The sequence below is a fragment of the Gracilimonas qinghaiensis genome, from assembly GCF_046602855.1.
GTDB lineage: Bacteria > Bacteroidota > Rhodothermia > Balneolales > Balneolaceae > Gracilimonas.
On sequence record NZ_JBKINJ010000002.1, the window covers coordinates 806,709 to 922,051 of the forward strand.

At 41.4% G+C, this 115,343-nt stretch carries 95 protein-coding genes, 2 tRNA genes, 1 other RNA gene, 1 pseudogene and 1 riboswitch (1 of these 100 only partly in view); of the genes and pseudogenes, 49 read left to right on the forward strand and 50 right to left on the reverse strand.

What is annotated here, in order from left to right; all coding sequences use genetic code 11:
* From ACKGJO_RS13510 to cdaA, 6 genes are all read left to right on the forward strand, one after another.
* Positions 1 to 2,129, forward strand: the 3' portion of a protein-coding gene (locus ACKGJO_RS13510) for a TonB-dependent receptor (RefSeq protein ID WP_411323972.1). Its footprint begins 1,123 nt before the window's first position; the window shows 2,129 of its 3,252 coding nt (coding positions 1,124-3,252); its start codon lies off the left edge, out of view; its stop codon occupies positions 2,127 to 2,129.
* Between the two features lie 335 nt (positions 2,130 to 2,464).
* Positions 2,465 to 5,128, forward strand: a complete 2,664-nt coding sequence (locus ACKGJO_RS13515) for a TonB-dependent receptor (RefSeq protein ID WP_411323973.1) — start codon at positions 2,465 to 2,467, stop codon at positions 5,126 to 5,128.
* A gap of 79 nt (positions 5,129 to 5,207) precedes the next feature.
* Entirely contained in the window at positions 5,208 to 6,437 is a 1,230-nt protein-coding gene (locus tag ACKGJO_RS13520) for an alkaline phosphatase family protein (protein WP_411323974.1), read from the forward strand.
* Positions 6,438 to 6,558: 121 nt separating this feature from the next.
* Entirely contained in the window at positions 6,559 to 6,894 is a 336-nt protein-coding gene (locus ACKGJO_RS13525) for a ferredoxin family protein (RefSeq protein ID WP_411323975.1), read from the forward strand.
* 25 nt (positions 6,895 to 6,919) lie between these two features.
* A complete protein-coding gene (gene folP / locus ACKGJO_RS13530) occupies positions 6,920 to 7,750 on the forward strand; it encodes a dihydropteroate synthase (protein ID WP_411323976.1) in 831 nt (276 codons plus the stop codon).
* Positions 7,751 to 7,765: 15 nt separating this feature from the next.
* Positions 7,766 to 8,578, forward strand: a complete 813-nt coding sequence (gene cdaA / locus ACKGJO_RS13535; protein ID WP_411323977.1) for a diadenylate cyclase CdaA — start codon at positions 7,766 to 7,768, stop codon at positions 8,576 to 8,578.
* A gap of 146 nt (positions 8,579 to 8,724) precedes the next feature.
* Here cdaA and ACKGJO_RS13540 read toward each other — a convergent pair whose 3' ends face one another.
* From ACKGJO_RS13540 to ACKGJO_RS13555, 4 genes are read right to left on the reverse strand one after another with little or no spacing between them, the layout of a single operon-like run.
* Entirely contained in the window at positions 8,725 to 9,699 is a 975-nt protein-coding gene (locus tag ACKGJO_RS13540) for an endonuclease/exonuclease/phosphatase family protein (protein WP_411323978.1), read from the reverse strand.
* Between the two features lie 29 nt (positions 9,700 to 9,728).
* Positions 9,729 to 10,721, reverse strand: coding sequence for a methylmalonyl Co-A mutase-associated GTPase MeaB (meaB, locus tag ACKGJO_RS13545; protein ID WP_411323979.1), 993 nt, complete (start codon positions 10,719 to 10,721; stop codon positions 9,729 to 9,731).
* A gap of 33 nt (positions 10,722 to 10,754) precedes the next feature.
* Positions 10,755 to 12,902: a methylmalonyl-CoA mutase gene (gene scpA / locus ACKGJO_RS13550; RefSeq protein ID WP_411323980.1), complete on the reverse strand. Its 2,148-nt coding sequence runs from the start codon at positions 12,900 to 12,902 to the stop codon at positions 10,755 to 10,757.
* A complete protein-coding gene (locus ACKGJO_RS13555; RefSeq protein WP_411323981.1) occupies positions 12,902 to 14,308 on the reverse strand; it encodes a methylmalonyl-CoA mutase family protein in 1,407 nt (468 codons plus the stop codon). The genes scpA and ACKGJO_RS13555 overlap by 1 nt, the downstream gene beginning before the upstream one ends.
* 173 nt (positions 14,309 to 14,481) lie before the next feature.
* Here ACKGJO_RS13555 and ACKGJO_RS13560 point away from each other — a divergent pair, with 173 nt between their 5' ends.
* Positions 14,482 to 15,639 (forward strand): acyl-CoA dehydrogenase, encoded by a 1,158-nt coding sequence (locus ACKGJO_RS13560; protein ID WP_411323982.1) that lies wholly within the window; start codon positions 14,482 to 14,484, stop codon positions 15,637 to 15,639.
* 38 nt (positions 15,640 to 15,677) lie between these two features.
* Here ACKGJO_RS13560 and ACKGJO_RS13565 read toward each other — a convergent pair whose 3' ends face one another.
* Both ACKGJO_RS13565 and ACKGJO_RS13570 read right to left on the reverse strand, forming a co-directional pair.
* Complete coding sequence (locus tag ACKGJO_RS13565) at positions 15,678 to 15,950, reverse strand: formylglycine-generating enzyme family protein (protein WP_411323983.1); 273 nt, start codon at positions 15,948 to 15,950, stop codon at positions 15,678 to 15,680.
* Positions 15,875 to 16,267: a formylglycine-generating enzyme family protein gene (locus ACKGJO_RS13570; protein WP_411323984.1), complete on the reverse strand. Its 393-nt coding sequence runs from the start codon at positions 16,265 to 16,267 to the stop codon at positions 15,875 to 15,877. The genes ACKGJO_RS13565 and ACKGJO_RS13570 overlap by 76 nt, the downstream gene beginning before the upstream one ends.
* Positions 16,268 to 16,595: 328 nt before the next feature.
* Between ACKGJO_RS13570 and ACKGJO_RS13575 the strand changes: the two genes are divergently transcribed.
* From ACKGJO_RS13575 to ACKGJO_RS13585, 3 genes are all read left to right on the forward strand, one after another.
* Complete coding sequence (locus ACKGJO_RS13575; protein WP_411323985.1) at positions 16,596 to 17,846, forward strand: PAS domain-containing protein; 1,251 nt, start codon at positions 16,596 to 16,598, stop codon at positions 17,844 to 17,846.
* Positions 17,847 to 17,939: 93 nt separating this feature from the next.
* The gene (locus ACKGJO_RS13580; RefSeq protein ID WP_411323986.1) at positions 17,940 to 18,368 is read left to right on the forward strand and encodes a SufE family protein; all 429 of its coding nucleotides are present in this window, start codon (positions 17,940 to 17,942) and stop codon (positions 18,366 to 18,368) included.
* Between the two features lie 61 nt (positions 18,369 to 18,429).
* The gene (locus ACKGJO_RS13585; protein WP_411323987.1) at positions 18,430 to 20,271 is read left to right on the forward strand and encodes an ATP-binding protein; all 1,842 of its coding nucleotides are present in this window, start codon (positions 18,430 to 18,432) and stop codon (positions 20,269 to 20,271) included.
* 234 nt (positions 20,272 to 20,505) lie between these two features.
* On the opposite strand, the gene ACKGJO_RS13590 is transcribed toward ACKGJO_RS13585, so the two are convergent.
* From ACKGJO_RS13590 to ACKGJO_RS13615, 6 genes are all read right to left on the reverse strand, one after another.
* A complete protein-coding gene (locus ACKGJO_RS13590) occupies positions 20,506 to 21,753 on the reverse strand; it encodes a GAF domain-containing sensor histidine kinase (RefSeq protein ID WP_411323988.1) in 1,248 nt (415 codons plus the stop codon).
* Positions 21,754 to 21,762: 9 nt separating this feature from the next.
* Entirely contained in the window at positions 21,763 to 24,741 is a 2,979-nt protein-coding gene (locus ACKGJO_RS13595) for a PAS domain S-box protein (protein WP_411323989.1), read from the reverse strand.
* 137 nt (positions 24,742 to 24,878) lie between these two features.
* Entirely contained in the window at positions 24,879 to 25,271 is a 393-nt protein-coding gene (locus tag ACKGJO_RS13600) for a hypothetical protein (RefSeq protein ID WP_411323990.1), read from the reverse strand.
* 218 nt (positions 25,272 to 25,489) lie between these two features.
* Positions 25,490 to 26,149, reverse strand: a complete 660-nt coding sequence (locus ACKGJO_RS13605) for a response regulator (RefSeq protein WP_411323991.1) — start codon at positions 26,147 to 26,149, stop codon at positions 25,490 to 25,492.
* 16 nt (positions 26,150 to 26,165) lie between these two features.
* Positions 26,166 to 29,675: a PAS domain S-box protein gene (locus ACKGJO_RS13610; RefSeq protein WP_411323992.1), complete on the reverse strand. Its 3,510-nt coding sequence runs from the start codon at positions 29,673 to 29,675 to the stop codon at positions 26,166 to 26,168.
* Between the two features lie 431 nt (positions 29,676 to 30,106).
* A tRNA-Arg gene (locus ACKGJO_RS13615) sits at positions 30,107 to 30,180 on the reverse strand.
* Between the two features lie 402 nt (positions 30,181 to 30,582).
* On the opposite strand from ACKGJO_RS13615, the gene ACKGJO_RS13620 reads away from it, so the two are divergent.
* A complete protein-coding gene (locus ACKGJO_RS13620; protein ID WP_411323993.1) occupies positions 30,583 to 32,139 on the forward strand; it encodes a sugar porter family MFS transporter in 1,557 nt (518 codons plus the stop codon).
* 372 nt (positions 32,140 to 32,511) lie between these two features.
* Positions 32,512 to 32,856: an STAS domain-containing protein gene (locus ACKGJO_RS13625; protein ID WP_411323994.1), complete on the forward strand. Its 345-nt coding sequence runs from the start codon at positions 32,512 to 32,514 to the stop codon at positions 32,854 to 32,856.
* 102 nt (positions 32,857 to 32,958) lie between these two features.
* Here ACKGJO_RS13625 and ahcY read toward each other — a convergent pair whose 3' ends face one another.
* The gene (ahcY, locus tag ACKGJO_RS13630) at positions 32,959 to 34,272 is read right to left on the reverse strand and encodes an adenosylhomocysteinase (RefSeq protein ID WP_411323995.1); all 1,314 of its coding nucleotides are present in this window, start codon (positions 34,270 to 34,272) and stop codon (positions 32,959 to 32,961) included.
* 5 nt (positions 34,273 to 34,277) lie between these two features.
* The gene (locus tag ACKGJO_RS13635) at positions 34,278 to 34,805 is read right to left on the reverse strand and encodes a TlpA family protein disulfide reductase (RefSeq protein ID WP_411323996.1); all 528 of its coding nucleotides are present in this window, start codon (positions 34,803 to 34,805) and stop codon (positions 34,278 to 34,280) included.
* 154 nt (positions 34,806 to 34,959) lie between these two features.
* Between ACKGJO_RS13635 and lhgO the strand changes: the two genes are divergently transcribed.
* Together lhgO and ACKGJO_RS13645 are read left to right on the forward strand one after the other, a co-directional pair.
* Positions 34,960 to 36,168: an L-2-hydroxyglutarate oxidase gene (gene lhgO, locus ACKGJO_RS13640; protein ID WP_411323997.1), complete on the forward strand. Its 1,209-nt coding sequence runs from the start codon at positions 34,960 to 34,962 to the stop codon at positions 36,166 to 36,168.
* A gap of 1 nt (position 36,169) precedes the next feature.
* A complete protein-coding gene (locus ACKGJO_RS13645) occupies positions 36,170 to 39,016 on the forward strand; it encodes an FAD-binding and (Fe-S)-binding domain-containing protein (protein WP_411323998.1) in 2,847 nt (948 codons plus the stop codon).
* Positions 39,017 to 39,027: 11 nt separating this feature from the next.
* Here ACKGJO_RS13645 and recN read toward each other — a convergent pair whose 3' ends face one another.
* A complete protein-coding gene (gene recN / locus ACKGJO_RS13650; protein ID WP_411323999.1) occupies positions 39,028 to 40,734 on the reverse strand; it encodes a DNA repair protein RecN in 1,707 nt (568 codons plus the stop codon).
* A 26-nt stretch (positions 40,735 to 40,760) separates the two neighbouring features.
* Positions 40,761 to 41,114 carry a four helix bundle protein gene (locus tag ACKGJO_RS13655; RefSeq protein WP_411324000.1) on the reverse strand — a complete coding sequence of 118 codons (354 nt, stop codon included), beginning with the start codon at positions 41,112 to 41,114 and terminating at the stop codon, positions 40,761 to 40,763.
* A 107-nt stretch (positions 41,115 to 41,221) separates the two neighbouring features.
* Here ACKGJO_RS13655 and ACKGJO_RS13660 point away from each other — a divergent pair, with 107 nt between their 5' ends.
* The 3 genes and pseudogenes from ACKGJO_RS13660 (at position 41,222) to ACKGJO_RS13670 (ending at position 43,850) form a co-directional block, all read left to right on the forward strand.
* The gene (locus ACKGJO_RS13660) at positions 41,222 to 42,238 is read left to right on the forward strand and encodes an RluA family pseudouridine synthase (RefSeq protein WP_411324001.1); all 1,017 of its coding nucleotides are present in this window, start codon (positions 41,222 to 41,224) and stop codon (positions 42,236 to 42,238) included.
* Between the two features lie 138 nt (positions 42,239 to 42,376).
* Positions 42,377 to 42,532 (forward strand): annotated as a pseudogene (locus ACKGJO_RS13665) (four helix bundle protein); the annotation flags it as partial.
* Positions 42,533 to 42,755: 223 nt separating this feature from the next.
* Positions 42,756 to 43,850: a CNNM domain-containing protein gene (locus ACKGJO_RS13670; RefSeq protein WP_411324002.1), complete on the forward strand. Its 1,095-nt coding sequence runs from the start codon at positions 42,756 to 42,758 to the stop codon at positions 43,848 to 43,850.
* On the opposite strand, the gene ACKGJO_RS13675 is transcribed toward ACKGJO_RS13670, so the two are convergent.
* The gene (locus ACKGJO_RS13675; RefSeq protein WP_411324003.1) at positions 43,839 to 45,203 is read right to left on the reverse strand and encodes an aspartate kinase; all 1,365 of its coding nucleotides are present in this window, start codon (positions 45,201 to 45,203) and stop codon (positions 43,839 to 43,841) included. The two genes, ACKGJO_RS13670 and ACKGJO_RS13675, sit on opposite strands and share 12 nt — an antisense overlap.
* 802 nt (positions 45,204 to 46,005) lie before the next feature.
* Here ACKGJO_RS13675 and ACKGJO_RS13680 point away from each other — a divergent pair.
* Positions 46,006 to 47,229 (forward strand): BaiN/RdsA family NAD(P)/FAD-dependent oxidoreductase, encoded by a 1,224-nt coding sequence (locus ACKGJO_RS13680; RefSeq protein ID WP_411324004.1) that lies wholly within the window; start codon positions 46,006 to 46,008, stop codon positions 47,227 to 47,229.
* Between the two features lie 410 nt (positions 47,230 to 47,639).
* Here the strand turns inward: ACKGJO_RS13680 and lysA are convergent, their stop codons facing one another.
* Entirely contained in the window at positions 47,640 to 48,797 is a 1,158-nt protein-coding gene (lysA, locus tag ACKGJO_RS13685; RefSeq protein WP_411324005.1) for a diaminopimelate decarboxylase, read from the reverse strand.
* Positions 48,798 to 49,280: 483 nt separating this feature from the next.
* Positions 49,281 to 49,411: riboswitch (cyclic di-AMP (ydaO/yuaA leader) on the forward strand.
* 60 nt (positions 49,412 to 49,471) lie between these two features.
* Here lysA and ACKGJO_RS13690 point away from each other — a divergent pair.
* Complete coding sequence (locus ACKGJO_RS13690) at positions 49,472 to 50,137, forward strand: hydrolase (RefSeq protein ID WP_411324006.1); 666 nt, start codon at positions 49,472 to 49,474, stop codon at positions 50,135 to 50,137.
* Positions 50,138 to 50,219: 82 nt separating this feature from the next.
* A complete protein-coding gene (locus ACKGJO_RS13695; RefSeq protein ID WP_411324007.1) occupies positions 50,220 to 52,379 on the forward strand; it encodes a cation:proton antiporter domain-containing protein in 2,160 nt (719 codons plus the stop codon).
* A 52-nt stretch (positions 52,380 to 52,431) separates the two neighbouring features.
* Here the strand turns inward: ACKGJO_RS13695 and ACKGJO_RS13700 are convergent, their stop codons facing one another.
* Positions 52,432 to 54,276: a cation:proton antiporter gene (locus ACKGJO_RS13700; RefSeq protein WP_411324008.1), complete on the reverse strand. Its 1,845-nt coding sequence runs from the start codon at positions 54,274 to 54,276 to the stop codon at positions 52,432 to 52,434.
* 201 nt (positions 54,277 to 54,477) lie between these two features.
* On the opposite strand from ACKGJO_RS13700, the gene ACKGJO_RS13705 reads away from it, so the two are divergent.
* Positions 54,478 to 54,726, forward strand: coding sequence for a hypothetical protein (locus ACKGJO_RS13705; protein WP_411324009.1), 249 nt, complete (start codon positions 54,478 to 54,480; stop codon positions 54,724 to 54,726).
* 80 nt (positions 54,727 to 54,806) lie between these two features.
* Positions 54,807 to 56,906: an amino acid permease gene (locus ACKGJO_RS13710; protein ID WP_411324010.1), complete on the forward strand. Its 2,100-nt coding sequence runs from the start codon at positions 54,807 to 54,809 to the stop codon at positions 56,904 to 56,906.
* Positions 56,907 to 57,049: 143 nt separating this feature from the next.
* Here ACKGJO_RS13710 and hisS read toward each other — a convergent pair whose 3' ends face one another.
* Positions 57,050 to 58,306 carry a histidine--tRNA ligase gene (gene hisS, locus ACKGJO_RS13715; protein WP_411324011.1) on the reverse strand — a complete coding sequence of 419 codons (1,257 nt, stop codon included), beginning with the start codon at positions 58,304 to 58,306 and terminating at the stop codon, positions 57,050 to 57,052.
* Positions 58,307 to 58,377: 71 nt separating this feature from the next.
* Entirely contained in the window at positions 58,378 to 59,850 is a 1,473-nt protein-coding gene (locus tag ACKGJO_RS13720) for a lipopolysaccharide biosynthesis protein (protein ID WP_411324012.1), read from the reverse strand.
* A 136-nt stretch (positions 59,851 to 59,986) separates the two neighbouring features.
* Between ACKGJO_RS13720 and ACKGJO_RS13725 the strand changes: the two genes are divergently transcribed.
* Positions 59,987 to 60,655, forward strand: a complete 669-nt coding sequence (locus tag ACKGJO_RS13725) for an O-methyltransferase (protein WP_411324013.1) — start codon at positions 59,987 to 59,989, stop codon at positions 60,653 to 60,655.
* Here ACKGJO_RS13725 and ACKGJO_RS13730 read toward each other — a convergent pair.
* On the reverse strand, positions 60,644 to 61,549 hold the full coding sequence (locus ACKGJO_RS13730; RefSeq protein ID WP_411324014.1) for an ATP-grasp fold amidoligase family protein: 906 nt from the start codon (positions 61,547 to 61,549) through the stop codon (positions 60,644 to 60,646). The two genes, ACKGJO_RS13725 and ACKGJO_RS13730, sit on opposite strands and share 12 nt — an antisense overlap.
* Before the next feature lie 24 nt (positions 61,550 to 61,573).
* The gene (locus ACKGJO_RS13735; protein ID WP_411324015.1) at positions 61,574 to 62,503 is read right to left on the reverse strand and encodes a glycosyltransferase family 2 protein; all 930 of its coding nucleotides are present in this window, start codon (positions 62,501 to 62,503) and stop codon (positions 61,574 to 61,576) included.
* An 81-nt stretch (positions 62,504 to 62,584) separates the two neighbouring features.
* On the opposite strand from ACKGJO_RS13735, the gene ACKGJO_RS13740 reads away from it, so the two are divergent.
* Positions 62,585 to 63,412 carry a glycosyltransferase gene (locus tag ACKGJO_RS13740; protein WP_411324016.1) on the forward strand — a complete coding sequence of 276 codons (828 nt, stop codon included), beginning with the start codon at positions 62,585 to 62,587 and terminating at the stop codon, positions 63,410 to 63,412.
* A gap of 7 nt (positions 63,413 to 63,419) precedes the next feature.
* On the opposite strand, the gene ACKGJO_RS13745 is transcribed toward ACKGJO_RS13740, so the two are convergent.
* The gene (locus ACKGJO_RS13745; RefSeq protein ID WP_411324017.1) at positions 63,420 to 65,876 is read right to left on the reverse strand and encodes a YfhO family protein; all 2,457 of its coding nucleotides are present in this window, start codon (positions 65,874 to 65,876) and stop codon (positions 63,420 to 63,422) included.
* 21 nt (positions 65,877 to 65,897) lie between these two features.
* Positions 65,898 to 66,185, reverse strand: coding sequence for an Asp-tRNA(Asn)/Glu-tRNA(Gln) amidotransferase subunit GatC (gatC, locus tag ACKGJO_RS13750; RefSeq protein WP_411324018.1), 288 nt, complete (start codon positions 66,183 to 66,185; stop codon positions 65,898 to 65,900).
* A 182-nt stretch (positions 66,186 to 66,367) separates the two neighbouring features.
* On the opposite strand from gatC, the gene ACKGJO_RS13755 reads away from it, so the two are divergent.
* The gene (locus ACKGJO_RS13755) at positions 66,368 to 66,640 is read left to right on the forward strand and encodes an HPr family phosphocarrier protein (RefSeq protein WP_411324019.1); all 273 of its coding nucleotides are present in this window, start codon (positions 66,368 to 66,370) and stop codon (positions 66,638 to 66,640) included.
* Positions 66,637 to 68,364: a phosphoenolpyruvate--protein phosphotransferase gene (ptsP, locus tag ACKGJO_RS13760; protein ID WP_411324020.1), complete on the forward strand. Its 1,728-nt coding sequence runs from the start codon at positions 66,637 to 66,639 to the stop codon at positions 68,362 to 68,364. The genes ACKGJO_RS13755 and ptsP overlap by 4 nt, the downstream gene beginning before the upstream one ends.
* A gap of 14 nt (positions 68,365 to 68,378) precedes the next feature.
* Here ptsP and ACKGJO_RS13765 read toward each other — a convergent pair whose 3' ends face one another.
* From ACKGJO_RS13765 to ACKGJO_RS13775, 3 genes are read right to left on the reverse strand one after another with little or no spacing between them, the layout of a single operon-like run.
* Complete coding sequence (locus ACKGJO_RS13765) at positions 68,379 to 68,915, reverse strand: superoxide dismutase family protein (RefSeq protein WP_411324021.1); 537 nt, start codon at positions 68,913 to 68,915, stop codon at positions 68,379 to 68,381.
* A gap of 55 nt (positions 68,916 to 68,970) precedes the next feature.
* Positions 68,971 to 70,239, reverse strand: coding sequence for a lysophospholipid acyltransferase family protein (locus ACKGJO_RS13770; protein WP_411324022.1), 1,269 nt, complete (start codon positions 70,237 to 70,239; stop codon positions 68,971 to 68,973).
* On the reverse strand, positions 70,232 to 71,158 hold the full coding sequence (locus ACKGJO_RS13775) for a bile acid:sodium symporter family protein (protein ID WP_411324023.1): 927 nt from the start codon (positions 71,156 to 71,158) through the stop codon (positions 70,232 to 70,234). The genes ACKGJO_RS13770 and ACKGJO_RS13775 overlap by 8 nt, the downstream gene beginning before the upstream one ends.
* Before the next feature lie 180 nt (positions 71,159 to 71,338).
* On the opposite strand from ACKGJO_RS13775, the gene ACKGJO_RS13780 reads away from it, so the two are divergent.
* Complete coding sequence (locus ACKGJO_RS13780) at positions 71,339 to 71,761, forward strand: VOC family protein (protein WP_411324024.1); 423 nt, start codon at positions 71,339 to 71,341, stop codon at positions 71,759 to 71,761.
* Between the two features lie 145 nt (positions 71,762 to 71,906).
* Here ACKGJO_RS13780 and ACKGJO_RS13785 read toward each other — a convergent pair whose 3' ends face one another.
* Positions 71,907 to 72,440 (reverse strand): hypothetical protein, encoded by a 534-nt coding sequence (locus tag ACKGJO_RS13785; protein ID WP_411324025.1) that lies wholly within the window; start codon positions 72,438 to 72,440, stop codon positions 71,907 to 71,909.
* A gap of 14 nt (positions 72,441 to 72,454) precedes the next feature.
* Positions 72,455 to 74,422: an ABC-F family ATP-binding cassette domain-containing protein gene (locus tag ACKGJO_RS13790; RefSeq protein ID WP_411324026.1), complete on the reverse strand. Its 1,968-nt coding sequence runs from the start codon at positions 74,420 to 74,422 to the stop codon at positions 72,455 to 72,457.
* Between the two features lie 295 nt (positions 74,423 to 74,717).
* Here ACKGJO_RS13790 and ACKGJO_RS13795 point away from each other — a divergent pair, with 295 nt between their 5' ends.
* Entirely contained in the window at positions 74,718 to 75,026 is a 309-nt protein-coding gene (locus ACKGJO_RS13795; RefSeq protein WP_411324027.1) for a GIY-YIG nuclease family protein, read from the forward strand.
* Between the two features lie 298 nt (positions 75,027 to 75,324).
* The gene (gldC, locus tag ACKGJO_RS13800; protein ID WP_411324028.1) at positions 75,325 to 75,654 is read left to right on the forward strand and encodes a gliding motility protein GldC; all 330 of its coding nucleotides are present in this window, start codon (positions 75,325 to 75,327) and stop codon (positions 75,652 to 75,654) included.
* Between the two features lie 7 nt (positions 75,655 to 75,661).
* Here the strand turns inward: gldC and amrB are convergent, their stop codons facing one another.
* Both amrB and nth read right to left on the reverse strand, forming a co-directional pair.
* Positions 75,662 to 76,918, reverse strand: coding sequence for an AmmeMemoRadiSam system protein B (gene amrB, locus ACKGJO_RS13805; RefSeq protein WP_411324030.1), 1,257 nt, complete (start codon positions 76,916 to 76,918; stop codon positions 75,662 to 75,664).
* A 475-nt stretch (positions 76,919 to 77,393) separates the two neighbouring features.
* The gene (nth, locus tag ACKGJO_RS13810) at positions 77,394 to 78,098 is read right to left on the reverse strand and encodes an endonuclease III (RefSeq protein WP_411324031.1); all 705 of its coding nucleotides are present in this window, start codon (positions 78,096 to 78,098) and stop codon (positions 77,394 to 77,396) included.
* Positions 78,099 to 78,348: 250 nt separating this feature from the next.
* Here nth and ACKGJO_RS13815 point away from each other — a divergent pair, with 250 nt between their 5' ends.
* Entirely contained in the window at positions 78,349 to 79,806 is a 1,458-nt protein-coding gene (locus ACKGJO_RS13815) for a glycine--tRNA ligase (RefSeq protein ID WP_411324032.1), read from the forward strand.
* A 125-nt stretch (positions 79,807 to 79,931) separates the two neighbouring features.
* On the opposite strand, the gene ACKGJO_RS13820 is transcribed toward ACKGJO_RS13815, so the two are convergent.
* Positions 79,932 to 80,669: a tetratricopeptide repeat protein gene (locus ACKGJO_RS13820; protein WP_411324033.1), complete on the reverse strand. Its 738-nt coding sequence runs from the start codon at positions 80,667 to 80,669 to the stop codon at positions 79,932 to 79,934.
* Positions 80,670 to 81,105: 436 nt separating this feature from the next.
* Here ACKGJO_RS13820 and rpmH point away from each other — a divergent pair, with 436 nt between their 5' ends.
* From rpmH to ACKGJO_RS13855, 7 genes are all read left to right on the forward strand, one after another.
* Positions 81,106 to 81,264 carry a 50S ribosomal protein L34 gene (gene rpmH, locus ACKGJO_RS13825; RefSeq protein WP_395086141.1) on the forward strand — a complete coding sequence of 53 codons (159 nt, stop codon included), beginning with the start codon at positions 81,106 to 81,108 and terminating at the stop codon, positions 81,262 to 81,264.
* Entirely contained in the window at positions 81,242 to 81,673 is a 432-nt protein-coding gene (locus tag ACKGJO_RS13830) for a ribonuclease P protein component (protein ID WP_411324034.1), read from the forward strand. The genes rpmH and ACKGJO_RS13830 overlap by 23 nt, the downstream gene beginning before the upstream one ends.
* Positions 81,674 to 81,684: 11 nt before the next feature.
* Positions 81,685 to 83,502 (forward strand): membrane protein insertase YidC, encoded by a 1,818-nt coding sequence (gene yidC / locus ACKGJO_RS13835; protein WP_411324035.1) that lies wholly within the window; start codon positions 81,685 to 81,687, stop codon positions 83,500 to 83,502.
* Between the two features lie 104 nt (positions 83,503 to 83,606).
* Positions 83,607 to 84,512, forward strand: a complete 906-nt coding sequence (locus ACKGJO_RS13840; protein WP_411324036.1) for a type I restriction enzyme HsdR N-terminal domain-containing protein — start codon at positions 83,607 to 83,609, stop codon at positions 84,510 to 84,512.
* 82 nt (positions 84,513 to 84,594) lie between these two features.
* Positions 84,595 to 85,932, forward strand: a complete 1,338-nt coding sequence (locus ACKGJO_RS13845) for an aminopeptidase P family protein (protein WP_411324037.1) — start codon at positions 84,595 to 84,597, stop codon at positions 85,930 to 85,932.
* 258 nt (positions 85,933 to 86,190) lie between these two features.
* Positions 86,191 to 87,441, forward strand: coding sequence for a 4-hydroxy-3-methylbut-2-enyl diphosphate reductase (locus tag ACKGJO_RS13850; RefSeq protein WP_411324038.1), 1,251 nt, complete (start codon positions 86,191 to 86,193; stop codon positions 87,439 to 87,441).
* A gap of 96 nt (positions 87,442 to 87,537) precedes the next feature.
* Positions 87,538 to 87,957 (forward strand): secondary thiamine-phosphate synthase enzyme YjbQ, encoded by a 420-nt coding sequence (locus tag ACKGJO_RS13855; RefSeq protein ID WP_411324039.1) that lies wholly within the window; start codon positions 87,538 to 87,540, stop codon positions 87,955 to 87,957.
* On the opposite strand, the gene ACKGJO_RS13860 is transcribed toward ACKGJO_RS13855, so the two are convergent.
* On the reverse strand, positions 87,958 to 88,533 hold the full coding sequence (locus ACKGJO_RS13860) for a DUF2179 domain-containing protein (RefSeq protein WP_411324040.1): 576 nt from the start codon (positions 88,531 to 88,533) through the stop codon (positions 87,958 to 87,960).
* A gap of 172 nt (positions 88,534 to 88,705) precedes the next feature.
* On the opposite strand from ACKGJO_RS13860, the gene ffs reads away from it, so the two are divergent.
* Positions 88,706 to 88,806: signal recognition particle sRNA small type (ffs, locus tag ACKGJO_RS13865), an RNA gene on the forward strand.
* Between the two features lie 84 nt (positions 88,807 to 88,890).
* On the opposite strand, the gene ACKGJO_RS13870 is transcribed toward ffs, so the two are convergent.
* The 4 genes from ACKGJO_RS13870 to msrA form a co-directional block, all read right to left on the reverse strand.
* Positions 88,891 to 89,439, reverse strand: a complete 549-nt coding sequence (locus ACKGJO_RS13870; RefSeq protein WP_411324041.1) for a DUF2911 domain-containing protein — start codon at positions 89,437 to 89,439, stop codon at positions 88,891 to 88,893.
* Positions 89,440 to 89,461: 22 nt separating this feature from the next.
* On the reverse strand, positions 89,462 to 90,565 hold the full coding sequence (locus ACKGJO_RS13875; protein WP_411324042.1) for an amidohydrolase family protein: 1,104 nt from the start codon (positions 90,563 to 90,565) through the stop codon (positions 89,462 to 89,464).
* Positions 90,566 to 90,897: 332 nt separating this feature from the next.
* Positions 90,898 to 91,083: a hypothetical protein gene (locus ACKGJO_RS13880; RefSeq protein WP_411324044.1), complete on the reverse strand. Its 186-nt coding sequence runs from the start codon at positions 91,081 to 91,083 to the stop codon at positions 90,898 to 90,900.
* Positions 91,084 to 91,236: 153 nt separating this feature from the next.
* On the reverse strand, positions 91,237 to 91,788 hold the full coding sequence (gene msrA, locus ACKGJO_RS13885) for a peptide-methionine (S)-S-oxide reductase MsrA (RefSeq protein WP_411324045.1): 552 nt from the start codon (positions 91,786 to 91,788) through the stop codon (positions 91,237 to 91,239).
* Between the two features lie 300 nt (positions 91,789 to 92,088).
* Here msrA and ACKGJO_RS13890 point away from each other — a divergent pair, with 300 nt between their 5' ends.
* From ACKGJO_RS13890 to ACKGJO_RS13900, 3 genes are all read left to right on the forward strand, one after another.
* Positions 92,089 to 94,041: a glycoside hydrolase family 97 protein gene (locus ACKGJO_RS13890; protein ID WP_411324046.1), complete on the forward strand. Its 1,953-nt coding sequence runs from the start codon at positions 92,089 to 92,091 to the stop codon at positions 94,039 to 94,041.
* A gap of 121 nt (positions 94,042 to 94,162) precedes the next feature.
* Complete coding sequence (locus tag ACKGJO_RS13895) at positions 94,163 to 94,738, forward strand: transposase (protein WP_411324047.1); 576 nt, start codon at positions 94,163 to 94,165, stop codon at positions 94,736 to 94,738.
* 57 nt (positions 94,739 to 94,795) lie between these two features.
* Positions 94,796 to 95,623 carry a creatininase family protein gene (locus ACKGJO_RS13900; protein WP_411324048.1) on the forward strand — a complete coding sequence of 276 codons (828 nt, stop codon included), beginning with the start codon at positions 94,796 to 94,798 and terminating at the stop codon, positions 95,621 to 95,623.
* Between the two features lie 26 nt (positions 95,624 to 95,649).
* On the opposite strand, the gene ACKGJO_RS13905 is transcribed toward ACKGJO_RS13900, so the two are convergent.
* The 9 genes from ACKGJO_RS13905 to ACKGJO_RS13945 form a co-directional block, all read right to left on the reverse strand.
* Positions 95,650 to 96,702: a 6-bladed beta-propeller gene (locus ACKGJO_RS13905; protein WP_411324049.1), complete on the reverse strand. Its 1,053-nt coding sequence runs from the start codon at positions 96,700 to 96,702 to the stop codon at positions 95,650 to 95,652.
* 119 nt (positions 96,703 to 96,821) lie between these two features.
* Positions 96,822 to 96,908, reverse strand: a tRNA-Leu gene (locus tag ACKGJO_RS13910).
* 254 nt (positions 96,909 to 97,162) lie between these two features.
* A complete protein-coding gene (locus ACKGJO_RS13915; protein ID WP_411324050.1) occupies positions 97,163 to 97,711 on the reverse strand; it encodes a tetratricopeptide repeat protein in 549 nt (182 codons plus the stop codon).
* Between the two features lie 203 nt (positions 97,712 to 97,914).
* Complete coding sequence (locus ACKGJO_RS13920) at positions 97,915 to 98,556, reverse strand: deoxynucleoside kinase (protein ID WP_411324051.1); 642 nt, start codon at positions 98,554 to 98,556, stop codon at positions 97,915 to 97,917.
* A gap of 3 nt (positions 98,557 to 98,559) precedes the next feature.
* A complete protein-coding gene (gene folK / locus ACKGJO_RS13925; RefSeq protein WP_411324052.1) occupies positions 98,560 to 99,048 on the reverse strand; it encodes a 2-amino-4-hydroxy-6-hydroxymethyldihydropteridine diphosphokinase in 489 nt (162 codons plus the stop codon).
* Positions 99,036 to 99,398 carry a dihydroneopterin aldolase gene (folB, locus tag ACKGJO_RS13930; protein WP_411324053.1) on the reverse strand — a complete coding sequence of 121 codons (363 nt, stop codon included), beginning with the start codon at positions 99,396 to 99,398 and terminating at the stop codon, positions 99,036 to 99,038. The genes folK and folB overlap by 13 nt, the downstream gene beginning before the upstream one ends.
* A gap of 5 nt (positions 99,399 to 99,403) precedes the next feature.
* Complete coding sequence (dnaA, locus tag ACKGJO_RS13935; RefSeq protein WP_411324054.1) at positions 99,404 to 100,849, reverse strand: chromosomal replication initiator protein DnaA; 1,446 nt, start codon at positions 100,847 to 100,849, stop codon at positions 99,404 to 99,406.
* Positions 100,850 to 101,216: 367 nt separating this feature from the next.
* Complete coding sequence (prmC, locus tag ACKGJO_RS13940) at positions 101,217 to 102,077, reverse strand: peptide chain release factor N(5)-glutamine methyltransferase (RefSeq protein WP_411324055.1); 861 nt, start codon at positions 102,075 to 102,077, stop codon at positions 101,217 to 101,219.
* A 3-nt stretch (positions 102,078 to 102,080) separates the two neighbouring features.
* Positions 102,081 to 102,467, reverse strand: coding sequence for a hypothetical protein (locus ACKGJO_RS13945; protein ID WP_411324056.1), 387 nt, complete (start codon positions 102,465 to 102,467; stop codon positions 102,081 to 102,083).
* Positions 102,468 to 102,625: 158 nt separating this feature from the next.
* Here ACKGJO_RS13945 and ACKGJO_RS13950 point away from each other — a divergent pair, with 158 nt between their 5' ends.
* Positions 102,626 to 103,465, forward strand: coding sequence for a hypothetical protein (locus ACKGJO_RS13950; RefSeq protein ID WP_411324057.1), 840 nt, complete (start codon positions 102,626 to 102,628; stop codon positions 103,463 to 103,465).
* 5 nt (positions 103,466 to 103,470) lie between these two features.
* Here ACKGJO_RS13950 and ACKGJO_RS13955 read toward each other — a convergent pair whose 3' ends face one another.
* Positions 103,471 to 104,154: an HAD family hydrolase gene (locus ACKGJO_RS13955; protein ID WP_411324058.1), complete on the reverse strand. Its 684-nt coding sequence runs from the start codon at positions 104,152 to 104,154 to the stop codon at positions 103,471 to 103,473.
* Between the two features lie 137 nt (positions 104,155 to 104,291).
* On the opposite strand from ACKGJO_RS13955, the gene eno reads away from it, so the two are divergent.
* The 4 genes from eno to ACKGJO_RS13975 all read left to right on the forward strand — a co-directional run bounded on the left by eno (position 104,292) and on the right by ACKGJO_RS13975 (position 108,341).
* Complete coding sequence (gene eno / locus ACKGJO_RS13960; RefSeq protein ID WP_411324059.1) at positions 104,292 to 105,578, forward strand: phosphopyruvate hydratase; 1,287 nt, start codon at positions 104,292 to 104,294, stop codon at positions 105,576 to 105,578.
* Between the two features lie 294 nt (positions 105,579 to 105,872).
* Positions 105,873 to 107,006 (forward strand): DNA replication/repair protein RecF, encoded by a 1,134-nt coding sequence (recF, locus tag ACKGJO_RS13965; protein WP_411324060.1) that lies wholly within the window; start codon positions 105,873 to 105,875, stop codon positions 107,004 to 107,006.
* Entirely contained in the window at positions 107,003 to 107,296 is a 294-nt protein-coding gene (locus tag ACKGJO_RS13970) for a DciA family protein (protein ID WP_411324061.1), read from the forward strand. The genes recF and ACKGJO_RS13970 overlap by 4 nt, the downstream gene beginning before the upstream one ends.
* 34 nt (positions 107,297 to 107,330) lie before the next feature.
* Positions 107,331 to 108,341 (forward strand): YbbR-like domain-containing protein, encoded by a 1,011-nt coding sequence (locus tag ACKGJO_RS13975; RefSeq protein WP_411324062.1) that lies wholly within the window; start codon positions 107,331 to 107,333, stop codon positions 108,339 to 108,341.
* 11 nt (positions 108,342 to 108,352) lie between these two features.
* Here the strand turns inward: ACKGJO_RS13975 and ACKGJO_RS13980 are convergent, their stop codons facing one another.
* Positions 108,353 to 110,722, reverse strand: coding sequence for a TonB-dependent receptor (locus tag ACKGJO_RS13980; RefSeq protein WP_411324063.1), 2,370 nt, complete (start codon positions 110,720 to 110,722; stop codon positions 108,353 to 108,355).
* A 153-nt stretch (positions 110,723 to 110,875) separates the two neighbouring features.
* Between ACKGJO_RS13980 and ACKGJO_RS13985 the strand changes: the two genes are divergently transcribed.
* The gene (locus ACKGJO_RS13985; RefSeq protein ID WP_411324064.1) at positions 110,876 to 111,175 is read left to right on the forward strand and encodes a hypothetical protein; all 300 of its coding nucleotides are present in this window, start codon (positions 110,876 to 110,878) and stop codon (positions 111,173 to 111,175) included.
* Between the two features lie 163 nt (positions 111,176 to 111,338).
* Positions 111,339 to 112,070, forward strand: a complete 732-nt coding sequence (locus tag ACKGJO_RS13990) for a carbonic anhydrase family protein (protein WP_411324065.1) — start codon at positions 111,339 to 111,341, stop codon at positions 112,068 to 112,070.
* 66 nt (positions 112,071 to 112,136) lie between these two features.
* On the opposite strand, the gene ACKGJO_RS13995 is transcribed toward ACKGJO_RS13990, so the two are convergent.
* Complete coding sequence (locus tag ACKGJO_RS13995; protein ID WP_411324066.1) at positions 112,137 to 114,482, reverse strand: glycoside hydrolase family 3 N-terminal domain-containing protein; 2,346 nt, start codon at positions 114,480 to 114,482, stop codon at positions 112,137 to 112,139.
* A 249-nt stretch (positions 114,483 to 114,731) separates the two neighbouring features.
* On the opposite strand from ACKGJO_RS13995, the gene ACKGJO_RS14000 reads away from it, so the two are divergent.
* Positions 114,732 to 115,304, forward strand: coding sequence for an RNA polymerase sigma factor (locus ACKGJO_RS14000; protein ID WP_411324067.1), 573 nt, complete (start codon positions 114,732 to 114,734; stop codon positions 115,302 to 115,304).
* The last annotated feature ends 39 nt before the right edge of the window (positions 115,305 to 115,343 follow it).

Below are 115,343 nucleotides of genomic sequence, written 5' to 3' on the forward strand. Positions count from 1 at the left end.
AGCTTGACTGGAATATTAACCAGGACAACAAGCTGAGTTTCCGAATGAACTATGTGGATGCCTTGGCAGACCGAGGAATCAGCCGTGGTCAAAACAGCTATACGTTCAGTAACCGGCAGTATAATTTTAACAGTAAGCAGACCTCATTTGTTTCTGAGCTGACAAGTCGATTCAGTGACAATGCTTATAACGAAGCCCGTTTGGTCTACACACGAATCAGAGATTCCCGTGATGTTCCTTCACAGCGCTTCCCAAGTGTTACTGTTAGTATGGGATTTGATGATCCGGATCGGAATGGATTTGGTGCTATTAATGCCGGAGTGGAGAGGTTCTCCCAGGCTAATGCTCTGGATCAGGACCTGATCGAGTTTACTAACAATTTCACCTATATCCGTGGAGATCATGAAATGACGTTTGGTACCAGTAACCAGATATTTACATTTGACAATTTATTTGTGCAGGATGCTTTCGGAACTTATACGTTTTGGAGTATTGATGACCTGGAAGCAGGAGATCCGGTTGAATATCAACATAGTTATTTGTTACCTGATGGAAACCCAACAGCAAACTTTACCGGTATGCAGTTTGGACTTTATGCTCAGGATAAATGGTCAGCCACGGATTATTTAAAACTTACTTATGGTTTAAGAATTGATATTCCAGTTCTGCCTGATGAGCCATCATTTAACCCTGATGTACCGGATGCATTTCCCGGATATTCAACCGACAAGATTGTTAGCGGGCAAGTTCTTTGGGCTCCTCGTTTAGGATTTAACTGGGATGCCAGCCAGGGTGAAAGAACTACCCAAATTCGTGGTGGTGTCGGTATCTTTTCCGGAACACCTCCTTTTGTATGGATATCAAACCAATATAGCAATACAGGAGTTGATTACGGACGTGTAGATGAATTCAATTTTGGCAGATTTGATGGATTATTTTCGCCGGACCCTGATAATCAACCGACCCCCGGAACTAGCCCCATTCTTGATCCTGTGGAAACCTCTGAGATCAACTTATTAGCAGATGATTTCAAATATCCACAGGCACTGAAAGTGAATCTGGCTGTTGATCAGGAGCTTCCATATGGAATCCGTGGTACTTTAGAGGGTATTTACTCCAAAGGTATTAATGACGTAGTCTTTGAAAATATCAATCTTGAGAGCCAAGGTGAATCCGCTTACGGCCGCCCTATTTATGGTGAAATCGAATATAATTCACGATTTGGGAATGCCTCAGGTGATCCTGTAAGAGTAGATCCAAGATTCACTAATGCCATTGTAATGAGTAATAGTGACGAGGGTTATCAGTACAGTCTTACCGGTGAATTGGAGAAATCTTTCGATTTCGGATTGTATACTAAGTTTTCTTATACATATAACAGAGCTGAAAATGTAAACAACGGAACCTCAAGCCGCGCTATTTCTAACTGGCAATATAACGAAAATGTAGATGTCAATAGCCCTGAAGTGGGTACAGCAGACTTTGAAAGAAGGCATCGAATTCTTGGTATTGCTTCTTATAGAATTGACTATTCAGAACGATTTGCCACATCATTCTCATTCATTTATGATGGCCGTTCAGGAACTCCTTTTAGTTGGATCTATACTGGAGACGCAAACGGTGACGGTCGCTTTGATAACGACTTGATCTACGTTCCTGCAAATGAAAGTGAAGTTGTGTTAACCAGCGATAATTGGAGTGAGTTTGAAGCATGGATCAACAGCGAAGAATCAATCAGTGACTATCGCGGTGGATTCGTTGACAGAAATACTGCACGAGAGCCTTGGACCAACTTTGTTGATTTCAAAGTAACTCAAGAGATCAAAACCGTTAGCGGTCAGTCTCTGGAGCTGAGTGCAAGTGTGATCAACTTCTTGAATCTTCTTAACTCTGAGTGGGGAGTTCGAAGAGGAGTCTCGTACAATAACTACAGAGCCTATAACTTCGAGCAGTATGTGGATCAGGACTACATCGATAATAGGGGCTCAGGCAGAGGCTTAACAGCTAGTGATATCGGTAAGCCTGTTATTAGTTTCGATCCAAATGATATAACTGAAGACAGAAAGTTCAGCATCAGAGATCAAAGCTCAAGATGGCAAATGCAGTTTACTGTTCGGTATAACTTCTAATGAAAAGCAGCAAAGTTGTATTAAAAGGGAGGCCTGTTCAGGCCTCCCTTTTTTTGTAATTATCTAAGAATCTAATAAGGCTTAAGAAACTTGGGTTTGTTTTTGTTTTATACAGACTAAGAAAGATCAAGGCTTATTAAGTTAGTGTTAAATAGCAAAAAGTCGGGGATGTTGGGTTTCATTATTCCTATCTTTGCACAACTTATTGAAAGATCTCAAATGCTTTTATATAGCTTTTATGATCTGATATGAGCTCTAAGTCTATGACTTGGAATAATTAAGAATGTTTTAAAAGTCGTTTTTTTAACAGAACCTCTCAATAAAAAATAAACACCATGTTAAAATATCTATCCACTGTATTTTTAATTCTCGGTATTTCGGGGGCGGCACTTGCGCAGTCTGCCATCAGGGGTACCGTAACAGAGCTGGGATCGGGAGAGCCAATTATTGGTGCCAACTTGATCCTCATGGGCACAGCCCAGGGTAATGCTACTGACCTTAACGGTGACTATGTGATCAGGGGCGTTGAGCCCGGTACATATACCATCCGGGTTTCAAGCGTTGGTTACATTACTGTAACCGAAGAAATTACTGTCGGCTCCAGTGATCTGGAACTGGACTTTGAACTTGAGCTTACAAGTGCTTCATTGACTTCACTTGAGGTGTTTGCTTCTCGTTCAGATCTGACAACACCTGTGGCTTTTTCTGATGTAGATCAGGAAGCAATTCAGGCTCAGCTTGGCTCACGAAATCTGCCGGAAGTACTAAATATTACTCCGTCAGTATATTCAACCGGACAAGGTGGTGGTTCAGGTGATGCAAGGATAAACGTGCGTGGATTTAGTCAGCGTAACGTTGCTGTGATGATCAATGGTGTACCTGTAAATGACATGGAGAATGGCTGGGTATACTGGTCAAACTGGAGTGGTGTTGGTGATGCCGCACGCTCAATTCAGGTACAGAGAGGTATTTCGAATGTAAACCTTGCAGTTCCTTCTGTAGGTGGTACATTGAATATTATCACAGATCCGAGTCAAAATGAAGCCGGTGGTTCTATTAAGTTTGAGACCGGTAGTGGAGCAATGAACAAAAAGACTCTCCAATTGAATTCCGGCCTTGTAAATGATAAATGGGCGTTCAGTTTTGTGGGTGTTCGTAAAGAAGGAGAAGGCATTGTTGAGGGTACCTGGGCTGATGAATGGGCTTATCACTTTGCTGCTTCATATCAACTGAACGAGTCTAATCGTTTTGATCTTTTTGCTCTTGGTGCCCCACAGCGTCATGGTCAAAACCTGTATGCCATGAATACAGCTACTTATGACCGTGACTATGCACTGAGCTTAGATGGTTATGATGCAGCAGCAGCCGATATTCATTGGGAAAAAGGACGATTTTTCAATGCTAATGTTTCCGGTGTTTCTAATACATATGATGGAAACCAATATGTTGGAGATGGCTGGGTTAGTGCCTCAATTCAGAATCGTCAAAATAAAGACTTTCTGAACGAGCGTGAGAACTTTTTCCACAAACCACAGGTCAACCTGAACTGGTTCAGTGAACTTAGCGATAAGCTTACACTGACTAACGTATTATATTATTCAGGTGGTCGAGGTGGTGGTACAGGTACACTTGGAGATATCGAGTGGGATTATTCTCACAACCAGCGTGTTGCTGACTGGGATGCAACCATCGCTGATAACGACCCTAACGGTGAGTCAAATGGAATTCTCCGAAACAGCCGTAACAATCAGTGGACCATTGGTGATATTCTGAAATTATCTTACCAAGCCACTGAAAACTTTGAATTGCAAGCCGGTTTAGACTGGAGAACAGCAGAGATCGAACACTACCGTGAAGTTCGTGATTTACTTGGTGGCCGCTACTACGTTGAAACACGTGATCCATTTAACCCTAATTACAGAGCAGGACTTGGTGATGTTGTTAATTACAATTATACCAATACAGTTGACTGGTATGGTGGTTATGTACAGGGTGAGTATGTAGGTGACAAATACAGTGTATATGCAACCGGTGGAATTTCATCCATTAAATATTCTCATGAAAACTTTTTTATAGCTGAGAATGGCAGTCCACTGACACGTGAGTCTGATAATATTGCCGGGTATCAGCTAAAAGGTGGTGGTCTCTATAATGTAACAGAGAACACCGGTATTTACCTGAACGTAGGTCACATTTCCAAAGTGCCTATTTTCGACAACGTTATTAGTGACTTTAACGGTGCGATAAATGAAGATCCTGAGAACGAGAAGTTTTACTTCTATGAAGCAGGTGTCAGATACCGCGCTCCGGGTGGTCAGTTTGGTTTTAATGCCAACTATTACCTGACCGATCGTCGTGATCGTTCATTTACACGTGGCGTACAACAGCCAAACGGTGATGAAGGCCTTATAAACATTTCCGGAATTGACCAAATGCACTCCGGTGTGGAGGTTGAAACTTCTTACAAACCAAATAACTGGATTCGTTTGGATATTTCCGGTTCTTACAACCTTTGGGAATACCAAAACGATGTATCTGCCACGTACTTAGAAGATCAAGGTGATCCGGGCAGTGCGCAAAATATAGACCTTTATATCAAGGACCTGAAAGTCGGTAATGCACCTCAGGCACAGCTTGCGTATATCTTAGGCATGCAACCAAGTAACAACTTTGATATTCAGTTGGTGGGTACATCATTCTATCGGCACTGGTCAGATTTCGATCCAATTAGTCGAGACGATCCTAGTGATAGAGCCCAAACATGGCAAGCACCTAACTACACTGTGTTTAATCTGCACCTGAACTATACTCTGGACAGCATTCTTGAGGGTACCAACCTCTTCCTGAATGTCTTTAATCTCTTAGATGAGACGTATATCCAGGATGCTACTGACAACAGTAGGTTCAACGGTTACGATGGTGACCATGATGCAGATGATGCTGAAGTATTCTTAGGTCTTCCAAGACGCTATAACTTTGGAATCCGTGTAAATTTCTAAATACACACCAAAGTAAAAACTAAGTAAATTTTTAAAAGCAGCCTGTTTCTGACAGGCTGCTTTTTTATTTTAGAGTATTATGAAAAATCTGATTTTTACATTAATAATTTTTGTAGCAGCTGTTGGCTGTACTGAACAAGCATCCCGCCATGAACCACAAGGAGAAAAGGTTTTGCTGATCTCGTTTGATGGCTTCAGGTATGATTATCTGGATAAAACTGAGACGCCCAATTTTGATGAACTGGTTGAAACCGGGGTTATCAGTGAAGGCCTCATTCCAATTTTTCCATCCAAAACATTCCCTAATCATTATGCAATTGCTACGGGACTATATCCTGAGAACAACGGCTTTGTAGGGAATAATATGTATGATCCTGAAATGGATTCCCGCTTTGCTATTCGAAACAGGGAAGCTGTAGAAAATCCTGATTGGTATCAGGGTGAGCCGATATGGAATACGGTAGAGAAAGCAGGTAAAAATGCAGGCACTATGTTTTGGGTAGGCTCTGAAGCTCCAATTCAAGATATGCGTCCCACTTTCTGGAAAAAGTACGATGAATCGATGGGTGACTCAGCTCGTATAGACTCTGTTGTAAAATGGATGACGCTGAATAACGAAAAGGAGATCGACCTGGCTACCTTATATTTTCATTTTGTGGATACTCAGGGACATCGGTTCGGCCCGGATTCACCGGAATTAGTTGAAGCGGTTGAAAGGGCAGATGATCTGGTTGGATACCTGATGAACAGGCTGGATGAATCTGAACTTATTGAGACCACAAATTTGATGATCGTTTCTGATCATGGCATGTCATCAGTATCAAGAGATAGAATAGTAGTGCTGGATGATATCATAAACCCTGAAGAATTAGACATGATCGCTTACAGTCCGGTTATAATGGCAAATGTCAGTGAAGGTGGGAAACTAGATGAGATCTATCAGTCACTAAAAGAAAATGAAGAACACTATAAAGTATATTTGAAAGATGAGATACCGGATAGGTATCATCTGAAAGACCACCCAAGGATACCGGAATTGACCATAGTTGCCGATCCGGGTTATACGATCAACACCAGAGAAGTATTCGAGACCCGACCGGAGTATCCAAGTGGCGGTGCTCATGGTTTTGACAATCAGGAAAAAGAGATGCATGCCTTATTTTTGGCTGTAGGGCCCGATATTAAGAACGGTTACAAGATGAAAGCGTTTGAGAACGTACATCTTTATGAATTAATGACGCACTTGTTAAGTATCGAGCCGGCTCAAAATGACGGATCAATAGACAGTGTATCGGTGATGTTGAACTAATTTTGGAACGCTTCAACAAAAAAAGCATTTATTAGATGCTACAAAGATTGCATTTATCCTAAAGTGAAGGGATATTCAAGTCTGCAAAATTTTACCCATTATTTGAAAAAAATTATACAAAATGGCATACGTTGTAACTGAACCATGTATTCAATGTAAATATACTAACTGCGCGGCTGTTTGCCCGGTGGATGCTTTCCGTGAGGGACCGAATTTCTTGGTGATCGATCCAATGGAGTGCATCGACTGTGACGCTTGTGTATCAGAATGTCCGGTAGAAGCTATCTATCCGGATGATGAAGTGCCTGAAAAATGGGAAGATTATATTGATATCAATGAACGCCTTGCGGATACCTGGGCTGACCGTATCATCAATGAAACACAGGATGCATTGGAAGATGCGGATGAGTGGGCTGAGGTAGAAGACAAAAAAGATAAACTGGTCGAGAACTGGTAGTCTGAACCGATATAAGAAAAATTATTTGCCAAAAAAAGACCCCTACTTACATATCGCCGATGGCCCAAAGGTAATGGGAATACTGAATGCGACACCTGACTCATTCAGTGATGGCGGTAAGTATTTAAATGTGGACAGGGCTCTTGACCGGATCCATATCATGATTCAGAACGGGGCTGATATTATAGATATTGGAGGCGAATCTACCAGGCCGGGATCAGATCCCGTACCTGTTCAAGAGGAATTAGATCGTGTTATCCCTTTGATAGAAAAGGCAGTACCATTATTTAGCAATGTGGATTTTTCTATAGATACTACAAAATTTGAAGTCGCTAAAGCTGCTTTAGAGAATGGGGTTCATATAGTTAATGATGTAAGTGGTCTTCAAAAAGAACCCAGATTAGCCGATCTGTGCGCAGAATTTGAAGCCGGTTATGTGCTGATGCATTCTCAGGGTGACCCAAAAACAATGCAAAAAGACCCCCAGTACGATGATGTATTGAATGATATTTTCAGTTTCTTTGAGAAGAAGCTGAAAATATTACGAACAAAAGGCGTACACAAGATCATTCTGGATCCCGGTTTAGGCTTTGGAAAAAAATTACAACATAACCTGAGACTAATTGAAGGGCTTGAGGTTTTTAAAAAGTTTGATTTACCTATATTGGTAGGGGCTTCCCGGAAATCAATGATAGGTACTATTTTAAACGGGCGGCCTACAGACGGACGTGTAGCAGGAACCATCGCCTTACACTATCATGCCCTTATGAAGGGTGCAAATATACTGAGAGTGCATGATGTAGAGGAAGCTTCCGATTCTATTCGTATATTCAACGCAATCAAAACCCAAGAGTAATAAAAAGGAGCGGCCTTGTTCCCGATCGGTTTTCTCGAATTCGGAATTAAAGATTTTGCCGAGACGCTAATCATAGCACTCGTATTGGTCTATCTATACAGGTGGGTGAAGGGTACGTTTGCCATTCAGGCCGGTCTGGGAATATTGTTTGTGGTGATCCTGAATGTTGTGATCGGTTTGCTGGGATTCACAACTTTGAATTCTATTCTGAGTCAGATCCTGGATGTTGGTATTATCGCTTTGATAATTTTGTTTCAACCAGAGATCCGAAAATTGCTTTATCGCCTTGGCACGAATACGAGCCTCGATCGTTTTTTTACCACTAATAACTCAGACAAGACTATAGATGAAGTAATTGATGCGGTTAAGGAAATGTCCAAGAACAAGACAGGTGCTCTCATTGTATTTGCAAGAAGTTCATCTTTACAGGATCTGGTTGATGCAGGTGTCAACATAAACGCCGAGATAAGGAGTGAATTGCTGATCACCATTTTCCAAAAAGAAACCCCCCTTCATGATGGAGCAGTAGTGATTAGGGGTAATAGGGTGGTTGCAGCAAGTTGTTATCTGCCGATATCGCAAAATCCGAACATTTCTACCTCATTTGGTACAAGGCACAGAGCCGCTGTAGGTATAAGTGAGTCCAATAACGTGTTCGTGATCGTTGTATCTGAAGAAACGGGCCGGATCTCGATTGCCAGAAATGGAGCTCTCACCAGTGGTTTGACCATTCAGAAACTCAGAGCTGAAATGGAAGAATCTTTCGGCAGTCAAAAATTTGAGGATGATGTGGCATTCAGTTCTCAAGCTGATATGAACCTAAGCTGATCTTAAATAGATATTTTATCGGTCTGACGGCTCCAAGTAAATCTGACCGAAAGTTGGAACAAATGTCCAATCTCTTTTCACATCTTAATCCAACACCTTGAGTCATTATCACCGATCATATGGGTGATCTGTCAGATCACATCTTGTCAATTTTGAGTAAGTGAGTAACGTGTCAATATCGGATAGTGATCACTCGTAGTGGTACCATAGTTATTGACATAGTCTTCCGGTTGAAATGACATCACAGAGCCTGTTACGTAAAATGAATACATTTCATTTGAATTTAAGTGATGATCGATCACATCAGGATAGTCTGTTGTGGAAGAAATATTATTCTCTGAAAGTGTCATGGTTGGGAAGGCGTAATTCTGAGAATCGTCTACAAATGGTTTGTAAACAGATTCACGACCGGCAGAAATTGACTCATCAATGTCGTCATTGAAATCACCGAATACCATGACATTTGCATCAGGCCAGGAGGTATCCAGATAGGATTTCAGCGCATTGGCTGCTGCAGATTTACGCTCATAATCTTCATCTTCTGTACAGCATTTTGCATGTATCAAGATGGCCACTATATCGGCTGACTGCCCATCAACATTTGCAGTGAGTTGAACCTGCACAGGGGGGCGACCGGCAAATTCGTGATCATAATCTGTAAGGATGACCTCTGCACTGTTTACAGTTATCAGGCTTGGTTTGTAGATCAGGCCTAATTTTTGCTCATTACCGCCAAAATCATCATAGTAAGCTGAGTCACTTTGTACGATCGGGTCGTTTGCCAGGAAGCCATCATAGCCCTCAAGGCTGTCTATAAGGTCATTAAAATGGGAATTGGATGTAACCTCCTGAATGGACCAAATATCCATGTCCAGCCCTGAAATGATAAAGCTGGCGTTATCAAGTTGCAGCTCTTCATCAGAAGGTCCATTACTGGGGTGTCCAAACCATACCAGGTTCCATGTTGCAAAGTCGAGTGTGGTGGAAGTGCCTACCGCGTCGAATTCGGTGTTAGGTACAGGTTCGTCAGGAATGATAGGAGTTGGAGTTGAGTCACTGCCACAGGCCCCTAGTAATAAAGCTGAGGAAAAAAGTGCGAGGGTAAATAATTTATTATTCAAGAACATATTGGTATTTAGTGCGTGTGATATTATGAATTAAAAAATTTGTCAATGAGTAGTGAAGCAGCTTTTTGGGTTGAAACTTCTCCCCGCTGAACCTGTTCCCTAAATTTTTGCAACATTAGTTGCAGGTCTTCATTTTCATAAAACTTTCGGTGAAGTTCCTGATTAATGCTCTCTTCCAACCAATAAACTGCCTGTTGCTTCCTTTTATTGTTAAAATATCCGCTGGTTTTAGTGTGCCGGATGTATTCGTCAATGATATCCCATACATCATTAATTCCTTTGTCATGATAGGCTGAACAGGTCGTAACCTTAGGTATCCAGCCGGATTCAGTAGGAGGAAAGAGATGCAGGGCATTTTTGTATTCGGTCATGGCTCTTTTTGCAGCATTTTCATTACCGGAATCTGCTTTATTAATAGCTATGGCATCGGCCATTTCCATGATGCCTCGTTTTATGCCTTGAAGCTCATCGCCGGCACCGGCAAGCATGAGCAATAAAAAGAAATCGACCATAGAATGTACGGCTGTTTCTGATTGGCCGACTCCCACAGTCTCGATCAGTATAGTATCGAAGCCGGCGGCTTCACAAAGGGTGATGGTCTCGCGTGTGCTTTGTGCGACTCCACCCAGTGAACCCGAAGTAGGAGTTGGACGTATGTATGCCTTTGGGTTGTTAGATAAGGTATCCATCCGTGTCTTATCACCCAGTATACTTCCTTTGGTTCTGGAACTGCTTGGATCCACAGCCAGTACAGCCAGTGTGCGGTCTTCTTCCTGAATAATGTGATTTCCAAAGGCTTCAATAAATGTACTTTTACCGACTCCGGGCACCCCTGTGATGCCGATCCTTATGGAGCTTCCGGCATGAGGCAAGCATCCTTCAACGATCTCCTGAGCCAGCTCATGATGCTCCTTTTTTGTGCTCTCGATCATTGTGATGGCCCGGCTCAGAAACATTCGGTTGCCGGATAGGATACCGTCAATGAATTCTTTTTTTGTTGGGAGACTTCGGCTCAAATTAACCTCCTGTTCCAAACCATTTCTATGGGCCTATTGATCAGAAGCATCCGCATAATTTTCTATCAGCACATCCAGGATTTGTTTGGCAGCTTTGGGTATCACGGTTCCGGGACCAAATACCGCTGTTACGCCGGCGTTATACAAGAAATCATAATCTTGCTGAGGGATCACTCCACCGGCAATCACCATGATATCATCGCGTCCGTGTTTCTTTAATTCCTCTATCACCTTAGGCACCAGTGTTTTGTGACCACCTGCAAGGCTTGAGACTCCCAGAATATGCACATCATTTTCAACGGCCTGTCTGGCAGCTTCCTCCGGGGTTTGGAACAAAGGGCCGATGTCTACGTCAAAACCGAGGTCAGCAAAACTGGTTGAGATCACTTTGGCTCCGCGGTCATGCCCGTCCTGACCCATCTTGGCAACCATAATGCGTGGCCGCCGTCCGTCGAGCTCAGCAAATTCATCAGCACGTTTAAGCGCTGCTTTAAATTGTTCGTCATCTTTTAATTCTGAAGAGTACACGCCGGATATTGATTTAATGGTTGCTTTGTAGCGCCCAAAGGTTTCTTCCATAGCATCGGAGATCTCGCCAAGAGTAGCTCTTTCACGGGCTGCATCAACAGCTAAAGCTAATAAATTTCCCTCTCCGGTTTCGGCACATTTGGTGATTTTATCCAGATACTGTTGAACTTTCTCATCATTCCTGTCTGCTTTAGTTTCGTTGAGTCTTTCGATCTGTGATCGTCTGACCTTGTCGTTATCAACCTCCAAAATGTCGATATCTGATTTTTCATCAGTTACGTACTTATTGATACCCACAATAGTGTCTTTGCCTGAGTCGATGCGGGCTTGTTTTCTGGCTGCAGCCTCTTCGATCCTCATTTTTGGAACACCGGTTTCAATGGCTTTAGCCATTCCACCGAGTTCTTCAACCTCACCGATCAGTGTCCATGCCCGTCGTGCTATCTTATCCGTGAGATATTCAACATAGTAGGAACCTGCCCATGGGTCTACCGCTTTGGTGATCCCGGTTTCTTCCTGTAAGAAGATCTGGGTATTACGCGCAATACGGGCCGAGAAATCGGTCGGTAAGGCGATAGCTTCATCTAAAGCATTGGTATGCAAAGACTGCGTGTGCCCCAGCGCAGCAGCCATGGCTTCAATAGTTGTTCTTGCCACGTTATTGTAAGGGTCCTGCTCTGTAAGGCTCCATCCGGACGTTTGTGAATGTGTTCTTAACGAGAGAGATTTTGGGTTTTTTGGGTTGAATGACTTAACGATCTTGGCCCATAAAAGCCGGGCTGCGCGCATTTTTGCGACCTCCATAAAGTGGTTCATGCCAATAGCCCAGAAGAAGGAAATGCGCGGCGCGAATTCATCAATGTCCATTCCGGCTTCGATACCGGTTCGAAGGTATTCGAGACCGTCTGCGAGGGTGTAGGCCAGCTCAATGTCTGATGTAGCTCCCGCTTCCTGCATGTGGTAACCACTCACAGAAATAGAATTGAAGCGGGGCATATTTTGAGACGTATATTCAAAAATATCTCCGATGATCTTCATGGAAGGGACCGGTGGATAGATATAGGTATTACGGACCATGAATTCCTTCAGAATATCATTCTGAATGGTTCCGGAAAGTTTTTCAAGTGAAACGCCTTGTTCTTCAGCAGCAACAATATAGAAGGCCATCACCGGAAGCACAGCGCCATTCATGGTCATTGAAACAGACATCTTGTCCAGAGGAATTTGATCAAACAGGATCTTCATGTCTTCCACTGAATCAATGGCTACACCGGCTTTCCCTACATCTCCTGAAACGCGAGGGTGATCCGAATCATAACCACGGTGCGTGGCAAGATCGAAGGCTACGGAGAGACCGCGCTGACCTGCTGCCAGATTACGACGATAGAAGGCATTGGATTCTTCAGCCGTTGAGAATCCGGCGTACTGCCGAATGGTCCAGGGGCGCACGGCATACATAGTGGAATAAGGCCCTCTCAAATAAGGAGGAATACCGGCCGCGTACTCTAGATGTTCCAGCGAGTCTATATCCTCTTTTGTAAACTGAGGTTTCACAGAGATTTGTTCAGCAGTATCCCATTCGTTTTTATTTGCTGATTCCTTCAGGGATGAACCGTTTAATTTCAGATCAATTTTAGAAAAGTCCTTTTTCATTATGCGTCTCCCTTTTTGAGTTCAGCTTCAATGTTAAGTGGTTTTATCGGAGTTATCTTCACAACCTCACTAAATTCCATTTGTGACATATTTTGCTGTTGGGCCTCGTCGTTTGAAATATCAGTTTCTTCATCAGGTTTGTATTTGTTAACACCGATCAAGGCTTCTTTCTCTTCTTTGTAGGCTTGGATCTTTTTGTTGCGAGCATCTGAGATCAATTCCTGAATGAATCCTGATCTCAGGCATTCATAAAAACCACCTTTTGCTTCGATTTCCTGGAAAAGTTTCCAGCTTTCTTCAGCCATTTTTTCCGTTAAAACTTCAATGTAATAAGAACCCGCACCCGGATCAGAAACCTTACCCAGATAGGCTTCTTCCTGAAGTATAAGCTGAGTATTTCTGGCGATCCTGGTGGCGAACGGTGTCTGTTCTTTAAAATGCTTGTCAAACCTGTGGACGCTTATACCATCACAACCTCCTAGCGCAGCAGACATCGATTCTGTTGTTGCCCTAAGCATATTATTGTAGGGATCGTTTTGAGCCTTATTCCATAAGGCGGTTTCAGAGAATATCTTCACGTTTCCGATAGAAAAATTGTATTCGCTCAGGATCTGATCCCAAAGAAGCCTAAAGGCTCTGTATTTAGCGATCTCAGGAAAATAAAGGGTGCCGGTTGAAAATTTGAATGAGAGTGATTTTGCAAGTTCAGGGTTTGATCCCAAATATTCATTACCAACAGACAGTGCAAAAGCTAATTGCTGAACAAGAGTTGCTCCTGCATTTGCATAAGTGGATGTGTCGATCAATATAGATCCGGATACAGAATTAAATTCTTTTATAAAGTTTTTGAAGACGTCTATTTCAGGGAGGTTGCCCAGCACGGCAGCATGACTGAAAATATCTGTTGAGAAATGCATATCGAGAGATCCGGCATCAAGGTTGCGCTCAGATATGATCTCACTTACCCAGCCAATGATTTCAGGAGAAGAGACAGAAGGGCCGAATATAATAGTTATGATATCGATCTGAATACTCTCAAAAAGTGATTCAAGGTCTTTTTTTGATGCAATGCGGTCTGTAGATAATCTCAAGTCGAGCCCACCGGCACCGTTTTCCAGTGCCAGCAAAGCCTGTTTATTTGCGTCAGAAGCCTTGGCATCCTCAACGACCTCAAGAACACTCCAGTTACCGGTGTGCGTTAAAGGTTCAGTTGAACGATCCAGCCGGTTAAGGTCCTCGTTTTGGTAAAAGGGAAGGCTGTCAATACCTTCGCGGGTATCCCATCGAAGTATTTCCTTATAGTCTTTGCCCTTAAGGTCTTTCCGGATTATTTCTTCCCATTTTTCAGTTGATACCGGAGGAAACTCATTAAAATTTAGTTCATCCTCGAAATTCAGATCGTTCAAAATAAACAGGTTGAGTGTTAGGATTGATTATAGGCCTACAAAATAAAGAGGTCAGAAGTTCTTTACTAACAGGTGTTAAAAAATACCGTTTTGATTAGTAAAAAAGCGCTTACAATTTGTATATTCATACCCCTTACTTACATAAACTATAATAACGAAGTACTTAGAAGCACATGACGGATCAATTAATTGCACCACTAACTCAGCTTACCGAAGATGAACAAATGCTAAAAGACGCGGCGGCTGATTTTGCGGAAGCTTCGATCAAGCCTTTGGTTGAAGAGATGGATGAGAAAGCAAAACTTGATCCGGATCTGGTGAAGCAATTTTTTGAAATGGGATTGATGGGGATCGATATACCTGAGAAGTACTCAGGGGGTGGCGGTACCTTTATGATGTCTATTGTCGCCATCGAGCAGATCTCAAGAGTGGATGCCTCCGCCGGAGTATTTATGGATGTTCAAAATACGCTTGTAAATAATGCCTTTGTGAACTTTGCATCTGATTCCCTGAACGACAAATATTTGCCACAACTGGCAACTGAAAAAGTAGGAGCATACTGCTTATCAGAAGCCGGTTCAGGAAGTGATGCTTTCGCGCTCAAGGCAACGGCAAAGAAAGATGGAGATGATTTTATATTGAATGGTGCAAAATTATGGATCACCAATGCAAATGAAGCCGATATCTTTTTGGTAATGGCTACCGTTGATCCTGATGCAGGGTATAAAGGAATTACAGCTTTTGTGGTAGAACGCGGCACAAAGGGGTTCTCAATCGGGAAGAAAGAAAATAAACTGGGAATTCGTGCCAGTTCAACCTGTGAGATCTTACTTGAAGACGTGCGTGTGCCGAAAGAGAATGTATTAGGTGAAGTTGGAAAAGGTTATAAAGTAGCCATCGAAACGTTGAACGAAGGTCGCGTTGGTATCGGTGCTCAAATGATCGGTATCGCACAAGGTGCTTTTGATGCTGCCTTAGCCTATGTTCAGGAGCGCAAGCAGTTTGGAAAAGCCATTGGAGAATTCCAGGGCGTTCAGTTTCAGCTTGCAAGAATGGCAACCGATATAGAAACCGCCAGATTATTGGTTTATAATGCCGCAAGAAAGAAAATGGCAGGTCAGAATTTCCTGAAAGAGGCCGCGATGGCAAAATTCTATTCATCTGAGGTTGCAGAAAGTGTAAGCTCTCAGGCAGTAGATCTTTATGGAGGTTATGGATATGTCAAAGAATATCCCGTAGAGAAATATTACCGTGATTCTAAGATCGGTAAGATCTACGAGGGTACAACGAACATGCAGCTTAGTACTATAGCCAAGCTGCTACTTCGATGAGTGAGTGAGAAAAAGGGGGCTTCGGCCCCCTTTTTATTTTAAGGTACTTTTTCATCAAGACTGAAAAAACCATTAAATACACCCTTTCTGTTGACCTCTTCCCGGGAAATTGAACACCAAAATCCAACATCATTGTGGATCATAAGATCATATCTACCCACCCTCCAAAATGTTTGATTTGTTTCCAGTTCCTCATCAAAACTACCTCCGCGTATTATTCTCAATAAACTTTTATCTAGTTCATGTCGCTGATCAGGGTTGGAATAATCCTGATAAAATGAACTGACCATCTCAAGTACATTGCCACCCATATCTTACAGGCTAAATCGTTTGGTTTTCTGCTGCCTACCAGATAGGAGAATTCGATATTGGAATTAACCGTTATTGCAAATTGATCAAGTAAATCGGGATCGCTGGTTCCGGCATAGCGGGTTGGTTTACCAGCACTTCGGGCTGCATATTCCCATTCAGTTTCAGTAGGTAATCGCCATCTGCAATAATTGCAAAAGGTATTTGCTTCATGCCAGTTAATATAGACTATTGCGCGTTTACCCCTTCCAAAACCTTTGAGGTTTGGAAATGCTCTGTCAATTGATAGAGAAAATTCATCATACTGTTGGAATGCCATCTCAAACTTGCGTATTTAAAAATCAATGACGGTTATTTGGTGAATAGGAAGAGCATCAGCGTTAGTAGAATCTATAACATCACCTATAAAAAAAGAACCACCTTCAACTAATACCATTCCAGGGTTCATCTTTGAAAAGTTTTTTTAACATTGAGCACCCTACGAGTAATGAAAATGTCAGTATAAATACTGTGAGCGCAATTTTATTCATAATATTACTAATTTAGTAGTAAATAAGAAATTATTTTAGTGATTTTGGAATGATGTCGCTACTTACAGAGTTTTAGCTTGGCAGATAAGACCCTTGGATCAAATAAATAATGTAGTAATGGACCAGAAGATTTTAGATCAGCTAAAACAATGCAGTAAGGACGAAGCCTCCTATTCTAAGCTTAAAGAGCTTTACAATGAATTAGAAAGTAGATATTCAAAAGTCAGTAAGCAGCTTTCGCTTCTCGAGCAGGCAATAAAACATGACTATGATTCCATCTTAATTACGGAGTTGGACCTTGAAAAACCGGGGCCAAGAATTGTTTATGTGAACGATGGCTTCACTAAAATGACGGGCTACACTAAAGAAGAAGCCTTGGGTAAAACACCCCGCATACTTCAAGGTGAAAAGACAGATAGACACGTGTTGGATCGGCTGAAAGAGAGATTGATCGAAGGGCAGGCATTTTTTGGTCATACTGTCAATTATAAAAAAGACGGCAGTGAATTTATTAATCAGTGGGATATACACCCTCTGACAAATAAAAATGGAGAGATCACTCATTGGGTTTCTTATCAAAGAGATATCACGGATCGAAAAGAAACGAGTAAGGTGGTATTTGATGCCAATCTTGATTTTGACAATCTGGTGGAAGAATCCAAAAAAACCTTTGTTGATCTGGATGTTCAGGGGAATATCATCTCCTCAAACAGCTCATTCAAAAATCTTCTTGGATATGACGCAGATGAATTCAAAACCATTAAGGTTTGGGATCTTGTAGTTGATGAGGATAAAAAAGAAATGAAAGATCTTTTTTCCGACTTTGATCCTGAGAAATTGGAAGAAAATCCATATCCATGGGAGTTTATAAAGAAAGACGGTGAAACCGTTCGCCTTGAAGGAAAAGTAAATTACTTTGTAAGTAATGAAGAGACCATCATCAGAATTCACTTTGATAATATTTCCTTGAGAGAAAGAATTATTGAGACTCTCAAAAAAAAGAAAAAAAATCTGGAAAACATCGTTGATAAAAAAGACGAATTTGTATTGCGATTTGTGATCAATGAGGAGGGGCAGACCGGATGTAAATTTGTATCTGAAGGATATACTGCAATAACCGGACTTGATCCTGATGCTGTGATCAACGACGGTGTGAAGAACGCCGTGCATGCAGATGACTTGCGTGTTATAGAAGAAGCATTGGAAAAAGCATTTGAGGGGAAATCTTCTAGCGTAAATTGCAGATATAAAACCTCTGATGGAGATCACATCTCAGTAGTCCAGTCATTTAAGCCCGATTACGGGTCTGATGGCGAGACGGTGGAAAGCGTGAAGAGCGTGGCTATGATAGAACTTGAAGTTGAATAGTATAAGACTCTCTTAAATTTACTGATGCAAAAGCCCGATTACTCGGGCTTTTTCTTTTCATGGAATAGATGAACCCGTATATTTAAAATAAAAATGGATATAAAAGAAACCGGAGATCGGATCATTAGAGAGTTTGAGCTTCTGCAGGATTGGCAGGAGAGATATAAGTATATCATCAAACTTGGCACAAAGTTAGATCCGCTTCCTGAAGAAGACAGAATAGACGATAACTTGGTTAAAGGCTGCCAAAGTCAGGTTTGGCTTACAGCCAGGATGGAAGAGGGGAAAGTGACCTTTAAAGCTGACAGTGATGCTGCAATAACCAAAGGATTGGTCTCATTGATGATTCGTTTTTATTCTGGGAGAGAACCCGATGTGATCCTGAACACAAAACCCGAATTTATTGAGGAAATAGGAATGTCTAGCCACCTTTCTCCCACCCGTGCCAATGGCTTGGCCTCTATGATCAAACAAATGAAGATCTACGCTATGGCTTTTAAGTCCAGTGAAACGTTATCGTAATCTAATTGTTAGATTTGTGTAATTTGCTTTACTTCATGGCTTAATTGGAAGGATTATGGATATGAGCAAAAAGTTTTCTTTGACTGGAATCTCGGATATTGCTCTGGGAAAAGACCTGAGAGCCGAAAATGAGGTTATTGGGTCTAAAGCCAGTATGTCCATTCTCAACTCTGTTTCTTTCTTTCTTGCTGGTGTTTCCATTCTTTTTCTTGTTGCCTTTCAGATCAATGAATCGGTTTCCCTAACCTGGTTTTTTCTGTCTGAAGCAATCGCATTTCTTTTGATCCCGCTTTTGGCAAGACAAGGTTTTGAAAAAGCTTCCAAGATTCTTCTTATTGCTTATGCTGATATCGGTATCATTATTCTCAGTTCCGTATTTGGTGATGATGCAATGATCCAGGCGTTCTTTATTCCCGCCATGGGATTATCTATTCTACTATTTGATAATACCCAGATACACTTGCGAAATCTCGGTATTCTTTTGTCGATCTTGTCCTATTTTATATTAGACTATATAATATTTGAAAGGATAAACATGTCGGCCAGTGGCTTTTCCCTGGTCCGATGGGCTGTGTTAACTGGATCCTTTGTTACTACATGGCTTATCTTTAATACATTCTCCCAATTCAAAGAGAATGCAGAACAGCAAACATTAGAGCTCCTGAAAAAGGAAAAAGAGCTCAATGAAGAACTAAGTGTTAAGAAAGAGAAGCTGGAGAACTACATCAATCAGTTAGAGGAGACTACAACTGAGTTGGAAAAAAGTACGAAAGCAAAGTCTGAGTTTTTAGCTACAATGAGTCATGAGATCAGAACTCCGATGAACGCCATACTTGGTATGACCCACTTGTTAAAGCAGGATGATCCCCGAAAAGATCAACTGGAACCTATAAATATTTTAGATTTTTCAGGTAAAACGCTTTTATCTCTGATCGATGATGTATTGGACTTTTCAAAAATCGAGGCCGGAAGGATCGAGTTTGAAAACATTGAATTTGACTTGAGTAACTTGGTAAATGTGATACTTGAAAGTTTCAGGACGACAGCCAAAAACAAAGGGATCAGTCTGGAAATTGAGATAAATGACAACGTTCCAAACCGTCTTATCGGTGATCCGGCGCGACTCACACAGATTTTGAATAATTTATTCAGCAATGCTCTCAAATTTACTGAGGAAGGGGAGGTCAAACTCGAGGTCAGTGCAACGGAAAAAGCTCCTGATTTGGCTAAGCTTCAGTTTTTAATAACTGATACAGGTATCGGAATAGATAAAGATCGAATAGACACGATATTTGAAAGTTTTACACAGGCCAGCCAAAATACAAAGCGTTTATTTGGGGGGACCGGATTAGGACTCACTATAAGCAAACAACTGACGGAGCTGCAGGGTGGGCAGATCACAGTAGAGAGTGAAGAAGGCGTGGGAAGTACTTTTATTGTTGAGCTTGATTTCGGTATTGCAGAAGATGTTGATTTAGGAAAAAATGGAGGCCATAATAAAGACCATGATGTAAGTCTGCTGAAGGGAATGAAGATATTGCTGGCAGAAGATAATTTGGTCAATCAGAAAGTGATGAAGCGATTTCTGGAACGTTGGGAAGTGGATATGAAGGTCGTTAATAATGGTAAAGAAGCGGTTGATGCTATAGAGGAATGTAATTTTGATATGATCCTTATGGACCTTCAGATGCCTGAAATGGATGGTTATGAGGCAACGGAACGTATCAGAAAGCTGGATGACCCTTACAAGCGTAAAGTACCAATTGTTGCTCTCACTGCTGCAGCATTAAAAGAGGTGCGTGAACATGTGTATGCTGCAGGAATGAATGATTTTGTTACTAAGCCCTTCAACCCAGCAGAACTTGAACAGAAACTGGCGCAGATCGTGCTAAATAAAGCTTAGCAGTTTGCATAAAAAAAGAGCCGCTCCGTATCAGGAAGCGACTCTTGGGTTTTTCGGGGTACAAATGATATTCTTGTTCGGAATGCAAATGTGAAAGATGGTTTTCCCATGCCTTTCAAAACTGCAGACTCTGAAACAAATCCTGTTTAATAAAGCTCAGTAATTTGTTTAAAAATGAGAGCCGCCCCGTATCAGGGAGCGACTCTTGGGTTTTTCGGGGTACAAATGAAATTCTTATGCAGGCAGGTTCTCCGGAATGTTTACTTTGAAAGTGGTTCCCATGCCCTCGATACTCTCAACTTTTATCTCTCCGTTGTGGAGTTCAATATATTTCCTAACAATAGGAAGACCCATACCGGTACTTATCTCACCATTGGTTCCCTGGCGCTGATGCTTTTTATTCTTTTCAAAGATATCCGGTAGAAATTCAGCAGGGATTCCAATGCCGGTGTCAGAAACATATATATAAAGCGTTTTGTGCTCAGTGCCCGATGTCTTTATATCTAAAGTAATGTTATCCCCTTCACGGCAAAATTTGAGTGCGTTAGATATGAGATTACTTACAATGAGTTTGAATTTTTCGCTATCCAAATGAAAGGTGCCGGGAGTACTGAAATGTGAATTGATATTCACGCCTTTGGCATTTGCAAGTGGGTTGTATATGTTGATCACATCCTGGATCAGGTCTTCGATCTCAACTTCATCAAGAATGAGTTTTGTTTCACCTTGTTCCATAGAGTTAGTAACTAATTCACTGGTGTAGTTAATCAATTTCCTTCCGCTTAGTTCTATCATCGATAAGATCTGTTTTAACTCATCTTTGTCGCCCTCCCACAATTTCTGCAAATAGTGGGTAGAACTAACGATCCCATTTAGCGGACTTTTTATATCATGGTTTACAGCACGCAGAAAATGGTCTTTTTCTTTATTGAGTCGTTTCAGTTCCTGCTGCTTCTTCTTGAGCTCAAGCCTTGCCATGATCTCGTTGGCAATGGTTTTAAGACCCCTTTTCTGTTCTTCAGTTAATTTCTTTGGTTTTGTATCCAGTACACATAAGGCTCCAAGGTTGTACCCATCAGATGTGCGAAGCGGATGACCGCTGTAATAACGTAAATTTGGTTCATTATTAACATAGGATTTACTTGAAAATCTTTCATCTTTGGCAAGATCCTCGATCTCATAATTTATTTCGTCGAGAATAGTGTACTGACATACAGATTCAGAGCGTGGGGTAGATTCAACCTCCATACCGTGAGCTGCCTTGGTCCATTGTCTGTCATAAGTTAGAAGATTCATTAGCGATATGGGCGAATCTGTTATCATTGCAGCTAGTTCAACAAGAGAATCAAATTCATCCTCCGGGAGGGTATCAATGATGCCGTATTCTTCAAGTTTGGCTTGCCTTTTAGACTCAATGTCTGGAGTAGGAGCATTTTCTGCGATCTGGTGGTAATGTTGTTTTAGCAAATACATATTTTTCATGCTCTCATTCTAATTATATAAAGCATTATGCGGACCTTTAGCTTCGCTTTTCGGGAATGAAAGTGTAAGAAGACTCTGGTCTCCCTCAGAGATTTTAATATCTCCATAGATCTGTGTTAAAAGAACTTCTATAAGTTCATTTCGCAATGTGTGTTTCAATTCAGAGCCGGGTTTTTGGAAATCCAATACACGATGGAGAGGGTCCAACAGATCAATAATGACGTTATTCTTTTCTTCACGCATCTTAAAGATCAATTGACCTTCTGATAAATTATCAGGTTCTATACAAGTATCATGCAGATGTTCTAGGATTTCATTTAAAAGAATACCAACAGGAATAGCCTGATTTACATTGAGATGTACATCATCAAGCTCAAAGTCTGAGATCAATGGGTGTTCACCTTTCATTAGCTTGCTGTTCTTAGAGAGTACACTTTTAATATATTCCTTGAAACTAACGTGTGATAAGCTGTCGCTTTGATATAATAACTCATGTACTTTTGCGATCGTATTAATTCTAGAATGTGTAGAATCAAGGTGTTTACTGACTTTTTTATCATTTACACTCATGACTTCGAGCTCCAGTAATCCTGAGATGATAGCCAGATTGTTTTTTACCCGGTGATGTACTTCAGTTAGCAAGGTTTCTTTCTCCTGAAGGGATTTCTCGATCAGATTTCTGGCTTTAACCTGTTCAGTCACATCCACCGCTTGAACAAATATTCCGTATACGTCTCCCTTGTCATCATGGAGTGGTTTATATACAAAATTCAGGTAGTAATTTTCTTTTTCCAGGCTGTTTTCCTTGTGGAAATAAACAGCTCGTTCATTGAATGTATGTGTTTTCCCATCGTTATAGCAGGTATCAAGCATTTTGGTAAGGCCCTGGTCATTTAATTCAGGTAAAACCTCACTCACTGTCTTACCTGTTACGTTTTCCTTGCAGATAAGTTCCTTGTATTTATCATTCACAAAGCTGTATGTATGATTATCTCCTTCCAGCATTGCAATGGCTGTAGGTGCTTCTTCAAACATATCCTGCATATGAAGGCGAGCTTGTTGCTCGGTTTCTAACAAGTCAAGTATCTGATCCTCAAGTTTCTTTCGCTCTGAGATATCAACATACATACCATAAATGGCAATGACCTCATTATCAACTTCAACAGGTACTCCACCGATCAGTACGGGTACTTCTTTACCATTCTTGGTGATCCGTATAGCTTCCGATTGGAATGCTTGTCCAGTGAAGCTTTGATTAGAAAAAGATTGAGCCTGCTTATCCATATAATCCGGAACAATGGCTTCTGTTAAGGTAAGATCCCTTAATTCTTCTTTTTTGTATTCAAATGTCTTTTCAAAGCTGTCATTTGATTCTAAAATTTTTCCATCAGCGTCAATAAGAACAATACCTATAGGAGAATTATGGAAAAGCTGAGTAAGCAGTTCTGCGTTTCTTTTGCGCTCAGTATCAATTTCAAGTAAATCATTTTGGTTCAGACCGCCGCCTACAATATAAGTTTTTCCATTTTGGTCAAAACTGGTTCCTCTGAGGAGGTAATTAATAATTTCCCCATTCTTAGAGATACAACGTACGTTAATGCTGACTTTTTCCCCTGAAAGCTTCCCAAGTATTTCTCTTAGTTTATATCTATCATGAGGGTGAATTAACTTCATTACGTTAGTGCGGGCAAGTTCCCTGGCACTGTAACCCAGGTCATCCTCAAGCATATCATTCCACCGTATCATCTCGCCGTCAGTAGAAAAAACAAAAAAGGCGGTTGGGAGAATAGAAATAGCCGATTCAGTAAATTCTTTCTCATCAATGAGCTGTTGCTGAACAGACTTGCGTTCTGAAATATCCTTAATGTTGATAATAGACTTTTCAGAACCATTTTCAGCTGCGAATATAACAGTACCGATCTCCACTGGAATGTGGTAACCTTCTCTATGTGTAAAAACAACCTCACCGACAAAGCTGCCATCTTTTCGTCTTTTTTGTAGAGCCTTTTTATTCAATGGGTGTTCAGTATCAAATATGATATCTCGATGTTTTCCTTCAAGCTCTTTTTGTGTGTAGCCTAAAATATCACAGGCAGCCGGATTGATATTTAACATCTGACCATCGGGTCTCCCTATAATGATACCTTCCAGGGTATTGTTAAACTGTAATTTGTACTGTTGTTCAGTTTGTCTTAATGTCTTTTCAGTGATCTTTTTCTCGGAAATATCATTAAAAGCCCAGCTCGTAATATATTTTCCGTCTTCATTCCTAAAGAGAGTGACGCTCATTTCAACAGGAATGGTGTTGCCGTTGGCAGTAGTTATCTCAATTTCACCGATCATATTACCGTCACGGTTGATCTTCTTCTGAAGATGATCAACGTCCATATCCAGATCCAGAAAATTGGTCACGTTAGAAAAGGTCACATCATCAATCGTTGTTTCAAGAAGCTTACAGGCAACTTTGTTTGCTTCAATGATCACCTTGTTCTCATCAGCTACAAGTATTCCATACAGACTGTTATGAAAATGACTTTCAAATTTTTGCTGTGTTTCCTTTAAGTAACGTGTGCTCTTGATCTGATCACTAATGTCATCATACATAATGATGGCGCCGTTTTGATTCTGTAAATGTGATACTTTAACCTTGAACCAAAACGGGGCTTTTTTTACATCCTTGAAAAAGCATTTACTTTCAAAAGAAGTTACTTCCAGCCCCAGTACTTCTTTAATACCAATTAAAAATCGAAGTGCGAAATCGTTACCATCAGCAAGAGGTGCCTGCAGGTTCTTCAAAATATTTACACCCAATCCCGGGTGGCACCAGGTGTTTTCAAGACTCTGCCTGAAATTATGCCATTCATTATTATAGGCTATTACAGTACCCTGATCATCGAGTACAGCCACCTGTGAGTCAAGTGCATTAAGTAAGCTTGCACTCAGGCTATCCATCTCAATATTTGTGTAAATGTCTTGGTCCCTTTTCATTCTAATCCCGATACTTAACCATAATTAATTGACCATAAACTAGTACACTGATAGACCAAATGAATGACGTGAAAAGCCTAATTTTAAAACTACGTGTAAAACCGCAATTCATTTTTAAAACGCTTAGGTTTATTTACCTACTTGGGTTCAACGAAATAATCATCTCCGTTTAGCAGGTTATCAATGGCTTTGGTGATCTCATATTCTGTAGGGGTATTTGAAATGACGCCATTAGCCCCGGCTTCTATCAACGGTTCGATGAAAGTAAAGTTTAAGGGAAACATTACCAGAAGGGGTGAAGTGACTAAATACTGATTGATCTTTTTGATGCTTTGAAGAGCATTACCGTTACCATATGATGAATTTAAATCAAGTATGGCAAGATCAAGTGACTTATCATCTAATATTTCAGGCTCTTTAAACAGATCGTCCGGTTTATGAAAAGTAATGACGGCTGAATAATTCGACTGAATAGTCTCACAAATAAAACTATTCGTTTGATTTGTTTTCCCTATGTATGCAATCTTCAACACCCAATCCCCTACCCTGTTTTGAGACTGTTTCTACGTACTACCAATCTATTGCAAAGTGAGGTGAAGGTGAATAGGTGGTAGGGCCTATTTTTAATTTTTAGAACTAGGTGTTTATACCTAGGTGGAAGTTTAAATAATAGGCGGTGATCAAAACAAAGAACTCAGGTTCGATAAGAAAGTCAATCTAAGGGATTGGGGGCATGTGTGTGTCGGCTTTAGCTATTATTGCTGAATAATTTATTCTTTAGTGCATATTTAACAAGACCGGCTGTATTTTTTGCTCCAGTCTTTTGAAGCAGGTTTCTTCTGTGAGCGTCGATGGTCCTTACGCTCACAAATAGTTTTTCAGCGATCTCCTGATTGGTGAACTCATTCACGATCAATTTTAAGACTTCAAGTTCACGTTCAGTAATGTGAACGTCATCCTCATCATTGACTTTATTCACATCAGGTGTCACAAGCTCCTGAAGGATAGCCTGAGTGGCGTCGTTACTGAAATAGTGTTTACCGTCAACTATAGTTTCAATGGCTGTAATAAGTTCTTGCTTACCTGAACTCTTTAGAATATAACCGGAGGCACCGGCTTTTATCATCTTACGTATGTGCTGATCTTCACTAAGCATTGTAAGAGCAAGGATCTTGATATCAGAGTGGCTCTCTTTAATGATTCGAGTCGCCTCAATACCATCCATCACAGGCATGGTAATGTCCATTATGATAACATCAGGAGATTTTGTGGTACATAAATCTACGGCAACTTTTCCATTCTCAGCTTCACAAACAATATCAAAGCCGGGATGGTCTTCAACCATGATCTTGATGCCGTCACGCACGATCTTATGGTCGTCTACAATTCCTATTTTTATATTTGCCATGATCCGATAATTTGTTTCATTTGATCGGTACTACCACACTAAGATACGTACCCCTGTTTGGTTTGCTGTCAAATTCGAAAGTCCCCCCCAATGCGCCTGCTCTTGTCTTTATGGTTTGCAGGCCTAAACCCGGCTTAAAATCGTCAGCATTAACATCAAATCCTATGCCATTATCATCAATTGAGAGAATCAAATCAAGTTTATCCTTAATAAGCTGAATATTAATCTCATCAGCTTCAGAATATTTCACAGCATTTGATAACCCTTCCTGACTTATCCGGTATAAATTGAACTGCAACTCTCTTCCAAGTTCAAGGTCTTCGATATTATGATAATATTTAATATCGATGCCTGAGGTTTTTTTAAGGCTTTCTACAAGAGATTGAACGGCCAGTGCAAGACCATAGTCATCGACAACCCTCGGAAGAAGGTTCCTTGAGATCTGAGCCGTTTCAGTTACTGCATATTGTAAAAGGTTGAGTCCATTTTCCAATTGTTCTTTTTTACGATCACTCAGTGCGTCAGCTTCATCTTGTACAGAATTTAGATTCATGTTGGCTGCCGCCAGATATTGACCAAGTCCATCATGAAGCTCCTGAGCAATTCTTGCCCGTTCCTTATTTTCGCCCTCTACAAGAGAGGCTAAAACCATTTCTTCCGCTTTTTTCTGCTCGGTTATATCGTTGACTAAAATTAAGCGATAATCATTGCCAAAATAATTTATGGAAGAACCGGTGATCCGAACGTCAATAATGTCCTTGTCTTTTGTAATATGTCGCCACTCGGTTGTATCAGTTACATTACGCTCAGCATGTATTTTAACGATGTTAAGAAATTTTCTTCGATCTTCTTTAGGCCTGATATCGAGCAGGGTCATGCTATAAAAATCTTTACGGGAGTAACCGTAATGTTTTATAGCAGCATCATTGACCTCGATGAACTTCAGGCTTTCAGGATCATAGATCCACATGGGTAGGGGACTCTTTTGAAACAGGAGACGGTAATTGTGTTCAGATTCAGCCAGCCTTTCTTCAGCTTCAACCTGTGCTGTCACGTCAATCACGGTTGAGATCATCAGGTTTTGTTCATACAAAGGAATATTTTTGGCGTTGATAAGCTTTTCACTTCCTTGTCGGGTTGTAATTCTGAGGTGCTCCCAGTTCATTCGTTCTGGATTCCGGGATGCCATATCTGCGGCTACCATTTCAACCATACGCTTACGGTGTGCTTCATCCGGGTAGATCTTTTCGAAAAAGGTGTCCACATCTGTCAGAACCTCTTTTGGCCAACCATAGATCTCAGAAAATTTCCTATTCATGATCGTAACTTCTCCTGTGTCGATCAGATTTACGGCAACTCCAATAGGTAGGTTCTCAAGGGTGGCTTCGATGAATTTGTTACGTCGTGTTAAAGCGATCTGGAACTCTTCGCGTTCTGTGGTGTCCTGTATAGTGCCACTTATGGCAATTGGGTTGCCATCATCATCATACTCAGTTTCAGCAAGTTCGTGAAAATAACCGATCTCTCCGGTGTCCGGTTTGATGATCCTGTATCGAATATTCAGTGTTCCAGACTCAAGGGCATTTTTAAAAGCTTCCCGGTATTCATATCTGTCGTCGGGGTGAATAAGCTTTAAAGAGCTATCTAAATCGGAGTCCATTTGACCGGGTTTCAAACCTATAATATCATAATATCCCTGAGAAAATATAGCATGGTCGTTTTCAATATCTCTCCACCAATGCCCAAAGTCAGCTATCTCTTCAGCTTTTCGATACCTTTCTGCCAATTCCTGGAGTCGGGTCTGATATTCCACGGTTTCGGTGATATCTTGAACTGTACCGCTTATCATGTAAGGATCCCCGTTCTCATCCTCATCAATGCGGCCTAATTCATGAATATGGGCAATATCGCCGCTCTTTTGTTTAATAATGCGGTAGTGGATATCCAGAATGCCTGTTGTGTATGATCTTTCAATGGCATTTAAAAAGAAATCAAAATCATCGGGATGAATGACACGTTTTAAGAGGTCGAAATTGAAATCTTCTTCTTTTGGATCCACTTCGACGATCTTATAAAAGCCCTCTGAAACTGTAGACTCGTTTGTATTTAGATTTCGTTTCCAATGTCCAAAATTGGCAAGTTTTTCCGCATTTCGGTAGCGCTCGGTTAAATTTTGAAGTTTATTCTCATGTTTTTTTCTTTCGGTGATATCCCTTATCACACTTACTACTTTTTCAATTTTCCCTTCCTCATTTTTTACGAGAGAGACCGTGTGGTCTGAATAAAACTCGGTCCCGTTTTTCTTTTTCATCTTGAATTCTGTCCTGAAAACTCCGCTTTTTTCCAGGTCGTCAGTTCCCATTTCGTCAAATTTCTTGTAATGGGAATCATCTATATGGAGTATTTGGGTAGAACTCCCTATGAGTTCATCCTCGGTATATCCAAAGAGTTCACAGGTCGTTTTATTACAGTTGCTGATGGTTCGAATTTCAGGATCGAGAATGATCACGCTTTCCTGAAGGCTTTCAAAGGTCTTTTTTAACAGCTCCCTCGATTCCTTTATCTCAGTTTGAGAGGCTTTTAGGTCGGTGATGTCCATGCCTATGCCGATTGTGCTACCGTCAGATATCCTGATATTGGCCCATCGCTGAATGCGTTCTTCTCCGTCTTTAGTGAGGGTTTCAAATTCCCGGAATCTACCATCAGCCTTATCGATAGATTTCCATGCTTTTCTTCGCATATTTTCATCAGGATAGACAAACTCCATAATGCTTGGTTGTTCCAGATCAGTCTCAGTAAAACCTGTAATATCTTCAAATGCTTTATTTACGCGGATTGTTTTACCTTCATCTGAGGTAATACCGATCATCACGGGAATGTTCCTGAAAACACTCTCGAACAGTTCTTTTTCCCTTTGGTACTCGTCCTCCAGTTTCTTTTGTTCAGTAATATCAGCTACCACGCCTGACAGATGAGTGGCTTTACCATTTTCGTCGTAAACCAGGTTGCCGCGGCTATGCATCCATTGAATTTCGTTATCTTCTGTGACCACCCTGTATTTAACCTGAAAACCCGGGTTCTCTCTGTTAATAGTTTTTTCAAGTTCTTCACTGACGTAGTCTCTGTCATCAGGATGTATGGCATAATAAAATTTATCAAGGTCCCACTTTACAGGGTTTTTTGTAATACCAAACAATTTGTGATGAAATTCGGAGCGTTGAATTTCATTTGTTTTAAGGTCAATACTCCATGTCGCCATTCCTGCCGCAAATAATGCAGTGTCGATCCGTTCCTTTTCAGTTGAAATGCGCTCGTTACTTAGATATATAAGATAGTACAGAAACAAGGCTGTTACTGATACATAGAAAAGGCCTTTTATGGTTTGATACTGTGAAATAAGCTGGGCATCCTTTGTTAGCCATATCAAAAATTGATCTGAAAGCAGGATCCAGAGCATGGCAAACACAAGATACAAGAAAGTAATAGAGAGCGCATTTGGCTTTAATAGATCAGGGGCCCGGAGCATGATTTAAATGCATTAATTCAGTTAACTTTTAGAATAAACTAAGTGCTTTATGGAGCAAACACCAAACAATTTTAATCCCATTTGAGAAAAAGATGTGAAAGTGTTGGCAGGGAATATTGTATCAATAAAAAACCACCCCCACCTTTAAAAGGCGAGGGTGGTTGTACTTGCACCCACGATTACCCAAACTGGTTCTCTTGACCATAAAGTCAGAGCGATCTCAAAGCCATTCCTTACAAAAAAAGTGAAAAAATATTTTAGCCCTTAAAGTGCCGTTCAAATAGGTTTTAGGCAGGATTATTACGCTTCGGTAGTTATAAGTCAATTTAAGTAAAGAATAAAATAGAGTAATTCTGTGCGCGAATGAGAGTGGAAAGGATACATAATAAAAAAGCCATCTCTGTTGGGAGATGGCTAGAAGATCAGGAATGTACACCCGGGGGGATTCGAACCTCCAACCGCCTGATTCGTAGTCAGGTACTCTATCCAATTGAGCTACGGGTGCAATTATTTGAGAGCACTAAAGATAAGAAGTTATATACAGCAGGGCAATTTATTTTCGGTGCAGTAAAAATACCAGCATTCAGCACCATCAGCTCTGAATATATCTTTTAAGATCATCCGTTTTTGTGGTCTGATTAATTTATTTAACAAAAAAAGTTAAAAGACTAATATAAAAGCAAGTTATATCCAAAATCATCAATATACTTTCGAGAAACCAAACGAAAAAAGCTAACGCTTAAATCAAAATAGCTTCATCAATAATTAATTTATACTTCATAGTATGACGGTAATTCAATACACTGCTTCGTATGTTTTTATGTTTCATTTCCTTTCCTTTGCTAAAACAAATACTTTCAAGAGAAGCAGTCTCAACTTATAACCAGCGATAATAGAATTTTTCGGTATGCGAAATAAAAAATATGTTTATGCAGTTTCACTGGTTGTGGCGTTGGGTGGTTTTCTTATGGGGTTCGATGCTTCCGTTATTTCAGGCGTTAACAGATTTATTGAGTTGGAGTTTGATCTTTCCAAAATTGAATTGGGATGGGCAGTTGCATCCTTAACACTTAGCTCTACCATTGCCATGTTGGTTGCGGGCCCATTAAGTGATAAGTTCAGCAGAAAGCGCGTTTTGAGTGCCGCAGCTATACTCTATACCATTTCAGCCATAGGTTCTGCATTAGCCCCGTCTTTTATTTTTTTAGTGATCGCGCGTATGATCGGTGGACTGGGAGTTGGCGCCTCACTTATTGTTGCTCCTATGTACATAGCTGAAATGGCACCGGCTAAAAACAGGGGAAGCCTGGTCTCACTGAACCAACTGAATATAGTATTAGGTATATCGGTAGCTTTTTTTACCAATTATATGATCCTGCAGCTGGGCAAGTCTGACCTATCTTGGGTGCACACCCTGCAGATCGATGCTCACAACTGGCGATGGATGTTAGGGCTGGAAACCCTGCCAGCGATGTTGTATTTCGCAGGACTGTTCTTTGTGCCTCGAAGTCCCCGATGGTTGATCATGAAAGGAGAAGATGAAGAGGCTCAGGTAGTGCTCAATAAAGTAAATAGCAAGGAAAAGGCTCAGGAAGCTTTTTCTGCCGTTAAAGAAAGTTTTGAGGCTGAGAAAGATCAGGATAAGCGGTCGATACTTGATCTGTTCAAACCTGCGCTCAAGCTGGTACTTTTGGTGGGTGTTGTGATAGGGATACTTCAGCAAATTACCGGGATCAATGCGGTCTTCTTTTACGCCCCCATGATCTTTGAGCAATCGGGGATAGGGACAGATGCTTCCTTTGTGCAGGCTATACTTGTTGGACTTACAAACCTGGTGTTTACGGTTCTTGCCATACTCTTTATTGACAAAGTAGGGCGCAAGCCGTTACTCATATTTGGGTTGACGGGCATCGCGCTGTGCATGTTCATCCTAGCTTATGAGTTTGATAAGGCTACTTATACGCTTCAGCCAGAAACGGTAATCGAACTACCTGAAGCCATCAACCAGCAGCAGATAAGCCCGATGGTAGGAGTGACCTATGAAAATGATCTGGCGTTTAAAGAGGCTCTTGCAAATACTTTAGGGGAGGATATGGCTCAAAGTTTTGAGTCACAGCTTATCACCCAGGCTACAGATATCAATGCTACACTTATATTGATCGGAATTATTGGGTTCGTGGCCTCTTTTGCTATATCCATCGGTCCGGTTATGTGGGTGCTATTCTCTGAAATATTCCCTAACTATATACGGGGCTTAGCTATTTCATTTGTTGGCCTTATCAACTCCGGAGTCAGCTTCGGGGTTCAGCTTGTGTTCCCATGGGAGCTGGCCAATCTGGGCAGTTCACTTACTTTTTTAATATATGGGATTTTTGCCGCAGCAGGACTCTTGTTCATTATTTGGGTGGTTCCTGAAACAAAAGGGAAATCACTTGAGGAGCTTGAAATCTATCTTGCAAAATAGGCTATAGTAGCTTTGCCAAAAAGATACAATGGAGATTAATATTAATCCGAATATCTAAATACCTGAATTTGTGTAATACAGTTTGTTGGCTTTCATAAGTCCAGGCAGCTTCGTTTAGTTGTTTCCCCATCTTATCAACTACAACTGGCTTACGTTTCAATAAAAGATGTTCTTGCAAAGCTTAGAGAACAAAAGCTCTATTTTGTTGAATAGAAAGACTGCTCTCCACAGCGCCAATATTCGTCACACGATCTATTTTCATGCATTAACTAATAGTTTTTTTGTATTATTATATGCGAAGCAAAAGGTTTAGGTAAATTATAATTAAGGTTTTTAATTTGTTGTCATTCAATTAAATCATATAGGAATAGTATGAATTACAATGTTTCGGAAAAGTATAATTGTGTCGTTATAGAACTGAAAGGTAATGTAATGGGAGGACCTGATGCTGAGATCTTTCGGGATGAACTCCATAAACTCATTGAGGAAGGGAAAAAGGAAGTTGTTGTAGACCTGGGCAAAGTGAAGTTTATGAATTCGTCCGGCCTTGGTATTCTAATTGGTGGCCTTACCACTATGAAGAATGCCGGCGGTGAGCTTGTTATATGCCAGGCAGATAAGAAGGTCGAAAGTTTACTCATGGTAACACAGCTGATCAAAGTATTCGATCATTATCGTACACTTGATGATGCAATTGCTCATTTTGATAATAAATAGTAGATATAAAAAGATCCTGCAACAAATTATCACTGCAGGATCTGCATTTTTTGAACCAAACAATTCAGATAAATTTCCTGAATTGTTTTCTACATCTGATTCTTAATAACGGTACTGATCAGATTTGTATGGACCGGTTATCGGTACGCCAATATATTCAGCCTGATCTTCGGTCAGTGTTTCCAGTTCTACACCGATCTTGGATAAGTGCAGCCGGGCTACTTTCTCATCCAGTGATTTTGGCAGTACGTGAACACCGGGTTCGAATTCTTCAGGTCGATTCCAAAGTGCGATTTGTGCCAGCGTTTGATTTGTGAAACTGTTACTCATCACAAACGATGGATGTCCGGTTGCATTACCAAGGTTCATCAACCTTCCCTGTGATAGTAGTACCAATTGTTTACCACTGTCATTCAGCGTAAAGATATCAACCTGTGGTTTGATATTTTCTTCTTTGGAATTTTTCTTAAGCCATGCCACGTCGATCTCATTGTCAAAGTGACCAATATTTCCAACGATAGCTTTGTCCTTCATCTTCTTGAAGTGGCGGTCTGTGATGATGTCTTTGTTACCGGTTGCGGTTACAAAAATATCACCTTCTTCAGCGGCATCATCCATTTTTTTGACTTCAAAGCCGTCCATAGCAGCCTGAAGAGCACAGATCGGATCGATCTCAGTTACGATCACCCGTGCGCCGGCGCCTTTAAGTGAAGCTGCCGTTCCTTTACCTACATCACCGTAACCACCCACAACGGCTACTTTACCGGCCATCATTACATCGGTGGCACGACGGATAGCGTCAGCTGCAGATTCCTTGCATCCGTATTTGTTGTCAAATTTGGACTTGGTTACGGAATCATTAACGTTAATGGCAGGGAGGGTTAAAGTACCCTTTCGTTCTCTTTCGATCAGGCGAAGAACACCGGTCGTAGTTTCTTCAGAAATTCCGTTGATGCCATCAACCAATTCCGGATAATCATCAAGCACCATGTTGGTTAGGTCACCGCCATCATCCAGGATCATATTCAATGGTTGTCCATCAGGGAAGATCAGAGTTTGCTCAATGGCCCAGTTAAATTCTTCTTCAGTCATGCCTTTCCAAGCATACACAGGAACACCGGCTTCAGCCATGGCAGCGGCCGCATGATCCTGAGTGGAATAAATATTACAGGACGACCAGGTTACGTCCGCTCCCAGTTCTATCAGTGTTTCGATCAAGACGGCTGTTTGAATGGTCATATGAAGGCAACCGGCGATTCGTGCGCCTTTTAATGGTTGTTCATCTGCGTATTCCTCACGCAGCGCCATCAAACCGGGCATTTCTGCTTCAGCAAGTTCTATTTCCTGACGCCCATAGTGCGCCTGTGAAATATCTTTTACTTTGTATGGTAGTTTCTCTTCTTTTACTTTTGGCATGTTAATTATGATGTTTTGTGTTGTTCTATAATTTCTTTTGCGTCGTTATAATCATTCCCGGATAATCCCAATTCTGATTTGATCAAATATCCTTCAGGATCAAAAAATACTTTAAAAGGGATACCAAGTGTGATAACCTCTGCTCCTACACTATTTTTATCCAATACATATTTGAAGTTGTAATCGTTGTTATTTTTAAAATTAACAACGTCCTCTTCAGAGTCAGAATTATTGAGGTTTACAGCAAGCATCACAAAGTCATCGCTGTATTCTCGTTGAAGGGAATCCATAGCCGGGAATACCTGCAAACATGGGCTACACCAGGTTTCCCAGAAATCAACCATGATGACCTTACCGGAATAATCCTGAATGGAAACCTCATTTCCCTCAAGATCATAAAATGTGGCATTCCAGATCACTTCATCAATGTTAGTATCCTGCTGGCTCAGATCCCTGGGATTTTTACGTGCATCACACGCACCTATTAATCCGATCAGGATCAATCCGAAGATGGATAATGAAAGTTTTTTCATAAAAATTGTTTATTGAATAGCTTTGTTGGGTTTATAACCAAATAAAGATAAGGTTTAGTTTCGTGAATTAAGAACAAAAACCGTAAAGAGACAGATTCAGAGAAATGGATAATGAAGGATCAATTTTTGATTTAATAATCATATCTTTGGTGATATGAAGTACGATTTTACAATTGTAGGGGCCGGCATAGTCGGTCTCTCAACGGCATATAAACTCTCACTCAAATATCCTGAATCGAAGATCCTTGTTCTTGAAAAAGAAGGCAGGGTTGCGGCTCATCAGACCGGTAAGAACTCGGGTGTTATTCATTCAGGTATCTATTACAAGCCCGGAAGCTATAAGGCTAAAAACTGTGTGGATGGCAGGCATCAGCTGGTGGAATTTTGCAATAAGCATGATGTAGCGATCGATGTTTGCGGTAAAGTGATCGTTGCTACTGCCGATCCGGAAGTACCCAAGCTCAAAGAGATCTATGCACGGGGACTTGAAAACGATATAGAAGGCATTGAACTTATTGACGCTGACAGATTAAAGGAGTTAGAGCCGCATGTCAAAGGCGTTGCTGCGATCCATGTACCTTGTTCCGGAATCGTGGATTATGCCGGAGTTTGCAGGGTCTTGCAGAAGCTGCTTGAAAAAGGCAATGGCGAGGTGCGTTTCAACAGTAAGGTCACAAAGATCCGTCATTTAGGTGATGAGGTGATCATAGAAGCTGGAAAGGAAGAAATTTCATCCTCCTATCTGATCAACTGTGCCGGATTATATTCTGATCACGTGGCTAAAAATGCCGGGGTGAGATCTCCGGTTCAGATCGTGCCTTTTAAAGGTGAGTATTATGAATTGAAACCGGAAGCTGAATATTTGGTCAATGACCTGATCTATCCACTTCCTAACCCCGAGTTTCCATTTCTTGGCGTTCATTTTACACGTATGGCTTTGGGGGGTATTGAGTGCGGACCCAATGCGGTCTTTGCCTTTAAAAGGGAAGGGTATAACAAGCTTTCCTTTGATCTGAGGGATACCATTGAAACCCTGAATTTTCCGGGTTTCTGGAAAATGGCAAAGGAACATTGGCGTATGGGACTTGATGAGTATCGGCGCTCACTTTCCAAAAAAGCCTTTGTGAAAGGATTACAAAAGTTGATTCCTGAAGTGCGAAAGGAACATCTTGAGGTCTCACCATCCGGTATCAGGGCCATGGCACTACAGCGTAACGGAGAGATCCTTGACGACTTTTATTTTGAAGTAGCCAATCGCCAGATCCACGTGCTAAATGCACCCAGCCCTGCTGCAACCGCAGGATTAGCCATTGGTGATGAGATAGCTAGGAAAGTGGAAGAAAATTTTAAATATAAGGTGTAGTATGATACACCAGGACTCCCTTACCCGAAAACTTTACGCACAAGACGCCTCCCTATATCAGGAAGTTCCACAGGGCGTTTCCTTTCCGGAAAAACTGGAAGACATTCAGACTCTCGTAAAAAAAGCCAAGATCGAGAAATTCAGCATAACTGCCAGAAGTGCGGGTACCAGCCTTGCGGGACAAACGACCGGCGGGGGCGTGATCATGGATGTATCCCGTTATATGACGGATATCCTGGAACTGGATCCTAAAACAAAAACAGCACATGTTCAGCCGGGAGTGATCCGTGACACTCTGAATCGTGAAGCCGGCAAACATCAGCTGCTATTTGGTCCTGATACCGCTACAACCAATCGCTGCATGATCGGTGGAATGATCGGTAATAATTCATCCGGCTCCTTTTCCATTAAGTATAAAACCACACGGGAGCATACTCTTGAGATCGAGGCTGTTTTAAGTGATGGATCTACGGCTGTTTTCAAGCCTCTTACATCAAAAGAGTTAGAAGCCAAGAAGCGTCAACAAAACCTGGAAGGACATATCTACCGCTCGACGTTGCTGCTTTTGGAGCAGAATCGAGAACTGATCGGTACAAGTTATCCTCATAAGGATATCATCCGAAGAAATACCGGGTACGCTCTTGATAAATTACTGGAGATGCAGCCACTCAACCCAAAGGGCAGGAAGTTCAATCTTTGTGAATTGTTATGTGGAAGCGAGGGAACTCTGGCACTAACGGCTTCAGCGAAATTGGATCTTGTCTCTAAAGACAAGCATCAGCTGATCGTGGTCCCTCAGTTCAATTCGCTTGAGGAAACCATGAGAGCCGCTGTGGAGATCGTGAATTTTGAACCGGCGGCAGTGGAGTTGGTCGACCACATTATTATGGATGCGACCAAGGGTAATATTGAACAGCGAAAGAATCGTTTTTTTCTGGATGGTGAGCCCCGATATATATTGATCACACAATTTGAGGGAGACGATCCGGAAGTACTGAAACAGCAGGCAGCGGAAATGGCTACAGTACTCAGTAAAAAAGGTCTGGGTTATTCATATCCGGTTATTTCGGAACCTGATAACATGAATCGCGTCTGGAATCTTAGAAAAGCCGGTCTTGGGCTTTTGATGGGCTTGGGTAAGGATGGAAGGTCACCTTCATTCTGTGAAGATACAGCCGTTCGGGTTCAGGACCTGCCTGAATACGTAAAGGAGTTTCGGGCCATTTTGGATAAACATGACACCAACTGTGTGTTCTATGCACATGCTTCGGTGGGTGAGTTACACCTGCGACCTCAAATTGATATTAACACTGAAGCCGGCCTTCAGACCATGAAGATCATGGCAGAGGAAATTGCGGATCTTGTGAAAAAATACAATGGCTCGCTTTCAGGTGAGCATGGTGATGGTCGTGTTCGAGCGCCTTATATCAGGAAGATATTAGGTGATGAAATGCTGCCGGTACTGAAGCAGGTTAAAGAGATCTGGGATCCGGAGTATATTTTTAATCCTGGCAAGATCGTGGATCCTAAGCCTATTGATAAGGATCTTAGGTTTTCACCTTCCTATAAAAAACCGGAACCTGAAACGGTATTTTCATGGCGCAAAGAAGGGGATTTTGGGAGTGCCATGGAGCTGTGTAACGGAGCAGGGGTTTGTCGCAAGCTTGCCGAAAGTGGCGGGACTATGTGTCCTTCTTATATGGCTACCAAGGATGAGAAGGACTCAACCCGTGGCAGGGCGAATGTATTCAGGCAGGTATTTTCCGGTGAAGATCCACATGGCTATGCATCTGAAGAACTGCGTGAAGCACTGGATCTTTGCCTGAGTTGTAAGGCTTGTAAAAGCGAGTGTCCGGCCAATGTAGACATGGGTAAAATGAAAGCTGAGTTCATAAATGGCTGGCACAAGGAAAATGGACCACAGCTCAAGGAGCAGTTCTTTGCAAATGCCGGAAAACTATTTCCATTGGCTTCAATGACTCCAGCACTGTCCAACTTTTTTACAAGTTCGACTCCGGGAAAATGGATTTTTGAGACTGTGTTTGGCATCGATTCCCGCAGGGACCTGCCTGAGTTTGCCCCCAGATCATTTCATTCTTTGTTCAAAAAACATCAGAAACATGGAGCAATAAATTCTGATAAAAAAGTGGTGCTTTTTGTAGACCTGTTCACGAACTATAATGATCCACATATCGGTATGGATGCCGTACAGGTACTTGAAAAAATGGGGTACGAGGTGATCATTCCGAAAGCCATGGAAACCGGTCGACCACAACTTTCAAAAGGATTTCTCGTAGAGGCAAAAGCTATAGCCTTAGATGTGCTGTCAGAATTTGGGGAATATGTTGAAAAAGGTATACCTGTGATAGGGATCGAACCTTCAGAGATACTTACCCTACGGGATGAATTCCTTGAGTTATGTGAAGAAGACCGATTACCGCTCGCGAATAAACTTGCAGAGCTATCTTATACTTTTGAGGAATTTATAGCACAAAATAAAAACAGCCTTCCACGATCTAACACGACTCAAAAGGTCATGCTGCATGGTCATTGCCATGCCAAGGCGTTGGTTGGGAATGAACCGACGGTAGAGGCACTGGAATCGGCCGGGTACCAAGTGCAGGTCCTTGAAACAGGTTGCTGCGGAATGGCGGGAAGTTTTGGGTACGAAAAAGATCATTATGAAGTCTCTCAGGATATAGGAGAGCTGGTTCTGTTTCCGGCGCTGCGCAAAAATCAGGAGGATGAGATTTGTGCCCCAGGATTCTCATGCCGACATCAGGTCAAAGATGGCATGGATAGGGAAGCAGTTCATCCGGCGTCGTTGATTGCCCGGGCGATTTTATAAATGAAAAATATTTAATTTTTAAATGTATTCTTCTCGATCAATTCACGGGCACTGGTTAGGGCAGAATCGGTGATCTGTGAACCGCTCATCAGGCTGGCTATCTCGTGAATGTGTTCTTCATCTGAAAGTGGAATGATTCGGGTTACTGTTCGCTCTCCTTCTTCTACTTTGGCCACCTTATAGTGTCTATGGGCCTGACTAGCGATCTGTGGCTGGTGTGTGATGGCCACTATCTGACAATGTTCCGATAGTTTCCTCATGGAAGCTCCGACTTTCTCAGAGATCTCCCCACTGATACCTGTATCGATCTCATCAAAGATCATAACCGGAAGGCTTTGCTCTTTGGCGAGAATGGATTTCAGCGCCAGCATCACACGGCTGATCTCACCGCCGGAAGCAATTTTGGCAAGTGGTTTCGGTTCTTCGCCTTTGTTGGTGGATATGAACATGCGGACGTCATCGCAACCTGTTTCGGTACAATCGATAGTTTTGCCCTCTATTTCGATCAAGCCGTTGTCAGATAACAGCCAGTCAACGCGTACATCAAGTTTGGAGTGTGGAATACCAACTTTGCTGAGTTCTGTCTGTATCTGAACCGCCAGCTTTTCTCCGATCTTTTTACGCGTATCATGAAGATTGATAGCATGATCTTTCAGAATTTCAGATTGTTTCTGAATGGCTTGCTCGATCTTATCGATCTCAAGATCAAAATTGTCGGCTAGTGATAATTCGCGTTGAATTTCGTGCAGGTATTTGACCAGTTCAGGCAAATTGCGCTGATACTTCTTCTGAAGCCGGTTAAGCTCAGACTGTCGCTGACGTAGTTCTTCAAGCCGATTTGGATTGAATTCAATGCTGTTTCGGTATCGTTCGGCAAATGCAATAGCTTCGTTTACGCTCACTCGTGCGGCGTTTATCTCCTCCAGATAATTATTGAATTCCGGCTCGATTCGCGCCAGATCTTCGAGATTTAATTTCAGGAAGTTTAACAACTGAATAATATTTCCATCATCCGATTCAGCCATTTCAGATAATGCCGCTGCTTTTTGGTCAAGAACTTCAGCATTATCCAGGAGATTCATCTCAGACTCAAGTTGTTCAAGATCAATTTTGTCAAGCTGCGCCTCCTGTAGTTCCTGCACCTGAAAGCGATAAAGTTCGGTTTTCTCCTGCAGCTCGTGTTCTCTTTTCTTTAAGGCCCGTAGTTCCTTTTGCAGCTCTGTTATTTTTTTGTATTCAGCCTGATACCCTTTCAATATCGGCTCCACTTCCCCAAAACCATCTATCACACCCAGGTGATTTTCTTCCTTTAATAGCAGTTGATGATCGTGTTGTCCATGCAGATCTACAAGAAGATCACCCGCTGATTTAAGCACACTGATATTAACCGGGGTATCGTTTATAAAGGCCCGACTGCCTGTATTTCGGATCTCTCGGCGCAAGATCAAATATTCACTGAATTCGACTTCATTCTCTTCCAGAAGCGATCTGAGCTCTTCATTATTGTCAACTTTGATGGTTGCTTCTGTGATAGCTTTATCAGCTCCTCTTCGAATTACTTCTGTATCGGCACGTTCACCCAAGATCATATTCAGTGCCCCAATAATGATAGACTTCCCGGCGCCCGTCTGCCCGGTCAGGATATTCAATCCTTCCTCGAAACCCACTTCAAGTTCATCTATCAGGGCAAAATCTTTTATATATAGTGATTTTATCATGGAAATTGGGAATTATGGATGTTGAATTATGAATTTCTTTCCTGAGTGGTTTTGACGATCGAGGTCAGGATATTAATAATTTGATCAATGTCACGTAAATATGAATCCAAATCAATACTAGTTAGTTCACTATGTTTTAAAAGCCGTAACCAATAGCGGGTTTCTCTAGCTTCTTTTGAAGATATAGACATTTTGTAAAGAAAATCTTTCTTCGAAAATCCTGCAAGAGATTCTTCAATGTTCGCCCCAATACTTGTTCCGCTTCTTAGTAATTGCTTTGATATTACGAACTCTTTCTTTTCAATAAGGTTTTTGTAAAGCGTAATGATAGCTAAAGCAAAATCAAAACTTTTAGATTGTATGATATTTTTCTTTTTCATGGCTCTTTTTGATTTAAAATTCAAAATCCCATACTCATAATTACAATAGTAAGAGCGGTAAAAAACTAATTCCTTACAAAAAAGTTGAAAGTGCGTACCTTGTGGGTATGAAAAAGAAAGCCGGAAAAGACAGACAGTCTACGATTTACGATCATACCGTACCCGAAGGGCAGAATTCGGATATCCGATTGGATGTCTATATCACCTCGTTTGTGGAAAATGCATCTAGAAGTAAAGTGCAAAAAGCTATCAAGAACGGTTATGTAACCGTGAATGGGAAAAAGGAAAAATCATCCTACATCATGCAGCCGGATGATGAGATCTACATCGAGCTTCCTCAGCCTCCACCGCCGGAAGCCAAACCTGAAAATTTAGACCTGAATATTGTTTATGAAGATGATGACATCATCATAGTCAATAAAGAGGCCGGAATGGTGGTTCATCCGGCATATGGAAATTGGAGTGGCACAATGGTAAATGGCTTGATGTATCATGTGGATGAACTGGCAGGGGAGGATGAAGACGAAAACCTGCGTCCGGGTATTGTGCATCGACTGGATAAAGATACGAGTGGATTGCTTGTTGTAGCTAAAAGTGACGAGACACTGGCTAAACTGAGTGGGCTATTTCAGGAAAAGGACGTTGAAAGAACTTATTGGGCTATTGTTTGGGGAACCCCGGACCCTGAAGGAACCATTGAAGGAGATATTGGTCGTTCTAAAAAAGATCGAAAACTCATGACCGTCAAACCTGAGGGTCAGGGTAAATCTGCAGTGACACACTACAAAGTGCTGGAGTATTTTGATTATCTGAGCCTGGTGGAGGTCAAGCTGGAAACCGGGCGAACGCATCAGATCCGGGTTCACTTCGCCCATAAAGGAAATCATGTATTTGGAGACCCTACCTATGGTGGTACGTCTGTTCGCTATGGGCCGAACACGGGTTCAAGGAAATCCATGTTCCATAATCTTATCACAGGGCTGGGTCGGCAGGCTCTTCATGCCAAAACGCTGGGATTTGAACATCCGGCTACAGGAGAAATGGTGAGATTCGATTCTGAACTACCGGATGATTTTCAGCATGTACTGACCATGTTAAGAGAGAATTGTAAGGCAGAATATTGAGGAGACTTGAAAGTTTTTTGTAAGGTTCGCAGGCTTCGTTACTCTAACTATTTAAAGAAATCAGAATCTAAAACAGTTAGAAAAATGAGAAAAACGGCAAGAAATTTTCAAGACTTAATTGCGTGACAGAAGACTCATCAATTGGCACTAAAAACATATCAATACACTCAAAATTTTCCGAAGCATGAACTTTATTGGTTAAATTCTCAATTTCTGAGAATCACTGTTTCTATTCCTGCTAATACTGCTGAAGGATTCGAGAAATGCGGAAGAATAGATACGATGCGTTTTTAAATATTTTGCACGGTTCTTGGTAAGAATGCAGATATTTTGTCTTCCTTGCAAAAGATCTGAACCATGGAAATTCAGGTCACTTAAATAATTAACTGGAAGAAGTGAATTGCTTGCTCAAAGGCTGATACAAAACCATTCTGAATTCAGATTCCTGACTTCTGAATTCTCTATTATTTAACCATATTTTCACAATTTAAACTCTAATTTCCGTTACATTTAACCCATGGGATTACTGACATTTTATTTAGTGCTTGCCATTGGAGTCTCATTTTTGTGCTCCATTTTAGAAGCCGTTCTGCTTTCAATATCACCATCTTTTGTGGCGGTGACAGAGAAGAATGACCCTAAGACCGGTCAGCTTCTTAAAGAGCTGAAGAAAGACATTGATCGGCCGTTATCTGCGATCCTGACTCTAAATACGATCGCCCACACCGTTGGAGCAGCAGGGGTTGGTGCTCAGGCACAGGTTGTATTTGGGAATGCCTACGTGAGTATAACATCAGCTCTATTAACATTAGCCATACTGATCTTTTCAGAGATCATCCCAAAAACTCTGGGCGCAAATTACTGGAAAGCATTATCCGGTTTTGCTGCACGCGCTACTAAAGTGTTGATCTATGTTACCTATCCGTTGGTTCTACTTTCTCAGTGGATCACCCGATGGCTTTCGAGTGAAAAAAATCAGCCTACAGTAAGCCGCGAAGAATTCAGTGCCATGGCGGAACTGGGTTTTGAGGAAGGTATTTTTGAGGAGGGTGAATCCAATATCTTTAAAAACCTGATAAGGTTTCGCTCATTAAGGGTACAGGATATTATGACTCCACGTATTGTGGTCGTGAAATTTCAGGAAGACCAGACCATTCAAGAGATCCTTCAGCATAAAGAAGAGTTAAGGGTTTCCAGAATGCCGGTATATGGAGATAATGAAGAGGATATCACCGGATATATTTTGAAGAATGATCTGTACTATAATCTTTCAGAAGGAAATGGAGAAAAGGCCTTGAAGGACATCAAGCGAGAAGTATTGATACTGCCTGAGACCATTTCCCTGAAAACTCTTTTCGAAAGGCTACTGGAAAAGCAAGAGCATATTGCAGTTGTTGTTGATGAATATGGAGGATTTTCAGGTGTTGTTACTATGGAAGATGTGGTGGAAACTCTGTTCGGAATGGAGATCGTAGATGAAATTGATGCTATCGAAGACATGCAGAAGCTGGCCCGTCAAAAGTGGAGAGAGCGGGCCAAGCGATTGGGTATTGTTATACCTGACAAGCTAAAAGAAGTCAGTGCCCCGGATCAGAAAAAATCAGCTGAATAAAGCCCGGTGTACTTTTTGGGCAGCAGGCAGTAACTCTTCGTTGTCCGTTACAAGATTGAATATGCGTTTCTCCTTGGTGTATGATAGCATATCTATTTTCAGATTCGATAATGGGGCTAAAAGAAGATCTCGGAAGTTGTCTGCAGATTGCACCGAACAACCGATCAAGGTTAAGAGACCTTTGTTCTTTTCAATATTTACGGACCCTATCTCAATAAACTCTTTTGAAAGCTGACCCAGAATATTATCGTCAGATATGGCAATAGTCACGGAAGCTTCCGTGGTGTTAACCGCATCAACGGGTAAGCGATATTTTTCAAGAACACTGAATACCTGGGGTAGAAAAGAAAACCCCATCAGTGTTTCGTATGCACTTACGGTAAGAAGAGATATATTCTGTTTAAAAGACATAGCTAAAATGGGCAGATCATGATCCGCTTCCCTCACGATCCGGGTACCGGGATCTTCAGGATTGAACATGTTTTTAACATATACCGGAATATTTCGCTCCTGTGCCGGTTTCAATGTTGAGGGATGCAAAACTTTTGCTCCAAAATAAGCCATTTCGGTTGCATCAAAGTAACTGATCTCAGAAAGGGGCTTGGCTTCAGGGATGAACCGTGGATCACCGGTATAGACCCCGCTAACATCTGTCCATATCTCAATGGTTTCAGCCCCAACAGCTCCACCGATCAGACTAGCAGAGTAATCGGATCCTTCAAATCCAAGGGTGGTGATAGTTTTGTCAGGGGCTTCCCCATAGAAGCCACCGATGATAGGTGTGAAACCATTTTCGAGTACGGTTTCCAGTGAGCCACAATGCTGATTGATGAGCATTTTATTTGGATTGGCCTTGCCGTATTCATTATCGGTCTTTATTAATTTTCGTGCTTCAATATGCTGGGTCATCATGTCCAGAGCCAGTCCGCATTGTGCAAGCAGATAAGAGGAAATTTGCTCCCCCGTCGCTGCAATGGCATCTTTCATTTGTGGAGATAGCTTTTCCTGACGGGCAGTGTAACTCAGTAATTTATTGAGCTTGCCGATCTTGGCATCCATATTTTTAATGCAACTGTCTTTGATCAATAAATTTTTTGGATGGGGATTCTCCTCGAGAAAGTTTTCAACGATACCCTGATGACGTTTTTGAATGGATCCTGAGATCTCAATGGCCTCATCAAGTTTACCTGAGGCAGCTAAATGTGCGGCTTCAACCAGCTGGCGGGTTGTTCTTGCCGTGGCGGAGACGATAACCACAGGCCATTCATATTCCTTGATGATGTCTAAGACCTTTTTCCATGTTTTGTGATCGGCCATGGAGGTGCCGCCGAATTTAAGTACGTTGATCTGCATATATAGTCGTCTTGAAAATGAAGTGGGAAAATAAGGGGAATCTAAACCTATTCCATGTTGAATTCGGAATAAAGTTTCCGGGATTTTGCCACGAAATCTCTAAAGCACGAAATATAAATTAATACTCGTTACGAAGTTCCAGCTTTGTAATGCAGTCCGGGAAGCTCCGGCTTCCTGTGCATTTAAATGATTGATATTCCGTATTCACCTTTCTTGTTCTTTTGTTCCGACAAAAGAACCAAAAGCTCCTGGCTGCGAAAAAAGAGCTAAAGCTGACTCCATTCCGCTAAAAGAAATCAATGCTCCTTGACGTATATAGATGGCTTCGTAGTTGTTCAGCGATATGATTTCTTTTTAAACGTTGCATTGCGTCATCTTCTTAACGCTCTTTTTTCTAAGGCCGATGGAATTATTGAAAAAGGAAGTATAATAAAGTCATTCCTGCGAAGGCAGGAATCTAATTGTTTGAACCGCAGATTAGGCTGAATCATGAATTGTTCGAATAAGCAGATTTCTGAGCTATTCGAGCTCAGCGGAGTCATATATTAGTAGCCCCGGATAAGTCCTGCCGGGAAGTTGAAGATAGGGTTGCCATATTTGCCGGGCGCAACCTGGGGGTAAAAAGAACCAAAGTGGAAAATTTTTGCCCCGGATTTTTTTAAGAAATGATGTCAATCAAAAATTGGGCATAGAGTTCAATACTGTACAGAAAAATACTCTATAATTTCTGGGATTATCCGAACAATCCGCTTTATCGGTATTCTATTTCGTGACTCACCAAAAGAAACGGTATCTTTAAAAGATGAATGATAAACCCTTACAAGTAGCTGTTATTGGCGGTGGAGCAGCCGGTTTTTTTGCAGCCATTTCTGCCAAAACCAATCACCCCGAAGCTAAAGTTACCATTTATGAGAAATCGGATAAATTGCTGTCAAAAGTTCGAATATCCGGTGGCGGACGATGTAATGTAACTCATCATTGTTTTGATATTCGGGAATTGGTAAAGCACTATCCCCGGGGTGAGCGGCCGCTGAAGAAAGCTTTCGGGATGTTTTCTCCAACCGATACCATTGAGTGGTTTCAGCAGCGAGGAGTAGAACTGAAGACCGAGTCAGACGGACGCATGTTTCCGACCACGGATGATTCCGAGACCATCATTCATTGCCTGATGCAGGAAACACGAAAGCTTGGGGTCGGAATCAAAACCAAGTCCAATATCAAAATTCTGAAGCGACTGGAGGAAGGGTACGAACTTGGATTCCATCGGGGTGGAAGAATGGTCGTGGACAAAGTAATTGTGGCAACGGGTGGAAGTCCGCGGGCTAGTGGTTTTGACTGGCTTCGAAAGCTGGATCATGAGATCGAAGAACCGGTGCCCTCCTTATATACCTTCAATATGCCGAATGAATCGATCAAAGAGTTGATGGGCGTAGTAGCAGAGCCGGTTTCGGTGAAGATCATGGGGACGAAATTGCAAAGTAGCGGTCCGCTGTTGATCACGCATTGGGGAATGAGCGGTCCGGCTATTTTGAAGCTTTCTGCATTTGGAGCAAGAGAACTGAATGAGATGGATTACAATTTCAAAGTGCTGGTGAACTGGACAGGTGAACGAAGCGAGCAAGAAGTACGGGATATCCTCAAAACCGTTGAAGAGGGGCATGGCAAAAAGAAGATCACGAATGTAAATCCGTTTGGCTTGGCGGGTCGATTATGGGAATTTCTCATCAATAAGCTGGAGTTGAGTGATAATATGATCTGGCAAAATATGGGCAAGAAAAACATTAACCGCTTGGTGCATTTACTCACCAATGATGAGTATCAGGTAGAAGGAAAGACCACCTTCAAAGAAGAGTTTGTGACCTGCGGGGGAATCAGTCTACAAGATGTGGACATGAAAACCATGCAAAGCCGGAAATCACCGGATCTCTACTTTGCGGGAGAAGTTTTGGATATAGATGGCGTGACTGGTGGATTTAATTTTCAGGCCGCCTGGACTACAGGATACATTGCCGGGATGTTGAAGTAATTCGAAATTTAAAATTTTGAGTACTCGTTAAAAAGTTACGGCTTTGTAACGCTGTCCAGGAAGCTCCGGCTTCCAGAATTATTATAAATTCAGGGTCTAAGATCTCTCTTGGTTCTTTTGTACCGACAGAAGAACAAAAAAACTATCGGCCTTAGAAAAAAGGAGCTAAAGCTGACTTCATTCTACTAAAATAAATCAATGCTCCATCATCGGGCTTGCAGGTAAGTCAAATACCATACGGTATGATTTATTTTTTAACGTTCCATTTCGTCAACCTCTTAACGCTCCTTTTTCTAAGGCCGATTGAAAGATTACAAGGAAAATCCCCTTGTTATTTGTTGACTTGCGACTACCCCAAGTTCAGCTGTATCAGTATTCTATTTAGGGATGTTAATGATTTAGTGGCAAATTCACTCTATCTCATCCGAATACACTGTGGCGTTGGCCTCTCGCAGATTATAGGCACTGCGCATAACCTCACCGTAGGCTCCGGCGCTTCGAATGGCGATCAGGTCTCCGCGTTCAACTTCAGGGATGGAAATATCAGTCCGGAAGGTATCGGAGCTTTCGCAGATCGGACCGACAACATCATAATTTTTATTACGCTTTGCACTGGTTAAGACATCGATGCGGTGTGCCGCTTGATATAAAGCCGGCCGGATAAGTTCCGTCATACCGGCATCTACAATAGCGAAATTCTTAGATTCACCGTATTTGGTAAACAGTACGCGTGTGATCAGACTACCACATTGGCCAACCACGGATCGCCCAAGTTCGAAGTGCAGTTGCTGATGATCCTTGAGTTTTATGTTGTCCTCAAATAATCCAAAAAAGCGTTTAAAATCCGGAATTGAATTGTCGTTGGGATGAGCATAATTTATCCCAAAACCACCACCAACATTTATGACAGAAATTTTGAAGCCTCTGTTCTCGATGTGATCATTGAGCATGTTGGCACGATCGCAAAGCACCTCAAAGGGAGTGAAATTTTCGATCTGTGATCCGATATGAAAATGAATTCCGATCAGCTTCAGGTTTTTTAACTCAGGAATACGATCCAATACCTCATCCAGGTCGGAAGCGTTGATACCAAACTTATTCTCATTCAATCCGGTAGTAATATACCGATGGGTATCCGCTTCAACATCTGGGTTGAGCCGCAACGCGATTCGGGCTGTTTTCCCTTGTTTGCCGGCAAGTTCATTCAACACTTCCAGCTCTTGTGGCGATTCACAATTGAAGCAAAAGATATCATGTTTCAATCCCAATTCGATCTCATCATTACTTTTACCTACTCCTGCAAAGACTATTTCATTAGCTGAAAATCCGATATCAATAGCTCTTTGTACTTCACCTCCGCTTACGCAATCAGCCCCAAGTCCGGCTTTTTTGATCAATGTTAAGATCTTAGGCTGATTATTGGCTTTAAGAGCAAAATGAACATGGTACCCTTTGGAAAGACCGTGTTTTTTGATCTCTTTCAATGTGGCATTCAGTACATCGAGGTCGTAATAATAAAAGGGCGTTTTCTGTGCACTAAAAAAGTCAGTGACTTCCGATGGAAACATCAAAGGTTAATTTAAGAGTGAATGAGTGATTATAGGGAGAAATAAATATAACTAAATTTACCGCTTGGTTTGATAGGATTTGTTGATGGTAGGAATTAGTGTTGGTAACCGGCATAGTCGAAAAAACATGAAGAGGGTTTTTGCATTTGATTATGAAAAGGATTGAGACTTTAAGTGATAGAAAGCCCAATTTTTGATCAGCTATTTCCCTGAAAAGGCTGTTCAGGTAAAAATTTATATATCTTCTTACAGTAAAGGTTTTACCAATATGTTGCTCCTGACGAAGCAGAAAGCCAAACTGAAGACTGGCACCGCAAGTGCCAAATACTGGTAAAAAAGAAAGTTACCTCAAAAAGTAAAAACCTTCATCCGGTTGTTTATGATGTTATTTGGTCTCTGAAGTTTGGGGCAAAATCTTTCCAAAGCAAAATATGACTTTGTGTTTGACGAAATACAAAAAAGCCGGTATTATTATTGGTGATTAAAAACGATCAGCCTAATCCCGATCTCATTGGGAGCGGAGGACCCGAAAGTGGGGCGAATTTCTGAAAAGAATAGAGTATCTATCAGCTCGAGCCCGTCAGCTAACTTCGCAGGCATTGATAGAAGATTGAGCATGCTATTCCTGTGTGATCGGTCTTCACATCTTTAATTTTATATACCGACAAGAACACATGAGTTTAGATCAGAAAGATTTTTTGCTTTCTGCAAGCAATTACGATATCCCGGAAGCGATCGAAGAAAGCAGTGGGCTGCAGGTAGGTGATAACCTGATCCGGTCTATATTACTGACAACGGACCTTTCATTCATTCAGAGCCTGAATGCAGATTCGATTATGGCGGTACACCCTTTTGAGAAATCAGCCCAACTGGATAAAGTGATCGTAGATTTTAGCAACAGGCCTGTATTTTGTGATATTGGTGGTGGATTGCTTTATGAGAGGAAAACAGTTGAAGCTGCCAAAAAATCCTTTAATGCCGGGGCTGCAGCAGTTGTGATCTCGAAGCCCACTCCGGCTGAAGTCATCAGTAATATAAGATCTGAGATCGATGGACCGATCATATATACAGTGATGTTTGATGCTGAGACAATACCGGAGTTGTCTTCGGCGGGAGTTGATATTTTTAATGTAGCTACCGGTGAATACACTGCGGAAACAGTCAGCTATATTAGTAGCTTAGTTCCGGAGATGCCGATCATGGCGAGTGGAGGGCCGCATGATTCAACGATCCGTGAAACCATAAGATCGGGGGCTAATGCCATTGTATTCAATCCACCAACGGCTACTGAAATTTTACGATCTTTCTTTGATGAATATCGAGATCAAAGGTCACAATAAGATTTTATTTTCTTCTTGGATGGAATGTTAGTCTCAAAAAGAAGATTATTTTAACTTGAAATAAACTAAAAGGTATTGTCATATGGACGTTTTTAGCGCAGCGCCGCATCATGATGTTTTAGTATTGGTTGTACAGGTAGGGGTTTTATTATTGGTAGCACGATTGATGGGTGAGATCGCACAGCGATTAAATCAACCCTCGGTGGTGGGTGAAATACTTGCCGGTATTATTTTAGGTCCTTCCCTGATCGCGGGATTCTTTCCCGGAATCGGTGAGTGGATAGTGCCTCAAAATGTAACACAGGGGCACCTATTGGAGGTAGTTAGTCTTATTGGAGCTATGTTCTTATTGTTGATAACAGGACTTGAAACTGATATCAGGCTGATCAAGCGGCACGCAAAGACAGCTATGGGTGTATCCGGCGGTGGTATTATAGTGACCTTCGCCACGGGTTTTATCTTGGGTCAGAATTTGCCTGATTTCCTGTTGGCTGATTCCAGTGAAAGGTTGGTGTTCTCATTATTTGTGGCAACAGCGATGTCTATTTCAGCGATTCCTGTAATTGCCAAGGTTCTTATGGATCTAAACTTGATGCGGCGGGATATCGGTCAAACAATTATTGCGGCCGGCATGAGTGATGATACCATTGGATGGATACTGCTTTCTATTGTAGCCGGTATCGCAAGTGGTGAATCTGTTACTGCCGGTGGGGTTTTGCAAATCGTAGGTAGTGTACTGGCATTTATGCTGGTTAGTTTTACCTTGGGCCGGTGGATGGTCAAAAAACTTCTGAATTATGTACAGGATCAGGTAAAAAGTACAGATCGGCTTTTAACTCTAGTGGTTGTTCTAACTTTTTTATGGGGAGCCATTACACAGGCGTTGAATCTTGAGGCCGTTCTTGGCGCATTTGTAATGGGTATCCTGTTTGGCATGATGCCACGATTGCCTGATGAGGTGCACCATAAAGTAGAAAGTATCGCCCTTGGAATTTTTGCCCCTATCTTTTTTGCGGTTGCAGGTTTAAAAGTTAATGTGGTCAACCTATTTGAACCGACACTCCTGATCATAACCGGTATCGTGATCCTGATCGCAACGCTTGGTAAGGTTGTTGGAACCTATTTTGGTGCGCGTTTTATAGGAGGAAGGGACCATTGGACGTCTCTTAGTTTTGGAGCTGGATTGAACGCCCGGGGAGCCATGGAGATCATTATTGCAACTATTGGTCTGCGGTTGGGAATTTTGTCTCAGGATATGTTTTCCATTATAGTGGTGATGGCAATGGCTACGTCTCTGATGGCACCATCTGCACTTAAGTGGGTGCTTAGCAAAGTAGAGATGGGAGAGGAGGAAGAAGAACGACTCAAAAAAGAAGAAATGGAAGCCGAAAGTGTGGTTGCCGGTATTCACCGGATTTTGCTGCCTGTTCGTAAAAGAGATTTTACTACAGACAAAATGACCACGCAGTCAATTGAATCACAGATACTTGCGCGACTTGGTAAACAAAATGATCTTTCAGTTACTCTTATGACAGTATCTCAGGAAGGTGATCGACAAGAATGTGAAAGATATCTGGATGAATTGGGTAAGCTATTTGAGGGAATTGATGTTACAAAAAAAGTGGTGCAGAATGTAAAACCTGAAAAGGCTATCCTTGAGGAAGTTGGAAAAGATTATGATCTGTTAGTTCTCGGTGCCACCGAGAAGAAACCGGGTCGTAAACATCTTTTCAGTGAATTTGTGGATTACACGGTTCGAGTAGCACCTTGTCCGGTTATGATCGTACAACCTGAGCAGGAGCCCAAAGACTGGAACCCAAAACGTATTTTGGTTCCCACTAATGGTACTGAGGCTTCCAATAATGCGGCTGAACTTGCATTTTCTCTCGCCAAAAACAGCGAACACTGTGAAGTTATAGGAATGAAGGTATTAGAAGATGAACGAAGCTCAAATCGTCCTTACCGTATTGACTCACAACAAGTTAGTCAACGTGAGGTAGCTGAAGACATCGTGGATAAACTCAAAGAAAAAGGAGAAGCCTACAAGGTTAAAACTGAAGGTATAGTAGGGCAAGGTGAAGAAGTAGAAGAAGTAGTCATCGATTTCATCGACAGGAATGATATTGACCTGATGATACTGGGTACCAACATCCGTCCCGGATCTCACCGATTATATCTTGGCCCTAGAGTTGAGAATATGCTCGAGGAGTCAAAATGTGCTGTGGTTGTATTTAATACCTGATACTCGCCATAATTCTCAAAGTTAGATCAGCTTCTGAGATATAAGCAATTTATTATTCTTGCTGCTTTTCCAGCGTGGTTTTTTCAGGTTTATGTTTGGTGTCAACATCAGGCTTAGTAAGTGATATCAAAATGTTTCCTGGTTGAGGTACCGGTGGATTATCCGTTGTAAATGGCCTTATGGAATTATCATTTAAAACGACAAATAAAGGAATAGCTACGTCACCATATGTTTCTTTGAAGTTCTGAAATGTGAACTCCTCAGTAAGTTGAGTGGATTTAACCACTTTACCTTGTTCGTATTGTCGGGTCATAAATTCAAAAGTCGCATTTTTTTTGAAGAGAATGCGACCGGTTTGTATGATTCCGTCCTCGCTGTCATCGGATTTCTTTTTCATGCTCGGCGAAAGTTGATACACTCTTGAACGCCCAAATAGCTCAGAGAAGCGTATGGCAGTAAGGGCATTTACCTCGTCATTTGGAGTAACAGAAATCAACTTACCAATTCCATCCAGATCAAGATGATCTAGAGCAAACTCTGATAGAACGTTACCATAATAGGTGTCAAGATCGTGTGATTTAGCATTGCTGATATTTTTCCAATTTGAATCTGCGATAAGTATTTTGCCACCATGTTTTTTTATCTCGGTAGCTATATCAATTGCCCACTTATGCGCACCTATGATGAGAAATCCATTTGGTACAGGTTTTGCAACACCCAGTTTCTTAGCTACCCACGGTGCTGTTAATCCATAAATAGCTACGGTACTGATAATTGTGATGAATACAATTGAAATAAGTTGATTTGCTTCGGGAAAGCCATTTTGCACTAAAGAAATGGCAAATATTGAAGAAATTGAGGCAGCAACAACACCTCGGGGAGCCATCCAGCATAGAAACAGTTTTTCCTTCCAGTTTAGTGGTGAAAAGATGGTTGAAAGGTAGACTGCTGCCGGTCTAATCAAAAAGATCAAAATGGCAAGAAATGCCAGCATGTTAAGGTTCAGGTTGCCCAAAAGGTTTGTGAGTTCGATCCTTGCCGCAAGTAATATGAAAAGTGCTGAGAGAAGCAAGAGCCTGATGTTTTCTTTGAACTCTATAATGTGATGGATCTTGGCTGATTTCTGATTTGCCAGCACAACGCCCATCAAAGTGGTAGCCCAAAGTCCGGATTCATGCTGAAATATGTCAGAAATTGTAAAGATCAGAATTACGATCATAAGGCTTACCGGATTTTGAAGAAAATCAGGCAGCATGTGTTTTTTCAATAAGGCATATAAAACACCTGCCCCTGCCAGACCAAGTGCAGAACCGAATAGAATGGTCTTGAAAATACTCATAAAAGCCAGGCTGGTCGCCTCAGAAAAACCACTTGTCAGAATAACTTCGTATACTAAAACGGCGATCATTGCTCCAATCGGATCAATAACTATGCCTTCCCATTTTAATATGGATCCAACCTGACCAGAGGGCCTTACCTGTCTTAATAGGGGGACAATAACTGTAGGGCCGGTCACAATTAGAATGGCACCCAATAAAACCGCCAGTTCCCATCCAAATCCAAATAACAAGTAAGCTGTTACGGAAGTCAAAACCCAGGTAAGTAAAGCACCGATGCTAACCAGATTCCCTATGGCACCGCCAACATTTTTCAGTTCAGAAAATTTAAGGCTTAGCCCGCCTTCGAATAAGATTATAGCGACTGAAACATTGATAAAAGGAGTTAACAAGTTTCCCATTAACTCCTCAGGTTTCACCAAGCCTAATATGGGGCCTGCCAGGAGTCCGGAAAGCAGTAAGAGAAGTATGGCAGGAAGTTTAAATTTCCAACCGACCCACTGAGCACCAACTCCAAAAAAAATAACACTGGTTATTCCAATTAAAATACTTTCTGTCATAGGGAGGAATCCGGAAGTAACATAAAAGGACGAATTGTATGTAGGTATAATTTCAAGGCCTGAAGATAAACAAAGTATATCACAAGTTATTAACTGTTCTTCAATTACACTGATAACAACTGATGATAGATGTTTTGGTCAGAAGTTTATGGATTTTAACTACCGTTGTGTTATTATTGGTGCAAAACGAAATATGATGTAATGAATAAAAGTGCATTCAAAATATTGTTAAAAGAATTGATATGGTTGACTGCTATAATTGGGCTTTCTGCACTTTTAGAATTCGCTATAATTGAGACTTTTGACCTGCATCCTGTGTTAAGTATTAAACTACAAGGCCTGATCGGTCTAATAGTTATTGGTTACGGTATCAGAATGATTGCGAGATTATGGAAGACCTTTCACTCTTCAGAAGATTTAAATTCTGAGAAACCCGAATCATCTGACTGAATTATTAGTTGGCGTTTTACATTGTCACAGTTCCCAACCTTCAATATTTCTTAAATAATCAGATTCTATTCAATTAAATTATGAAGCATAAAAAATTAGCGAAAGAATTAGGTCTTTCGGATGTATATGCGATCGCAACCGGAGCTATGTTCAGTTCCGGGTTTTTTCTTTTACCCGGTTTAGCTGCAGCTGAAACCGGCCCGTCTGTAGTTTTGGCATATTTGGTTTCAGGTATAATTGTACTCCCCACCATGTTCAGTGTGGCAGAACTGGCAACAGCTCTGCCACGTTCAGGTGGCACCTATTATATAATTGATAGAAGCTTAGGTCCCATGTTGGGAACTATTGGCGGATTTGGCTCATGGCTGGCTTTGGTACTTAAGAGTGCGTTTGCCCTTATAGGTATGGGCGCATATATCTCTATATTTTATGAAGTAGATATATTGTATGTAGCGGTGTTTCTCACAATAGTTTTTGGGATATTGAACGTGGTCGGTGCTAAGGAAACAACGTGGCTCCAAAAGGTATTGGTTGCAGCTCTTGTGACAATCATGTTCTTTTATATAGTTCAGGGTGTTTTTGAGATCTTTTCCATGAATTTTGGGGAGATCACTGAAAAGCAATTTAAGCCGTTTTTCACAGAGGGGGTGTTTGGTTTCTTTGCTACGGTGGGTATGGTGTTTGTGTCTTATGCGGGGTTGACAAAGGTTGCAAGTATAGCTGAAGAAGTAAAAAACCCGGATCGCAACATACCTTTGGGAATGTTTTTGGCCATTGGTACTGCTGTGATTGTATATGTTGTAGGTGTATATATTATGGTGGCTTTACTTGAACCCAATGCTTTTCGAGAGGATCTTACCCCTGTTGCGACTGCCGGAGAGGTATTTCTTGATTGGCTTCCCGAACCCGGTGGATTGATCTTAGTGGTAGTGGCAGCGGTAGCAGCATTTGCATCCACAGGGAATGCAGGTATCATGTCAGCTTCCAGGTACCCCATGGCTATGGCACGCGACAGGCTGGTGAACAAGCATTTTGCTACTGTAGGTAAATTGGGTACCCCTCATTGGTCGGTATTGGGAACGGTTGTGTTGATGTTATTTTTCTTGTTGGCTTTTAATGTTGCTGAGGTTGCAAAATTAGCGAGTGCTTTTCAATTGTTATTATTTGGCCTGCTCAATCTTTCTGTCATTGTCATGCGCGAAAGCCGAATCGAAGAATATGATCCGGGATTTAAATCTCCTTGGTACCCATGGATACAAATTGCAGGTATCATACTTTCAATTATTCTGATCTTTGAGATGGGAATTCTTTCAATACTATTTACAGTGGCAGTAACTGCTGCCTCAATAATTTGGTACAAATATTACGCACAAGATAAAGTTGAACGTCAGGGGGCTATTTTTCACGTACATGCACGACTAGGTGAAAATAAGGATCAGGGTCTGGAAAATGAGATGCGGGGTATTCTCCGTGAAAAAGGACTTAGGCAAGAGGATCCATATGAGGAACTTGTTGCTCGTGCGGACGTTTTGGATTTTTCTCCAGATACCGATTACGACACTATCTTCAGTAAAGCTGCAGAAAGCCTGGCTGAAAAATTGAACATCACTACAGATGAACTCCGAGAACTATTTTTAAATTCAGCTGATAACTCTGCAATTCAGATCGCAGATGGTGTGGCTCTCAATCATGCAAGGTTAAAGCAAGATGTTTCTCCTGAAATGGTGTTAGTGAGGATACGAGAGGGTTACAGTAAGAAAAAGCTTGGCAAAGATGAGGATAAAGATCAAAAACTTCACAGCATCATATTCTTTGTCAGTTCTGAAGCAAATACCGGCCAGCATTTAAGGATCCTTGCCCATATTGCAGAGATGGTAGGTTCCAAAAACTTCCTCCAACGCTGGAATAATGCCGAAAATGATGAAGAACTCAGGGAGATTCTCTTACGGGATGAGCGCTTTATTAAGATCACCCTTAGCCCCGATGATAAGACCCAGCAGTATATTGGTAAGATGATCAAAGAGATCTCATTTCCCGGACAAAGCCTGATAACGATCATCCGACGGGGAGGAGATATCAAAATCCCTCATGGAATTACCGTTCTCCAGGAAGGTGATGAACTCTCGATCATCGGTGAAATTGAGGACATCGATAAGCTGAAAAACATGCTGAAGAAATAAGGGTAAAGAGTCTAGTCAAATAACGACTGCTTATTCCCGACGGGTACTGTTAGGCATACTTACTCAGTTCACCGTAATGATTCAGGATTACTATCTCTGGATTTTGTCTCGTACACTAAGGGTCGATTGGAGTAAATTTGGTGCTAACGTAGTTTCTTCAGGATCTCATCAAAAGTGAGTGAATTTTCTTCACTTTCTTTCATATTGCGAAGGGTGAATTTGCCTTCATTGAGTTCGTTATCACCAATGATGAGGGTATAACGGGCATTCTCACGGTTGGCATCCTTCATTTGGGCTTTCATGGAGCGACTCATGTAGTCCATGGTGGCAGAAATACCGGCTTCTCGCAATTTCGGCAAGTGAGTGACGGCAAATGATCTTGCTGAATCTCCCAGCGTTACGAAATAAACATCGACGGACTTTTCAGCGGTCAGCTCAATATTAAGTTCTTCGCAGGCGATAAGGAGACGTTCCATGCCGGCAGCAAATCCAACGGCAGGGGTAGGCTGCCCTCCAATTTCTTCAACAAGCAGATCATATCGGCCACCGCCGGCAAGGGCATCCTGAGAGCCAAGATCAGGAGATGTCAGTTCAAAAGCCGTTCGTGTGTAGTAATCCATTCCACGAACCAAATGTGGATCGATGGTATAGCTGATCTCAAGATCTTCGAGATAAGCTGTCACCTTTTCAAAATGCTCTGCGGTTTCCTCATTCAGGTAATCCTGTATGACCGGAGCATTTTTAATGAACTCCTGATCTTCAGCCTCCTTGGAATCAAGAATTCGCATCGGGTTTTTCTCGAATCGGTTCTGTGATATTTCGCTCAGCTTATGGAGGTTCGGTTTCAGATGATCGCGGAGAGCCGCCTTGTAAGCTTCACGACTTTCAGGATCACCGACAGAGTTTAATTTCAGTTCAAAATTTTTGATACCGATCCGCTCGTAGATCCTCATCATAAAGGCAATGGTCTCTACATCAGCTACCGGGTCATCACTCCCAATAACCTCAACGCCAAATTGATGGAACTGGCGCTGTCGGCCTTTTTGAGGCTTTTCAGCACGGAACATTGGTCCGATGTAATACAGTTTTTGGGAACCGCCACGTTGATCAAGGTGGTGTTCCACATAGGACCGGACAACCGGTGCGGTCAGCTCTGGACGCAACACATAATGGCTGTCACCCTTCTCAAAGGCAAAGATCTCCTTGGAGACAATATCTGTAAGCTGACCGATTCCACGCACGATCAACTCCGTTTGTTCCATGATGGGCGTGCGAATTTCCTCGAAGTTGAACCTGGCGGCTTCCTCATGGATGATATTTTCCAATGCCCTCCATTTTGGGGATTCATCAGGAAGTATATCTACCATTCCAACGTGTGAGGTGTACTTGGGTTTTGCCATGCGTTATGTGAATTGAAGTGAAACCAATTATAAATATCGTCTCAAAGATAAGGGGAGTGGGGGAGAATGTCTCAGAGGAATTTGGCCTTGATATCTTTCCATATCGAATTCACCTCTTCTGATACATTCATGCTCAGAACTCCAAAACTGTATACAAGAGTAATTACTGAAGACCTGATGATGATATCTACATAAGTGTTATCAAAATGACCTGTCTGAAGACTTATCCAGAGAACAATTGAACTCAATCCGATAAGCATTAGGATCTTTGGCGAAAAAGGCTGCATACTGAATTTGATCCATACGTATGTTCCCTTAATGAGGTTATACAAGAACAGAGAGGCTGCAGTAGCAATGGCAGCACCTGTTATGCCAAGGGCTGGAATAAGCCAGTAGTTCAAAGTGATGGAAAAAATAATGAGAATGAGCATTGAAACAAGATCAAACCGATAATATTTAGAATTCAGAATAATGGCACCGTTGATGCCGGCTGTCATATCTATGAGTTTGGATATTCCAATTATGATGATAACCGATGAAGCTGAAGCGTAGGCTTCCGGAAGGATTTCATTAAGGTTATGTAGATTTGCCACAACACCGACGAAAATCAACAACCCCGGTACCATTTGATTAATGGAAGAACTTTTGTAGATCCTTTCGATCTCATCGTAGTTTTTTTCTTTGAGATGTTTGGCTACCACTGCTGGTGCAATCTTGCCAAGAGATCTTTGAGGTACTATTATCACACTGCCGATATAAAAAGCGATGGCGTAAACTCCGGTTTCGGTAAGGCCGGCTAGTGAACCTAGCATAATAATATCGATATTATTTACGATAAGGGTAGTCATGCCACCCAAGACGGCAAACAGGCCGTAGTTAGCCATTCGTTTAACAAGAGTTGTTTTCAGGTAGGCAAAATTGGGTTTAAGAAAAAGTTCACCTTTCATAAAAAGGAAAACCAATAGTAAAAGGGGCTGAATAATGTATGAGCATGCAAAGCCAACCATAAATTGATCGAAAGTGATCCAGTCGTACCAAAAGAGGACTAGCAAAATTATGATGATCAGGCGTAGTATGATTTCACTTATTACCGAGCCGGGAACCGAGTGTAACCGGGCGCGGACGTAGCTGTTGATCACTTCAAAATAGAGCAAGCCAAACACTATTGGAATAAGCAGCAGATAATATTCACCAAAATAGGTAGATGAATCGTAGTACGATATAAGCAGGTCATCAAATAGGAAGATGATCCCCAGAAAAAGTAAAAAACCAGTGATCGGCACAACAAGAATCAAAAACAGAAATCCGTTGTGATCGGTTTTTTCATCCTCAAAATAAGGAAAGAACCGGATCGCGGTATTGTTCATACCCATGTGCGCAAACTGAGTAAATACAAAGGAAACGGATAGCAGTAGCCGTGTAAGACCATACTGATCCGGCTCAAGAAAGTTGGGATATAGATAAATGGTAGAAATAAAACCTAATACAATACCTATATAGGTTATGAAAGTATTGATTATGCTCTGTTGCTTTATGACACCCAAATGGTTTTCCGTAGAAATTTTATTTCTTATATATAAGGTCTAAAAGTGAAGGATAAAAATGCACATGTTTTAGGGTCTAATCCAATTATAAATATGTTACTTTAATGAAGGTGAAATTGAAAAAATGTATCAAATTATGACCTTAGATAAGTTTGCAAGAGCTTTGCTACCAAGAAGTATCTATCAAAAAGTGTATTTGTTAAGGCATCTTCAAAAATTAAGTACGCAGAAAGGGGCGTATTTGGTTGAGACAGGTTACATTAATTCGATCAAGAATTTGGAACCTGTGAATAAACAGGGAGCTCCGATCCCGTGGATGAACTATTCATTTATTGATTTTCTTGAACCACGTTTAAATCGTTCAATGAAAGTATTTGAGTACGGATCAGGGTATTCAACTCTTTATTTAACTGATAGGGTACACTCAATTACTTCTATTGAATATGATAAATCCTGGTTCGAAAAGATGAGCAAGGATCTGGAAAAAAAAGATAATTGTGAGCTAGTTTTCAGACCTGAACCTGATCAGTACACTACAACTATCAAAGAATATGATGAATTATTTGATATAATTATTGTTGATGGCCGGGACAGAGAAGAATGTGTGAAATATATTATTCCGTACTTGAGCGAGGATGGTGTAGTAATATTGGACGACAGTTGGAAGTCTAAATTCGATAAGGTTTTTGACTTTTTCCGGAAGGAAGGTTTTAAAGAATTAAGTTTTACCGGATTAAAAGCCGGCGGGATGATAGTCGAAAAAACCACTGTATTTTATAGGAATAATAATGTGTTAGGCATTTGATTGCGATACTGCATGTTTTTTTAGATCCAGTAAGTTTCCAATCTTATATTCCATGGAACGGGGTTCAAATGGGATAAATCCATTACCGGGATAATTGGTCAGTTCGCCGAAATAAACATTACTTTGTGTAATATAAAGATCAACCCTAATAAAATTGAAGTCGCTGGATAAGGATTCTGCAACTTCAATGGCTAGATCCCACAACTCTGGCTTTTGTGTTTTACCGGAATATGGAGGATAAAGAAGTTTTGCTTCAATTTTATTAAAGTTTCGGTCGTATAAGTTTCTGGTATGAGGTTCACTTTCATACCGGCCAACATCCTCTTGAATGACTTTAACTTCACCGTGAAAACAAAAGAATTTCCAATCTTTAGGGATTCTATTATTCGAATCGGTTATTAGGGTTTCTGCTATAATTTCCCTGCTCAAACCTTTATAAACCCACTCATGTCCGATTTGATAATAATCAATGTTCTTCCATTTTTCAGTTAATGCAATTATATGTTCGTAGGACTGTTGGGTTTTATCCGTGATTATTTTAACCATTCCACAACCGTGATTAGCTTTTAAAACAAATTGATCAGGAAGGATATTCCAATCTTTTTGTTTTAACGTATCGTAATTGCCCAGCAGTGGAATGAGATGTTCTTCGCCAACTTTGGTAAGCACATAATTTCGAACCTTAAGTCGGTCTGCAACCATCTTCCGAAGTTTTGTTCGCTCGTACAATTTTATATACTGGATCTTTTCAGTAAAGAGCACAGGATCATGGAAGTCTCCCCATTTATCCATGACCAACCAGTACCGGATTTTGGCATACCAATAGTCGTTGACAAAATGAATCAAAATACCCCAAAACAGCTTGGATACCAGAAAATGTAAAACCTTATTCATGAACCAATGTGAATTAAAAAATGATCAAATTTTGCCAGATCCAGACAGGTAACCCTGTAATATCCAATATCTGAATTTTAATAACATGAAGCCTTTAGAAGGACTGAATCCGAAGAGGTAAACAACAAACAACCCCAGACTGACCGATGTCTTGAAGATCTCAGTTAAAAAATGTTTCACCTTTCTCTTAGAAGAACCTTGGACCTGAGTACTAATGCTTCTGCCCATTCCTTCCGCTTGTTTACGGATGTATTCTTTGGTGGCCCGTTCTTCCCCTATCCTGTGATATAAGGCTGCATCAGGTAAATAGAGGATCGGTTCGTCTAAAGCTTTGATCCTGTTAAAGAGATCTTTCTCTTCGTTGGCAGTTAGTTTTTTTCCTTTTCTGCCGAGATCTGTATTAAATTTACCGGCTTTTGAGAAGATGTGCCTCCTGAAGCCCATATTACCGCCAAATGGATATTTATTAGGAGGATAAGACTTTATTTTATTTCCCAGGTTGTGATGACCAAAGAGTGAAAGTAAAAAATGTGAGGCCCATTTTGGTTTACTTTCGTCGAACTGAACATGAATTTTCCCACCGGCCGCATTGAATTCACCATAGTTTTGAAAAAAACTGAGCCAGTTGCTGATAAACCCTTTAGTCGCAAGAATGTCATCATCTATAAAAACAAGATTATCAGTTTTAGCCTCATTTATTCCTCGGTTTCTGGCATGGGATAAGCCTTTTTCTTTTTCCAGACAATAGCTTATGGTTATTCGTGATGAAGCATCGCGATCCATGAAATTTTTTACGATCACATCGGTGTCATCCTCAGAGTTATTATCAACCACTAGAATTTCTACACTCCCTTCATTAAAATTTTGCTGTAACATTGAATGAAGGGTGTCATCTAGATATGCAGCACGATTATAAGTGCAGATAATAAAAGTTATATTAAGATCTTTATTCATGCTAAGTTCTGATGAATTATGGCATTGAAAATACATTTTTTAAAGTGAAACATGCTACCAACAAAATGACAGTGATATTAAATGAGTGAACTACCATTGGTTTCAGTGATCGTGACCACTCATAATCGGATAGATCTCCTGAGAAGAGCCTTGAATTCGGTCAGAAAACAAACCTACCAACATCTGGAATTGATCGTAATAGATGATGGCTCTGATAAATCGGTTCAGGGGATTGTGAATGAATTACAGGATTTGGAAAATATCATATTCTATAGGAATGAGATTGCAAAGGGAGCTTGTGCTGCTAGAAATATAGGAATTGAGTTGGCATCCGGAGAATTCGTAGCCGGATTAGATGACGATGATGAAATGATGCCTGGCCGAATACGAAAATTAGTAAGTGCACATAACAATAGTTTCTCATTTGTAACCTCTGATGTTTTACACGTCTACCAAAACAGGGAACTCATTTGGAATAAAGATGAGGTTATAACACTTGAAAGGCTGCTTTACTCAAATCAGGTTGGGAATCAAGGCTTGATCAAAAGAGATCGCCTAATTGAGGTAGGCGGATTTGATGAGTCACTGAGTTCAGCTCAGGATTATGACCTATGGGTACGGTTGTGTGAGAGGTATGGCCCGGTCAGAAATGTCCAGGAGGCTTTACAGATAATACATCTGGAGCACGAAGGAGAGCAGATCACCACACCAAAAAATCAGCTGAAGGGATACCTGCAATTTTACAGCAAGCACAAGCATTTGATGAATCGAGATCAGCGAAAATACCAGCTCTATACGATTCGAAAAGCAGTTGGAAAAGCAAACAGATTGTCAGATTTGTTCAAATGGGTGCCAACTAAGTTTCTCTGGAAAGAGCTTAAGGTTTTTTTCCTGAGGAGGTTTGTGTAAAGCCGCCTTATTTTTTAACGACCCTGAATACTATAAAGCTGGCTAGAAGTATTTGAAATCCAAGCGAGATCCATGATAAAATCACTCCAGTTTTATATGATCGCGGCTCAAATCTTAACTTGATCTCATGCTCGCCGGCCGGAATTTCCAAGCCGCGTAAAAAGTAATCGGTTTTGTAGATCGGAATCTCCTCACCGTTCAAAGTGGCAGACCAGCCTGCAGGATAGTAAACTTCACTTAGTACTAAGAACCCTGTTTCAGAGCGTGATACTTTTAGGTATATCTCAGGTCCTGTGTAGTTCGTTACTTCTACGGATGAGGCAGGATCGGCAGAGGTTGTTAACTGATCGGCGGTTTCCACAACAGCTGTTTCAGAAAGATCGATCTGCTGTGGCTGGATATAGCCAAAGGCCTGACGTGCCGAATTGACTGTAATAACCGAATCCACAAAAAAGGCTTTGGGCAATACATTCTGGTTTTCATAAACTACGCCACGTTCCGCCTCAAATACCGGTTCAAAACCTTGAAGTGGCAAGCCACTGGTATAGGTCAGGTATTTCACGTTAAAGAGATCAAGCAACTGAGGATTGAAATTATTGCTTTGAATATCCAAAGGTCCACCATTATACATTACATCTTGAATGATACTCAGTTTGGCACCGGTGTAACCACCAATTTGTGGATAGAAATACGAAGGGATCGCATTACTGTATGGATTATCGAGCAGAGGAAATGTCCGGTACGGATAGCTTGTATTCTTTGAATTATTCTCGACGATGTAGCTTGTGAGATCTGTCTTCTGAGATTCGAGTAATCGCTCAGTATTTCTGTTGCTATCAACTATTACATCTTCAGGGATGTACCTCTTGTCAACGCTAATCAGATCATAGGCCACAATGAGTATAAATCCAAATAGGGCAGCTGATAGCGATATTTTTTTTGTGAAAGCCAGGTATATCAGACCGATGGCCAATGCAAAGATAATGGCAAGCCGCAAGAGATCACTTTTGGCCTTTTTTTCTCTCTGAGGAACCATTCGTGCATTTACATACTGCTCGGCTCTTTGCTGAACCTGTGGGTTGTTGGGACTAACCTGATTTTGCTGAGCAATTTGATTTGCAATGCTAGCAACTTCCCCGGGCCGTTTAAAGTCAGACGTATTAAGTTGCACAAAAACAAATATGATAACAACTGCGCTAATTCCTACCGGAAGGTACAGGTCTTTTATCTGTGATTTTTTATCACTTACAAACTTGACCAACCAATCAAGGCCATAAACAGCCACAACCGTGTAACAAAAAGCAGTTAAAGTAAGCCAGGTTTCGGGGGCTCGGAATTTGTCGAACAATGGAATATAGTCGAAGGCAAATTCATTTAATAGCCTGAAATTACCACCCCAGGAGAACATCATTCCTAAAGTGCCGGCAGCAAAGAATACATACATGATCTTTGAACGCTGACGCAGGAGTGCCAGAAGAATAAATGGAAGAGCTAAAGCACCAAGATAGTGCGGTCCGGATGTAAATGATTTTGGTCCCCAATAATCAGGTGAGGCTCCTCCAAAATAATTAGGGACTAGCAGCGTCCAGGTTTCTTTGATGCCCTGCGACCATGCAAAGGCGTACCCTTCACTCAATCCTGTCGAGTTATTCAGTGCTGACCCGCCTCTTAAGCTGTAGTTTGAATATTCCTGTAGAGGTAAAAATGTCTCGGCATGACCCATTAGGGCGATTATCCCTGATAAAGCAAGGAGTCCGGTGGTCTTAGCCCAGGGAGCGATCTCTCCTTTTTTGTAGGAACTCCATGTATCAAAGACCCAGAGAAAGCCAAGAAGGTAAATAAAATAGTAGGTGATTTGTGGGTGATTTGCCCTGAGGTTCAGAACCAAGGCAACCGTGAACAGAAGGAGGCCGGGGAGTCGACTTTCCTCTTTTCGGGTAAGAAGCCAATAACCGGCTATCACCCAGGGTATATAGGTCAGGGTTATGAATTTTGTATTATGTCCGGCAGCTATAATAATGGGGATATAGGTTGTAAGCCCAAACATCAAGCTGCCAAAAGTGGCAGAAAGCGGTCGAAACTTCATCAAAATCAGTAGAAAATACATTCCACTAAAAAGGATCCAAAATTGAAAGGCAGGAAAAATATTCTTGAATAACTTCCTCAGATCATCAAGATGTGGAGTTTGTTTGGCCATTGAGACCACATAAGAGGGCATGCCACCAAACATATTATTAACCCAAAGAGGTTCTTTATCATATGCTTCACGATATTCGAAAACTGATTCAGTGGCCGCTCTCCATTGGGTTGTATCATGTCGCTGAAATTCTTTACCGCCGATAGTAGTGGCAGTGAATAGGAAAAATGGAATAATGAATAAGATAAACAGCGCTATGAGGTGCTGTTTTGTATCAGAGAGGCTGGTAAAGAAATCCTGAGTAGTGATGTTCTTTGGATCAGTCATATAAAGATTTTGGAACGTGGATTATTCGATCACTTTTGGAACACGGAAGTAATCACTGTCGGCATCAGGGGCGTTTTTGAGCGCATCTTCATGAGAGATGGGTTCTTTGGCTTCATCTTTCCGGAGCCGGCTTTCGAGATCTATCACATGCTCGAGTGGCTCAACATTCTCAGTATCTACTTCATTTAACAGATCCATGTATCCCAGGATCTTATTCATGTCGTTGGAAAATGACTTCACTTCTTCATCATCAAGTTGAAGTCGTGCTAAATTGGCGATGTATTGAACTTCTTTCTCAGTAACTGACATAATCTATAAATAGAGATTTATTTTGAGTGCCTGAATTTAAGAAACATTAAGTGAAAGATTAATCATATTTAAAAAATACCTGGTGCCTTTTTTAAGTAGCAGAATTATGGATAAATAATTAAGGTTCAAAAACTTGGCATATTGATAATATTATTTTCATTTTAAGTGTCTAAATCTTTGCTATGATAAAAGAAAAAGTAACTATAAAAAATTCTTCAGGACTTCATGCACGTCCTTCTGCTCAGTTAGTAAAATTGGCCAGTAAATTTAAATCGGATTTCTATATCCATAGTTACGGGTATAGGGTAAACGGGAAAAGCATTTTAGGTGTAATGACTCTTGCCGCAGAGAGTGGAGCTGAGCTTGAGCTGGAACTCGAGGGACCTGACGAAGAGCAAGCTCTAAAAGCTATTAAAGAGGCTATTGATAATAAATTCGGGATGGACGAGGAATGAGTGTTTCCTTCGATGAGAATACTGAGAATTTTATAAAAGCTCGGAGTGCCGCCGGCGGTATATCTATTGGACCTGCAGTGGTCATTAAAACCGATTCAAAAAAAATAAGTCCTACAGCGATCTCTGAAGAAGAGATTGAATCTAACAAAGAAAAATTTTGTGCAGCAAGAGATTTACTTATACATGAACTTCAAAAAATGAGGGGTGGGCTTCAGGATAAGAGTACATCTGAGATCATTGAAGCTCAACAGCAGATCATAAAAGATCCGGAGATCGAAAAGTCAGTTTTCGAGATCATTGAAAAAAAATCCTTAAGCGTTGATTTTGCTGTATATGAAACTTTCAGCTATTTCATTGAACAGCTTAAAGAAAGTGGATCTGAACTATTCAGGCAACGTATTATCGATCTGGAAAATATCAGAGACCAATACGTATCCAAAGTGTGCGACCATGATGTGGAAGTTTCGATTCCCGACAATGCTATTTTAATTGGGAGCAAAATCAGTCCGACGGAATTGGTGAGTTTTTACGAGCAGGGTGCCTCAGGATTGGTCTTAGAAAAAGGAGGTATTACCTCTCATGCGGTTATCATTGCTAAGTCACTTGGTATTCCCTGTTTGATCAATGCAGAGAAGATCACTAAGAAAATAAAATCGGGTGATTCGATAATACTGGATGGTAATGAAGGCGGAATAGTGGTGAATCCTTCGGAAAAGATCTTGAATGATTATGCTGAAAAGATTAAGGGAGTTAAGGTCTCTGTCAGATCAGATCATACCAATGAGTTTGAGACAATGGACGGTTATCCTTTTAAGCTCATGGCTAATGTTGAGTTTGAGGCGGAGCTTCCTCGTGTTGCAGAAAATAACGCACAGGGCATTGGGTTGCTTAGAACGGAAAGCCTTCTTTTTGGGAAAAAGCTGAGAAAGGACATTGAGGATCAGGAAGCATTCTACACGGCGATGCTCGAAAATGTAAGTGGGCCTGTGACTATCCGTTTATTTGATATTGGAGGAGACAAAAACGCACGACGCCCTTATAAAGAGGCCAACCCATTTTTAGGGTGGAGAGGTATTCGACTTCTTCTGGATGAGAAAAATCTACTTAGATCTCAATTGAAAGCAATACTGACCATTGCAGGAAAATATCCGGGCCGGGTAAAACTTTTGGTCCCAATGGTCTCAGTAGTAAACGAGATCGACCTGATCCGCGGTGAGATCGAAAAGATGCAGGGTACGTTACTTTCTTCAGGAATACCTATCGATGAGGATCTGCCAATTGGCATTATGGTTGAAGTTCCAAGTGTTGCTTTGTCTTCCTTTCATTTTGCAAAAAAAGTCGATTTTCTGAGTATTGGATCCAACGACCTGACGCAATATACATTAGCTGTTGATCGTGGAAATGAAAAGATCCACAATCTGTTTCAGCATTACCATCCTTCCGTTTTGAAGCTGATCAGCATGACTGTTAAAGGTGCTAAAAAAGCTGACGTAAATGTAAGTGTTTGCGGTGAGCTTGCCGGAGATGAGGTTGGTGCTGCTTGTTTAATGGGCTTAGGAATCAATGAATTAAGTATGGTTCCGAATTCATTGCCTGAAATTTACGACTTGTTAAGCAGTAGAAATAGAAATAATTTGGTTGAGCTTGCAAATAAAGCCGTTGATCTGTCATCCTCTGAAGAACTTGAAGAGCTCTTCAGAGAATGGAAAGATCAAACTGCTTAAAAGTGTTTGCTTTCTTACTCAGTCTGGGCAATGCCGATCACTCCGCATGCTACACGACTTCCGGCTGCTCCGGTCGGTTGAGAAGTTAAGTCATCTTCTCCGGCGTGAACAATGATTCCGCGACCGATAATCTGCTCTAAAGTGATGGTATCATCAACATAATCAACCATAGCGATACCTTCTTCATTTGCCTCGATGTTACCCAAATCACCCATATGGCGATTCATATCGCTGGGTGCACCATGATCTTTATTTAAAGGATTGAAATGACCGCCGGCGCTGGTTCCATCATCTGCTCGGCAATCACCAAATTCGTGTATATGAAATCCATGTTTACCGGGTTCTAATCCTTCAAATTCACCCATCACAGAAACACCATCATTAGTTTTGGTAAAGGTAACAGAGCCGGAAACGTCACTATCGTTAACAGGCATTGTGGTGGCTACAAGTTCGGAATGAACAAAATCATTTGTTATTACTTCCTCTTCTACCGTTTGGTTGCATCCAACAGTAATTAAGAGTAAAGCAGTAAAGAGACTAATAAGCTTCATAAGTATGTTTTGGTTTTTTATTGAGTTCAGACTTAAAACAGTAAATAACTGAGCTTCATTCACTTAAAATAGTTTCACGTAAATGAATGAATTCCGTTAGTTCGTTTTCGATTTCACCAAGCAAGTCAGGATCTTTCTTTTTGAGTTTCTTTTTTGGGGAAATAGTGAAGAGATCCTTAGCCTTTACAAATAGGGGGGCAGTTAGAATACTCAAGAAGAGGTAACTCAGCAAGATCGTCCACCCCACTCCTATTAAGCTTAATAGGATCAAAATGATCAGGTAGAATGCTGGAAAAAAGAGCAAGGATAGCAGAAACTTTATAGAGGCATCAAATGCCCGATCTTTAATTACGTTGTCCACCATATATCTTACAGGTTGGTAAGGTATAGCATTATTGATCAGTGAAAAAAGATAAAATGGAGATAATAATATCTTTTTTAAATCAAGGTCTTTTTTAGAAGCCAGGTCCTGAAGTTCTACTCCGGCCTTGTCGGCTTTTTTATTTAGGGTTTTTGCCTTATCAATGATTTCCTCAGTCAAGTAAGATTTTGTTTTGGCAATACGGGCATTCGCAGTGTCAGGATCTATAGTTTTATGCTCATCCGGTTCCAGGTCATCCCAGAGGATCTTTTGTACCTGATATTCATTCAGGTTTTCTACATGAAAAACGAGGTCTTTCATGGCATCAGAAACATCCCGTTTCATCGATTCGACGCCTTTGCGTTCATCTTCAAGATAAGACTCACGATATTTTGTTACGGCAATTGGCTTGCCATAGTTGACCTGAACAATATTTCCGGCTTTACGATGTCTTGTATAGTTAACGCCAACAGGCACGATCTGCAGATCAAGATCCCAGTCGTACTTTTCCTCGGCTCCGAACGCAATGCGAGTGAACCCTTTACTCAAGGGACGAATTCTTCGTTTAAGATTGTGGTTCGCTTCAGCAAAGACCAGAATAGTATCTTTGTTTTTTAGATATTGAATACATTTTTCAAAAATTTCATTGTTCTTTTGAATAGAGCTGAAGCCATCCCTGACTCTGTAAACAGGCATCATATTTATGGACCATAGAAATTTTCCGACAATATCCGGGCTGAAAGCCTGAGCACGGGTCAGAAAATAGATGACCGGTTTGATGGTTACTGCCACATGCAGGGCATCCATGAATGAGTTTTGATGATTGGGTATAAAAAGGATAGGCTTGTCTTTTGGCAGGTTTTCTTTGCCAACCGCCTTAATTTTTTTGTAAAAGAATTTGAGTCCGGTGCCGACAACAGTGTGTCTCCAAAATCGGTACCACAGATAGTTTTTTCTACGCATTGCTGAAGACGCGGTGTAAGGTTGATTTTCCTACTGACCAATACCATCCGATGCATAAACCGGCAACTATATGCCAGATCCCCCACCAGGCTGCAACCAAAGCCATACCACCAAGGCCGTCAAAAAAATTGAAGATCAGTAATAAGCCCAATCCTGAATTCTGAATGCCGGTCTCGATGGCAATGGATTTACGATCTTTTCGGGGAAGATTAAAGATAACTCCAAGTGAGTATCCACTGGTTAAAGCGACTGCATTATGGATAAAGACCAATAATATAACAAGATGTACGTAGCCAATAAAATTCTCAAAGTTCATGCTGAATGCAACGATCACAAATCCGGCAAAAAACAGAATACCAAAATTTTTAATGTAAGGGGAGATAGTTTGCGAAAGTTTATCCTTGAAATGCCTGAGAACCATGCCGAGTAAGAGGGGAATTCCCAGGATGAGAACAATGATCCGAAATACTTCAAAAAGATCGAGATGGATCTCAGTTAAAATCGCGTTCGTTGGACCATACATGCTGGCCCAAAATGCAAAATTAAATGGGGTCATAAATATTGATAACAAAGTGGCAAAGGCAGTCATACTCACTGATAGAGCTGCATTTCCACGAGCCAACAGTGAGAAAAAATTTGAGATGTTTCCACCGGGACAGGCTGCAACCATCATCATTCCCAAAGCAAAGCTTGGGTGAGGCTCCATGATGAGAACCATTATATAGGTTAAGGCAGGAAGCATGAAAAACTGAGAAGCTAATCCGATAAGTGTGCTTTTGGGGTTTTTGGCAACTTTTTTAAAGTCATCGATCGTGAGTTCCAGGGCAACACCAAACATGATAATAGCCAGCGAGACATTCATGACATGAAGTCCGCCACTACCAAGGTTCAGTTGTAGCGTATCGATCGATTCACCCATAGTGAAGTATAATTGCTGTGAATGATATTTTTAAATGAGTGCTCAAGGATACAAAATCTTTTAGATAACGAATACCGGATTATTGGAAGTATTGATAATTAAAACACTAAATCCACCTGTGGTTTATAAATTTGATATCCATTACTTTGATTAAAATTATAACCAAACTCCAAAAGTACCATGAGTAATATCAATCCATTTCACCTTGCCTTTCCTGTAAAAGACCTTGATGAAGCCTATAAATTCTATCATGACTTGCTTGGATGCGATACCGGACGAAGTTCAGACAGCTGGATCGATTTCAACATGTGGGGGCATCAGGTGGTTGCTCATTTGAGTCCTGAAGAAGCTAAGGAGTCTGCCATGAATGCGGTAGATGGAAAAGGAGTGCCTGTCCGGCATTTTGGAGTGATTCTCGAAATGGATGAATGGAAAGCACTGGCTGATAAACTTGAGGACGAAGGTATTGATTTTGTAATAGAGCCATACATTCGTTTTAAGGGCGAGCCGGGTGAACAAGCCACAATGTTCTTTCTCGATCCAAGTGGAAACGCTCTGGAGTTCAAGGCTTTTGGGGATAAAAGTCAGATCTTCGCGAAATAAAGTTGTGGATCTAACCGGTCTCATTTCAAAGTGATGGAACCGGAATCCATATAGATTAGAATTGAGATTTACGTTTTGGCTATCTTTTTGGTAGGCAAATAAGGAGTTTATACAACCACCTTCAGATTTCAATATAAAATATTGGCTATTCGGTATTCCTTGCCTCAACCCAATTCAGTTCGTTTTCAACAAAGGTCATAAAGGTCAGTAAACTCTGTGCCTGCCAAAACTCTTTAATTCCACGCTCCGGGTCCTGATAAGAAAATGACCGGGTAGTATCCCCATCAAAGACTTCAAAAGTATAAACACGTTGGGGTAATTCGCCCGAATCAGGCACCCATCCATCGACTTCATACTGAGGCGGGATCTGATAAATGTTTAAAAACTCCACAAACTGATCGAAATCACTCCAGCTGCTGTCTTGGGCAGAAACGAGATGGCGACTCACAACTTTTTCATTGTTCTCATTAAGAGAATAGGTTTTCAGATCTCCTGACCACTGTGATTCTTCCTTAACAAAAACAAAATAGATCACTTCATTGATGTTGATACTGATCGATTCATCAGGTTTCAGGTCATGATTCATTTGTTCTGATGTTTCAATAACCTTGTTTGATGGAGAACACCCAAGGCTGGTTAAAACGAGAACCGCTAAGAAATTGTAAATGAAATATTTCATAATCATTTTCCCTCTCACTTCTCACTGCCAAGTTCTGTTTCAATATGCTCAAGTCGCTGCTGATACTCTTCCCATTTAGAGTATCGGTCCGTAAGGTCGGCTTTGAGTTTATCATATTCTAATGAATATTTCTTTACCTCGTCGGCATCATCATAAAAATCAGGTTCAGCCATTGCTTCCTCGATCTCGTCTTTGCGGATTTCCATCTTCTCGATCTCTTTTTCGACCATCTGAATTTTGTCACGAACCGGTTTTGTCTGGCGGTTTCTCCTATTTCTCCGCTCGGCTTCAATACGGCGCTGTTCCTTGCGGGAAAGTTGTGGGGTTTCATCCTTTTTGTTCTGAGCAGATTCAGCAACGGTTTCTAGTTCCTCTTCCTCTTTCTTCTTGTCAAGATAGTAGGATACGTTTCCGAGGTAGGTCTTGATGTAATCCGGCTGTACTTCCAGCACTTTGTTAACAATCGGATCAAGGAAAGCACGGTCATGCGATACGATCACACATGTTCCTTCATACTGTTGAATGGCCTGTTGAAGAATATTCTTACTGCTCATATCGAGGTGGTTGGTTGGCTCATCAAAAATAAGGAAATTTGCAGGTGATAATAACATCTTAGCGAGTGCAAGCCGGCTTTTTTCACCTCCGGAAAGTACTTTGACCTTCTTAAATACATCATCACCCTGAAATAGGAAGCAACCCAGAATGGTTCTCAACTTACTCTCTTTTGCTCCCGAACCGGCATCATGCATGGTTTCCAGGGCATTCTTGCTAGGATCAAGCTCGTCGGCCTGATGCTGCGCAAAATAGTTGACGGTCACATTATGGCCTTCAACGCGGTCACCTCCCTGAAATGGTTCGTTGCCGGCCAGGATACGGATCAGAGTTGATTTCCCGGCTCCATTCGGCCCTACGGTAGCAATTTTATCTCCACGCTCAATTTCGTAATCAATGCCGGAAAAGACCTCGTGACCATCATAGCTTTTGTGCAGATCTGCCAGTTTCATTACTACCTGACCACTGCGTTCAGGTTCCGGAAAGCGAAAAGAAACATTGTTCTGCTCATCCTCTAGCTCGATCTGTTCCATTTTTTCCAGCTGCTTGATGCGGCTCTGAACCTGTCGTGCCTTGGTAGCCTTATACCGGAAGCGGTCTATAAATTCCTGAGTTTCCTTGATCTGCTTTTCCTGATTTTTTTTGGCATTTAATAACAACTCTCGCTCTTCTTCCCACTTTTTCTCATAAAAAGAGTAGTTGCCGGCATAATCAGAAATATCTCCGTTTCTGAGAGCTAATGTTCTATTGGTGATGGTGTCAAGGAAAGCACGGTCGTGTGATACAACCACTACAGCACCTTCATAATTATTCAGGAAGTTTTCCATCCATTGAAGTGATTCGATATCAAGATGGTTGGTCGGCTCATCCAATAGGAGATAGGTAGGGCGGCGAAGGAGCAATTTTGCGAGTGCAATACGCATCAACCATCCTCCGCTAAATTCGGATGTATTCCGGTGGAAGTCTTCCTCAGTAAAACCGAGTCCCATTAATACTTTTTCAACTTGTGAACGCAACTCATAGAGACCTGAGGATTCAAGTTCCGTTTGCAACAAACCGTAACGATCCATCAGTTTGTCATATTCATCGCTTTGTGGATCCACTTGTGATAGTTTTTCCTGAATGCCTTTAACTTTCATTTCCAGATCAAAGAGTTCTGAAAAGGCCATTTCCACTTCTTCAAGTACGGTCAGGGTGAAATCAGGATCTACTCCATCCTGTGGCAGATATCCCAGTGTTTCTTCGTTAGCTAAAGAGACCGAGCCTTCATCTGCTTCCTGGATCTCCATAATGATCTTGAGCAGTGTAGATTTCCCGGCACCGTTTGGTCCGACTAATCCTATACGTTCACCGGGATTGATGAAAGTACTGACGCCATCCAAAAGTTTACGATCCCCTAAATGAAGTGTTATATTTTCGAGTGCTAACAAAGTCTGATGAATATCTGATTGAAAAGTGAGCGCTGAAAATATGGATTAATTACTGCGGTATGAAATTAATCCTGAGGCTTTTGTAAGGGGTTACCTATTGTGGCATGGGCAACCATTAGATCCCCGTTTTCACGAGGATGACGAGGTAGTGGGTGGTTAATCTGCAGTTTGTCTTAATCTCCTAAGTCTCCTATAGGTCATTCCCGCGCAGGCGGGAATCTAATAGTATTACCACTTAAAAATTTTTCCTAAGAAAAAACTGTAAGAAACACATTTTATATCGCTCTTACTTAACATGAAAGCCGGCTACGTTTGCATACTATCTAACAGTAAAAGGACTGTATTATACACCGGGGTTACAAGTAATCTGTACAAACGAGTATTCGATCACAAAAAAGGCAAAGGCTATACTTTCTCTGCCAAATACAAAACGCATTATTTGATGTATTATGAAGTACATCAATCTATGTATCAGGCTATCACAAGGGAAAAACAGATAAAAAAGTGGAATAGAGATTGGAAGATTAGTTTGATCGAATCTTTCAACCCGGAAATGAAAGATCTTTGGAATGATATTTTACCTAGTGGCAGAATGCATTTTTGATGGGTTATTTGGTTAAGATTGGTGCGCTATGACAACTATTAGATCCCCGCCTTCACGGGGATGACGGGGAAGTGAGTGGTTTGTGCTTGCTCGTTCCGAACGTCCCGTTCGGAATGCCTGCCCGGACCTCAGGTCCAAAGAGGTAGCCAAAGAATGTCAATTCAGTTTACTCTTTGTATGTATTTCCCTGATTCCACACGCTCTGCTTTGAAACCAATTGAATATATCAACCCCAAAACATTCACAAATTCAGTTCAGAAAGCCTTAATTTAGAAAGAAATTCAACACAATCGATCTCATGCCACAGAAAGACATCAACATTACCGTAGAACTAGACGATCAAAACATTGCATCCAACATTGCCTTCAAGGCCGATGACATGCCTAACGTGGATGCTGTAAACTGCCGCGCCATGCTGCTTTCCTTCTGGGATGCCAAGAACAAGGACACGCTTAAACTGGATCTGTGGACACGCGACATGACCGTAGACGAAATGAAGATCTTCTTCCACCAAACGCTGGTCACCATGGCAAATACCCTTGAAAGTTCCATTGATGACGAACGTATTGCCGGCGACATGCGTGATTTTTGCACCTACTTTGCGGAAAAGATGGAGATCAAAGAGTAATTCAAAATTAAGAATACAAGATAGACCCGAAACTCACCCCACTTTCCCGCTCGGCTTCATCCCAGATATCGTAGGTGAGGATTTCACCACTCCGGTCAGGCATGGTTTTCAGGAAAGAAAGAAGCGGTGGATAGCCGCAAATACGATAAGGATCATACTTTTCACTCATCAGGCTAAGTAAATTCCAGTGCGAGCCGGTGGCACCAGCTTTCATGAATTTATTATCGAAAGTCCGGACTTCCTCGAATAGATCTTTAGCCGGCTTTTGATCTCCGAACTTTTTACCAATATGCGCCAGATCACCGCTGATAAGAAAGAAGGTGTCTTCATCATTTGCGAAAAACTCCTGCAATAAGCTGCTGAAATTCTCCACCTGTTGTCCCTGAAATCCGTCAGCTTTGTAAAAGAGTTCATCGAGTCCGCCAACCAAGATCGGTATCATGGTGAAATCATGCTTCCAGAGGTGGTTGATGAACAGAAGGTGCTGCTCAATACTGTGTTCGATACGGTGTGCCCGATCCTGAAAGGTCACTCCGTACTTTTCTTCATCATCACTAAGCCTGTCTGCAATCATTTCAAGGGCTTCATGATCTGCTTTCACCGTTCCATTTACCATCTCAAAATCTTTCCGGGAGATCACAAAGGGGCTTCCTTCGTAGATATCCGGATGCATGCCGGAGTAGTGAGATGTGGCCAGCATCACCACGCGCTTTGGCTTCAGATTCCTGATAGATGAAAAGGCCTTTACATAGCTGCTCATACCCACTCTTAAATCAATATGTGGAGCATACAAAGCCTTTGCAGTTGGAGTCGGAGATGACTTTGGTAATTTTTCAAACGCCTCATTAAGGAAATGGGTCATTTCCCCGGCATCATTTGGATAAGCAAGACCGGCTGTGATGGATCGGTGAGTATCTGATCGCTCATAATGCAGCTCGGTTTTTTGAGCATGTTGCTTGAAGTAGACAGAATGAAGCAGGGCATTTCTATCTAAAAACTGAACATATTCAAGGATCTGTTCTTCGGTGATGCCATGGCCGGTAAATTCCATGATATCCTCTACACTACGCTGACCATCAAACAATGAAAATATATTCTGTGCAGATTGCGGTACTGCAAAATCACCCGGTGCATACCCGTATTGATCCTGAAAATACAAATAGTTTTCACCATCCTGTTTGATAGGAATGATCTGCAGATCAAACCTCAAAGAAGGGATGGGATCGGTGTAGGAGGCGAAGATTGTATCTGATGTATCAGTCACGCGAAAAAAAGATTGTAAGGAATTCGCTTTAATTTGCTCTAACTATAAGGAAAAATAAATTAGCGTGTTTTCAATCGTAGGCGCAATTCATAAACTGTCCCTACGATTGAATTTCGTTTTTTAAAAAGTTAGGTCATGAGAAAGTTTAAAACAAAGAATAATCGACAATCAATATGACTTCAATCTTACGACTATTCTTCACCGGGATATTATTTTGTTACTATCTGTACCAAAAATAGGGAACCAATGTTTGGTAAAGTTGAAGATGGTGTAATGAAGCTAAATTGGCTGGTATAAAATGAATGTATCAAGAGAAATAAATAGTAGGAGAGGACCAATTAGTAAAATATGTTGGCAGCAAAATTACCACGAACACATTATTAGAGATCAGCGGCCATTGAATAAGATCATCGAGTATATTGAAAAGAATCCACAATTATGGGAAAAGGATAAATATTACCCCTACGTGAATTGGTCATTCATCCTCACGCATTTTCTGGCACTTACAATTGATGCCGTAATTTTTGCAGAGGGGATGATCAGGAGCTTCGGAAATCCGGGCTTTGCAGGGGCCGCGGCCATGATGGATCATCAGGTGTGACAGGTCCGTCCAACTTTCGCGGGGGAATAAGGCCATCAGGTCCTTTTCGATCTTGTTCGTGTTCTTCTTTTCTTTAGTGAGTCCGAATCGATTTGAAAAACGTTTTACATGGGTATCAACCACTACACCTACATTGATACCGAATGCATTCCCTAAAACCACATTAGCGGTCTTTCGAGCGGCCCCACGAAGTTTTAACAGATCCTTCATGTTCTGAGGAACTTTCCCGTCAAACTCCTCAACAAGTATTGAGGAAGTTTCTTTTAGCGACTTCGCCTTGTTACGATAAAATCCGGTGGATCGAACCAGTTCCTCCAATTCTTCGAGCGGAGCATCCTTCATCAACTCAGGAGTGGGATAGGTCTCGAAAAGAGCCGGGGTTGTTTTATTGACGCGTATATCCGTGCATTGTGCACTTAATATGGTTGCGATCAAAAGCTCAAAAGGATTGCGGTGATCCAGCTCGCAATGCGGATTGGGATAATATTTATAGAGCTCATTGAGGATCTCAAGCGCCCGTTCTTTCTGCTTCTTGGATTTTCGAGGAAGCTTGGGAAGTTTATTCTTGTCTTTCGCCATTTCAATGATCAATTAACAGTAAATAGTTATCAGTGCGTTTGAAGGTATGATTTTGTAGCTATATGCGCATATAGGATTAATGTTCAATTTTAAATGTTAAATACCCCACCATTCATTTAATATTAAAAATTACCTCACTTAAAATTAAAGAGAAGTTATGGCAGATTAACCTGAGCCGACACTGAATATTCAATATTCATTTCCGTATCTTTGGCGCTCAATGAATTATTGTAACTGTAAAATCACTGACATGTCGAATTTGGACAATCTGGATAAAATTGTATCGCTGGCGAAAGCGCGGGGCTTCATCTTTCAATCATCAGAGATCTATGGCGGACTCAGTGCCGTTTACGATTACGGACCCCTCGGTGTAGAACTAAAACGAAATATCCGTGATGCCTGGTGGAAGGAGATGACCCGCCGCCACGATAACATTGTTGGCATAGATGCCGCCATCTTCATGCATCCAAAAGTGTGGGAAGCAAGTGGTCACGTGGGTGGATTCAATGATCCGATGATCGATGACAAGCAATCCAAAAAACGCTATCGTGCGGATATGCTCATTGAGCAGCACATTGAAAAGCTGCGAAAAGATGAGAAAAACGAAGAAGCCAATGCCATTCAAGAAAAATTGGACTCCTGTGGTTCACGCAAAAGTCTGACCGAAGACCTATACGAGATCATCATGGAAAATGAGATCCGTGCTCCGGAATCCGGCGCTTTCGATTGGACCGAAGTACGCCAGTTCAACCTGATGTTCAAAACCCAGTTTGGGTCGACTTCAACCGAGGAAGACGGCGTATATTTACGACCTGAAACCGCCCAGGGAATTTTTGTGAACTACAAGAATGTACTGGACACAGCTCGTGTAACCGTTCCATTTGGGATCGCCCAAACCGGTAAAGCTTTCCGAAATGAGGTAGTGGCTCGTCAGTTTGTATTTCGTATGCGGGAATTTGAGCAGATGGAAATGCAATACTTTGTGAAGCCGGGAACTGATGAAGATGAATACGAAAAATGGCTGGAAAAGAGACTTGAGTGGCATAAAATGATGGGGATCCGAGAAGAGAACTTAAGAACAGCTCCACATCCTGAGGATAAACTGGCACACTATGCAAGAGCGGCTGCCGATATACAGTACAAATATCCGATTGGCTGGCAGGAAGTGGAAGGTATCCACAATCGAACAGATTTTGACCTGACTCAGCATGCCGAGTTTTCCGGTAAGAAACTGGATTACTACGATCAGAAAAATCAGGAGCGTTTTGTCCCATATGTGATCGAAACTTCAGTGGGCCTTGACCGACTTACCCTCATGGTACTTTGTGATGCTTACCGAGAGGAAGAAGTAGATGGCGACACACGCACCGTTTTGAAAATGAATCCAAAGCTGGCTCCCGTTCAGGTTGGTATTTTCCCGCTCATAAAGAAAGACAAACTGCAAGATCTAGCCCATAAAATTGAGAAAAACCTCCGTGAGGAATTCTCGGTGATGTACGATGAATCCGGGTCAATAGGTAAGCGTTACCGTAGATTGGATGAAGCCGGAACGCCATTTTGCGTGACTGTAGACTTCGACGGAGTAGAATCAGAAGGAGAGGATACGGTGACCATTCGGTACCGCGATGATATGAGTCAGGATCGTGTGCCTGTTTCAAGACTGGCAGATGTGATCCGTGATGGCATGGAAGACTGGAAGCCGGAGTAATCTTCTGAGTCCACTAATAATATTTAAAGGCAGTCCAACCAAATGGTCTGCCTTTTTTTAGTTTGAATCAACTGTAACCAACCTTAAGAAAGGATGTCTATTCTTGCTAACTGATTACAGGTCCTTCAGGAAAGCTCTTCCAGCAATTCTTTTGCTTTCTCCATATTCCACTCTTGGATCTCATTGCTGGGAGTTTCCTGCAGTACTTCCTTCAATGTTTGTATTGCTTTCTGCTTTTGACCGGACCGCTCATAGTGACGAGCAAGGTCAAGCTTAAAACGAATGACCTTCTCAGGTTTAAGATCTATGGCTTTATTGATGTACTTTACAGCTTTTTCATTGGAGGCTCCATCCGGTAACCCCTCAGAGAAAATTCCTGCTGCAAATTCTTGAGCAGAACCCACGTTTGCCACCTCGCTGTGCCATACTCCCAATAAAAGCCATGCCGGAGCATACTCGGGAAGTAATTCCACGGCTTTACTTACATGCTTTTTTATGATGTGTGATTTTTCAATACGTGTATCAAGGTTAGAGATATCAGAAATGCGGCCTTGAGCTACTGCGTATACAAAATGTGTATAGCCTTTATCCGGATATAGTTCTAAGGTCTTTTCAGCATATTCCAACGACTCCTTGTAGTAGTCTTCCTTTTCTGATCCAGATTTCATTCGGAATCCAATACGGGCATAGAGCAGTGAAGTATGCCATAAAGCTTCATAATGCTCTGGTTTTTCGTCAAGAACTTTGAGATACGTTTCAAGCGCTTTTTGTTCCTTAGCCTCATCAAAATAGGTGGCTGCCTGACTAACCAGCGAATCTGTGGCAACATTATCTTGAGCTTTTGCCAGGCCGGTTAAAATCAAGCAGAGCGTGAAGACCAGGAAGAAATTTCTATTAAATACACGACGACCCATAAAGTATCTATCAATTATTTGCTGTTTTTTAAAATATTAAAATTTGCCATGACAAACAGTTAATACAAAGAACTTTAAATGATTTTGAGGAAAGGTTTTCGTGTAATTGAAACTTGTGAAACACAAACGCATAAAACCGCAACAACATCTTCAACTTTGATTTCTACACCATCCAACGAGTAGATCAGGGTCCCATTTTTCCATACTTATCTGTGAAGCTCAGTCTCTTGTAAACATGACACAAATATGAAGATAGAACACCGTTTGTAAGGTATTTTAAAGAATAGGTTATTAGTGTAAATAATAGTTCTGTTTTTTCTGAGATTCTGTTTATATTTAAAGCCTTTTTCGGATAAGAAATTGAACGTATAAAATATCCAAATTCATGAAACGCACGTACCAACCTAGTAATAAGAAGCGTAAGAATAAGCATGGTTTCCGCGAACGTATGTCCAGTAAGAATGGGCGAAGAACCATTGCGAGCAGACGCAAAAAAGGACGTCACAAGCTGACAGTAAGTGATGAGAGAAAAGGAGCCAAGTAGGGCCACATATTCTTCTGATCACAGATTTACTCTGCCTAAATCTCAAATTCTAAGTGGCAGGCGAAATTTTGAGGAACTCTTCAACGGTTCCTCATTCATCTCTAAACCGGCGGTGAACATTCGCTATTCAGTCACACGCGGCAACGGCAACCAGTACTATGTCGGATTTATAGCCCCTAAAAAGATCGGTAATGCGGTAGAACGAAATAGAGCAAAACGTTTTATGAGAGAAGCTTACCGACTTAATCAACACATCATTACAGAATTGCCTCAGTTAGCTGACATAAAACTTAAGTTCGCTTTTCTGGCTCGTCGCGCTGACCTCACCTTTGAGACTGTTCAAAAGGATGTAGTTTCCGGAATGGAAAAACTGCGTGAACGGATCTTGTCAAACCACTCAACTTTCTAAACCCTATACTTTTGGATAAGAATACAGTAACCGGATTTGTTTTAATATTTCTACTCATGTTGGGATGGTTTTATTTTACCATGCCTTCTGAGGAAGAGTTAGCACAACAAAGAAGAGATCGAGTTATTCAAGACAGCTTGGCTCTGGTTGAGCAAAACATAGAGGATAGCCTAGATGGAGCTGGTGGCGTACAGAATCAAGAGACTCAAACACGTCCGGAGCCGGCAATTAGTGAAGATGTTGATGAGCCCGCACCGGTTCAGGGGTTGTTTTCAACAGGGCAGGTTTCTGAAGAAACTGAGATTGAGGTCAAGACACCTCTATATACTGCTACCTTTACTAACAGAGGTGCCGGTCCGAATTCTTTTTTATTAAATGAATATGATACGTGGGATGGTCGTCCGGTTCAACTAATAGCTGACACCACGCAATCAGCCTATAATATTGGGTTTCTGTCAACTGAGAACTACAACGTTGAGACTCAGAATCTGCTTTTCAAACAGGTTACATCAGGTAGATCTATAAACATTAGACAAGGGGAACAGCGTGAGATCCGGTATGAAATGGATCTTGGTGAAGGTCGAAAAGTGGTGCTTACCTATCTGCTGAATGGTAACACATATGAAGTGGATGTAGATGTGCAGTTTATTGGTTTAACAGATTACGTTATTGGCCGAAGCATTGACTTTGGCTGGACATCCCCATTGAGATTTACAGAAAAAGATCATACTCAAGATGCACTTGCAACTTCAGCATATACCTACGCAGGTGGTGAGTTGGAACAGTTTAAACTAGATGAGCCCGGAAGGGAAGAATCTACGATCAATGGCAATATCGATTGGGTAGCTACAAAAACGAAATTTTTTACTCAACTTATTAAGCCACTTACTCCAACCGATGCTGCATTAATGACAGCAGAAGTGACAGGCGAAGCTGATAATCAAAATACTGAACACAGATATACTTCATCCATTCGCTCCGATCTCGATCAGGAGGGTACTGCATCATACCGCTTGTATGTCGGACCAATGAAATACCGTGAAATTGTAGAGGTTGATGAACATGCCTATGATATGGTTGATGTGGGATGGAGCTGGCTGAGATGGTTCTCTGATCCCTTTGTGCGCTGGTTGGTTATTCCATTTTTCGAATTTATGTCAGGATTCACCTCCAACTTTGGAGTGATCATCATTGTTTTTGCTTCGCTCGTTAAGCTTGTGCTATCTCCGCTTACATATAAGAGTTACAAGAGTATGGGAGCCATGAGTGAGTTGCAACCGCAGATGAAGGAGATACAGGAGAAGTACAAAGATAATCCTCAGAAGCAGCAAAAGGCTACGATGGATCTGTATCGTAAGAATAAGGTGAATCCACTAGGCGGGTGTTTGCCTAACCTGCTTCAGTTTCCGATCCTGATCACGCTTTGGAGATATTTCCAGAATTCTATTCTGATTCGTCAGGAAGAATTTCTATGGGCGGCTGACTTATCAGCACCCGATTACATTCTAAGTTTGCCGTTTAGTATTCCTTTTTTGGGCGAAGAGATAGCCGGATTCGTATTGCTTATGACAGCGGCTATGATGGTTCAAAGTAAACTTACCGGTGGTATGAGCGGCGGTGCGGGAGGCGCAAGTCCAATGGCCGGCCAGATGAAGATGCTTCAGTATATATTCCCGGTCATGCTATTATTTATATTTAATAACTTTGCAGCCGGACTGAGTCTGTACTATCTGATCTTTAATGTGCTATCGATTATTCAGCAGGTTCTGATCAAAAGAAAACTTCACGGTGATAAGGAAGGAGATACAGGAGAAGTTGCTAAAGCCTGACAGATACTGTGAATAAGTAGATCAGAGAATGAGGAAGTTCTTATTACTTAATTCTATATTTACTTATCTGTTTTTTTCTAAAATCTCAAAATCATCCATAATCATTGCTCAGTAAAGCTCTTGGTAATTATCCTGAATATCGATTTCAAAATGGGCAGAAGCGCCTTTGGAATCCTATTGAGAAAAAAACATTCGCAGATCTTCCGGAAGAAAGAGTTCGCTTAGCCTTAGTGGAGTATCTGACCGGTGATCTTGGGTTTTCATCTTCCCGCATTTCTTTTGAAAGTCCTGTTAAGTCACAGTCTGATAAAACCCAATCAAGAACGGACCTTATTTACTACAACAAGGATTTTAAGCCTGAGCTACTGATCGAATGCAAAGCACCAAGTGTAAAACTCACGGAAAATGCTTCCATTCAGATCGCACGGTATAATGAGAAAATAAACGCCCGTTATCTGTTGATAAGTAATGGTTTGGTGGATCACTGGTTTAAAAATGATTCAGATGGTGTGAAATCATTGGCATGGCTGCCGGATACGTATGAACAGAAAAAACTTAGATCCAGAGATACTCAGTACTGGGAGTTGAGGGGGTTCATTGGTAAGGGAACAGACCAGGGCACAAAAGAAGTACTGAGAAAATTCAATATGTATTTATTCGGTGATCCGGTTCAGCCCATTAAATATCTGGACTTTGATGGCTTTCCTGACACCTATGCACTGAAACATTTCTATAGGATCTTCGGGATCGACAAACAAACAAAACTGGGTATCAATATTGCCGCTAATTCCGAAGGAAATACCAGATTCAATGTGATTCTGAATGTAAAAGGGTTGAACGTTGCTTTTGCCACAGCGGAAGTTGGAATGATGAAATTTACTGAAGGTGTGGTTCATTCAGGAAAAGGAGAGAAAACGATCGACCTGAATGAGACCATTGACTTGAAAAGAGATATCCTTTTAAAAGATCGGGCCGTCGATCTTGGTAAATTGCTGAACACCTATTCTTAAGCCGGTAGTCGATATTAGTCGGCTATTTCATTATTCTGTTAGGGTATAAATGACCATCAAAATTTAACAAGAAGACAATCGTATGATGCATCAGAATCACCGTGTAAAACTATTTTCTTTATTCGATGACGGACAGAAGGGAGCCGTTTTCATTCAGGGTTCAGAGATCCTTTATAGAGATGAGACCGATTATGAATACCCGTTTCGGCAGGAGTCTAATTTTTGGTATCTGACAGGTGTAAATGAACCTGAATGCGCCTTGATTCTGGATCTTAAGACCGAAGAATACCACCTCTTTGTTCCGAAAAGGGATGCGCAATATGCAGTTTGGCATGGGTATGTGAAATCACAGGAAGCATGGAGGGAAAAGTATAACCCTGATCATATCCACTATACAAATGAGATCCTTACGGTGATGAATAAGATCAAACCGGACAAGGTATATTGCCTGAATGATATTGATGCTGAACTTATCGAAGATCTGGACCGGGGCTTCGAAGCAGATATCGAGACCCTTCAGGATGCTCTTACCTATTGTAGGGTCATCAAGACCGATGAAGAAATTGAATACATGCGAAAAGCGGCAGCGGTCAATAATTTAGCTCACACTGAGGTGATGAAGGCGATCAAACCGGGAATGTATGAGTACGAATTGAAGGCGTTGTTTACAAAGATACAATATGAAAATGGTCTGCAGCAGGATGCCTATAACGGGATTTTTGCGGGTGGCAAGAACAGCGCGATCCTTCATTATGTTGAAAATAACAGTAAGATCAATGATGGTGATCTTTTTCTCTTAGATGCCGGACATGAATACGAAGGCTATGCTTCCGACATCACTCGAACTTATCCTGTAAATGGGAAATTTACGTCTCTTCAAGCCGGTGTTTATGATGCGGTTTTGAACGCACTCAACTCATCTATAGATCAGGTCAAAATGGGTGTGAAGATGGAAGACCTGCACCTGCATGCAGCCAGAACGATCATGGAAGGGCTGAAGGAAGCCGGAATAGTTAAGGGCTCTGTTGATGACATGATGGAAAACGATATTTTTGCTCTTTTCTTTCCGCATGGATTGGGTCACTTCCTTGGATTGGATACGCATGATGTGGGCGGATATCCAAAAGGAGTGGAGCGTATAGATCGACCCGGAATCAAATTCTTGCGCGTTCGCAGAGATCTTCAGCCCGGAATGGTTGTAACCATTGAACCAGGAGCCTATTTTGTGCCTGCTCTGATTATCCCGGCTTTGGAGGATGAAACTCAGTCACAGTTCCTGAATGCCGAAAAGCTGACCAAGATGTACGAGTTTGGCGGAATCAGAATTGAGGATAACCTTGTTGTTACCGAAGATGGATATGAGAATCTGACAGATGTACCTAAAGAGAGATCTGAGATCGAGAAACTTATTAACAGATAAAGTTAAGTTCTTTATCTGTTAATACAGGCTTAAAGTAAATGTAAAATGCAGGAAATTGCTGCCTTTGATGAACTGTTGGTATGGAAGGTATCAAGAAAATTGAGGTAACGAATCCCACGAATTGTATGGAACCGTCTAAAGAAGAAGCAATAAGGTCAATCAATACCTTAGTTATCTTAGTAAGATTAAGATCAATTACTGTAAGGAACTGATATCAAATACACAACTTACGAATCAACAAATAACGAATAATTAAAGTTGGCAAGAAAGAAGTTTGACATACCGGAGATGTATCGGTCACCCATCATTCGGAAGGTGAAGGATGCGACAAAGATAATTGACCCCATGAAGAAAGATATGGAACCAACTGTTCTTGATTTCGGTCCGGTTCAGTTTTTGATCCCTCGCTTCTTCGGTTTTTGTTACGGAGTCGAAAATGCCATTGATATTGCATATCGGACAGTAGCTGAAAATCCGGATAGAAACATTTACTTACTGAGTGAAATGATCCATAATCCTACGGTGAATGAGGATTTGCAGAAAAAAGGCGTAAAGTTTCTTTTTGATACAGATGGAACCGAACGTATTCCTATCTCATCCCTGAATTCAGAGGATATTGTGATCGTACCAGCATTCGGAACTACTTTGGATATTCAGGCTCAGCTAAAGGAAGTTGGGATAGATCCCTATCAATATGACACTACCTGTCCCTTTGTAGAAAAAGTGTGGAAGCGTGGAAAACAGTTGGGTAAAAAAAATTACAGTTTAGTGGTTCACGGAAAACACCAGCATGAGGAGACCCGAGCCACATTTTCCCACAGTGCAGAGCATTCTCCGGTAGTTGTGGTTTTGAATTCTGAGGAGGCTCGCACCCTGGCGGATATCATTACTGGGGAGCGGCCCGCATCGGATTTCGAAAAATACTTCGGTCATAAGTCTACCAAAGGTTTTGATCCATTGACAGATATGGAGCGATTTGGTGTGATCAATCAAACCACTATGCTGGCAACCGAAACACAGGAAGTAATGGAAATTCTGCGCGATGCGACCATCAAGAGATTTGGTGAAGCCAATATACTCGATCACTTTGCGGACACGTCAGACACCCTTTGCTACGCTACCAACGAGAATCAATCAGCTACTCTCGTACTTGCAGAGACCAATGCCGATCTGTCGATCGTAGTGGGTGGCTATAATTCTTCCAATACCATGCATTTGGTAGAGATACTCGAGCACAAATTCCCAACCTATCACGTGAGAGATAAAGGTGAGCTTTCTGAAAATAAGGTTCTGCATTTCGATCAATGGGCCAAAGAACTGAAACAGACAAAAGACTGGCTTCCAGAAAAAGACAGGCCGGTTAAAATTGCACTGACTTCCGGTGCTTCCTGCCCGGATATTTTAGTGGATGAAGTTCTTCTGCAGATTCTGGAATACTTTGAAGGAACCAAAGAGCTGGATAAAGTCATCGCACCATTTGAGGAAAAGCTGGAACAGGAAGAAGCTTAATGTTTTGAAACTGGTAATCGTTATTTGTTATTGGTTAATGGGTGATCATGAAACGATTAACCAATAACGATTAACGAACCAACCAATAACGAAAAAATGTGGATACAGAAAGAAATTAAGCTGTCACCTAAGCCACGGGGTTATCATATAATTACCGATGAGATCCTGAGGAAAAGTCCTGAAATTGGGGAGATCGAGAAAGGCCTTGCCCACATATTTATAAAGCACACCAGTGCAGCTCTCACCATTAATGAAAATGCGGATCCATCAGTCCGGCGGGATTTTGAATCGCATTTCAACAGAGCAGTTCCTGAAGATATCTCTCTCTATGAGCACACGCTCGAAGGCACGGATGATATGACCTCCCATATAAAAAGTTCGTTGCTTGGATCTTCTGTTTCAATTCCGATCACCGATGGTAGATTCAATTTGGGAACCTGGCAAGGGCTTTATTTGTGTGAGCATCGGAACAGCGGAGGTTCGCGAACGTTGGTGATCACCTTACACGGTAAGTGATTATATTCCTTTTCGGATTCTCAAAAGCCGGTCCAGCGGACTTAGGTTATCAGCGAGCGGGAGATGGTCGTGATGTTTATTGGAGTACTTCACTTCTTCCGTAGAGAAAAAGGCATCCGCATCAATTTCTTTAACGATATCGAATACTTTGTTTAGTTTTTTTCTTTTTAAGACAGTAAAGATAATTTTAACATCGTTGAAACCACCTTTGGCATCTACGCTTGTAACAGCAACTCCGGCTTCTTTGAGAGCCTCAATAATATCAAGTGATTTTTGGAGCGTGATAATTCGAACCAGGACGGTACCAACTTTTAACTTGTCTTCAATATAAAGCCCCATAAAAGTCCCCGCAGAAAAACCGCCAGCGTAAGCAACGTAATTAATCCAATGGTCCAGATTGGTGAGTAATTGTGCTACCACGATCACCCAGATCAATACTTCAAAAAAACCGAGTATGGCAGATTCCCATTTATATCCACGAGAAACCATAGTGATACGTAATGTACCAAGGGATACGTCAGCAATTCGGGAAAGAAAGATAATAACGGGCAGTGCGAAAATGGAAAACTCAGGCATGGTCAGTGGCTTTAATTGAGGCCGCAATGATAAGAATAATTTAAACGACAGAGAACAGGATTCGAAATATTTATTAATGTTCGAACCATGCTTTCTTCCAAACCCGGAAATAGAAATAAGCTGTAAATAATTCTTGATAGTGGAGTGCAATAACCCTTATCTTTAAAGCCTTGGGCAAGTCCTATACAGCCAGCTCCCTTTGAACTCCGTCAGGGCAGGAATGCAGCAGCGGTAATTAGGTCGTAGCGGCGTGATATAGGTCGCTTGCCCAATTTTATTTTTTGGAAGTTTCATCCAATAAAAACCCCCGCACATCTAATATGTGCGGGGGTTTTTTGTTTTAAAGATGATTCCGGATTAATCTGTAGTAATTGGAACCGGCACTCGAACTGTTCCCCAGTGTAAGTTCAGGTGAGCTTTGGTATCTGATAACTCATTAAAGTAGATCTCAAACCATTCGAGGTCTGAACCTTCAGCAACTTCAGCGGTAACACGTACCACATCTTCACTTTCATCATATTGAGTTCCCCAGGAAAGCTTTTCATTGAGGATAATAGTCCATTCTTCCATACCGGGAATGGTATATAAAGAATAGGTTCCGGCTTCTACTTTTTTCCCTCCGAACATAACGTCATCAGAAAATGTAATGGCAGTTGATTCGTTTGCACCGGTTCTCCAGATGCTGCCAATAGGAGCTAATGGTGTATCTTCACCAAAATAAGCCCGATCTTTTAGCGCCGGACGGCCGTAAGTTACCGTGACTTCCGTTGTACCTATTGTTTGACTAATAGCAGCATTAGGGCTGGCTCTGTTGTTTTCATTTCCTCGTTCCTGAGCAAAAGCGGTCCCTGTCATCAGCATAGCAGCTAAAACAGGAATAATCGATCGTTTTAATAGTTTTTTCATTGTACCGAGATTTTATGAGTTATTAGTTGGTTGCGTTGAATAGTGATTCATCGATGCCCGGTATAATTTTGAGGGCATTTTTATAATACACTTTTTCTAACACTTCATTAGGCAGATCCAATCCATACATTTTCCAAAAAGCATGGCGGCGGCGAAAATAATCGAAGTATTCATCATCACTTTCCAAAACTCTAAAGTAAGTGTGATATTCATGAGGGCGGTAGGTGTCTTTGCCGAATAAGAGTCGGTCCTGATATTTGATGAAGAACTCCTTGGCATAGCGGGGTTGGCGGCCAAGCTCTGCAATGATGGCTGCAGTCTCAGTGTAAACATTAGGAAATTCATCGAGGTGCTCACCAAGTCGGGCAAGGTCATTGGCCATCCAGCCAAAGTGTGCGTTGATGAATGTGGTTTCAGGATGTTTTCGGAATACATTCCACTGCTCCTGCATCACCACTTCCCAGCTGGGGTAGCGGGTAGAATCCCCGCGATGGCGATCAGGGAAGTTCTTCATTTCCAGCCAGCGCTCGTTTGTGTTGTCTATTGGTTCCCAGAATTCTGCAGGCTCTCCGGTGTGAATGAGGACCGGTATACCTAGCTCTCCGGCTTTAGCCCAAACAGGATCAATGCGAGGGTCGTCAGTTTTAATGCGATCACCTTTAGAATCCAAAACAGTAAGCCCAAGATTTTTGAAGATCTTAACACCTCGGGCACCATTGTCATAATCTTCCTGAAGCTGAGATACGGCACGCTTGGTCCAATCCGGTTCATCCATGCCGTCAAAATCAATATTCGCAAACACCACAAATCGTCCGGGTGCTTGCTTTTCGGCGGCATCCACCATGGCTTTTAGGGTTTCCCCGGATCTCCCGCTTAGGTTCACCAAAACCTTCATATTAAGGCTGTCCATTTCTTGTACGGTTTGACTCAGATCCATTGAGGCCATTCTCCACAAATGACTGTGAATATCGATAAAGGGATATTTGGCTGAGGTAACTTTCTCACCCGGAACCACCAGGGTGGATTCAGGCTGATACTCTTCAAAGGTCATTGTTGTATCCGCTTCTTGTGCGAATAAAAACTGAGTGAGTAGAAATGAGAAGAAAAGTGTAGTTAATTTTTTCATGTTTTAGTACGAACAGTATTAATTTTCATTTAAATGTACAGAGGGCCGGGCAAAATGCAAAAACCGTATTTTAAATTATTATGTGATGCATGCAATTGATACAAATCTTGCTAACTGTAATCTTTAAAAGATCATATGTCTACCATCAAATCAGTCTTTTTTTTACTGCACAATTCTGGGTTTTATGGTCGGTGACTGGAGCTTGGGGACTCCTGATGGTCCGTTAATCTCGCAAACAGAAATACAAAAAAATAGCCAAAATTTGGATATGATAGCTGCCGGTGATACAGTATTAATTCATGGTAAAATTAAAGACACTCTTGACAATCGCTTTAGATACTACTGGAGTTTTCCTGAGGGTGAAAAATACCGGTCGATGGAATGGTACGTGGACTAAAAATTAAGTGGTAAGCCAAGGCTACATCTGATACATCAGGAAAAGTTGCAGATGCCACCACGTTTTTAAGAGTAGATAACGGATCAAAGAACTCAGTTTCAGGAACTAAAGTATTTAGCATTCCGATCTTAAACTAAAAACAGAATAGACCTAGTGGGTTAAACACCTGAATGTTGATTCAGCACATTAAGTAGCAGAATTTGCAGACAGTAAAAAAAGAAAATGCTTCGCATTTACCTTTAACGCGAAGCATTTCAGTAAAATTATAAACTTACTATTCAGCGCCATCTTTCAAAAGGTGATCAAACTCTTTCTTGAACTTAGCTACTTTAGGGGCGATAACTATTGAGCAATAACCGGCATTGGGGTTATTTTCAAAATAATCCTGATGATAGTTTTCGGCTACAAAATAGTTTTCAAGTGGCTCGATCTCAGTGACGATGGGATCTTCCCACAGATCAGATTCATCGGTTTTCTTGAGTGATTTTTCTGCGATCTCTTTTTGCTCTTCATTGTGGTAGAAGATCACAGAGCGGTACTGAGGGCCCACATCATTCCCCTGTCGATTCAAAGTGGTCGGGTTATGTGTATGCCAAAGTACTTCAAGCAGTTCCTCGTAGGAGATGACATCCGGATCAAAATGAATGCGAGCTACCTCGGCGTGTCCGGTTCGGCCTGTTGTTACTTCTCTGTAGGACGGGTTTTCAACATGTCCCCCTGAGTAGCCTGATTCAACGTGTTCAACACCGTCTACAATTTCATATATAGCTTCAACGCACCAGAAACATCCGGCACCAAAGGTTGCTTTCTCTAAATTTTTATCCATGTTTTGTGCAAATAATAGGTTTGTACTCAGACTTAAAATAAGTCCTGTGATTAATAATATTTTATTCATGATGTATAAGACTGTGTTCTGCAAGTGAATAACATAACGCTTTAATCTTGCGTGTATTTCAACAAAAAATCCCTTTACTTTCGTTTCTGTATCGTAAATAAACCTCACTTACTTATTCGTATTCTCCAATTCAGATCTTTTACCATGAAATTCAACTCTCTCACGCTTTTAATCGTTGCTTTACTGCTTATGATCTCTTGCTCAAATTCCTCGAAACAACAAGTAGGAAGGATGGATTTTGAAGAAACATTTACCTCACCCAATGAGACACTGACTCTGAATTTTACTATGGATTCCGGAATTCCCGGTTACTCGATGTCATACAATGGAATCGAGATCATTACGCCATCCGAATTGGGTGTGGTATTTAGTGAGGTTGATATGTCAGAAGGGTTGATACTTGATGCCTATGAGATCTCAGCATATGATGAGACGTGGAGCCAGCCTTGGGGTGAACAAAAAGAAATTCGTGATCACCACAAACAGGTTAAATTCTATCTCACTAAAAATGTCACCGGCGAAAAAATGAATCTGACCTTTCGCTTATTTGATGAAGGCTTGGGTTTTCGCTACGCCTGGCCTGAGCAAAAAGGATTGCAGGACTTTGTGATCTCCGATGAAGTGACGGAATTCAACCTTGCTGGCAATCACACCAGCTGGTGGATCGGAGCTTATCAGCTGAACCGGTATGAGCATTTGTTCAACGAAACCCGGGTGTCTGAGATCGATACGGTTCATACTCCATTAACCATGAAAACGGATGATGGTTTGCATCTCTCCATTCACGAAGCCGCGCTGACAGATTTTGCGAGTATGACCATCGCCAATAACGGACATAATACCCTGGAAGCAGACTTGGTTCCCTGGAATAATGGGGATAAGGTCCGTGGATCGGCTCCACATATATCACCGTGGAGAACTATAGCTCTTGGGAAAACGGCCGGCGATCTGATGACCAATTACATTACACTTAACCTGAATGAGCCGAGTAAGTTAGAGGATACTTCCTGGCTCGAAACCGGCAAGTATACCGGGATCTGGTGGGATATGCACTTGGGTACCAAAACATGGGGATCCGGGCCCGATCACGGTGCAACGACCGAATACACGAAAGAACTAATGGATTTTACGGCTAAACACGGTTTCTATGGTGTATTGGTGGAGGGATGGAATACCGGCTGGGATGGTGATTGGGCGGCCAATTCAGACATCTTCAGTTTCACTGAAACCTACCCGGATTTTGATATTCAAGAGGTTACTCGGTACGCGGATTCGTTAGGTGTAAAACTCATTGGCCACCATGAAACCTCGACGGGGATCTCCAATTACGAAGCGCAGGTAGAGGATGCCTTTGACCTATACAATGAAGTGGGAGTGGAGGCCGTAAAAACCGGTTATGTAGGTGATTTTGTGGAAGGCGGTGAGTGGCACCACGGGCAGTTCATGGTTCGTCATTACAGGGATATAGTAAGAAAAGCAGCTGAACATAAGATCATGCTGAATGTGCATGAACCTATCAAGGATACCGGCATCCGAAGAACCTGGCCGAATATGATGACGCGCGAAGGTGCCCGCGGACAAGAATATAATGCGTGGTCGGTAGATGGTGGAAATCCGCCAAGTTATACAACGATTGTTCCATTTACACGGGGGCTCGTGAGTCCATTTGATTACACACCCGGTGTATTCAATTTACTACTGACCGACAAGCCTGAAAATCCAAATAATAACCGTGTGATGCACACCCTTGCCAAAGAACTGGCCTTGTACGTAGTGATCTACAGTCCGTTTCAAATGATATCGGATCTTCCCAGAAATCTGGAAGCCCAACCGGTGGCATTGGAGTGGGTGAAGGCAGTGCCAACAGATTGGGAAACCACGATCGTACCTGAAGCTGAAATAGGAGATCATGTAGTAGTGGTGAGAAAGGACAGAAACTCTAATGATTGGTTCTTGGGAGGGATCACCAATGAAGAAGCGCGAGAATTTGAGATCGAACTTGATTTCCTGGAAGCCGGGAAAATCTATGAAGCTCACATATGGGCCGATGGGGATGAGGCCGATTGGGAAACGAACCCATATCCTTTGGAAAGAACCACCCAAGAGTTGACTTCAGAAACGATTCTGGAATTAGATCTTGCCAAAGGCGGTGGAGTAGCGATAAGATTTGCAGAAATGGATTGATGTATTCTGCCCGTAGAGACGCGATGAATCACGTCTCTACGGGCAGGTGGGTAATTACAATTTGATATATTGTTTGAGGGAGATTATAATCTTGGGATAGAACAAGTGAAGCGGGTAATCAATGTCAAAATTTTGGGGTAAATATAGACTCAAATCAAACCGATGGGAATATTGGGATTATAAAAAACCCGGAGCCTATTTTATTACGATTTGTACAAAACACAGGCAACATTTTTTCGGGAAGATAGAAGGTGGAGAAATGAACCTGAACGAGGTGGGATCAATTGCCAAGACCGAATGGAAGAAAACACCGAAGATCCGCAAAGACATGAATATTACATTGGGTGAATATGTGATCATGCCGGATCATATGCATGGTATCATCATAATTGGTAATAACGAATATAATACTAGGGAAAAACAATCCACCCCAGGTAGAGACGCGATGCATCGCGTCTCTACCTGGGGTGATATTGAATCAGGTTCACAAAAGAGGTTCGGTCCTCAAAGAAAAAACCTGGCATCCATAATAAGGGGTTACAAATCTTCAGTTACTATTCAAGGAAGAAAGATAAATCCTGAATTTTGTTGGCAGTCAAACTACCATGACCGGGTAATAAGGAATTATCAGGAATATCAGGTAATTGCTGAGTATATCTTAGATAACGTCCGGCGATGGAAACTGAAAGTAAAATAGCTGACAGATTTTTCGTATCTATAGTAATTAATAACCTAACCTAGTACAGATCTTACTATGAAAAAAGTCATATTCTTACTGTTAATTACTTTGATCCTTTCCGGAAATAACTGGGCACAGGAAGCTCCAACTACCCGGGAAATGAACCTCATTAACTGGCTAGAGTTTGATGAGTTCGTGCCGGAAAAAATTGAAACGGTTCTGCTGCCGACAGGAACACTGGAACCGCATGGAGTGATCCCAAACGGATCAGATAATCTAGCTCCCGAGGCGATGGCAAGGGATTTGGCGGATGAATTGAATGCGATGGTCGCACCGACGTTAAATTATGGAATGACCGGTACACTAGCGGCTTATCCCGGCGCTTTTGCTATGAGTGAGGATGTGTATCGTGCCTTTGTTGGAGAGATCCTGGAAGGGTTGCATAAAAATGAATTCAGGAATATCATCATTTTGAATGGTCATGGTGGTGGGCAAACAGCTGTGCTTCAGGGTCTGGCTGCTGAGTTGTCAAATAAACTGCAGGTCAGGATCATGGTCATCAACTGGTGGAGCCTGGCATCAGAAGATACCTTTGCCGTGTTCGGTGAAAATGGTGGTCATGCCGGAAATAATGAGTCCGCTTACATGCAAGCTGTTACTCCCGATCATATTCACCCTGAATGGTACTCCGGAGAGGAAATGACGACGCCGTATCCGAGTGGTACTTCCTGGTCGGCTTACCCATTTCCATCCTCAATAGGACTTTATGAGCCAGGTCAGGGATATCCGACATTCGATCAGGCCCAGGCTGAGGAATATTTTGATAGAGTCAATACCCGGGTGGGTAATCTCGTGAAAGAAGTGATCGAGAAATGGGATATGGCCGGATTGTTCAGGGAATGAAAAGCAGTTACTGAGTTTTATGACTTTTATAGCGATATAGGGCTTTTATATACCATTCCATCTTCGGATGAAGCAAAATAAACTGTGTTGCTTTCGTTATCTACATCAAATGCTGCAAGGTAACCAACATGATCAGGAAGTGTATAAATGTCTGTTATTTCACCTGCACTGTTTACTCTGATTAGTTGCTGAGGGACTTCTGAGTTTTTTCTGTTTGAAAGAATGACGATCTCTTCATCAATGACCTCAAGATCATTTATATAAGTGTAAGCGGGAAGCCCACCCGGTGAGTTTTTAGCTTTTTCTACCGTTGCCCTGAAAATGTCTTCGTTATATGGCAGTTCAATTTTTTGCTCCCAAACCAGTTTGCCATTCTGATCATATTTTTGAAGGATACTGTAAGCATTCAGGAAAGCATAAATATGATCATTATCTGTCCTTAAGGTGACCATGTTCTTGTAAAGGCCTGGGATCTCACCATTTTTGAGTTGGTTGAGACTTTCCTGAAAATCCACAACTTCTATGCTTTCACCTTTTGGAGTTCCAAAGTAAAAGGTAGAATCAGTGTTGAAATCAGTAACAGAAAGTAGAGTACTGTCAACACCCCCGGTAGCAATAATATACTTGGTTCTGTCAATAGCGGAGACTTCTTTAAGTATTGCAGCTGACTTATATGCATGACCGTTAATAAAATTACCTTCGGCATCAAATTTAGAGATCATATTTTGATTGGTATCGATCACATGTATCACATCATCCGTGACAAATAGGTTGTCAATACGAATAAACTCACCCGGACCTCTTCCTTCACGCCCAAATGATGTGATCAGATCCCCTGATTTACTAACCAAACTGATCTGCTTTTGGTCAAAATCTACAATGGCTAAAGAGCCATTATCAAGCAATGCAATTTCTGTAGGCTGAGCAATATTATGAGTTTCGAAATCGGTAAAGGTATAAAGAGTATCAATTGATGTCTTGCTGATATTGTCAGTTTGCTCAGTAGTACTATTACTCTTTTGTGAGCAACCAATGATCAAGATGAGTAATAATGAATAAGCGGGAACCTTGAAGCGCATGAAAATAGACCTGTAGTTATTACTGAAAGCAATAGATATACTTATTCAGATAAAATATCAACAGGAGCATCTTTAAACAAAAAAAGCCCGCCTCTTAATAAGAAACGGGCTTAATTACTTGGTGCTCACGAGAGGAATCGAACCTCCACGGCCGTTAGGCCATACGCCCCTCAAGCGCACGCGTCTACCAGTTCCGCCACGTGAGCATAGGTAATCCCTGAAGGGCGACAAAGATAGCACTTTTGCCCTTCAAAATTCAATGCTTTACTGAAAAAACATGAAGCTCTTTAGAGAAATATGCGCCCTGACGCATAGTGTCAGGAGCGAGTAGTTTGTTAGTCCCTGAGATAACCTATTCGAGTAAACATCTGTATCACACGCGCAATGCTTGTGATAGTTGTGATTAGTAAATTTGAAGTCATTCCAAACTCTTCAACGTTGGAGGTTGAGTGTCGAATGTTCAGTCCTCTTCTTCCAGCTGGCGCTTGGCATATTCGTTATCGGGATCGATCTTCAGTGCCTGCTCGTAATAGGTGCGGGCTTTGTCGGTTTGGCCACCTTTGTGGATCATATCACCCATGAGGATCCAATTCTCTGCATCCTGTGGATCTTTTTTAATGCGTTCGATCAGATAAGGAATAGCTTCCTGACCACGATCGGTCATTAGCATCAACATGACCTTATTACGATGAGCTGCAGAAGTATCGGCCATTTCAATGGCTTTATCAAAATCCTCTTCCGCCCCCTCCAGTTTTTCAAGCTGCATTCTAACATTACCGCGCAGGTTGTAGTAAGGGGCGTTTTCGTCATCGATCTCAATTGCTTTTTCAATAGCCTCAATACTCTTATCGTACTGATTCAATTGCTGCATGACCAATGCTTCGAGGTAGAAAGCCTCATGAGAATCCGGATGCTCTTTTTGCAGTTCTCTTGCAACATCCAGAGCGTAATCGATGTCTTTTTCTCTTAATAATTCAAAACCTTTATTCAGTTTCTCTTCGAAATTCATGGAGTTAGTTTAATTTTCTTTATTAGAAAGATCTTCGTATTCAGCTTCTTCTATCTCATCAAAGCTTTTTTTTCTTTGGTTTGAACGTCCGCTAAACGGATCAAAACTCTTGTTTTTCTTATTGGAAGGTAAGAACAATCTGTTGATATATCTTATCAGAAAGAAGAATATTATGACAAATAATAAAAACTTAAGCATTTCACTCAGGGTGAGATGTGAATATGTGTGTTAGTAGTAATTGGTTTTTCAAAGATCTGCTCTTCAATATATTGCAAGTGCTCACTATTGTTTACAAAATCGATCTCGGAAGCATTCAAAACGATCAGTGGAGCCCGGTTATAATGATGAAAGAAATGATTGTACGCATCGTTCAACTCTTTTAGGTATTCCGGGGTAATGTGCCTCTCATAATCTCTGCCTCGATTCTCAATATTTTCCATCAATCGTTCCACGGAAGACTGTATATAAATGATCAGATCAGGCTGTGCAGCGATCCCGGTCATAATACTAAAAATATTATCATATAGGGCCATTTCATCCTGATCCAGATTCAAACGCGCAAATATACGATCTTTATCAAAGATATAATCTGAGACCGTGAATTGGTGGAACAGATCTTGACTCATCATATTTTGCTGTTGCTTGAATCGGCTTGCCAAAAAAGCGAGTTGGGTTTGAAAGGCATATCGCTCACGGTCTTCATAGAACTTTGGGAGAAATGGATTGTCCTCGAACTCCTCAAGCACTAATCGTGCATTTTTGCGCTCAGCCAGCAGGGAGGCGAGAGAAGTTTTCCCGGCTCCAATTACACCTTCGATCGCAATAAAATCATATGGGTTGGGCATCAGCTACCAATTCAGGGTTGTTTTAACAATGTCGAGCTTTGGTGCTTGTTTGATCAGTTTATCCACATGTTGAGCAGACACAGGATCCCGCCAGTCGGGTAAAACATCCTTAAGAGGTAAAAGAACAAACAAACGGCTCTTATATTCTTGATGTGGAATTATAAGGGTATCTGTTTCAATGACCAAGTTATCATAGGCAATTATATCAAGGTCTAACGTTCGGGCAGTCCACTTAGGATAGCGGGAGGGGCGGCCCTGCTTTTTCTCCTGTTTTTTGAGTTTTTCAAAGAGTTCATTTGGTTTAAGCTCTGTTTCAATAACGACAACCGCATTCAAGAAATCATTTTCAGATGGACCAACCGGTTCAGACCGATAAATGGGAGATTCTTTAAGCTCAGAATTGGTAAGCTTTTTAAGAAATTTAAAGGCAGTTTTTAGTTGCTTGTGAGGATCGTTAAGATTAGAACCCAGTGCTATAACTACCTGGGCCATGACATGCTCACTTCAGTATGATCGATCGGTGCTTGGATAGGTGGCCTCAGTTTTCGAATCCTGACATCGATCTTTTCACATTGGTTTATAAAGTTCTTAGTGAGAGCTTCGCCGATTTGGAAACAGAGGGTCTCGATCAGGTCAACGGATTCACCTTTCATGATCTCGGCCGTGATCTGCTGAACGTCAGTGTAGTTAATGGCATCTGAAAGATCGTCAGATCTTCCGGCTTTGGAAAGGTCGGTGTGAAATTTTACATCCACTATAAAATCATTTCCCTCTTCTTTTTCGAAATCCTGAACACCATGGTATCCAAGAAATTTCATGCCGTTTACTGAAAGGGTATCCATTACGATTAAAGGCTGGCTACTTCAATACCCTGATGAAGCTCTTCAACCATACGCTTGTGCTTTGGGCTGGTTGAGATGCGTTCTTCAACCGTGGAAATGGCATGAATAACAGTAGAGTGGTCACGTCCGCCAAAATGTAATCCGATCGTTTTTAAGCTGGACTTTGTGAATTTCTTGGAGAGATACATAGCGATTTGCCGGGCTTCCACGATCTCCTGTTTTCGGGTCTTTTCACGAACCTTATTGGTATCGATTCCGAAATAATCACACACGAAATTCTGAATAGATTCAATGGAGATCTGTGTGTTTGAATCTTTAACCATATCCTTCAATACACGCTTGGCCATGGCAAGGTCAATGTCATCCACATTCTGCAGTGAGGCATGTGCCAGGAGTTTGATAATGGCCCCTTCAAGGTCTCTGACGTTAGATTTGAAGTTGTGGGCTATGAATTCAATGATCTGTGGATCTATTTCTATGCCGTTGTCACTTGCTTTGCGTTCAAGAATGGCATAACGGGTTTCGTATTCCGGCATTTTAAGGTCGGCACTTAATCCCCATCCAAAACGGGAGATGAGTCGTTCTTCAATATCAGGTACATCTTTTGGTGCGCGGTCACTGCTAAGAATGATCTGTTTGCCATCCTGATGCAATGCATTGAATATGTGGAAAAATTCTTCCTGCGTCTTTTCCTTACCGCTGAAGAATTGAATGTCATCTACCATTAAAACATCAATATTCCGGTAGAACATGGAAAACTCACTGGCGCGATTGTTTCGGATAGCATGTACAAATTCGTTAGTGAAGGCCTCAGATGAGATATAAAGGACAGACTTTTCATCCCCAAACTTTTCTTTGATCTTGTTGCCGATACTTTGAACAAGGTGTGTTTTACCTAGCCCGGTAGGACCGTATACAAAAAATGGATTGAATGAATTACTTCCTGGATTATCGGCAATGGCCATAGCGGCAGAACGTGCAAGGCGGTTACAGTCACCTTCAATGAAACGCTCGAAAACGTAGTTGTTATTCAGATTCGAATCGATCTTGGTCTTTTTGATGCCCGGGATCACAAAAGGATTTTCAATACGGTCGGGCTGATATTCAGGATACCCACTAGACTCTTGAGGTTGAACCGGACCCATGGGGCGCTGTGGCATTCTGACTGATCGGTTATTCTCAAACTGATCAGATTTTTCCATTACAATGGAATATTCCAATTTCCCTTCCGGGCCCAACACTTTTGCCAGGGTAGAACGAAGCATATTGTAGTAATGCTCTTCCAGCCATTCGTACCAGAACTGACTGGGTACCTGAATAGTAAGGGTGCCGTCTTTTAGAGACACAGGTTTGATCGGTTCAAACCAGGATTTATACTTCTGATAGCTGATGTTGTCCTTTATAATATCGAGGCAGTCATCCCATGCCTTCTCAACCGATAACTCGTACAATTTTCAAATCCCCCTAACGGTATTAGCTTAAATAAGTTTGATCCTTTCCTAGCCAGTTATCCACAGGTACGGATAATCAACTGGCTTTGTTCGGTTTTGAAAATGGCAATTTATTGGGCACTTGTCAAACCTGTATTTGCCCAATATTGAAAAGTTATCCACAATAGTATAAACTATGTAAGCTATTGGCGCGCATCGATTAAAAGATAACTACAAAAAATTCCTAAAAAGGACTTGACACCCCGTAACAATGCCGTAACACTGAATTAGCGTTTTTGAAAAACAGAGGGAAGGATTATAAAATACTTTTCCACAAGTTATCCACATTTATAGAATAAAGTGGGGAGATAAATTTTTGCGCAAAAAATCAAGCCTTTTTTGCTTTAAAAAATCTTTTTTTCTCGTCCAGATCTTTAAGGATCTCAGAGGTCCATATTGAGGGGTCGAAAAGCTTTGATACCTCAGTACCTAACTGATGATGTAATTCAAAATAAGCTGTCCCTTTTTCTTTCAAAGATAAGCGAGAAATAGACTCAAGTGCACTGTACATATTTTCTGTAGATTCACAGAACAGAGCGAGTTCCGGTTCGAATTCCAGAACCTCTTTGTCAAGGGTGCTTTTTTCGTCAGGTTCAATGTAAGGCGGGTTGGATACAATGACATCAAAAAAGTCAGATTGGATTTGAGAGGGCTCAAACAGATCGTCACAGAAATAGGTTACTTCAACCTCATTATACTCAGCATTGCTTTTAGCGATCTCGAGAGCTTTTTCTGAGATATCAGTGGCATATACATCCCATTCCGGTTTCTCTTTTTTTATGGATACGGGGATACAGCCGGAGCCGGTGCCAATATCCAGAATTTTTAGATTTTCTTTCTCTTTGTTCTCTTTAAGAATTAGATCTACAAGCTGTTCAGTTTCCTGCCTTGGGATGAGAACTCCCGGCTCAACCTTAATTTTAACATTCAGAAAATCAGATTCACCTGAAATATATTGTAAGGGTTCATGCAAAGACCTTCTCTTAACCAAAGGTCGTAAAGTATCAAGTTCTTCTGACGAAAGAGGTCTGTCGTACATTAAGTATAGATCCAGCCGCTTAACATTTAAAACATCTGCCAATAGCCATTCTATACTATAGCGAGGTGACCTGACTTCTTTTTCCTCAAAGAAATCTGTGGCCCACTCAAGCATGCTAAGAACCGTCCATAAGGAAGGTGTTTTAGCCATAAATTACTCTTCTTCAGTCTCAGCAGGTGGCTGTTCTTCCTGAAGGGTTAATCCGTGACGTTTTGAGAAATCAAGAATGAAATCGACCACATTGTTCTCTACAGTTTGTTCTTCAGAAAGTGAACTTCCTCTAAAACCCATGCGACCACCGGTTTTCTTAAGAACGATCTTATTATGTTTACCTTTACTTTCTAGGATACAAGTAAGGGTAACGCTGGAATTGATCTGTTTTTCGTATTCCTCATAAACTGCTACATAGATGGTCTCAGAAGTCCCCTCTGGAGAATACTCATAAAGAAATTTTGGTGGTTGCTCTTTAAACAATTTGGATGACATTCTGCGAAGCGTTGCAGTTGGTCCAAATACGAAATATGTTGTATGTGAATTCATGCTTTGTAGCTTGAATTAATTATTTTATGGATGTGTTTATTACTAAAAATTTGTGGTGAAAATAACATGATATTGTATTAACGCAATAAGAAAATGAAGAAAATTTCGTTATCGTACCACTTAATGGGCTCTAAACTATCTTAAACCCAACTTTTTTGATGAAAAAATTTATTACAGTCTTTGTATTTACTGCTGCTTTACTAACAAATAATGCCTTTGCACAGTTTGGTGAACCTGAGGTTCGTAAAATTGACGCCCCTAAAAATTTATATGATGAAGGTTACAGAACCGGATTTGGGATTAACCTTGCACTCACTGATTTTGGCTTTGGCGCCGGTGGACAATTTCGACTTGGTCTTAAGCCTTACACAGAAGCATTGATCTCACTTAAGATATCAGGCCTAAAGGATCCGACAGAGCAGACGTTTACTGATTTCCTCGGTTATAGAACTACTCCCGATAAATATCAGCGAGTTATTTCGGTCCCACTTTACATTGGAGTTAAACAAAGATTCTTTCCTGAAAAAATCGCTGATAACTTCAGACTATTCAGCTCTATAAGTGCAGGTCCTGCTTTCGCATTCTCCTATAGCTATTTCAATGATATCAATGAAAACGGATTTAGGGAAAATGATGCCCGTATATACGGATTTACGGAACGAACCAATGATATTTTTACCGGTTGGGGTGATTCAGAGACTCATTGGGGTATGGGAGGTGAATTTACTGTTGGAATAGATTTCGGTGATAATTTTTCGAATCTATCTACCGTTCAATTTGGCTATACCATGAATTACTTCCCGAATGGTATTCAGGTTTTGCAGCCATGTAAAGCCGATCTTACCAGAATCAATCAAGCTCCTATCAATGCATGTGAATTTGCATCGACAGTTGCAGTTGGCCCAAATGGTGATTTCGCTCCTCTCGAGCAAGCCAACGATCCAAGAAAATATTTTGGATCAGCTCAGATCAGCTTCATTTTTGGCTGGATGTGGTAAAGCCATCAGCCCGAGGTTAGTTCGGCAAACCACTTTTCAGGTTCTGAAAGATCGTCAATTATAAAATCAGGGTCATGTTTGGCAAGCTCATCACGCCCGTATTTTCCTGTGGTTACTGATATGCATCTCATACCGGCATGTTTTGCACAGAGAATATCTCTTGGAGTGTCACCTATAATTACGAAAAGTGAAGGATCCGGTTCTATTCCCATTTGTTCTCTGACCTGATCAATTGCGATCATAGGAAGCCTGTTTCTGTCTCTATCCTTTTCACCAAAAGCTCCGATAGAAAAATCGTAATCAATTTTTCCGGCATTTAATTTGAGTTGGGCTGCCTCAGGATAATTACCGGTTAAAAGACCGTTTACGAAATTATTATCTGTGAAATAATTTATGGCGTCATCAACATATTTATGTCGATGTACAAGCGTTTCATTTAATCTATTTTCAAGTTCGCTTAGATAAGCTGATTTGAATGTATGATAAAGATTTTCATCATAGTCATGGTTCACCAAAAATGAGGTAAAAATGTCGTGATCAGTTCGTCCGGAAAATGCATCATTTTCCATATCGGGATAGTTGATACTGTGTTCATCTAAAAGTTCTCTCAGCATGGCTCTGTTAAAACCGCGATCAACGGTTAGCATGGTTCCATCTATGTCAAGTAAAATAACCCAGGGGTGTCTCATTTGTGAATTGTTCATTGATTGTTAATATCATCTTCACTTTAAGTTACGAATATTGAGCCGAAATGGCTTTAAGTACATGTTAAATAACAGTACCTTTAAGCAGTAAGAATCTCACTTAACTAATCGGAGAATTGATAATGAGTTTTATAGAAGACATTCATGCAAGACAGGTGATAGATTCACGGGGTAATCCTACCGTGGAAGTTGATGTAACACTTGAAACAGGAACTATTGGTCGCGCTGCAGTACCATCAGGAGCTTCAACCGGAGAACATGAGGCAGTTGAGCTTCGGGATGGAGATAAGGATTATTATATGGGCAAAAGCGTTTTGGACGCGGTTGAAAATGTAAATACTGTGATCGCTGAAGAATTACTTGGGTTGTCGACATTCAATCAGGTTTATCTTGACGACCTCCTGCTGGATCTGGATGGCACACCAAATAAAGCAAAACTCGGTGCCAATGCCATTTTGGGTGTATCAATGGCTATTGCCAAAGTTGCAGCAAAAGAACTGGATATGCCATTGTGGAGATACGTTGGAGGGGTGAATGCGAAGGTAATGCCTCTTCCAATGATGAATATCATCAATGGTGGTTCTCATGCTGATAACAGTGTGGACATGCAGGAATTTATGATCATGCCTGCAGGCGCCGAGAGTTTTAGTCAGGCTCTGCAAATGGGATCGGAAATATTTCACAACCTCAAGAAAGTATTAAGTGATAAGGGTTATAGCACGGCTGTAGGTGACGAAGGTGGTTTTGCTCCAAACCTGAAATCTAACGAAGAGGCGATCGAGGTGATCCTAAAAGCCGTTGAAAGTGCAGGTTATACTCCTGAGGAAGATGTATTGATAGCTCTTGATCCGGCTGCTTCTGAGTTTTACAACACAGAGACCGGACTTTACGAATTCAAATGGAGTGATGGTTCGAAAAAAGATACCGACGCCATGGTTGATTATTGGAGCGAGTGGGTGGATAAATACCCTATCATTTCCATTGAAGACGGATTGGCTGAGAATGACTGGGATGCCTGGGAAAAACTTACCGACGCCGTTGGAGATAAAGTGCAGCTGGTAGGTGATGATCTTTTTGTTACAAATACTGAGCGTCTGGCAACCGGTATAGAAAGAGGTATTGCTAACTCGATCCTTATTAAAGTAAATCAGATCGGTACAATAACTGAAACCCTGGATGCCATTGAGATGGCACATAAAAACGGATACACCGCGGTGATATCTCACCGTTCAGGTGAAACCGAAGATGTGACCATTGCCGACCTTGCAGTTGCAACAAACGCCGGCCAGATCAAAACAGGCTCAATGAGCAGAACGGATCGTGTGGCCAAATATAATCAGTTACTAAGAATCGAAGAGCAGCTTGGAGATACAGCTCTGTTTATGGGTAGAGATACATTTGGTCTCTGATCTATACTAAAACTAAATGACTTAAAAGCCACTGTTGAAACAGTGGCTTTTTTTACGGCGCCAATTTTTTAAAAACAGATCATGAATAGCAAGCTATGCGATCACATAACTTATCATCAACAATGTTAAGAGAATAAAAAGTTTTATTAGATATCATAATAATCTGTAAGGAATTAAGTTATAGTTGCTCTTACATTAAACATAGTAGCTTTCTAAAGAGCCGGCATTTGGATAGATGGTCGGCTCTTTTTTTTTAGCCTGTTAAAAACAGATAGAATGCGTACCATATAATGTATGCGAAACACTCACACAGAGCTTTTAAATTTTAGAAATCATCTTGAGACCAAGATCGACTGGGCTCCGCATCTAAATATTATCACAGGTCCAAACGGTTCTGGAAAAACCAGTTTGATCGATGCTATTCACTATCTGTGTATGTCGCGAAGTTTTGTGTCTAACACCGATATGTACGTTGTAAATCAGGATGAGAGCTATTTTATGATCAAAGGGCACTTTGAGGGACAGATCCGCTCTGAATTTGATGTATCCTGTTCGTATTCAAGAGGTGATGGAAAGAAGATCTTTGTTAATGATTCCCCATTGGAGAGACTATCTGATCTGATCGGTATGGTGCCGGTAGTCACTCTTACTCCTGATGATAAAAAGTTAACACTGGAAGGACCCGCTGAGAGAAGAAGCTATATAGATTCATTTATAAGTCAGATCTCACCGGGATATTTGCGGGACCTCATTGAATATCGCAGGGTCCGTAAACAGCGCAATGCACTTCTTCAGGAATACCGTGGGCCTGCATCTGTTTTGGAAGCTTATCTTGAGCCATGGAATGTACAGCTTGTGGAAGCAGGCTCCAGAATAGTAGCTAAACGATTTGCAGTGCTTGAAAACCTGAAGGAGTATCTTGCAGAGGATTATGCTATGATCTCAGGTATGGATCTGTCAACCAATTTGGAATATCAGACCTTCTGCACACCGGGAGCTGATCCAAAAGAAATTGAAACGGCATACTATAAAGAACTTGAGAAAGTTCAAGCCAAGGAAATTGAACGTGAGATCACAACTGTAGGTCCGCACAGGGATGAAGTAGTTTTTTTTCTGGATGATTTTGAACTCAGAAGATTTGGCTCTCAAGGTCAACATCGTTTATTTGCTCTATCGCTTAAATTAGCTCAACTGCATTATTATTCCGATGAGCTGGATGACCTGCCGATCCTTATGCTGGATGATGTATTCGGTGATCTGGACCTCACTAAAACCGAAATATTGTTGACAGCACTTCAGCAACATAAAGGGCAAATATTCATAACTTCAGCAAATCCGGTTCCTTTTAAAGATTATGTTACATTTAATGGGAAAGAAAACCGTTTTTATAAAGTAGAAAATGGAAAGGTTGAAGAGGTGGAAGCATGAGATTTGATACGCCTAAATCATTGAGTTCAGTATTGGAAGATTTTTTGGAGAAGTTTCCTCAGAAGAGAAAACTGAAGCAGGGTATGATATTATCTGCTTTTGAAGAAGTGGTAGGTCCGCGAATGGCCTCAGAGGTTGAAGACCTTCACTTTGAGGGTAACAAACTTGCAATGAAGGTCAAGCACCCGGCGTGGAGACACGAAATCCATTCGAATCGCTTTAGCATTGCAAAAAAGTTGAACGTTAAGGTAAAAGGAGATATTGTCTCCGACATCATTGTACGCAGTTAGTTGATTAAACTTAACCCGGCATCTATATTCTTATATGGCAGAATTTTTTAACCACCCAACTATTAAAAAAGTAAAGGATTTCTTCAAATTCGGAACCAAACCCGGAACTGATGTAGAAGAGGTGACCTTTTTGCGTCGTGAAAAAGTGATCGTGTTTATCGGGGCTTATATTACGGCCGTAGCCCTATGGTTTATAGTGAATTTGAGCAGCAGTTACAGTATCAATCTAAATCTGCCGATAGAACCCGGCAATATCCCTGAAGATATGGCTCTCACTGAAGAACTACCTGAGTATGTACAGGCAGGTGTTTCAGGAGATGGATGGCAATTACTTTCCCTTCATAATGACCCCCCAACGGTAGTGATCAATATAGAAAGTGAAGAAATTAATTTGTTTGATCAGGTCAGGCAAAGGCTAAGCTATCTTCAGGGTGTGGACATTGCTAAGGTTCAGCCTCTGATGATCCGCATGGAGCTGGAGCCAAAGATTTCAAAAAAGATTCCTATTGTTTTGAACAGGGAGATAAACTTTCAAAATCGGTATGGTATGATCGGAGAACCGGTTATTTCACCCGATAGTTTAGTTATCACCGGTGCTGCTTCAAGAGTATCTGATATTAATGAATGGATTGTAAAGGATACTCTCAAACTCAATGATGTGAGAAATGATATCTCCCAAAATATTGCCTTAAGTGAAGAGACAGGCGTTCTTGAGCTTTCTGAAGACGGAATCAGATTCGAAGCAGATATCTCTGAATTCACAGAGGGAGAAACAACAGCTTACATCAATACCAGAGGTTTGCCAAGAGGTCAAAACGTAACTTACAATCCCGCCTCCATAACCATTACATACGATGTGCCCATCGAACAGTATGCAGAGGTTGAAAATCTTCAGCCATACCAGGCATATGTTCCTTACTCTGAAATACTGGAAGATTCTACCGGATATGTGACTCCTGATATTGACCTAGTTGAACCGGAATATGAACTTCGCTTACGCAACTTTAAACCGAAGGCAGTGGCCTATTTTACGGTGATCAACTGATCTTAGATCATTTAGAAATTGAGAACCAGCCCGATGGAAGGCAGTATTTCGGCATCGTCATTCGTATTAACCAATACAAGGCTTCTTGGTGTAATGATATCACCGGTTTCATCTCTGTCCAATCCATAACGCGGCTCAGAAGGACTAGCTTGCGCAAGAACATTCTGAACCTCCAGATAGATATCAAGGCTGAGGTTCTGAAAGTTGAATTTCTTATCGATGCGGATATCAAGTTGGCTTAATGGATCAAGCCGTACAGAACCAAGTTGCTCGAAATCTTTAAAAACAGCCGGATAATTTTGCAAGGTCAATTGCCTGTCAACGGGTGCATAAGGAGCTTTACCCAGATACCGGTAGCGACCGCTGATTTCCCAGTTATTTTTTAATTTATATCCGCCCAACAAAGAGATCAGGGTTCCATTATCCCAAACAGCCGGCTTGTAATCGTTGCTGAAAAGATTCGTGAATTCACTTTTATAAATAGTAAATGCGGCAACGCCATAGAATTTCCCGGTGAATTTTTGCTGAAAAAGTAATTCAATGCCATAAGTTCTTCCCTCACCTGTACTGATGATCGGTTCACTCCCGAAAACTTCAAAATCGCCGCCTTTATTTGCCAGTGAAACACTGTCTGTAGTTGAGATCGGGTAGTCAGTGTAGTATTTAAAGAAGGTTTCAGCTGAAATTCTTGCCCGGTCATTCAGCAAATATTCAATCCCGGCAACAAGGTGATCACTTCTTATATACTCAGATGAACTATTTGGGAAATTGCCATTATTATCCTGAAAACCAAGGGTGGTATAAGGCAAGATCTTATAATACCTGCCAATGGAGGCATTTGCTGTCCATTCTTCATTTTGTGTGATACTGTAAGAAAATGAAGCTCTGGGGCTGAGTGTACGGTAGATTTTGTCACCTGATTTTGTAAAACTATCACCATCTGCCCTTATTCCAAAGGAAAGGCCGATCCGGTTTTCATTGAAGTTTGCAGATGATTGAGCAAACAATCCGTATCTGAAGAAATTTAGATCGGTCGAAAATGATCGGGTATTGATCAGATCTTCGGTAGAATTTGTGTAATCGGCTTTTATAAGGTTCATTCCACTTGATAGGGTCCAATTGCCTAAAAATTTTGTAGCCTGATATCTCAGATGTGTCTCAGTTTCGCGAGAATCATTCTTGAGGTATAATCCGGCTTGATTGGCGTTATCTTTATACCGATAAAATTCGTTACCTAATGTATTGTTGCTGATAACTGTTTCCATGAATCCGCTATTGTCATGGAATTGCCTTTTCCAGCCAACACCAATAGTGTTACTATTCTGCCGAATCACAGGGATCTGATTTTGGATGGCTTCCTGCTCGGCATCAAACTCATCCAGATCGTTTATGGATAAGTCGTCAATAGAGCCGACTCCAGTTAAATAGATCCGGTTATTTTTGTTGATACGGTGATTCACTTTGTACTGATAATCCCAATAATCAGGCAAAAAGGGTAGTCCAATTGCCTGAAAAAGCAGCTGTAAGTACGAACGCCTAACTGAAGCGATATAGGTTGTATTGGATTCTGTGTCATTTCCTTTGAACAGAGGTCCCTCTACGGTTAATGCTGCCTCACTTGAACCCACTCTCAGATTACCGGAAAATTCCCTGCTGTTTCCATTTCTCTGATCGAATTGAAGGATGCCTGACAATACATTTTCATAATCGGCAGCGAATGAACTGGCTGTAAGTGAGACGCCTTCAAAAAATGATACATTTAACAAACCAACCGGGCCGCCGGCGCTTCCCTGTGTTGAAAAATGGTTTATATTTGGAATCGGGACGCCGTCCAGAAAATACACATTTTCGTTTGGGGCTCCTCCGCGAATGATCACGTCATTGCGAAAGCCTCCCACTGAACCGGAAACACCGGGCAAAGATTGAACTACCTTTGCAATGTCATTATTTCCGCCAGGATAGGTCGCGATTTCCTGCTGACTGAATTTTTGAATCGAGAGAGGCGTAACCTCTTCTTTTTGGAATGGGTTAGGAGTTACAGTTACTTCATCCAGTTCTCTTACATCTTCTTGCAGTTGAAAATTAATGTCAATGGTCCCTTCTGATCTGATTACAACATTGAATTTGGTTTGGGAAAGAAAGCCAACAAATGAGGCTTTTACATTATACGTCTTAGTGGGAATATTTTTGATGGTGTAACGCCCATTGGCATCAGTCGCATCCCCGAGTTCGGTGCCCTCTAAAATCACAGTAGCACCGATTAGAGGTTCACCTGTTTTAGCATCAGTTACAATGCCTGAAAGTTTTCCGGTTGGTTGGGCAAAAGTGTTAAAACCAGAGCAAATAAATATTATCCATAATAATGGAAATTGAAGTAGCATTAAGTCTCTTTTAGTTAGATAATTTTGCTGAACAAACATTTTGAAAGAAGAAAGTCGTTCCGGCAGAGATAGTTACTTTAGCTTGGGTTTTGTCTGTGATTCGGTACACAAAAATATCAAGCATAGTTTTGCACATCTTAATATCTTAGAAGCATGAAAGTAAAAAAGCAACATACTGTATTTGTTTTAGGTGCAACACTACTCTTTGGAGTGTTGACTCTACTGCATGAGTATGATTGGCTTCTCCCACAGTCTCCTGTAGATACTGTCGTTTCTACTTCACAAGTCCCGCTCCCTGATGTAATTGAAGAACATGGAAGTGAAGATGAGATCGAGCATGAGGATTCAGAACCGTTTTATGTGTCTTCTATTCAAAGTGTTAAAGGCTCTTACATGATCTATGAGGATCTTTTTGTTCCTCATGTTTCTACTCCCCCGCCAGACATAATCTAAGCCCATTCGTAATATTTAGCTATTCACTTTTGCAGATAAAATCTTTTGGAAAAAGTGTATTTACCAATTCTGTGAACTTATCTGAAAACATAGATAAGGGCTTTTTTAGCCTTTGGAATAGCTATTGAAATCAATAAAAATAATAACATAGATCATGTATAAAATGAAAAGTTTAAATTTGTTATCCGTATTAGTATTGGGTTCTTTACTATTTACAGCTTGTACCCAGAAAGAAAGTGAGACGGAAACCAATACTGTCCAATTATCTTCTGATGTGATGACGGCAGAGGACCAAAATGAAATAACATCTGAACAAATAATTCAAGGTTTAAAAGAAGGGAATGAGCGTTACGTCAATAATGACCTTACACCAGTAGATTATCAATCTCAGGTTAAGGCTACAGCGAATGGTCAATTTCCTGAAGCAATTATCTTATCTTGTGTAGACAGCCGGGTGCCTGTGGAGCACGTCTTTGACAAAGGCGTTGGCGACATATTTGTTGCAAGAGTAGCCGGCAACTTCGTGAATGAAGACATGCTTGGAAGTGCTGAGTTTGCCACTGCAGTAGCCGGCTCAAAAGTAATCGTTATTATGGGCCATGAATCATGTGGTGCAGTTAAAGCAGCCATTGATGGTGTTGAAATGGGCAATATTACTGCCATGTTAGACAAGATCGAACCGGCTATTGAAATGACTGAGAACTATAATGGTGAGCAGTCTACTTCAAATAATGACTACGTAACAGAAGTAGTTAATAATAATGTGCGTCACACAATCGCTGAAATGCGTGAAAATAGCCCGATCATTGCAGAACTGGAACGTAATGGTGATGTAGTTATAGCCGGCGCCTTTTATGACTTGGACACTGGTAAAGTGACATTTCTGGATCAATAAATAAGGCTAAGAAAAAAAGAGGCAGCTTGAGGCTTCCTCTTTTTAATCTATGGAGCCAATGTTAGATCAGGATTGCTTTTTGCCAGCTAAATCAAGGTAAAAGCGTTTAACTTTATCGCCGACTCTGATCTTAAAGTAACCCTCTTCAAGTACAGGGTTTCCATCAAAGTCCGGATATGTGAGGTCTTCTTTAGGATCAATACTCAGGCTTACCTTCCTGGAAGCGCCTGGTTTCAGTTCAACACGTTCAAAGTGTATGAGTTCTTTAACAGGCCGGGATATCTTACCTACTTCATCCGATACAAACCACAAGACTGCTTCGGTACCTGTACGTCTTCCCGTGTTTTTGATCGTAACCTGTACCTCAATTGATTCATTCTCACTTATTTTAGCTTTACTCAATGTGAGATTATCATATGAAAATTCGGTATAACTTAAACCGTGTCCGAATTCCCACTCAACAATGGTTTCGTCATCCTGTTCAATATTATTCGCTACTTCTGAGTCAAAGTGATACGATGCACTTGGTTTGTGGTTATAGGGCACAAAATATCCCACATATTGCGGATAGGAAAATGGCAGTTTGCCGCTTGGGTTCACATCACCGCTGATCACGTCAGCAATGGCTTTTGCCCCTTCAAAACCGGGGAGACCAGCCCATATAATAGCATCAGTATCGTCAACTATTTCAGATATGACCCTTGGTCGTCCTTCGATCAAAACAAGTATTGTGGGCTTCCCGAACGTGTTAACTGTTTTGATCAGATCAAGCTGCTCTTTGGGTAGTTCCAGATCCGTGATATTTCCAACAAACTCGGTATAAGGCTCCTCTCCTGCAGCAACGATAAAGACATCAGCCTCATTGGCAGCTTTGTCAAAATCGGATCGTGTCCTTGTCCCAGGTTCACCCATGGAGTCCAAACTAGTGACTTCGGAAGATGGGAATTGGTCTTGAATTGCTTCAGTGATGGTTTTCGCGCTCTCAGGATATTGCTCTTCTGAACCGCCTTGCCATGCCAGTGTCCACCCACCTGAAAGATTTCTTTTACTATTTGCTGATGGACCAACGACAAGGATGTTTTTTATGTCTTTCGATAACGGAAGTGTGTTATCCTTATTTTTCAAAAGAACCATAGACTCCTGTGCTGATCGGAGGGCGATGGCTTTATGAGTGGAGCTTCCAATATTTTCAATTCCCTCGCCTGAGGGATAGGGATGCTCAAACAGCCCTAATTCATACTTAAGTTTTAATATTCGTCGAACAGACTCATTAATGCGGTTTTCGGTAATGTTTCCATTTTGAACGAGCTTGATCAGACTTTCATTAAAATTCAGAGAATCAGGGGTCATACTCATATCAACGCCGGCATCAATTGCCTGAAACGTAGCTTCGTCATAATCACGGGCGGTTCTATGGTAATCATACAGTTTTTGAATGTCAGCCCAGTCTGTAAGAATAACTCCGTCGAAACCCATTTTTTTTCTAAGGAGATCAGTAAGTAATTCTTTTGAGGCGTGTACCGGAATACCATTAACTTCACCACTATTTAACATAATGGTTTTCATTCCTGCATCTAGTGCGGCCTGAAAAGAAGGTTTATGGAATTCGTGAATGGTCTGCATGGATAGGTCAACCGGTGTCCGGTCCCAACCGGATCTTGGCACTGAATAACCAAGAAAATGCTTACCGGTGGCAGCGATCTGGTAAGGGAATTGTTCATATTTTGCCTGTAATCCATTTACATATGCCACCCCCAATTCGGAAGCAAGGTATGGATCCTCTCCATAAGTTTCATAAACGCGGGGCCAATAAGGATTCCTACCTAGATCCAGTACGGGTGCGAAATTCCATACGTGCCCTAAGGGACCTGCTTCGAGAGCGGTGATTTTGCCATTTTGCCGGGCATTATCAGTGTTGAAAGTAGCACCAATATTAATATTATGTGGGAATATAGTGCTTCTGGAGAGGTAGCTTGCACCGTGCATATGGTCGATGCCATAGATAATGGGAATACCTAAGCGAGTCTCTTCAACAGCAATGCGCTGCAACTCAGTAATGTACTCAAGCCATTGCTGTGCCGGTACGGCTTCTCCATTTAGAAACGACCCAATATGATGCTCTTGTAAGAGAGTTCGGGCCTTTTCAGAATCAAGACTAACATCACTTTGATCACCCATGTTATTTACCATAGTGATATCAAGTTGGGTCATCTGCCCAACCTTTTCTTCCAGGGTCATACGAGAAATAAGGTCTTCTATGCGGTCATCAAGTGAAAAAGAAGGATCTTTGTAAGGCTGAGCAGACAAGGGTATTTTGGTGCTTAAAATAAATATGAAACCGAGTATAAAGGTTATTAATAAGATCTTGTCAAAGAGATCTGAAGATGGGGTGGATGAAAAGTCATATTGCATAGTAAAATGTAGTTCTGATATTTATGTTATGGTAAAATCTCAGAACACCGGAACGCCAAGAAGCTAAGTTAAGATATCCGAACTTTCAAGACATGAAAAAAATAACCGTTTTCAGAATCTTTGGTAGCTTGTAATAATTTGGTAACATTTAAGGAATCTTAAAAAAAAAGAATTCATTAAAAGAACATACTGATTTAGCATTTTTTACAAGATGTTTAATTGATTCAAGGCTTTCACTGCCTTATTAAAATGGATAAAAAAGGAAAACTGCAGGATGATAACGGGTTAGATCAACTTTGGCAAAAGTTGCGTTCAGGGGATCGGCATGCCTTAGGTGTCCTTTTTTCCGCTACTTTTGATTCGCTTTACAAGTATGGTTATAGGATCATACCAAATTCTGAAAAAGTCCGTGATGCTATTCAGGAAGTCTTTTTTCAACTTTGGAAATATCGCAAAAATCTAAGCAAACCAAGTTCAGTGAGAGCCTACTTGTTTGTGTCGTTAAGACGGGAATTACTTAACAGGAAAAAAGCGGCTAAACGGAGAGAAGAGAAAAATAAAAAGTATTATGATGAAGAGTTTGATCCACTTTTGAATTATTCAAAATGGGACGAGATCCTGAATCTTCAGGAAAAAGAAAGTAAAGGTCTTAAAAAAGCGATCGATAAACTGACACCCCGGCAGCGTGAGATCATTTATCTGAAATACTATGAGGGGTTATCAACAGATGAGATATCCAAGATCTTGGATATTCGCGCGCAAAGCATCTATAATTTCATGTCAGAATCCATAAAAATGCTTCGTTTATTTCTGGACAGATAAGAATATTTAAATCCCATTGCTTTTCTATTCTATTGGGAC

What these genes read in the sequence shown, in the direction of transcription:
- ACKGJO_RS13515 (WP_411323973.1), top strand. Translation starts at nt 2,465, where the DNA reads ATGTTAAAATATCTATCCACTGTATTTTTAATTCTCGGTATTTCGGGG.
- ACKGJO_RS13520 (WP_411323974.1), top strand. Translation starts at nt 5,208, where the DNA reads ATGAAAAATCTGATTTTTACATTAATAATTTTTGTAGCAGCTGTTGGC.
- ACKGJO_RS13525 (WP_411323975.1), top strand. Translation starts at nt 6,559, where the DNA reads ATGGCATACGTTGTAACTGAACCATGTATTCAATGTAAATATACTAAC.
- scpA (WP_411323980.1), bottom strand. Translation starts at nt 12,902, where the DNA reads ATGAAAAAGGACTTTTCTAAAATTGATCTGAAATTAAACGGTTCATCC.
- ACKGJO_RS13560 (WP_411323982.1), top strand. Translation starts at nt 14,482, where the DNA reads ATGACGGATCAATTAATTGCACCACTAACTCAGCTTACCGAAGATGAA.
- ACKGJO_RS13565 (WP_411323983.1), bottom strand. Translation starts at nt 15,950, where the DNA reads ATGGGTGGCAATGTACTTGAGATGGTCAGTTCATTTTATCAGGATTAT.
- ACKGJO_RS13570 (WP_411323984.1), bottom strand. Translation starts at nt 16,267, where the DNA reads ATGGCATTCCAACAGTATGATGAATTTTCTCTATCAATTGACAGAGCA.
- ACKGJO_RS13575 (WP_411323985.1), top strand. Translation starts at nt 16,596, where the DNA reads ATGGACCAGAAGATTTTAGATCAGCTAAAACAATGCAGTAAGGACGAA.
- ACKGJO_RS13580 (WP_411323986.1), top strand. Translation starts at nt 17,940, where the DNA reads ATGGATATAAAAGAAACCGGAGATCGGATCATTAGAGAGTTTGAGCTT.
- ACKGJO_RS13585 (WP_411323987.1), top strand. Translation starts at nt 18,430, where the DNA reads ATGAGCAAAAAGTTTTCTTTGACTGGAATCTCGGATATTGCTCTGGGA.
- ACKGJO_RS13590 (WP_411323988.1), bottom strand. Translation starts at nt 21,753, where the DNA reads ATGAAAAATATGTATTTGCTAAAACAACATTACCACCAGATCGCAGAA.
- ACKGJO_RS13595 (WP_411323989.1), bottom strand. Translation starts at nt 24,741, where the DNA reads ATGAAAAGGGACCAAGACATTTACACAAATATTGAGATGGATAGCCTG.
- ACKGJO_RS13605 (WP_411323991.1), bottom strand. Translation starts at nt 26,149, where the DNA reads ATGGCAAATATAAAAATAGGAATTGTAGACGACCATAAGATCGTGCGT.
- ACKGJO_RS13610 (WP_411323992.1), bottom strand. Translation starts at nt 29,675, where the DNA reads ATGCTCCGGGCCCCTGATCTATTAAAGCCAAATGCGCTCTCTATTACT.
- ACKGJO_RS13620 (WP_411323993.1), top strand. Translation starts at nt 30,583, where the DNA reads ATGCGAAATAAAAAATATGTTTATGCAGTTTCACTGGTTGTGGCGTTG.
- ACKGJO_RS13625 (WP_411323994.1), top strand. Translation starts at nt 32,512, where the DNA reads ATGAATTACAATGTTTCGGAAAAGTATAATTGTGTCGTTATAGAACTG.
- ahcY (WP_411323995.1), bottom strand. Translation starts at nt 34,272, where the DNA reads ATGCCAAAAGTAAAAGAAGAGAAACTACCATACAAAGTAAAAGATATT.
- ACKGJO_RS13635 (WP_411323996.1), bottom strand. Translation starts at nt 34,805, where the DNA reads ATGAAAAAACTTTCATTATCCATCTTCGGATTGATCCTGATCGGATTA.
- lhgO (WP_411323997.1), top strand. Translation starts at nt 34,960, where the DNA reads ATGAAGTACGATTTTACAATTGTAGGGGCCGGCATAGTCGGTCTCTCA.
- ACKGJO_RS13645 (WP_411323998.1), top strand. Translation starts at nt 36,170, where the DNA reads ATGATACACCAGGACTCCCTTACCCGAAAACTTTACGCACAAGACGCC.
- recN (WP_411323999.1), bottom strand. Translation starts at nt 40,734, where the DNA reads ATGATAAAATCACTATATATAAAAGATTTTGCCCTGATAGATGAACTT.
- ACKGJO_RS13655 (WP_411324000.1), bottom strand. Translation starts at nt 41,114, where the DNA reads ATGAAAAAGAAAAATATCATACAATCTAAAAGTTTTGATTTTGCTTTA.
- ACKGJO_RS13660 (WP_411324001.1), top strand. Translation starts at nt 41,222, where the DNA reads ATGAAAAAGAAAGCCGGAAAAGACAGACAGTCTACGATTTACGATCAT.
- ACKGJO_RS13670 (WP_411324002.1), top strand. Translation starts at nt 42,756, where the DNA reads ATGGGATTACTGACATTTTATTTAGTGCTTGCCATTGGAGTCTCATTT.
- ACKGJO_RS13675 (WP_411324003.1), bottom strand. Translation starts at nt 45,203, where the DNA reads ATGCAGATCAACGTACTTAAATTCGGCGGCACCTCCATGGCCGATCAC.
- ACKGJO_RS13680 (WP_411324004.1), top strand. Translation starts at nt 46,006, where the DNA reads ATGAATGATAAACCCTTACAAGTAGCTGTTATTGGCGGTGGAGCAGCC.
- lysA (WP_411324005.1), bottom strand. Translation starts at nt 48,797, where the DNA reads ATGTTTCCATCGGAAGTCACTGACTTTTTTAGTGCACAGAAAACGCCC.
- ACKGJO_RS13690 (WP_411324006.1), top strand. Translation starts at nt 49,472, where the DNA reads ATGAGTTTAGATCAGAAAGATTTTTTGCTTTCTGCAAGCAATTACGAT.
- ACKGJO_RS13695 (WP_411324007.1), top strand. Translation starts at nt 50,220, where the DNA reads ATGGACGTTTTTAGCGCAGCGCCGCATCATGATGTTTTAGTATTGGTT.
- ACKGJO_RS13700 (WP_411324008.1), bottom strand. Translation starts at nt 54,276, where the DNA reads ATGACAGAAAGTATTTTAATTGGAATAACCAGTGTTATTTTTTTTGGA.
- ACKGJO_RS13705 (WP_411324009.1), top strand. Translation starts at nt 54,478, where the DNA reads ATGAATAAAAGTGCATTCAAAATATTGTTAAAAGAATTGATATGGTTG.
- ACKGJO_RS13710 (WP_411324010.1), top strand. Translation starts at nt 54,807, where the DNA reads ATGAAGCATAAAAAATTAGCGAAAGAATTAGGTCTTTCGGATGTATAT.
- hisS (WP_411324011.1), bottom strand. Translation starts at nt 58,306, where the DNA reads ATGGCAAAACCCAAGTACACCTCACACGTTGGAATGGTAGATATACTT.
- ACKGJO_RS13725 (WP_411324013.1), top strand. Translation starts at nt 59,987, where the DNA reads ATGACCTTAGATAAGTTTGCAAGAGCTTTGCTACCAAGAAGTATCTAT.
- ACKGJO_RS13730 (WP_411324014.1), bottom strand. Translation starts at nt 61,549, where the DNA reads ATGAATAAGGTTTTACATTTTCTGGTATCCAAGCTGTTTTGGGGTATT.
- ACKGJO_RS13735 (WP_411324015.1), bottom strand. Translation starts at nt 62,503, where the DNA reads ATGAATAAAGATCTTAATATAACTTTTATTATCTGCACTTATAATCGT.
- ACKGJO_RS13740 (WP_411324016.1), top strand. Translation starts at nt 62,585, where the DNA reads ATGAGTGAACTACCATTGGTTTCAGTGATCGTGACCACTCATAATCGG.
- ACKGJO_RS13745 (WP_411324017.1), bottom strand. Translation starts at nt 65,876, where the DNA reads ATGACTGATCCAAAGAACATCACTACTCAGGATTTCTTTACCAGCCTC.
- gatC (WP_411324018.1), bottom strand. Translation starts at nt 66,185, where the DNA reads ATGTCAGTTACTGAGAAAGAAGTTCAATACATCGCCAATTTAGCACGA.
- ACKGJO_RS13755 (WP_411324019.1), top strand. Translation starts at nt 66,368, where the DNA reads ATGATAAAAGAAAAAGTAACTATAAAAAATTCTTCAGGACTTCATGCA.
- ptsP (WP_411324020.1), top strand. Translation starts at nt 66,637, where the DNA reads ATGAGTGTTTCCTTCGATGAGAATACTGAGAATTTTATAAAAGCTCGG.
- ACKGJO_RS13765 (WP_411324021.1), bottom strand. Translation starts at nt 68,915, where the DNA reads ATGAAGCTTATTAGTCTCTTTACTGCTTTACTCTTAATTACTGTTGGA.
- ACKGJO_RS13770 (WP_411324022.1), bottom strand. Translation starts at nt 70,239, where the DNA reads ATGCGTAGAAAAAACTATCTGTGGTACCGATTTTGGAGACACACTGTT.
- ACKGJO_RS13775 (WP_411324023.1), bottom strand. Translation starts at nt 71,158, where the DNA reads ATGGGTGAATCGATCGATACGCTACAACTGAACCTTGGTAGTGGCGGA.
- ACKGJO_RS13780 (WP_411324024.1), top strand. Translation starts at nt 71,339, where the DNA reads ATGAGTAATATCAATCCATTTCACCTTGCCTTTCCTGTAAAAGACCTT.
- ACKGJO_RS13785 (WP_411324025.1), bottom strand. Translation starts at nt 72,440, where the DNA reads ATGAAATATTTCATTTACAATTTCTTAGCGGTTCTCGTTTTAACCAGC.
- ACKGJO_RS13795 (WP_411324027.1), top strand. Translation starts at nt 74,718, where the DNA reads ATGAAAGCCGGCTACGTTTGCATACTATCTAACAGTAAAAGGACTGTA.
- gldC (WP_411324028.1), top strand. Translation starts at nt 75,325, where the DNA reads ATGCCACAGAAAGACATCAACATTACCGTAGAACTAGACGATCAAAAC.
- nth (WP_411324031.1), bottom strand. Translation starts at nt 78,098, where the DNA reads ATGGCGAAAGACAAGAATAAACTTCCCAAGCTTCCTCGAAAATCCAAG.
- ACKGJO_RS13815 (WP_411324032.1), top strand. Translation starts at nt 78,349, where the DNA reads ATGTCGAATTTGGACAATCTGGATAAAATTGTATCGCTGGCGAAAGCG.
- rpmH (WP_395086141.1), top strand. Translation starts at nt 81,106, where the DNA reads ATGAAACGCACGTACCAACCTAGTAATAAGAAGCGTAAGAATAAGCAT.
- ACKGJO_RS13830 (WP_411324034.1), top strand. Translation starts at nt 81,242, where the DNA reads ATGAGAGAAAAGGAGCCAAGTAGGGCCACATATTCTTCTGATCACAGA.
- ACKGJO_RS13845 (WP_411324037.1), top strand. Translation starts at nt 84,595, where the DNA reads ATGATGCATCAGAATCACCGTGTAAAACTATTTTCTTTATTCGATGAC.
- ACKGJO_RS13855 (WP_411324039.1), top strand. Translation starts at nt 87,538, where the DNA reads ATGTGGATACAGAAAGAAATTAAGCTGTCACCTAAGCCACGGGGTTAT.
- ACKGJO_RS13860 (WP_411324040.1), bottom strand. Translation starts at nt 88,533, where the DNA reads ATGCCTGAGTTTTCCATTTTCGCACTGCCCGTTATTATCTTTCTTTCC.
- ACKGJO_RS13870 (WP_411324041.1), bottom strand. Translation starts at nt 89,439, where the DNA reads ATGAAAAAACTATTAAAACGATCGATTATTCCTGTTTTAGCTGCTATG.
- ACKGJO_RS13875 (WP_411324042.1), bottom strand. Translation starts at nt 90,565, where the DNA reads ATGAAAAAATTAACTACACTTTTCTTCTCATTTCTACTCACTCAGTTT.
- ACKGJO_RS13880 (WP_411324044.1), bottom strand. Translation starts at nt 91,083, where the DNA reads ATGCTAAATACTTTAGTTCCTGAAACTGAGTTCTTTGATCCGTTATCT.
- msrA (WP_411324045.1), bottom strand. Translation starts at nt 91,788, where the DNA reads ATGGATAAAAATTTAGAGAAAGCAACCTTTGGTGCCGGATGTTTCTGG.
- ACKGJO_RS13890 (WP_411324046.1), top strand. Translation starts at nt 92,089, where the DNA reads ATGGATTTTGAAGAAACATTTACCTCACCCAATGAGACACTGACTCTG.
- ACKGJO_RS13895 (WP_411324047.1), top strand. Translation starts at nt 94,163, where the DNA reads ATGTCAAAATTTTGGGGTAAATATAGACTCAAATCAAACCGATGGGAA.
- ACKGJO_RS13900 (WP_411324048.1), top strand. Translation starts at nt 94,796, where the DNA reads ATGAAAAAAGTCATATTCTTACTGTTAATTACTTTGATCCTTTCCGGA.
- ACKGJO_RS13905 (WP_411324049.1), bottom strand. Translation starts at nt 96,702, where the DNA reads ATGCGCTTCAAGGTTCCCGCTTATTCATTATTACTCATCTTGATCATT.
- ACKGJO_RS13915 (WP_411324050.1), bottom strand. Translation starts at nt 97,711, where the DNA reads ATGAATTTCGAAGAGAAACTGAATAAAGGTTTTGAATTATTAAGAGAA.
- ACKGJO_RS13920 (WP_411324051.1), bottom strand. Translation starts at nt 98,556, where the DNA reads ATGCCCAACCCATATGATTTTATTGCGATCGAAGGTGTAATTGGAGCC.
- folK (WP_411324052.1), bottom strand. Translation starts at nt 99,048, where the DNA reads ATGGCCCAGGTAGTTATAGCACTGGGTTCTAATCTTAACGATCCTCAC.
- folB (WP_411324053.1), bottom strand. Translation starts at nt 99,398, where the DNA reads ATGGATACCCTTTCAGTAAACGGCATGAAATTTCTTGGATACCATGGT.
- prmC (WP_411324055.1), bottom strand. Translation starts at nt 102,077, where the DNA reads ATGGCTAAAACACCTTCCTTATGGACGGTTCTTAGCATGCTTGAGTGG.
- ACKGJO_RS13945 (WP_411324056.1), bottom strand. Translation starts at nt 102,467, where the DNA reads ATGAATTCACATACAACATATTTCGTATTTGGACCAACTGCAACGCTT.
- ACKGJO_RS13950 (WP_411324057.1), top strand. Translation starts at nt 102,626, where the DNA reads ATGAAAAAATTTATTACAGTCTTTGTATTTACTGCTGCTTTACTAACA.
- ACKGJO_RS13955 (WP_411324058.1), bottom strand. Translation starts at nt 104,154, where the DNA reads ATGAGACACCCCTGGGTTATTTTACTTGACATAGATGGAACCATGCTA.
- eno (WP_411324059.1), top strand. Translation starts at nt 104,292, where the DNA reads ATGAGTTTTATAGAAGACATTCATGCAAGACAGGTGATAGATTCACGG.
- recF (WP_411324060.1), top strand. Translation starts at nt 105,873, where the DNA reads ATGCGAAACACTCACACAGAGCTTTTAAATTTTAGAAATCATCTTGAG.
- ACKGJO_RS13970 (WP_411324061.1), top strand. Translation starts at nt 107,003, where the DNA reads ATGAGATTTGATACGCCTAAATCATTGAGTTCAGTATTGGAAGATTTT.
- ACKGJO_RS13975 (WP_411324062.1), top strand. Translation starts at nt 107,331, where the DNA reads ATGGCAGAATTTTTTAACCACCCAACTATTAAAAAAGTAAAGGATTTC.
- ACKGJO_RS13980 (WP_411324063.1), bottom strand. Translation starts at nt 110,722, where the DNA reads ATGCTACTTCAATTTCCATTATTATGGATAATATTTATTTGCTCTGGT.
- ACKGJO_RS13985 (WP_411324064.1), top strand. Translation starts at nt 110,876, where the DNA reads ATGAAAGTAAAAAAGCAACATACTGTATTTGTTTTAGGTGCAACACTA.
- ACKGJO_RS13990 (WP_411324065.1), top strand. Translation starts at nt 111,339, where the DNA reads ATGAAAAGTTTAAATTTGTTATCCGTATTAGTATTGGGTTCTTTACTA.
- ACKGJO_RS13995 (WP_411324066.1), bottom strand. Translation starts at nt 114,482, where the DNA reads ATGCAATATGACTTTTCATCCACCCCATCTTCAGATCTCTTTGACAAG.
- ACKGJO_RS14000 (WP_411324067.1), top strand. Translation starts at nt 114,732, where the DNA reads ATGGATAAAAAAGGAAAACTGCAGGATGATAACGGGTTAGATCAACTT.